Annotated in this window: 112 protein-coding genes and 3 tRNA genes; 43 read left to right on the forward strand and 72 right to left on the reverse strand. The window is 65.0% G+C overall.

What is annotated here, in order from left to right; all coding sequences use genetic code 11:
* The first annotated feature begins 390 nt into the window (after positions 1 to 390).
* Positions 391 to 1,623 (forward strand): DUF3363 domain-containing protein, encoded by a 1,233-nt coding sequence (locus tag PD284_RS01100; protein WP_459382275.1) that lies wholly within the window; start codon positions 391 to 393, stop codon positions 1,621 to 1,623.
* Positions 1,624 to 1,881: 258 nt separating this feature from the next.
* On the opposite strand, the gene PD284_RS01105 is transcribed toward PD284_RS01100, so the two are convergent.
* Both PD284_RS01105 and PD284_RS01110 read right to left on the reverse strand, forming a co-directional pair.
* A complete protein-coding gene (locus PD284_RS01105) occupies positions 1,882 to 3,051 on the reverse strand; it encodes a serine hydrolase domain-containing protein (RefSeq protein WP_274626395.1) in 1,170 nt (389 codons plus the stop codon).
* Positions 3,052 to 3,208: 157 nt separating this feature from the next.
* Entirely contained in the window at positions 3,209 to 3,781 is a 573-nt protein-coding gene (locus PD284_RS01110) for a GNAT family N-acetyltransferase (protein WP_274626396.1), read from the reverse strand.
* Positions 3,782 to 3,968: 187 nt separating this feature from the next.
* Between PD284_RS01110 and PD284_RS01115 the strand changes: the two genes are divergently transcribed.
* The 16 genes from PD284_RS01115 to PD284_RS01190 all read left to right on the forward strand — a co-directional run bounded on the left by PD284_RS01115 (position 3,969) and on the right by PD284_RS01190 (position 19,069).
* Positions 3,969 to 4,661, forward strand: a complete 693-nt coding sequence (locus tag PD284_RS01115; protein ID WP_274626397.1) for a TetR/AcrR family transcriptional regulator — start codon at positions 3,969 to 3,971, stop codon at positions 4,659 to 4,661.
* 58 nt (positions 4,662 to 4,719) lie between these two features.
* Positions 4,720 to 5,640 carry a LysR family transcriptional regulator gene (locus tag PD284_RS01120; protein WP_274626398.1) on the forward strand — a complete coding sequence of 307 codons (921 nt, stop codon included), beginning with the start codon at positions 4,720 to 4,722 and terminating at the stop codon, positions 5,638 to 5,640.
* Positions 5,641 to 5,825: 185 nt separating this feature from the next.
* Positions 5,826 to 7,814 (forward strand): conjugal transfer protein TraG, encoded by a 1,989-nt coding sequence (locus PD284_RS01125; RefSeq protein WP_274626399.1) that lies wholly within the window; start codon positions 5,826 to 5,828, stop codon positions 7,812 to 7,814.
* 10 nt (positions 7,815 to 7,824) lie between these two features.
* On the forward strand, positions 7,825 to 8,295 hold the full coding sequence (locus PD284_RS01130) for a CopG family transcriptional regulator (protein ID WP_274626400.1): 471 nt from the start codon (positions 7,825 to 7,827) through the stop codon (positions 8,293 to 8,295).
* A gap of 329 nt (positions 8,296 to 8,624) precedes the next feature.
* A complete protein-coding gene (locus tag PD284_RS01135) occupies positions 8,625 to 9,107 on the forward strand; it encodes a GNAT family N-acetyltransferase (RefSeq protein WP_274626401.1) in 483 nt (160 codons plus the stop codon).
* Positions 9,108 to 9,492: 385 nt separating this feature from the next.
* A complete protein-coding gene (gene trbB, locus PD284_RS01140) occupies positions 9,493 to 10,488 on the forward strand; it encodes a P-type conjugative transfer ATPase TrbB (RefSeq protein ID WP_274626402.1) in 996 nt (331 codons plus the stop codon).
* Positions 10,485 to 10,817 carry a TrbC/VirB2 family type IV secretion system protein gene (locus tag PD284_RS01145; protein WP_274626403.1) on the forward strand — a complete coding sequence of 111 codons (333 nt, stop codon included), beginning with the start codon at positions 10,485 to 10,487 and terminating at the stop codon, positions 10,815 to 10,817. The genes trbB and PD284_RS01145 overlap by 4 nt, the downstream gene beginning before the upstream one ends.
* Positions 10,817 to 11,098, forward strand: a complete 282-nt coding sequence (locus tag PD284_RS01150; protein ID WP_242414565.1) for a VirB3 family type IV secretion system protein — start codon at positions 10,817 to 10,819, stop codon at positions 11,096 to 11,098. The genes PD284_RS01145 and PD284_RS01150 overlap by 1 nt, the downstream gene beginning before the upstream one ends.
* 13 nt (positions 11,099 to 11,111) lie before the next feature.
* Entirely contained in the window at positions 11,112 to 13,604 is a 2,493-nt protein-coding gene (gene trbE, locus PD284_RS01155) for a conjugal transfer protein TrbE (protein ID WP_274626404.1), read from the forward strand.
* Positions 13,601 to 14,374 carry a P-type conjugative transfer protein TrbJ gene (gene trbJ, locus PD284_RS01160; protein WP_274626405.1) on the forward strand — a complete coding sequence of 258 codons (774 nt, stop codon included), beginning with the start codon at positions 13,601 to 13,603 and terminating at the stop codon, positions 14,372 to 14,374. The genes trbE and trbJ overlap by 4 nt, the downstream gene beginning before the upstream one ends.
* A 14-nt stretch (positions 14,375 to 14,388) precedes the next feature.
* Complete coding sequence (gene trbK-alt / locus PD284_RS01165; protein ID WP_274626406.1) at positions 14,389 to 14,655, forward strand: putative entry exclusion protein TrbK-alt; 267 nt, start codon at positions 14,389 to 14,391, stop codon at positions 14,653 to 14,655.
* A gap of 2 nt (positions 14,656 to 14,657) precedes the next feature.
* Positions 14,658 to 16,043 carry a P-type conjugative transfer protein TrbL gene (trbL, locus tag PD284_RS01170; protein WP_274626407.1) on the forward strand — a complete coding sequence of 462 codons (1,386 nt, stop codon included), beginning with the start codon at positions 14,658 to 14,660 and terminating at the stop codon, positions 16,041 to 16,043.
* Positions 16,040 to 16,729, forward strand: coding sequence for a conjugal transfer protein TrbF (gene trbF / locus PD284_RS01175; RefSeq protein ID WP_274626408.1), 690 nt, complete (start codon positions 16,040 to 16,042; stop codon positions 16,727 to 16,729). Before trbL ends, trbF begins: the two co-directional genes overlap by 4 nt.
* On the forward strand, positions 16,726 to 17,727 hold the full coding sequence (trbG, locus tag PD284_RS01180) for a P-type conjugative transfer protein TrbG (RefSeq protein WP_274626409.1): 1,002 nt from the start codon (positions 16,726 to 16,728) through the stop codon (positions 17,725 to 17,727). The genes trbF and trbG overlap by 4 nt, the downstream gene beginning before the upstream one ends.
* Positions 17,724 to 18,845 carry a TraB/TrbI/VirB10 family type IV secretion system protein gene (locus PD284_RS01185; RefSeq protein WP_274626410.1) on the forward strand — a complete coding sequence of 374 codons (1,122 nt, stop codon included), beginning with the start codon at positions 17,724 to 17,726 and terminating at the stop codon, positions 18,843 to 18,845. Before trbG ends, PD284_RS01185 begins: the two co-directional genes overlap by 4 nt.
* A gap of 2 nt (positions 18,846 to 18,847) precedes the next feature.
* Complete coding sequence (locus tag PD284_RS01190) at positions 18,848 to 19,069, forward strand: DUF2274 domain-containing protein (RefSeq protein ID WP_274626411.1); 222 nt, start codon at positions 18,848 to 18,850, stop codon at positions 19,067 to 19,069.
* A gap of 226 nt (positions 19,070 to 19,295) precedes the next feature.
* Here PD284_RS01190 and PD284_RS01195 read toward each other — a convergent pair whose 3' ends face one another.
* The 4 genes from PD284_RS01195 to PD284_RS01210 form a co-directional block, all read right to left on the reverse strand.
* Entirely contained in the window at positions 19,296 to 19,946 is a 651-nt protein-coding gene (locus PD284_RS01195) for an HNH endonuclease family protein (protein ID WP_274626412.1), read from the reverse strand.
* On the reverse strand, positions 19,922 to 21,031 hold the full coding sequence (locus PD284_RS01200) for a DUF262 domain-containing protein (protein ID WP_274626413.1): 1,110 nt from the start codon (positions 21,029 to 21,031) through the stop codon (positions 19,922 to 19,924). Before PD284_RS01200 ends, PD284_RS01195 begins: the two co-directional genes overlap by 25 nt.
* Positions 21,032 to 21,244: 213 nt before the next feature.
* Positions 21,245 to 21,796: an SLATT domain-containing protein gene (locus tag PD284_RS01205; protein WP_274626414.1), complete on the reverse strand. Its 552-nt coding sequence runs from the start codon at positions 21,794 to 21,796 to the stop codon at positions 21,245 to 21,247.
* Positions 21,751 to 22,641 (reverse strand): SMODS domain-containing nucleotidyltransferase, encoded by an 891-nt coding sequence (locus tag PD284_RS01210; protein ID WP_274626415.1) that lies wholly within the window; start codon positions 22,639 to 22,641, stop codon positions 21,751 to 21,753. The genes PD284_RS01205 and PD284_RS01210 overlap by 46 nt, the downstream gene beginning before the upstream one ends.
* A gap of 456 nt (positions 22,642 to 23,097) precedes the next feature.
* On the opposite strand from PD284_RS01210, the gene PD284_RS01215 reads away from it, so the two are divergent.
* From PD284_RS01215 to PD284_RS01235, 5 genes are all read left to right on the forward strand, one after another.
* Positions 23,098 to 24,978, forward strand: coding sequence for a P-loop NTPase fold protein (locus tag PD284_RS01215; RefSeq protein WP_338036631.1), 1,881 nt, complete (start codon positions 23,098 to 23,100; stop codon positions 24,976 to 24,978).
* A 210-nt stretch (positions 24,979 to 25,188) separates the two neighbouring features.
* The gene (locus PD284_RS01220) at positions 25,189 to 25,506 is read left to right on the forward strand and encodes a hypothetical protein (RefSeq protein WP_274626417.1); all 318 of its coding nucleotides are present in this window, start codon (positions 25,189 to 25,191) and stop codon (positions 25,504 to 25,506) included.
* Positions 25,503 to 25,856 (forward strand): toxin-antitoxin system TumE family protein, encoded by a 354-nt coding sequence (locus PD284_RS01225; protein ID WP_274626418.1) that lies wholly within the window; start codon positions 25,503 to 25,505, stop codon positions 25,854 to 25,856. The genes PD284_RS01220 and PD284_RS01225 overlap by 4 nt, the downstream gene beginning before the upstream one ends.
* Complete coding sequence (locus tag PD284_RS01230; protein ID WP_274626419.1) at positions 25,853 to 26,251, forward strand: HVO_A0114 family putative DNA-binding protein; 399 nt, start codon at positions 25,853 to 25,855, stop codon at positions 26,249 to 26,251. The genes PD284_RS01225 and PD284_RS01230 overlap by 4 nt, the downstream gene beginning before the upstream one ends.
* Complete coding sequence (locus PD284_RS01235) at positions 26,248 to 27,906, forward strand: recombinase family protein (RefSeq protein WP_274626420.1); 1,659 nt, start codon at positions 26,248 to 26,250, stop codon at positions 27,904 to 27,906. Before PD284_RS01230 ends, PD284_RS01235 begins: the two co-directional genes overlap by 4 nt.
* Here the strand turns inward: PD284_RS01235 and PD284_RS01240 are convergent.
* Together PD284_RS01240 and PD284_RS01245 are read right to left on the reverse strand one after the other, a co-directional pair.
* Positions 27,877 to 27,953: transfer RNA gene (locus PD284_RS01240), tRNA-Arg, on the reverse strand. The two genes, PD284_RS01235 and PD284_RS01240, sit on opposite strands and share 30 nt — an antisense overlap.
* Before the next feature lie 166 nt (positions 27,954 to 28,119).
* Positions 28,120 to 29,103, reverse strand: a complete 984-nt coding sequence (locus PD284_RS01245) for a D-alanyl-D-alanine carboxypeptidase family protein (RefSeq protein WP_274630507.1) — start codon at positions 29,101 to 29,103, stop codon at positions 28,120 to 28,122.
* 260 nt (positions 29,104 to 29,363) lie between these two features.
* Here PD284_RS01245 and PD284_RS01250 point away from each other — a divergent pair, with 260 nt between their 5' ends.
* The 3 genes from PD284_RS01250 (at position 29,364) to PD284_RS01260 (ending at position 32,000) form a co-directional block, all read left to right on the forward strand.
* Positions 29,364 to 30,461: a hypothetical protein gene (locus PD284_RS01250; protein WP_274626421.1), complete on the forward strand. Its 1,098-nt coding sequence runs from the start codon at positions 29,364 to 29,366 to the stop codon at positions 30,459 to 30,461.
* A gap of 95 nt (positions 30,462 to 30,556) precedes the next feature.
* On the forward strand, positions 30,557 to 31,165 hold the full coding sequence (locus PD284_RS01255) for a nucleoside triphosphate hydrolase (protein ID WP_274626422.1): 609 nt from the start codon (positions 30,557 to 30,559) through the stop codon (positions 31,163 to 31,165).
* A gap of 130 nt (positions 31,166 to 31,295) precedes the next feature.
* Positions 31,296 to 32,000, forward strand: coding sequence for a glutathione S-transferase N-terminal domain-containing protein (locus PD284_RS01260; protein ID WP_274626423.1), 705 nt, complete (start codon positions 31,296 to 31,298; stop codon positions 31,998 to 32,000).
* An 18-nt stretch (positions 32,001 to 32,018) separates the two neighbouring features.
* On the opposite strand, the gene PD284_RS01265 is transcribed toward PD284_RS01260, so the two are convergent.
* From PD284_RS01265 to PD284_RS01415, 31 genes are all read right to left on the reverse strand, one after another.
* Positions 32,019 to 32,453, reverse strand: coding sequence for a hypothetical protein (locus tag PD284_RS01265; protein ID WP_274626424.1), 435 nt, complete (start codon positions 32,451 to 32,453; stop codon positions 32,019 to 32,021).
* Between the two features lie 111 nt (positions 32,454 to 32,564).
* Positions 32,565 to 33,179, reverse strand: coding sequence for a transglutaminase-like cysteine peptidase (locus tag PD284_RS01270; RefSeq protein ID WP_274626425.1), 615 nt, complete (start codon positions 33,177 to 33,179; stop codon positions 32,565 to 32,567).
* Between the two features lie 202 nt (positions 33,180 to 33,381).
* Entirely contained in the window at positions 33,382 to 34,656 is a 1,275-nt protein-coding gene (locus PD284_RS01275; protein WP_274630508.1) for a polyhydroxyalkanoate depolymerase, read from the reverse strand.
* Positions 34,657 to 34,823: 167 nt separating this feature from the next.
* Complete coding sequence (locus tag PD284_RS01280; RefSeq protein WP_274626426.1) at positions 34,824 to 35,342, reverse strand: GNAT family N-acetyltransferase; 519 nt, start codon at positions 35,340 to 35,342, stop codon at positions 34,824 to 34,826.
* Between the two features lie 12 nt (positions 35,343 to 35,354).
* Positions 35,355 to 35,648, reverse strand: coding sequence for a DUF1330 domain-containing protein (locus PD284_RS01285; RefSeq protein ID WP_274626427.1), 294 nt, complete (start codon positions 35,646 to 35,648; stop codon positions 35,355 to 35,357).
* Between the two features lie 29 nt (positions 35,649 to 35,677).
* Positions 35,678 to 36,373, reverse strand: coding sequence for an orotidine-5'-phosphate decarboxylase (pyrF, locus tag PD284_RS01290; RefSeq protein ID WP_274626428.1), 696 nt, complete (start codon positions 36,371 to 36,373; stop codon positions 35,678 to 35,680).
* Positions 36,363 to 36,959 carry a histidine phosphatase family protein gene (locus PD284_RS01295; protein ID WP_274626429.1) on the reverse strand — a complete coding sequence of 199 codons (597 nt, stop codon included), beginning with the start codon at positions 36,957 to 36,959 and terminating at the stop codon, positions 36,363 to 36,365. The genes pyrF and PD284_RS01295 overlap by 11 nt, the downstream gene beginning before the upstream one ends.
* Complete coding sequence (locus tag PD284_RS01300; protein ID WP_274626430.1) at positions 36,956 to 37,546, reverse strand: NADPH-dependent FMN reductase; 591 nt, start codon at positions 37,544 to 37,546, stop codon at positions 36,956 to 36,958. Before PD284_RS01300 ends, PD284_RS01295 begins: the two co-directional genes overlap by 4 nt.
* 20 nt (positions 37,547 to 37,566) lie before the next feature.
* A complete protein-coding gene (pmtA, locus tag PD284_RS01305; RefSeq protein ID WP_274626431.1) occupies positions 37,567 to 38,175 on the reverse strand; it encodes a phospholipid N-methyltransferase PmtA in 609 nt (202 codons plus the stop codon).
* Positions 38,176 to 38,266: 91 nt separating this feature from the next.
* Positions 38,267 to 39,391, reverse strand: coding sequence for a molecular chaperone DnaJ (gene dnaJ / locus PD284_RS01310; RefSeq protein ID WP_274626432.1), 1,125 nt, complete (start codon positions 39,389 to 39,391; stop codon positions 38,267 to 38,269).
* Between the two features lie 220 nt (positions 39,392 to 39,611).
* Positions 39,612 to 41,525, reverse strand: a complete 1,914-nt coding sequence (gene dnaK / locus PD284_RS01315) for a molecular chaperone DnaK (RefSeq protein WP_274626433.1) — start codon at positions 41,523 to 41,525, stop codon at positions 39,612 to 39,614.
* Positions 41,526 to 41,847: 322 nt separating this feature from the next.
* Positions 41,848 to 43,527, reverse strand: a complete 1,680-nt coding sequence (locus PD284_RS01320; protein ID WP_274626434.1) for an electron transfer flavoprotein-ubiquinone oxidoreductase — start codon at positions 43,525 to 43,527, stop codon at positions 41,848 to 41,850.
* A 52-nt stretch (positions 43,528 to 43,579) separates the two neighbouring features.
* A complete protein-coding gene (locus tag PD284_RS01325; RefSeq protein ID WP_274626435.1) occupies positions 43,580 to 45,676 on the reverse strand; it encodes a xanthine dehydrogenase family protein molybdopterin-binding subunit in 2,097 nt (698 codons plus the stop codon).
* Positions 45,673 to 46,152 (reverse strand): (2Fe-2S)-binding protein, encoded by a 480-nt coding sequence (locus PD284_RS01330; RefSeq protein ID WP_274626436.1) that lies wholly within the window; start codon positions 46,150 to 46,152, stop codon positions 45,673 to 45,675. Before PD284_RS01330 ends, PD284_RS01325 begins: the two co-directional genes overlap by 4 nt.
* The gene (locus PD284_RS01335) at positions 46,149 to 47,201 is read right to left on the reverse strand and encodes a helix-turn-helix transcriptional regulator (protein ID WP_274626437.1); all 1,053 of its coding nucleotides are present in this window, start codon (positions 47,199 to 47,201) and stop codon (positions 46,149 to 46,151) included. Before PD284_RS01335 ends, PD284_RS01330 begins: the two co-directional genes overlap by 4 nt.
* Positions 47,202 to 47,246: 45 nt before the next feature.
* Positions 47,247 to 48,197 (reverse strand): electron transfer flavoprotein subunit alpha/FixB family protein, encoded by a 951-nt coding sequence (locus tag PD284_RS01340; RefSeq protein WP_274626438.1) that lies wholly within the window; start codon positions 48,195 to 48,197, stop codon positions 47,247 to 47,249.
* A complete protein-coding gene (locus tag PD284_RS01345; RefSeq protein ID WP_274626439.1) occupies positions 48,197 to 48,946 on the reverse strand; it encodes an electron transfer flavoprotein subunit beta/FixA family protein in 750 nt (249 codons plus the stop codon). Before PD284_RS01345 ends, PD284_RS01340 begins: the two co-directional genes overlap by 1 nt.
* Before the next feature lie 62 nt (positions 48,947 to 49,008).
* On the reverse strand, positions 49,009 to 50,253 hold the full coding sequence (locus tag PD284_RS01350; protein WP_274626440.1) for an acyl-CoA dehydrogenase family protein: 1,245 nt from the start codon (positions 50,251 to 50,253) through the stop codon (positions 49,009 to 49,011).
* 226 nt (positions 50,254 to 50,479) lie between these two features.
* On the reverse strand, positions 50,480 to 51,532 hold the full coding sequence (locus PD284_RS01355; protein WP_274626441.1) for an alpha/beta hydrolase family protein: 1,053 nt from the start codon (positions 51,530 to 51,532) through the stop codon (positions 50,480 to 50,482).
* Between the two features lie 39 nt (positions 51,533 to 51,571).
* Positions 51,572 to 52,114: a gamma carbonic anhydrase family protein gene (locus PD284_RS01360; RefSeq protein WP_274626442.1), complete on the reverse strand. Its 543-nt coding sequence runs from the start codon at positions 52,112 to 52,114 to the stop codon at positions 51,572 to 51,574.
* A 15-nt stretch (positions 52,115 to 52,129) separates the two neighbouring features.
* Complete coding sequence (locus tag PD284_RS01365; protein WP_274626443.1) at positions 52,130 to 52,468, reverse strand: cupin domain-containing protein; 339 nt, start codon at positions 52,466 to 52,468, stop codon at positions 52,130 to 52,132.
* Between the two features lie 10 nt (positions 52,469 to 52,478).
* Entirely contained in the window at positions 52,479 to 53,483 is a 1,005-nt protein-coding gene (locus tag PD284_RS01370) for a quinone oxidoreductase family protein (RefSeq protein ID WP_274626444.1), read from the reverse strand.
* A gap of 34 nt (positions 53,484 to 53,517) precedes the next feature.
* Positions 53,518 to 54,396 carry a beta-keto acid cleavage family enzyme gene (locus PD284_RS01375; protein ID WP_274626445.1) on the reverse strand — a complete coding sequence of 293 codons (879 nt, stop codon included), beginning with the start codon at positions 54,394 to 54,396 and terminating at the stop codon, positions 53,518 to 53,520.
* Positions 54,396 to 55,157, reverse strand: a complete 762-nt coding sequence (locus PD284_RS01380) for an SDR family NAD(P)-dependent oxidoreductase (protein ID WP_274626446.1) — start codon at positions 55,155 to 55,157, stop codon at positions 54,396 to 54,398. The genes PD284_RS01375 and PD284_RS01380 overlap by 1 nt, the downstream gene beginning before the upstream one ends.
* A gap of 4 nt (positions 55,158 to 55,161) precedes the next feature.
* Positions 55,162 to 56,085 (reverse strand): dioxygenase family protein, encoded by a 924-nt coding sequence (locus PD284_RS01385; protein WP_274626447.1) that lies wholly within the window; start codon positions 56,083 to 56,085, stop codon positions 55,162 to 55,164.
* Between the two features lie 23 nt (positions 56,086 to 56,108).
* Entirely contained in the window at positions 56,109 to 56,894 is a 786-nt protein-coding gene (locus PD284_RS01390) for a glutathione S-transferase family protein (protein WP_274626448.1), read from the reverse strand.
* Between the two features lie 54 nt (positions 56,895 to 56,948).
* A complete protein-coding gene (locus tag PD284_RS01395; RefSeq protein WP_274626449.1) occupies positions 56,949 to 57,992 on the reverse strand; it encodes a branched-chain amino acid ABC transporter permease in 1,044 nt (347 codons plus the stop codon).
* Positions 57,992 to 58,870, reverse strand: coding sequence for a branched-chain amino acid ABC transporter permease (locus PD284_RS01400; RefSeq protein ID WP_274626450.1), 879 nt, complete (start codon positions 58,868 to 58,870; stop codon positions 57,992 to 57,994). Before PD284_RS01400 ends, PD284_RS01395 begins: the two co-directional genes overlap by 1 nt.
* Positions 58,871 to 58,880: 10 nt before the next feature.
* A complete protein-coding gene (locus tag PD284_RS01405) occupies positions 58,881 to 59,612 on the reverse strand; it encodes an ABC transporter ATP-binding protein (protein WP_274626451.1) in 732 nt (243 codons plus the stop codon).
* Positions 59,609 to 60,352, reverse strand: coding sequence for an ABC transporter ATP-binding protein (locus PD284_RS01410; protein WP_274626452.1), 744 nt, complete (start codon positions 60,350 to 60,352; stop codon positions 59,609 to 59,611). The genes PD284_RS01405 and PD284_RS01410 overlap by 4 nt, the downstream gene beginning before the upstream one ends.
* Before the next feature lie 83 nt (positions 60,353 to 60,435).
* Complete coding sequence (locus PD284_RS01415; RefSeq protein WP_274626453.1) at positions 60,436 to 61,713, reverse strand: amino acid ABC transporter substrate-binding protein; 1,278 nt, start codon at positions 61,711 to 61,713, stop codon at positions 60,436 to 60,438.
* A 299-nt stretch (positions 61,714 to 62,012) separates the two neighbouring features.
* Between PD284_RS01415 and PD284_RS01420 the strand changes: the two genes are divergently transcribed.
* Positions 62,013 to 63,041 (forward strand): LacI family DNA-binding transcriptional regulator, encoded by a 1,029-nt coding sequence (locus PD284_RS01420; protein WP_274626454.1) that lies wholly within the window; start codon positions 62,013 to 62,015, stop codon positions 63,039 to 63,041.
* A 165-nt stretch (positions 63,042 to 63,206) separates the two neighbouring features.
* Here PD284_RS01420 and PD284_RS01425 read toward each other — a convergent pair whose 3' ends face one another.
* From PD284_RS01425 to PD284_RS01440, 3 genes are all read right to left on the reverse strand, one after another.
* Entirely contained in the window at positions 63,207 to 65,180 is a 1,974-nt protein-coding gene (locus tag PD284_RS01425) for a TRAP transporter large permease subunit (RefSeq protein ID WP_338036632.1), read from the reverse strand.
* An 85-nt stretch (positions 65,181 to 65,265) separates the two neighbouring features.
* Positions 65,266 to 66,333, reverse strand: a complete 1,068-nt coding sequence (locus PD284_RS01435; RefSeq protein ID WP_274626455.1) for a C4-dicarboxylate TRAP transporter substrate-binding protein — start codon at positions 66,331 to 66,333, stop codon at positions 65,266 to 65,268.
* Positions 66,334 to 66,391: 58 nt separating this feature from the next.
* Complete coding sequence (locus PD284_RS01440; RefSeq protein ID WP_274626456.1) at positions 66,392 to 66,853, reverse strand: RidA family protein; 462 nt, start codon at positions 66,851 to 66,853, stop codon at positions 66,392 to 66,394.
* Between the two features lie 399 nt (positions 66,854 to 67,252).
* On the opposite strand from PD284_RS01440, the gene PD284_RS01445 reads away from it, so the two are divergent.
* The 4 genes from PD284_RS01445 to PD284_RS01460 all read left to right on the forward strand — a co-directional run bounded on the left by PD284_RS01445 (position 67,253) and on the right by PD284_RS01460 (position 71,302).
* Positions 67,253 to 68,155: an SMP-30/gluconolactonase/LRE family protein gene (locus tag PD284_RS01445; protein WP_274626457.1), complete on the forward strand. Its 903-nt coding sequence runs from the start codon at positions 67,253 to 67,255 to the stop codon at positions 68,153 to 68,155.
* Positions 68,152 to 69,429 (forward strand): alpha-hydroxy acid oxidase, encoded by a 1,278-nt coding sequence (locus PD284_RS01450; protein ID WP_274626458.1) that lies wholly within the window; start codon positions 68,152 to 68,154, stop codon positions 69,427 to 69,429. The genes PD284_RS01445 and PD284_RS01450 overlap by 4 nt, the downstream gene beginning before the upstream one ends.
* Positions 69,426 to 70,115 carry an RraA family protein gene (locus tag PD284_RS01455; RefSeq protein ID WP_274626459.1) on the forward strand — a complete coding sequence of 230 codons (690 nt, stop codon included), beginning with the start codon at positions 69,426 to 69,428 and terminating at the stop codon, positions 70,113 to 70,115. Before PD284_RS01450 ends, PD284_RS01455 begins: the two co-directional genes overlap by 4 nt.
* Positions 70,116 to 70,204: 89 nt before the next feature.
* Positions 70,205 to 71,302: a zinc metalloprotease HtpX gene (locus tag PD284_RS01460; RefSeq protein ID WP_274626460.1), complete on the forward strand. Its 1,098-nt coding sequence runs from the start codon at positions 70,205 to 70,207 to the stop codon at positions 71,300 to 71,302.
* Here the strand turns inward: PD284_RS01460 and PD284_RS01465 are convergent, their stop codons facing one another.
* From PD284_RS01465 to PD284_RS01520, 12 genes are all read right to left on the reverse strand, one after another.
* Entirely contained in the window at positions 71,303 to 72,289 is a 987-nt protein-coding gene (locus PD284_RS01465; protein WP_274626461.1) for a Gfo/Idh/MocA family protein, read from the reverse strand. It abuts the gene before it with no gap.
* A gap of 86 nt (positions 72,290 to 72,375) precedes the next feature.
* Positions 72,376 to 72,945, reverse strand: a complete 570-nt coding sequence (locus tag PD284_RS01470; protein WP_274626462.1) for a YceI family protein — start codon at positions 72,943 to 72,945, stop codon at positions 72,376 to 72,378.
* A gap of 80 nt (positions 72,946 to 73,025) precedes the next feature.
* Positions 73,026 to 74,246: a pyridoxal phosphate-dependent aminotransferase gene (locus PD284_RS01475; protein ID WP_274626463.1), complete on the reverse strand. Its 1,221-nt coding sequence runs from the start codon at positions 74,244 to 74,246 to the stop codon at positions 73,026 to 73,028.
* Between the two features lie 224 nt (positions 74,247 to 74,470).
* A tRNA-Leu gene (locus PD284_RS01480) sits at positions 74,471 to 74,555 on the reverse strand.
* 118 nt (positions 74,556 to 74,673) lie between these two features.
* Positions 74,674 to 75,291 carry a 2,3-bisphosphoglycerate-dependent phosphoglycerate mutase gene (locus tag PD284_RS01485; protein ID WP_274626464.1) on the reverse strand — a complete coding sequence of 206 codons (618 nt, stop codon included), beginning with the start codon at positions 75,289 to 75,291 and terminating at the stop codon, positions 74,674 to 74,676.
* 99 nt (positions 75,292 to 75,390) lie between these two features.
* Positions 75,391 to 76,200, reverse strand: a complete 810-nt coding sequence (gene dapB, locus PD284_RS01490; RefSeq protein WP_274626465.1) for a 4-hydroxy-tetrahydrodipicolinate reductase — start codon at positions 76,198 to 76,200, stop codon at positions 75,391 to 75,393.
* Entirely contained in the window at positions 76,197 to 78,074 is a 1,878-nt protein-coding gene (locus PD284_RS01495) for an ABC transporter ATP-binding protein (protein WP_274626466.1), read from the reverse strand. Before PD284_RS01495 ends, dapB begins: the two co-directional genes overlap by 4 nt.
* Before the next feature lie 114 nt (positions 78,075 to 78,188).
* Entirely contained in the window at positions 78,189 to 79,211 is a 1,023-nt protein-coding gene (locus PD284_RS01500) for a glucokinase (RefSeq protein ID WP_274626467.1), read from the reverse strand.
* A gap of 142 nt (positions 79,212 to 79,353) precedes the next feature.
* Positions 79,354 to 80,424 carry a penicillin-insensitive murein endopeptidase gene (gene mepA / locus PD284_RS01505; RefSeq protein ID WP_274626468.1) on the reverse strand — a complete coding sequence of 357 codons (1,071 nt, stop codon included), beginning with the start codon at positions 80,422 to 80,424 and terminating at the stop codon, positions 79,354 to 79,356.
* 92 nt (positions 80,425 to 80,516) lie between these two features.
* Positions 80,517 to 81,422 (reverse strand): SDR family oxidoreductase, encoded by a 906-nt coding sequence (locus tag PD284_RS01510; RefSeq protein ID WP_274626469.1) that lies wholly within the window; start codon positions 81,420 to 81,422, stop codon positions 80,517 to 80,519.
* Positions 81,423 to 81,483: 61 nt separating this feature from the next.
* Positions 81,484 to 82,653 carry a tRNA epoxyqueuosine(34) reductase QueG gene (gene queG / locus PD284_RS01515; RefSeq protein ID WP_274626470.1) on the reverse strand — a complete coding sequence of 390 codons (1,170 nt, stop codon included), beginning with the start codon at positions 82,651 to 82,653 and terminating at the stop codon, positions 81,484 to 81,486.
* Positions 82,634 to 83,326, reverse strand: a complete 693-nt coding sequence (locus tag PD284_RS01520; RefSeq protein ID WP_274626471.1) for a glutathione S-transferase family protein — start codon at positions 83,324 to 83,326, stop codon at positions 82,634 to 82,636. The genes queG and PD284_RS01520 overlap by 20 nt, the downstream gene beginning before the upstream one ends.
* 156 nt (positions 83,327 to 83,482) lie before the next feature.
* Between PD284_RS01520 and PD284_RS01525 the strand changes: the two genes are divergently transcribed.
* Positions 83,483 to 84,286 carry an undecaprenyl-diphosphate phosphatase gene (locus PD284_RS01525; RefSeq protein WP_274626472.1) on the forward strand — a complete coding sequence of 268 codons (804 nt, stop codon included), beginning with the start codon at positions 83,483 to 83,485 and terminating at the stop codon, positions 84,284 to 84,286.
* Positions 84,287 to 84,307: 21 nt separating this feature from the next.
* On the opposite strand, the gene PD284_RS01530 is transcribed toward PD284_RS01525, so the two are convergent.
* The 4 genes from PD284_RS01530 to PD284_RS01545 are packed head-to-tail and all read right to left on the reverse strand — an operon-like array spanning position 84,308 to position 86,810.
* Positions 84,308 to 84,649 carry an XRE family transcriptional regulator gene (locus tag PD284_RS01530; protein ID WP_274626473.1) on the reverse strand — a complete coding sequence of 114 codons (342 nt, stop codon included), beginning with the start codon at positions 84,647 to 84,649 and terminating at the stop codon, positions 84,308 to 84,310.
* On the reverse strand, positions 84,646 to 85,005 hold the full coding sequence (locus PD284_RS01535; RefSeq protein ID WP_274626474.1) for a type II toxin-antitoxin system RelE/ParE family toxin: 360 nt from the start codon (positions 85,003 to 85,005) through the stop codon (positions 84,646 to 84,648). The genes PD284_RS01530 and PD284_RS01535 overlap by 4 nt, the downstream gene beginning before the upstream one ends.
* A gap of 57 nt (positions 85,006 to 85,062) precedes the next feature.
* Positions 85,063 to 85,884 (reverse strand): sulfite exporter TauE/SafE family protein, encoded by an 822-nt coding sequence (locus PD284_RS01540; protein WP_338036681.1) that lies wholly within the window; start codon positions 85,882 to 85,884, stop codon positions 85,063 to 85,065.
* Complete coding sequence (locus tag PD284_RS01545; RefSeq protein ID WP_274626475.1) at positions 85,836 to 86,810, reverse strand: complex I NDUFA9 subunit family protein; 975 nt, start codon at positions 86,808 to 86,810, stop codon at positions 85,836 to 85,838. Before PD284_RS01545 ends, PD284_RS01540 begins: the two co-directional genes overlap by 49 nt.
* A 245-nt stretch (positions 86,811 to 87,055) precedes the next feature.
* Between PD284_RS01545 and PD284_RS01550 the strand changes: the two genes are divergently transcribed.
* Genes PD284_RS01550 through PD284_RS01560 form a run of 3 tightly spaced genes read left to right on the forward strand, consistent with a single transcriptional unit; the run spans position 87,056 to position 89,309 of the window.
* A complete protein-coding gene (locus PD284_RS01550) occupies positions 87,056 to 88,276 on the forward strand; it encodes an ATP-grasp domain-containing protein (RefSeq protein ID WP_274626476.1) in 1,221 nt (406 codons plus the stop codon).
* Positions 88,242 to 89,018 (forward strand): esterase family protein, encoded by a 777-nt coding sequence (locus tag PD284_RS01555; RefSeq protein WP_274626477.1) that lies wholly within the window; start codon positions 88,242 to 88,244, stop codon positions 89,016 to 89,018. Before PD284_RS01550 ends, PD284_RS01555 begins: the two co-directional genes overlap by 35 nt.
* A gap of 42 nt (positions 89,019 to 89,060) precedes the next feature.
* Positions 89,061 to 89,309 carry a DUF6074 family protein gene (locus PD284_RS01560; RefSeq protein WP_274626478.1) on the forward strand — a complete coding sequence of 83 codons (249 nt, stop codon included), beginning with the start codon at positions 89,061 to 89,063 and terminating at the stop codon, positions 89,307 to 89,309.
* Between the two features lie 55 nt (positions 89,310 to 89,364).
* On the opposite strand, the gene PD284_RS01565 is transcribed toward PD284_RS01560, so the two are convergent.
* Both PD284_RS01565 and PD284_RS01570 read right to left on the reverse strand, forming a co-directional pair.
* Positions 89,365 to 90,957, reverse strand: coding sequence for a 5-guanidino-2-oxopentanoate decarboxylase (locus PD284_RS01565; RefSeq protein WP_274626479.1), 1,593 nt, complete (start codon positions 90,955 to 90,957; stop codon positions 89,365 to 89,367).
* Between the two features lie 16 nt (positions 90,958 to 90,973).
* Entirely contained in the window at positions 90,974 to 91,822 is an 849-nt protein-coding gene (locus PD284_RS01570; protein WP_274630511.1) for a dimethylarginine dimethylaminohydrolase family protein, read from the reverse strand.
* A 262-nt stretch (positions 91,823 to 92,084) separates the two neighbouring features.
* Between PD284_RS01570 and PD284_RS01575 the strand changes: the two genes are divergently transcribed.
* The 5 genes from PD284_RS01575 to PD284_RS01595 all read left to right on the forward strand — a co-directional run bounded on the left by PD284_RS01575 (position 92,085) and on the right by PD284_RS01595 (position 96,377).
* Entirely contained in the window at positions 92,085 to 92,897 is an 813-nt protein-coding gene (locus tag PD284_RS01575) for an ABC transporter ATP-binding protein (RefSeq protein WP_274626480.1), read from the forward strand.
* Between the two features lie 51 nt (positions 92,898 to 92,948).
* Positions 92,949 to 93,743, forward strand: a complete 795-nt coding sequence (locus tag PD284_RS01580; RefSeq protein WP_274626481.1) for a transporter substrate-binding domain-containing protein — start codon at positions 92,949 to 92,951, stop codon at positions 93,741 to 93,743.
* Positions 93,744 to 93,861: 118 nt separating this feature from the next.
* Entirely contained in the window at positions 93,862 to 94,569 is a 708-nt protein-coding gene (locus tag PD284_RS01585) for an ABC transporter permease (RefSeq protein ID WP_338036682.1), read from the forward strand.
* The gene (locus PD284_RS01590; protein WP_274626482.1) at positions 94,569 to 95,378 is read left to right on the forward strand and encodes an ABC transporter permease; all 810 of its coding nucleotides are present in this window, start codon (positions 94,569 to 94,571) and stop codon (positions 95,376 to 95,378) included. The genes PD284_RS01585 and PD284_RS01590 overlap by 1 nt, the downstream gene beginning before the upstream one ends.
* A gap of 6 nt (positions 95,379 to 95,384) precedes the next feature.
* Positions 95,385 to 96,377, forward strand: a complete 993-nt coding sequence (locus PD284_RS01595) for an Ldh family oxidoreductase (RefSeq protein WP_274626483.1) — start codon at positions 95,385 to 95,387, stop codon at positions 96,375 to 96,377.
* A gap of 61 nt (positions 96,378 to 96,438) precedes the next feature.
* Here the strand turns inward: PD284_RS01595 and PD284_RS01600 are convergent, their stop codons facing one another.
* Positions 96,439 to 96,636 carry a CsbD family protein gene (locus PD284_RS01600; RefSeq protein ID WP_274626484.1) on the reverse strand — a complete coding sequence of 66 codons (198 nt, stop codon included), beginning with the start codon at positions 96,634 to 96,636 and terminating at the stop codon, positions 96,439 to 96,441.
* A 189-nt stretch (positions 96,637 to 96,825) separates the two neighbouring features.
* Here PD284_RS01600 and PD284_RS01605 point away from each other — a divergent pair, with 189 nt between their 5' ends.
* Complete coding sequence (locus PD284_RS01605; protein WP_274626485.1) at positions 96,826 to 97,284, forward strand: DoxX family protein; 459 nt, start codon at positions 96,826 to 96,828, stop codon at positions 97,282 to 97,284.
* A gap of 45 nt (positions 97,285 to 97,329) precedes the next feature.
* Here PD284_RS01605 and lpdA read toward each other — a convergent pair whose 3' ends face one another.
* From lpdA to PD284_RS01635, 6 genes are all read right to left on the reverse strand, one after another.
* Positions 97,330 to 98,727 carry a dihydrolipoyl dehydrogenase gene (gene lpdA / locus PD284_RS01610; RefSeq protein WP_274626486.1) on the reverse strand — a complete coding sequence of 466 codons (1,398 nt, stop codon included), beginning with the start codon at positions 98,725 to 98,727 and terminating at the stop codon, positions 97,330 to 97,332.
* Between the two features lie 30 nt (positions 98,728 to 98,757).
* Positions 98,758 to 100,122: a dihydrolipoamide acetyltransferase family protein gene (locus PD284_RS01615; protein ID WP_274626487.1), complete on the reverse strand. Its 1,365-nt coding sequence runs from the start codon at positions 100,120 to 100,122 to the stop codon at positions 98,758 to 98,760.
* A 2-nt stretch (positions 100,123 to 100,124) separates the two neighbouring features.
* Positions 100,125 to 101,138 (reverse strand): alpha-ketoacid dehydrogenase subunit beta, encoded by a 1,014-nt coding sequence (locus tag PD284_RS01620; protein WP_274626488.1) that lies wholly within the window; start codon positions 101,136 to 101,138, stop codon positions 100,125 to 100,127.
* A 4-nt stretch (positions 101,139 to 101,142) separates the two neighbouring features.
* Positions 101,143 to 102,375, reverse strand: a complete 1,233-nt coding sequence (locus tag PD284_RS01625) for a 3-methyl-2-oxobutanoate dehydrogenase (2-methylpropanoyl-transferring) subunit alpha (RefSeq protein ID WP_274626489.1) — start codon at positions 102,373 to 102,375, stop codon at positions 101,143 to 101,145.
* A gap of 154 nt (positions 102,376 to 102,529) precedes the next feature.
* Positions 102,530 to 103,366, reverse strand: coding sequence for an aldo/keto reductase (locus tag PD284_RS01630; RefSeq protein ID WP_274626490.1), 837 nt, complete (start codon positions 103,364 to 103,366; stop codon positions 102,530 to 102,532).
* Positions 103,367 to 103,467: 101 nt separating this feature from the next.
* The gene (locus tag PD284_RS01635; RefSeq protein ID WP_274626491.1) at positions 103,468 to 103,734 is read right to left on the reverse strand and encodes a hypothetical protein; all 267 of its coding nucleotides are present in this window, start codon (positions 103,732 to 103,734) and stop codon (positions 103,468 to 103,470) included.
* Positions 103,735 to 103,856: 122 nt separating this feature from the next.
* Between PD284_RS01635 and PD284_RS01640 the strand changes: the two genes are divergently transcribed.
* Entirely contained in the window at positions 103,857 to 104,057 is a 201-nt protein-coding gene (locus PD284_RS01640) for a KTSC domain-containing protein (protein WP_274626492.1), read from the forward strand.
* A gap of 90 nt (positions 104,058 to 104,147) precedes the next feature.
* Here the strand turns inward: PD284_RS01640 and rpsA are convergent, their stop codons facing one another.
* The 5 genes from rpsA to aroA all read right to left on the reverse strand — a co-directional run bounded on the left by rpsA (position 104,148) and on the right by aroA (position 109,541).
* Complete coding sequence (gene rpsA / locus PD284_RS01645; protein ID WP_274626493.1) at positions 104,148 to 105,845, reverse strand: 30S ribosomal protein S1; 1,698 nt, start codon at positions 105,843 to 105,845, stop codon at positions 104,148 to 104,150.
* A gap of 189 nt (positions 105,846 to 106,034) precedes the next feature.
* Positions 106,035 to 106,679, reverse strand: a complete 645-nt coding sequence (gene cmk / locus PD284_RS01650) for a (d)CMP kinase (protein WP_274626494.1) — start codon at positions 106,677 to 106,679, stop codon at positions 106,035 to 106,037.
* A 111-nt stretch (positions 106,680 to 106,790) separates the two neighbouring features.
* Positions 106,791 to 107,435, reverse strand: coding sequence for an FMN-binding negative transcriptional regulator (locus PD284_RS01655; protein WP_274626495.1), 645 nt, complete (start codon positions 107,433 to 107,435; stop codon positions 106,791 to 106,793).
* 19 nt (positions 107,436 to 107,454) lie between these two features.
* On the reverse strand, positions 107,455 to 108,159 hold the full coding sequence (locus PD284_RS01660; protein WP_274626496.1) for a DUF899 domain-containing protein: 705 nt from the start codon (positions 108,157 to 108,159) through the stop codon (positions 107,455 to 107,457).
* A gap of 41 nt (positions 108,160 to 108,200) precedes the next feature.
* Positions 108,201 to 109,541, reverse strand: a complete 1,341-nt coding sequence (gene aroA, locus PD284_RS01665) for a 3-phosphoshikimate 1-carboxyvinyltransferase (RefSeq protein WP_274626497.1) — start codon at positions 109,539 to 109,541, stop codon at positions 108,201 to 108,203.
* A 203-nt stretch (positions 109,542 to 109,744) separates the two neighbouring features.
* On the opposite strand from aroA, the gene PD284_RS01670 reads away from it, so the two are divergent.
* Positions 109,745 to 110,125, forward strand: a complete 381-nt coding sequence (locus tag PD284_RS01670) for a TIGR02300 family protein (RefSeq protein WP_274626498.1) — start codon at positions 109,745 to 109,747, stop codon at positions 110,123 to 110,125.
* Positions 110,126 to 110,310: 185 nt separating this feature from the next.
* Positions 110,311 to 110,386: transfer RNA gene (locus PD284_RS01675), tRNA-Ala, on the forward strand.
* The last annotated feature ends 534 nt before the right edge of the window (positions 110,387 to 110,920 follow it).

A 110,920-nucleotide genomic window follows, 5' to 3' on the forward strand; every position in this document is an offset into this window, starting at 1 on the left:
GCCGATGGTGACGCCTTCCTTGATCGCGGCAAGGACGACCGCCACCAATTCAGATTCATCGTCTCGCCCGAGGATGGCGCGGAGCTATCGGACCTCACGCCCTACACCCGCGATTTCATGAAACAGGTGGAAGCGGACCTCGGCACGAAACTCGATTGGGTTGCCGTCAATCACTACAACACCGGCCATCCCCATGTGCATGTCATCGTCAACGGCCGCGACGATACCGGCGGGGATCTAGTCATCAACGGCGACTACCTTTCCGCTGGCCTGCGCGAGCGCGCCAGCGAGCTTGCCGGTCTGGAACTCGGCCCCGTCACCGAAATCGAGCAGACCCGCAAGCTGTCGGACGAAATCGACCAGGACCGTTTCACCCGGATCGACCATGCCATGACCGAGGAAGCCGATGCCCGTTTCCTCGACCTGCGCCATGAACCGGCAGAGCCGAAGCGGCAGTTCGAGCGGGCACTGCGCCTGCGCCGTCTCGGCAAGCTGGAGAAGATGGGGCTGGCGACCGAGCACGCGCCGGCCGTTTGGGAATTGAGCAAGGACATGGAGCCGGCCCTGCGCGAGCTTGGCGAGCGTGGCGACATTATCCGCACCATGCAGAAGGCGCTCGGCCCGCAGGGCGGCGAACGCGATCCCATGAGCTTCCAAATCCATGACGGAGCGCCCGAGACGCCCATCGTCGGCCGGGTCGTGGACAAGCACCTTTCCGACGAGTTGGGCGAAGACCTGACCATAGTATTGGACGGGATCGACGGGCGGACGCACCACATTGCCGGCATCGCGCCCGAGCGGTTGGAGGACACCCGCATCGGCAGCATCATCGAGATCGGCCCGGCCGAGGCGGCAGCCCGGCCGTCCGACCGCACCATCACCGCCATCGCCGAGGACGGCATCTATCGGCCGAGCCGTCATCGGGAGCAGGCGAAATTCGAGGGCTGCGTTCCGGGCGGCGACTATGAGGGCTATGTCGATGCCCATGTCCGGCGGCTGGAGGCATTGCGCTGGGCCGGCATCGTCGAGCGCATCGACACCGATCAATGGCGCATCCCCGATGATCTGGTCAGCCGCGCCGCCGCCCATGACGCCGGCCGCGACAGACAGGCCAGCGTGCGCGTCCTTTCCCCGTTCGATCTAGGCAAGCAGATCGGATCGGACGGCGCGACATGGCTGGACCGCCGATTGATACATGGCGAAACGGCCGACCTTGCGTCGGTCGGTTTCGGCCAGCAGGTGCGCGAGGCGATAGACCAGCGCCGCGAGCATCATATCGAACAGGGCGACGCCACCCGAGCACGGAACGGCCGCATCTTCTATCGGCGTAGCCTTCTCGCCACGCTGCGCGAGCGCGAGGTTGCCCGCGTCGGCGCGGAGATAGCCGAGAGCAAGGGGCTGCCGTTCCGCGCCGCCAAGGACGGCGAGAATGTGAGCGGGAAGTTCACCGGCACCGTGCAGCTATCGGGGGGCAAGTTCGCCGTGGTCGAAAAGAGCCATGAGTTCACACTTGTCCCGTGGCGGCCGGTCATCGACCGTCAGCTCGGCCGCGAGGTCATGGGCGTCGTGCAAGGCGGATCAGTGTCGTGGCAGTTGGGAAGACAAAGGGGACTAGGAATATGATGGCGAGACGGGAGGCGGCCGCGCGATTGGCGAGGCACCGCTTTTCGTCATGCGTTCGGGCGACACGTGCAGTGTCATCGCGCTACCATCCGACGCATATCCCAACGACGCCCGCGCGACCGTTCCAAAGCGCGATTCCGCCCGATGCAGAGCCGCATGACGGGACCATTTCCGTCGCCGACGCGAGCGGTTCGAGAGGGCGGCCCGGCCGGTTTCATTTGCAACATCATGATCTCCACCATTCCATCATCCTAGTGGTCATTGCGGTTTCGCTTGTGTCAGGATGCCGATGACTCCCTCACGGAGGTCCTCGAACACTTGAGGGTCCGCAGAGGCATTGTAGAGCAGGGCTACGCCCAGCTCCTCGTCGGGCAGAAGCATCAGATCGGCCCGAAACGACTCCAGATCGCCCCAATTATTAACGACCAAGGGTGAGGCGTCGGCATCAAGCACCACCCAGCCCATCGCGTAGGGGCTAGCAATGCCACGTGCCGGCGTGTGCATTGTTGTGATGCTTCTGGGGCTGGCCAGCGTATGGTTGCCGAAAACGCCATCCTGGATCTGCATAATCAGGTAATTTCCGAGATCCCGTACAGTCGAAACGATTCCGCCCGAGCCGCCCAGGTAACCCTGCTCGTGAACCTGTATCATCATGCCATCGTGGAACCGATAGCCCTGCGCGAGAGCTTGGGCTTCACCAGGTGCATCCTCAGCCCTCACTACGGAAAAGCTGTCTTTCATCTCTAGCGGCGCAAACACGTTGGATTCGAGATAATCCTCGAACGTGGACCCACCAACCACTTCTACGAGCCGCGCGGCGATCCCGTAATTGGGATCGAAATAATCGAACTGTTCGCCCGGCGCGCTCGTTGGAGTGACATCCTTTATGAGTACCAACAGCTCTTCCGTTGACCTCGGCTGCTGCTGAGGTGCCACAGCGGCAAACCCTTCATAGGAGAGGCCGCTGGTCTGGTTGAGCAGATGGCGAACGGTCACTTGCTCGGCATGTCCCGATGCCACCGTTTCGAAATCCGGAATATAGTCGACCACCGGCGTATCGAGTCCAACCGCACCGGCCTCTACGAGCTGCATCACCGCGAGAGCGGTGAACGACTTGCTGACCGAGGCGACGTAAAATTGCGTGTCAGGCGTAACGAGCTCTCCTTCACGTGCCTCGCCGTAACCGGCCAGATGGACGATCTGTCCGCCATGGATAATGACGAGCGCGGCGCCCGGAAGCCCAGTTTTGTCGAGTCGCTCTCTCATAAAGGTGTCTATTGCCGGGATATTGAAAGCGTGCTGGTGTTCGGTTCTCAAAGGACTCGACTGGGCAAGAGTGGCTGGCGCATATGCTATGGACGCCCCCATCATGCTCAGAATTACAAGGGCGAACGATGCTGGGTGTACCCCCGGTTTTGACGTAATCATCGCGTCTCCAGATGAAGTTATAAATTAAAAAAAAAGGCTTGTGGCAGGCGATCGCAAGGGAGCCAACAGCGCTGTGAAAACCGTCAGGCGTTAAAGTACGCCACTTAACGGCGGAAGCGGGGAACATGGAAACTAGGCCAGCTTCGCCCTCAATGCCTCAAAGCTTGGCGAGATAATTCACGCTCATTTCCGTCTTGCCAGAGGGAACAATCTCCGGTCGGGCCATGCCCACCTGCTCAAACCCGGCTTTGAGAAGAACTATTTCAGATGCAGGATTGTCTTGAACCGTTCGAGCACGGAGCCTTTTCAAGCCGAGCTTGCGAGCCATTTCCATGGTAAGCGAGAGCGCCCGGCCCGATATCTTCCGGCCGCGATGCTCGGGGGCGACCCAATAGCCAATCTCCGCGTCATCCGGCTTGACGTCAAAGACTACTAGACTTCCAAGGAACGAGTCCGAGGTCGCATCCGAAATTGTCAGGACTGCCAAGGTCCCGTCACGCAATCCATCTGCAATTACGCCCCGGATCATGTCCCGAACGATCTGCGGCGTATATTCGTCCAACGGCAGGTGAGCGAAGTGCTTGACCGAAGCATCGTTCGTCCCGGCAGCATATGCTTCCGCATCTGCATCCGACATGGCTCTGATCGTCACCACGCCATCGGAGATCGGCAAGACGGCGAGGAATTTTCGATCTGCCAAGCCGCCAAGGGTATCGTTTTGATTGCTCATTCTTGCTTCCACTCTTTTCTCGATTGCTTCCATCTTCGGCGCAATGCAGCGCCCGCCATCTGTGGCGCGGCGTTCCGATGGACCCGCCACACAGCGCAATAGATCAATGATCGTTGACTCGAACAATGTTCGATTGATAGAGTGATGCACTAGGACACGCTCGACTGTCAAGGTTGTAGGAGTTGGAATGGCTAAGAACGGACCATCGCAGGCGGAGCGCGGTTCCTCGACGATTTGGCTGAAACCAGCCAAGCGAGTACGCGACGTTCCCGCGCTGACGCGGGATCGCATCGTCCAAGCCGCTGTCGAGATACTAGACATGCGGGGCCAAGACGGCCTGACGATCCGCAAACTGGCGGAACATCTGAACGCTGGTGCCGCATCCCTCTACTGGCATGTCGAGACACGCGACGATGTGCTTGAACTGGCACTGGACAACGTTCTCGGTGAAATCCCCCTGCCAACAGAACCGTTGAAATGGGACAAGGAGTTGGTCCGCTTCCTGACAAAATGGCGGCAGACGCTTCTACGGCATCCTTGGTCAACCAGCCTATTCGGCTTCCGGCCGCTGCTCGGTCCCAATGCCTTGGTCCGATCCGAACATCTTCGTGTAACCCTCGCAGGGGCAGGATTGCCGAAGGCCGACGTTATCCATGCGGGATACACATTATCGAACTTCATGCTCGGATCGGTCGCGACGCAAGTAGCGTGGCAAGCCGGCGACGAAGCTGCAACCCGTGCGCGCGTCGCCACTTTCCTTCGAAATCACGCGACCGAATATCCAGCCCTTTCCTCGCAGATCGAGAGCGAACCCGATGATTGGGACGAGAGCTTTTCGCATGGGCTAGGCTGGATAATCCGTTCCTTCGCTACCTTATAGGGTGGCGAATATGCGACGGCGGCAACAGTCAACATCACTGACCGACCGCCAATGGGGGATGCCGACCGCGCTTGGATCGCGTATTCCCCTTGCCTCACTCATCCAAACGCTCACCGTCGCCGAATATCTGAACTTCCGCCACGCAGCCAATGCGCTCGGTGTAGCACAATCCAGTGTCAGCGCGCGCGTGAAGGCGCTGGAAGAAGACCTTGGCATCCTCCTGTTCGAGCGCCATGCGCGAGGTGTTCGCCTGACAGAAGCCGGACGCCACTTCATCGAGCGGATCGCGGCCGGCGTCGATCAACTCGACCATGCGGTGAAGACCGCAAGCATGGCGGCGGTGGGCGAGTGCGGCCGGCTTCGTATCGGCATTCATGCTCTGATCCCGCACAGCTTCCTCGCAAAGCTGATCGGCCAATACCGTGAGGACCGCCCCGGCGTTGAAGTCGAGATAACCGAAGGCACAGCCCGCGAAGCGGTGATGCAACTTCGCGCCGACCGGCTGGACGTGGTGTTCGTCGCCGGCACGCCCGAGCTGCCAGACTGCCATTCCCGCCGCATATGGACCGAACCTCTCTTGGCGGTGCTACCGGAGCAGCATTTGCTTGCCGGACGGCCTGCCGTCACATGGGCCGATCTGGCGGGCGAGACGTTCCTTGTCCGGCATGGCGGCACCGGCCCGCAGGTTCATAGCCATATCGTGCTGCGCCATGCCGGGCGCTGGCCTTCGCCGTCGATCCAGCGTTTCGACGTTGGGCGCGGCACTCTGCTGTCTATGGTCGGACAGGGCTTCGGCATCACTATCGTCGGCGCGGCCACGGCGCTGCTGCCCACAACCGGCATCGTCTTTCTGCCGTTCGCCGACGAGCCGAAGCCGATCACGTTCTCGGCGATCTGGTCGCCGTCCAACCGCAGCGCGGCGCTTCGCAACCTGCTCACGCTCGCCAGCGATATGGACCGTCCGTCCCGCGCCTACTGACTTCCAGCAGCGATTCGTTTCCGCCCGCAGGTATAGGCACCAGCATCGGCGACGGTCCCGAGGCAACCCGTCCTATTTACCGCCGATAGTATCCGGCAGCCCTCCGGCATCCCCTTTCCTGTTGCCTGTCCCGATTTTGCCTACTCTCTGGTCGGCTCCGTCTCTTTTGCCGACTGGAGCCTGCATTGCGCGGAGGACGAATCCTTTGGGGCCAAATCGCTGTCGTCTTCGCCATCGTTCTGGTGATGGTGTGGGCAGCGACGCAATGGACAGCGTTCCGCCTCGGCTTCCAGCCGCAGCTTGGAGCACCGTGGTTCGAGATGGCGGGCTGGCCGGTCTATTATCCGCCGGCCTTCTTCTGGTGGTGGTTTTCGTTCGACGCCTATGCGCCCGCGATCTTCGTCGAGGGCGGCATCATAGCGGTATCAGGCGGCTTCCTCGCCATCGCCGCCGCCATCCTCATGTCGATCATTCGGGCGCGGGAGGCACGCAACGTCGCCACATACGGATCGGCGCGATGGGCCGAGGACAAGGAAATCCGCAGCGCCGGCTTGCTCGGCCCCGATGGCGTCGTGCTCGGCCGATACGAACGGGACTATCTGCGCCATAACGGTCCCGAGCATGTCCTATGCTTCGCCCCGACGCGTAGCGGCAAGGGCGTCGGGCTGGTAGTGCCGACGCTGCTGACATGGCCGGCTTCCGCTATCGTCCACGACATCAAAGGCGAGAACTGGACGCTGACAGCGGGCTTTCGCGCGAAGCATGGCCGAGTCCTGCTGTTCGATCCGACCAATGCCGGATCATCCGCCTACAACCCGCTGCTGGAGGTCCGGCAAGGGGAATGGGAAGTCAGGGACGTTCAGAATATCGCGGATATTCTGGTCGATCCCGAAGGCAGCCTCGACAAGCGCAACCATTGGGAAAAGACCAGCCATAGCCTGCTAGTCGGCGCAATCCTGCATGTTCTCTATGCGGAGAAAGACAAGACGCTGGCGGGCGTCGCCAACTTCCTGTCCGACCCGCGCCGCCCGGTCGAGGCGACCTTGCGCGCCATGATGGACACGCCGCATCTCGGCGAGGCTGGCGTTCATCCCGTCATCGCGTCGTCGGCCCGCGAGCTGTTGAACAAGAGCGAGAACGAACGGTCAGGCGTGTTGAGCACCGCAATGTCTTTTCTCGGCCTCTACCGCGATCCCGTGGTGGCGCGGGTGACGGCGCGATGCGACTGGTGCATTGCCGATCTGGTCGGCAGCCGCCAGCCCGTCACGCTCTATCTGGTCGTGCCGCCGTCCGACATAAACCGCACCAAGCCGCTCATCCGCCTGATCCTCAACCAGATCGGCAGGCGGTTGACGGAAGAATTGACCACCTCCGGCAAGCGGCATCGGTTGCTGTTGATGCTGGACGAGTTTCCGGCGCTCGGCCGGCTCGATTTCTTTGAATCGGCGCTCGCCTTCATGGCGGGATATGGAATCAAAGGCTTCCTGATCGCGCAGAGCCTCAACCAGATCGAGCGGGCCTATGGGCCGAACAACGCCATCCTCGACAACTGCCATGTCCGCGTCAGCTTCGCCACGAACGACGAGCGCACCGCCAAAAGGGTGAGCGACGCGCTTGGCACCGCGACCGAGTTGCGCGATTCCACCAACTATGCCGGGCACAGACTGGCCCCTTGGCTCGGGCATCTCATGGTATCGCGGCAGGAGACGGCTCGGCCGCTGCTCACGCCGGGCGAGATCATGCAGCTTCCGCCCACGGACGAAATCGTGATGGTCGCGGGCACGCCGCCGATCCGGGCGACCAAGGCCCGCTATTTCGAGGATGCGCGGTTTCACGAACGCATCCTGACCCCGCCCGCTCTGGTCGCCGCTCCGCTGGCGCCCAGCCCATCCGCCGATGATTGGTCCGGCCGCGTGGTCGCGGCGGAAAGCCATTCCGCGACCGACGCGGCAGACGGGACCGAGGGCGATCCGGCCAATGCCGGCATCCGCCGCGAGCCGGAATTGCCAAGCCAAGAGGAAATCGTCGCCCCGCCGCCGTCGCCCGAACAGGAGTTCGAGTTTCTGGACGACGAGCCGGCCGTTGACGCGGCCAAGGCCCGCGCCATGCGCCAGCGCATGAGGATGGTCGCGCGACAGATCGCCATGAACCCCGATGATGGAATCGAGCTTTGAGGACACGCCCATGACCACGCGCATCCGCCTGAATATCTATTTCGACCCCGCGCTCATCCCGCAGATCGAGGCGATGGCGCTGCGCCGCTCGGTGGCGCTGCGTCGCAATGTCTCAAAATCCGCCATCGTGGAGGCGGCGGTCATGTCCTACCTGTCCGGCGATGCCGGCGACCAGCTTGAAGCCGCCATGTCTCGCCGCTTGGACAAGCTCGGCCGCCAGATCGACACGCTCGACCTAGATCTCGCCGTCCTCGGCGAGACGGTCGCGCAGTTCATCCATTTCTGGATGACCATCACGCCGCCGCTTACGGGAGCCGCGCAATCCGCAGCCCGTGCAAAAGGTGCGGAGCGGTTCGAGGGCTTCATGCAGAATCTCGGCCGGCGTCTGGCGGCGGGTGACTGGTTCCTCAAAGAGATATCACGTGATATGATTCGCTCTGCGGAGGACGCGACAGACTTTGGCAAACATGGCCGGGATTAGCGTCCGAAGCCACGGCGCGCACAGAATTTTTCGGCTTCGATATACATGGAACCTAGGCCGGAGTGTCTTTTGGCCTATTTTGCAGTGAGGACATGAAAGCCGGTACATAGCAGATGATTAGGCAGGGTGCGACCTCAAGCACGGCTGTGGCAGCATTCTACATTGCTCAGCTTTAGAAGTCTGGGCTGGTAGCTGGGGGTATTCGAATTCTGATTACCTTTTGTTCGAATCGGAGAGCGCGAATCGTTTATGTCCAAATTGGATAGAAACGGCGAAGTGCGCACCTGAGACGCGGTACTCTCAACTCTGCGCCCCCAAAATCGCCGACAATGGAATACTTGTATCTGATGGTTGCCACTCCTAGAGTGAAAGTTGTTCCTGCAGAAGTAGACGACATTCTACCCTGGCTAACACTTGCGGGTGAAGTCGAACATCTTTTCGGGCCAATGCCTGGTTTAGACGCTATTTTAGCGCAAAAGGTCGCTCAAAAACGAGCATATTGTGTCCATCATCTGCCGGATCGGCTTGCGGGAGCGATGTTGCTCGGGGGAGCAGAAGGCCAATACTGGATAAGGTGGCTCGCGGTAAGCTTAGACTGCCGAAATCTCGGCGTAGGTACAGCACTTGTCGAGACGGCTTTAAAGACATTCCCCTCCGGATCAATGGTCTACGTTGATACGTTTGCTGACGATACAAAAGATGGCAAAGCTGCACGTGGTCTTTATGTAGCTTGCGGCTTTACTCCAGTTTCTCTTGTATGCGACGGTGGTATAGAGCGATTGCGCCTTTGTAGAAAAGCCCTCCTTGCATAGACTTCCGTACGATTCGAAATGCGCATGACCTCGTGGTTTGGGTTGCGATTAAGTGTGCTGCAGTCTGCCCAACTTTGTTGGTGGCCCTCTATTAAGAATGACCGAAACGTATCCACCTTCAGCAAGTCTATGACTAACCTCGGTCATCTCACCTGCTGTCACACACACCCACCACCCTAGAGACAGTTTTTTTCGAGGCGTATCGGTACGAATACCTAAAACACTCAATTCACTACGGTCTAGGTTACCCATCCTATTTACCGCCGTTCGCCGCCGATCACCGCACGCGGCCAGATACTTGTTGAACGGAACAGATTTCAGCCTCTCTTAATCGACCCCGATCCGGGGATTGCCTGTCGCGTCCCCACCAAAATCCGGGGCCGACATGACCACCAACCACCATAAACCGGAGGCGATTGCACGCGGCGCACGCATGTTGCGCACTGCACTCGGACCCGCCATTGCCCGGCTGCTCGAAGACCCGGCCGTGGTCGAGGTGATGTTGAACCCGGACGGGCGGGTGTGGATCGATCGCTTGTCCGAAGGATTATCCGACACTGGCGAGCGACTGTCCGCCGCCGATGGCGAACGCATCGTGCGGCTGGTCGCGCATCATGTCGGCGCAGAGGTTCACGCCCGCAGCCCACGCGTCTCGGCCGAACTGCCCGAGAGCGGCGAGCGGTTCGAGGGCCTTTTGCCGCCCGTGGTCGCCGCGCCGGCCTTCGCCATCCGCAAACCCGCCGTCGCGGTGTTCACGCTCGACGACTATGTGGGGGCGGGCATCATGTCCGCCGATCAGGCCGAGACGCTAAGCGTCGCTGTCCAGTCTCGCGCCAATATCCTCGTGGCGGGCGGCACGTCCACCGGCAAGACCACGCTGACCAACGCGCTGCTCGCCGAGGTGGCGAAAACGCAGGACCGCGTTGTCATCATCGAGGACACGCGCGAGCTGCAATGTGCTGCGCCGAACCTTGTCGCCATGCGGACGAAGAACGACGTGGCGACGCTTTCCGATCTGGTCCGCTCATCCCTGCGCCTGCGCCCGGATCGGATTCCCATCGGCGAGGTGCGCGGCTCTGAAGCCCTCGACCTGCTCAAAGCATGGGGCACGGGCCATCCCGGCGGCATCGGCACCATCCACGCCGGCACCGGAATCGGCGCGCTCCGTCGCCTTGAACAGCTCATCCAAGAGGCTGTCGTCACGGTCCCGCGCGCCCTGATCGCCGAGACTATCGACCTTGTTGCGGTCCTTTCCGGGCGCGGTTCCGCGCGCCGGCTGGCCGAGCTTGCCCGTGTCGAGGGGCTGGGGCCGGACGGCGACTACCGCATCACGCATCCCATCCCTTCGGCAGCCCCCACCAACACAGGAGAATCTTCATGATCCGCACGCTCACGCGCGGCTATCGCTTCGCCGCGACCGCCTCATCCACCCTTGCCATTAGCCTCGTGCTCGCCCCGGCCGCCCATGCGTCCGGTTCGTCGATGCCATGGGAACAGCCCTTGCAGCAAATCCTCCAATCCATCGAGGGGCCGGTCGCCAAGATCATCGCCGTCATCATCATCATCGTCACCGGCCTGACTTTGGCCTTCGGCGATACGGGCGGCGGTTTCCGTAAGCTGATCCAGATCGTGTTCGGGCTGTCCATCGCGTTCGCCGCGTCGAGCTTCTTCCTGTCATTCTTCTCGTTCGGCGGCGGGACGCTCATCTGATGGCGGGCGGCCTCGAACAGCTCGACGCGGTGCCGGGATTCTCGATCCCCGTCCACCGGGCGTTGACCGAGCATATCCTGCTCGGTGGCGCACCGCGCTCCATCGCCATCATGAACGGGACGCTGGCCGGGGCCGTGGGCCTCGGCCTGCGCCTCTGGCTGGTAGGCATCGCCATTTGGGCCATCGGCCATTTCGCGGCCGTGTGGGCGGCAAAGCGCGATCCCCTCTTTGTCGAGGTCGGGCGGCGGCATCTCCGCATCCCCGGTCATCTGGCGGTTTGAGGGAGGCGCGTCGATGATGAACCTTGCCGAATACCGCCGCACCGCGACCCGGCTCGCCGACTATCTGCCATGGGCGGCACTGGTTGGCTCCGGCGTTGTCTTGAACAAGGACGGCTCATTCCAGCGCACCGCGAAGTTTCGCGGTCCCGATCTGGATTCCGCTGTCGCCGCCGAGCTGGTCGCCGTCGCCGGCCGCATCAACAACGCCGTGCGCCGTCTCGGCTCCGGCTGGAGTATTTTCGTCGAGGCACAGCGCAGCGAAGCCGCGACCTATCCCGACAGCATGTTTCCCGATCCCGCGTCGGCGCTGGTCGATGCCGAGCGCAAGGCCGGTTTCGAGGAAGCAGACGCGCATTTCGTGTCCGGCTACTTCCTCACCTTCCTCTGGCTGCCCCCGGCCGAGGAAGCCGCGCGGGCGGAAAGCTGGCTTTACGAGGGCCGCGAGAAAACGGGCGTGGACCCGTGGGAGCTACTGCGCGGCTTCATCGACCGCACCGACCGCGTTCTCGCGCTGCTCGACGGCTTCATGCCCGATTGCCATTGGATGGATGACGGCGCGACGCTGACCTATCTCCATTCCACCATCTCGACCAACCGGCATCGCGTGCGCGTGCCCGAGGTGCCGATGCACCTTGACGCGCTGCTCGCCGACCAGCCGTTGACCGGCGGACTGGAGCCGCGCCTTGGCGACGCGCATCTGCGCGTGCTGACCATCGTGGGATTCCCGACCGCGACGACGCCCGGCCTGCTCGACGACATGAACCGGCTTCCGTTCCCCTACAGGTGGAGCACGCGCGCGATCCTGCTCGACAAGATCGATGCGACCCGGCTGCTGACCCGCATCCGTCGCCAGTGGTTCGCCAAGCGCAAGAGCGTCGCCGCGATCTTGAAAGAGGTCATGACGAACGAGGCGTCCGCGCTTGTGGACACCGACGCCGCCAACAAGGCGCTCGACGCGGACATGGCGTTGCAGGAGCTTGGTGCGGACGTGGCGGGCATCGCCTACGTCACGGCAACCGTCACCGTTTGGGATGCCGACCCGCGCGTGGCGCAAGAGAAGCTGCGCCTGGTCGAGAAGATCGTTCAGGGCCGCGACTTCACCGCCATGGCCGAGACCGTCAACGCAGTTGACGCATGGCTCGGCTCGCTGCCGGGCCATGCCTACGCGAACGTGCGGCAACCGCCCATCAGCACTTTGAATCTCGCCCACATGATCCCGCTTTCGGCGGTGTGGGCGGGGCCGGAACGGGACGAGCATTTCGGTGCACCCCCTTTGCTCTTTGGAAAGACCGAAGGCTCAACCCCGTTCCGGCTAAGTCTGCATGTCGGCGACGTAGGCCATACCCTTGTCGTCGGCCCCACGGGCGCGGGCAAATCAGTGTTGCTCGCTCTCATGGCCTTGCAGTTCCGGCGCTACGCGGGATCGCAGGTTTTCGCCTTCGACTTTGGCGGTTCGATCCGCGCTGCGTCGCTCGCCATGGGCGGCGACTGGCACGACCTCGGCGGCGGGCTGACAGATGGGGACGAGGTGTCCGTTTCGCTCCAGCCGCTTGCCCGTATCCACGACACCTATGAACGCGCATGGGTGGCGGACTGGATTGCCGCCATCCTCATGCGCGAGGGGCTGGCGATCACGCCCGAGGTGAAGGAACATCTTTGGACGGCGCTGACCTCGCTCGCCTCCGCGCCGGTCGAGGAACGCACGATCACCGGCCTCGCGGTCCTGCTGCAATCTAACGATCTGAAACAGGCGCTTCGGCCGTTCTGCGTCGGAGGTGCCTATGGCCGGCTGCTCGACGCCGAGAGCGAATATCTCGGATCGGCGGACGTGCAGGCGTTCGAGATCGAGGGGCTGGTCGGGACCGGCGCGGCCCCGGCCGTGCTCGCTTATCTGTTCCATCGTATCGGCGACCGGCTCGACGGGCGGCCGACGCTGCTCATCATCGACGAGGGCTGGCTTGCGCTGGACGACGAGGGGTTCGCCGGCCAGCTCCGCGAATGGCTGAAAACGCTGCGCAAGAAAAACGCCAGCGTCATCTTCGCCACGCAAAGCCTGTCCGACATCGACGGCAGCAACATCGCGCCCGCCATCATCGAGAGCTGCCCGACGCGACTCTTGTTGCCGAACGAGCGCGCCATCGAACCGCAGATCACGGCCATCTATCGCCGCTTCGGCCTCAATGACAGGCAGATCGAAATCCTCGCACGGGCCACGTCCAAGCGGGATTATTACTGCCAAAGCCGCATGGGCAATCGCCTGTTCGAGCTTGGCCTGTCCGAAGTCGGCCTCGCGCTCTGCGCCGCATCCTCCAAATCCGACCAGACCGCAATCGCGCGCATCCATGCCGAGCACGGCCGCGACGGCTTCCTCGCCGGCTGGCTGCGCCATCGCGGCGTCGATTGGGCGGCCGAGTTGATCCCGAACCTCACCAATCTTGCCGACCGGCCGGAATCCGCCGCGTCGGCCCGGCTCGATAGCCACCCCACACAGGAGATTCTTCCATGACCTATCCCAAGATCGTTGGGGCCTCGGCCCTTGCACTGGCGCTTGGCGTGCCCGTCGCGCTTTCGCCCATGCTGGCAAGCCCGGCCCATGCGCAGCTTTTCGGCCGGATCGTCTATGACCCGTCCAACTACGCGCAAAACGTCCTGACGGCCGCCCGCACTCTGGAGCAGATCAACAACCAGATTCAGAGCCTCCAGAACGAAGCACAGATGCTCATCAATCAGGCCCGCAATCTAGCGAGCCTGCCGTATTCGTCGCTCCAGCAGCTTCAGCAAAGCGTCCAGCGCACGCAGCAGCTTCTCGGGCAGGCACAGAACATCGCGTTCGAGGTCGGCCAGATCGACCAAGCGTTCCAGAAGCAGTATGGCAATGTGTCGCTTTCGGCGACCGAGGCCCAACTGGTCGCCGATGCGCGCAACCGGTGGGAAAATACGGTCGGTGGCTTGCAGGACGCCATGCGCGTGCAGGCTGGCGCAGTCGGCAATATCGACAGCAACCGGGCCGAGATGGCCGCGCTGGTCGGCCAGAGCCAAGGCGCGACCGGCGCTCTGCAAGCCACGCAGGCTGGCAATCAGCTTCTCGCGCTCCAGTCGCAGCAGCTTTCCGACCTGATCGCGGTCATCTCTGCGAACGGCCGCGCCGATGCGCTGACCGAGGCCGAGCGCGCGACCGCCGCCGAACAGGGCCGCATCCAGCGTGAGCGGTTTCTGACACCCGGCACCGGCTACCAGCCCGGCAACGCTCAGATGTTCAACAACGGCAACAACTGACCGGGAGGCCCGCCATGGACGGCAAGATGCTGGCCCGGCTCGGGGCCGTGGTGTTCATCGCCATCGCCGTCACGGCGACCGCAATCGACATGGCGCGGAAGGACGAGCCTTCCGCGCCACCCTCTGCGCCGGCCTTCCAGCCCCCGGCCGATCCGTTGCGCGAAACCCTGCGCCGTTGCCAGCAGCTTGGCGAGGCGGCGGCGAGCGATACGGATTGCCTCGCCGCATGGGCAGAATCCCGCGACCGCTTCCTCGGCCGTGACCGCAGCGAGGCGCGCTGACCATGGGCAACACGGGCGTCATCGACAATTTCCTTGGGGTATTCACCTCTTACATCGACAGCGGTTTCGGCCTGCTCGGCGGCGAGGTGGCCTTCATCGCCACGACGCTGATCGTCATCGACGTGACACTCGCCGCGCTCTTTTGGGCATGGGGCGCGGATGACGACATTATCGCCCGGCTGGTCAAAAAGACGCTGTTCATCGGCGTCTTCGCCTACATCATCGGCAATTGGAACAATCTAGCCCGCATCGTCTTCGAGAGCTTCGCCGGCCTCGGCCTCATGGCGTCGGGCACCGGCTTTTCCGTCACCGATCTGATGCGGCCGGGCCGCGTGGCGCAGACCGGCCTCGACGCCGGCCGCCCGCTGCTCGATTCCATTTCCGACCTGATGGGCTGGATCGCCTTTTTCGAGAACTTCATCCAGATCGCGTGCCTGTTGTTCGCATGGGCGCTGGTGGTGCTGGCCTTCTTCATCCTCGCCATCCAGCTTTTCGTGACCCTGATCGAGTTCAAGCTGACCACGCTTGCCGGCTTCGTCCTCATCCCCTTCGGCCTTTTCGGCAAGACCGCCTTCATGGCCGAAAAGGTGCTCGGCAACGTAGTGTCGTCCGGCATCAAGGTCTTGGTGCTCGCCGTCATCATCGGCATCGGCAGCACCCTGTTTTCGCAATTCACGGCCGGTTTCGGCGGGGCAACCCCGACCATCGACGACGCCATGGCGATTGTGCTCGCCGCGCTGTCGCTGCTCGGCCTCGGCATCTTCGGCCCCGGCATCGCCAACGGCATCGTCTCGGGTGGACCGCAGCTCGGCGCGGGCGCAGCCGTGGGAACCGGCCTCGCTGCTGGCGGCATGGTGCTTGCGGGCGGCGCGGCGGCCGGTGGCGGGGCCATGCTTGCCGCGAAGGGTGGCGCTGCTGCCCTGTCCGGTGGAGCCGCGGCCGTTCGCGGAGGCGCAACGGCCGCGGGCGCGGCGACCGCTGCCTATAGCCTCGGCTCGCTCGGCCAGACCGGGGCGGCGGGAGTTGCCTCCGGCCTTGGCGGTGTCGCCCGAGCGGCAGGCTCGGCCGCCGTCTCGCCGCTCAAACGCGCAGCCTCCAGCGCAACATCCCAAGCAAGCGAAAGCGTCAAGTCCAGCTTCTCCGCTGGCGCAAAGGCCGGCTTCGGCGCGACTGGCGGCAGCTCGACCATGGGCACGGTCGGCGGCGCGAGCGCCGCCCCGGCCGCCGCGCCGCCGACTTCCCCCGATGGTCCCCCGGCTTGGGCGCAGCGGATGCAGCGCCGGCAAGCCCTCAACCACGGCACCACCATGACAGCCCATGCCGTCCGCTCCGGCGACAGCCACGGCTCCGGTTCCTCTGTCAACCTTTCCGAAAGTGACCGCTCATGAGCATCTTCAAACGACCAGCAACCCACTACGGCAAATCGCCAGAACCCGAGACGCCCTACAGACGAGCCGCGCAGGCATGGGACGAGCGCATCGGCTCGGCCCGCGTGCAGGCGAAAAACTGGCGGCTCATGGCCTTCGGCTCCCTGATCCTTTCGGCCGGCTTCGCCTCGGCGCTGGTCTGGCAATCGGCACGCGGGACCGTGGTGCCGTGGGTGGTGCAGGTCGATAATCTAGGACAGGCGCAGACCGTCGCGCCCGCCAACGCCGACTATCGGCCCAACGATCCGCAGATCGCGTTCCATCTCGGCCGCTTCATCGAGCAGGTCCGCGCGATCCCGGCCGACGCGATCATTGTCCGCCAGAACTGGCTTCGCGCCTATGAATGGACCACGGATCGCGGCGCGGCGGCGCTCAACGACTACGCCCGCGCCAATGATCCTTTCGCGAAGGTCGGCCGTCAGCAGGTCGCCGTCGAAGTCTCGAGCGTCATCCGCGCATCGCCGAACAGCTTCCGGGTGGCGTGGACCGAACGCCATTTCGAGAACGGCCAGCTTTCCAGCACCGAACGATGGACGGCGATCCTCACCATCGTCATCCAGCCGCCGCGCGACGCCGAGCGCCTGCGCGCCAACCCGTTGGGAATCTATGTCAATGCAATTTCATGGTCGCGGGAGATGAGCCAATGAGGACGATCACCCGCATCCCGACAATCGCGGCCATGCTGCTTTCGGCAACCATGCTCGCAGGCTGCGCCACCAACCGGACGCCGCAATTCAGCTATGACTCCAGCGTTCCGCCGCTGCCGACCGTGCAGGCGGCGGCAACCGACAACACGCCCCGGCCGTTGCATGTGCCCCCGGCATGGACCGTCGCACGCGGCGGCACGGCTGCCGGCACGCCGACCGGCCGCGTCGAGAACGCCAATGCAGCCGCTCGCGTCGAGCCGCGCCGGGAAGGCTACTACAACGCGATCCAGATTTATCCGTGGTCAGAAGGCGCGCTCTATCAGGTCTATGCCGCAGTCGGGCAGATCACGACGATCGCGCTGGAGCCGGGCGAAAGCCTGACAGGCGCGGGGCCGATTGCGGCGGGCGACACCGCCCGCTGGATCATCGGCGACACCGAGAGCGGGAGCGGTGCAAATCGCCGTGTCCATATCCTCGTGAAGCCGACACGGCCGGACATTTCCACCAACCTTGTCGTCACCACCGACCGACGCACCTACATGATCGAGCTGCGCGCGCGGGAATCGCTCTACATGCCCGCCGTGGCATGGGCCTATCCCGCGCTGCCAGCAGGCCAGCGCCAGACCGTCCCGGCCGCGCCAATCATCCCGGCCGAGGCTGCGCGGAACTATCGCTATGGCTTGCAGGTGCAGGGCGACAGCCCGCCATGGCGGCCGGTTTCCGTCTTCGACGATGGCCGCCGTGTCTATGTGGTCTTCCCGGCCGGGATCGTGCAGGGCGAGATGCCGCCGATCTTTGTGCTCGGCGCCAATGGCGAACCGCAGATCGTCAACAGCCGCGTCCACCAGAACGTCTTGATCGTGGACCGCCTGTTCGGGGCGGCCGAGCTGCGCCTTGGCAGCGGCAATCGCCAGCAGGTCGTCAGGATCGTCCGCACCAATCCGACGCATGCGGCAGCAGAATCGGCCAGCGCAACCATAGGAGGATCGTCCTCATGAGCGATACCGACACAGCAGCTCCCATGCGGCTTCGCGCCGAACCGCCGCGCGTCACCCGCCTGTCGCGCAAGATGCTGGCGGGCGTCGGCGCTGTCGCACTTCTAGGCATCGGGGGCGCATTGATCTACACGCTCCAGACCCGCGATGCAGGGCCGGGCGGCGACGAACTCTATTCGACCGAGAACCGACCAACGGCGGACGGACTCGCCGGCCTGCCGCGCGACTACACCGGCCCGTTGCTCGGCCCCGCACTGCCCGGCGACCTCGGCCGTCCGATCCTTGACGCACACAACCGGGGGCAACCAGTTGTGCCGCCCGTCATGGCGACGCCCACAGTCGATCCCGAGGAAGAACGCCGCCGCGCCGAGGAAGAAGCCGCGCGCTTGAGCAACGTGTTCTTCCAGTCTGGCCCACGCACGGGATCGCCAGCGGGTACGGCCATGCCCGGCCTTGCCGGCCTTGGCGGACAGCCCGCGACGCAGGACCGGCATACGGCGTTCCTCAACGGGCCGGTAGACCGGCAGACTGTCGCGCCGGATCGCGTCGCGCCGCCAGCATCGCCCTACATCCTTCAGGCCGGGGCCGTGATCCCAGCCGCGCTCATTACCGGCATACGTTCCGACCTTCCGGGCCAGATCACTGCGCAAGTCACCGAGAACGTCTATGACAGCCCGACCGGCAGCCTGCTCCTAATCCCGCAGGGCACGCGCATCATCGGCCAATACGATGACGGCGTGACCTTCGGCCAGCGCCGCGTCCTGCTTGTGTGGAACCGCCTGATCCTGCCGGGCGGACACTCCATCGTCCTTGAGCGCCTGCCGGGCGCGGACGCCAACGGCTATGCCGGGCTAGAGGACGGGATTGATTATCATTGGTGGGATTTGATGAAGGCCGCAGGGCTGTCCACGCTCCTCGCAGTCGGCACGGAGCTGGCGACCAGCGACGAGGACCGGCTGATCCGGGCCATCCGCGACGGGGCGCAGGATACCGTCAATCAGGCAGGCCAGCAGATCGTCCAGCGCCAGTTGCAGGTCACGCCGACGCTCACCATCCGGCCGGGCTTCCCGGTGAGGATCATCGTCACCCGCGACCTTGTGTTCGAGCCGGCAGGAGATTGACTATGATCAAGCTGAAACTCGGCCCGCTGCCCGACGACAAGCCCGTCAAGGTGACGGTGGAGTTGCCTGCGCCGCTTCACCGCGATCTGGTCGCCTATGCCGAGGTGCTGGCCCGCGAGAGCGGCCAGCCTGTAACCGATCCCGTCAGGCTGATCGTGCCCATGCTGGAGCGGTTCATCGCCACGGATCGAGGGTTTGCCAAAGCACGACGCGGCGCAAGTTAATTCTGGCTGGTTTCGACGCAATTTCGGTCGCTCTTGGTCGTTTGGGAGTTGCCGAAAGCTGCCGTTCGTGCTGCGCCTAAGGGCCATTGTAGGAGATCGAAGACAAGGCCAATGTGTTCTGCTGCTAATCTGTGAATGGCCACAGACCAAGGCGCCCAAGCACGCCAGCGTTTTATCGGGGGCTGCCGTCCTGGATGTGGGCGTCACCGCGGACGTCAGGCCGGAGTCATTTAGAATTCCGCCAATTCTCAAAAACATCTTCTAAACGCCAGTCTTTTGCCAAGCGCCGCAATGCAACTTTCTGGCGCTCTTCAATGTCTGCCGGCGTCCATGTCGAATAGGCCCGCACCTCGTTAGTCAGGGTGAATGCGCAGGAATTTCCAGGCGCGAAGTACTGGTTCTTTTTGATATCAAACTCGAAATTTCGGGCTGCCGCGTTTTTTCGAAAGTTAAGCAGCACAAGATTTCCAAGGGTGTGAAGCCTAGAACTGTGCGCCTCGGGATCGGTAAACCATCTTGCCCACTGAGAATTGTCCGGGAGGGTCTGGGGGCATACGTGTTCGACCGAAATTGTCGGATAGTCGTAGATGGCCGACCCGTCCGTTGAGGCTTGTTCCAGCCGGAGCAAGATCGGCTTCACAACCCGCGTTGCGAGATACACATCACCGTCCAATCCGTTGAACAGGGCGAAGGCTTCCGCCTGGGTGAGGGTGAATCCTGTCGAGCGATCCTTCACACTGATCCTTGGCTTTGGCTCCGCAAGTGGTTCCAGTGCGTCCAGTACATCGGCATATCGCGACATACGCGCATTCACGTCCGCACGCACCATGAAGAGATAGTATGCCAGTCTCTCTAGCTGGAACACGATCTCGGGCACGTCATCCCGCTTCCCCTCGTTGTTCTGCCTGAGACAGAGTAAAAGTGGCGGAAGCCAGTCTTTGTTGTCCAGTCGATCCAGGGATCGCACGAGGTCGGCCGTCTGCGATCCAAACCTTTTTCTGAGCTCGGCGTCATTCTGCGACAGCGTGAAGGCGTCGGCATAGGGTTCGAGGACCTTGTCGCGAACCCGACGGGGTCTTGGCGAAAGATCGGGACCTGCTCAGGGAACCCGTTCTCAAGTGCGGAACGGGGTTTGTCGCGCTCGAAAATCATCCGAATATGTGTGAATAGATCGCTGAATTTTCCTCGTTCAAGGGCAACCTCGATGTCTTCCCATCGCTGGGAAAGGTGACGCTCTTTCAGCTCTCCCGCGCGCTCCAAGAGGTCGGCCTTGAGGATATCTGTCGCGGACAGGTCCATCCCTCGCGCGTTGAGCACCGTGAAGATGCGCCGAGCGGCGGTCTGGGTCGGGACCTCCACAACGACGAGGTAACAGCTCTGCAGGAGAAAACGCAAAAGCTCACTCCGCTTGTCTTCGCCCATTTCCACTAGCTTCGCGCGAATGATCGCAGCGTTTTCAATGATCCTGGCCTTCGCTCCGGACTGGCCGTGAGTCGACGGGAGGCTGTCGGTCGCCCTCCGCGTCTGAATGTGCTTCTCGAAGAAGGCTTGATCCTTCTGCCTCAGTTGCAGTCGCAACGCCTCGAGGATGCCTTCGTCCTCGTTGGCGACCTGCTTGATATAGGTCTCGCGGCTGGCTTGTTTCACGGGGTCTTCCGTCAAGTCGCGGATTACGCTGAAGAGGATCGTCAGCGTCGTCAGGCGCTGTTGCCCATCAACGATCCGCGAGTCCGGGCTCCCGTGCATTTTGACGAGAACGATGCTGCCCAGGAAATAAAACCCCTCTGACCGCGACTCCGGCCCCATGGCATCCAAAAGGTCCGCTAGGAGTTCTTCGACCTGGATAGTCTCCCACGCATAGGGGCGCTGATAGGCTGGGATCGTGAAGGCATAGTCCTTGGAGAACACCTCCGCGATCTTCTTGTGGGCGGCCTCAATGCGAAGCTGGGCAACATCCTGCATGATCAGTCCTTCAGGTTCGAGCTATTGGCTTGTGCGTCACGCTTCTCGAGCCGAGGTCAGGCAAGTTGCCGTCTCGCTCAGCCTCCATCGAAAAGTCTGTCTATCACATTCAGACCCCAATCAGCCGTTCAAGGTTAATTCGCAACTTCCGATACTGGTCCCTCGTTGTTCAGGACCGTGCGAACTGCTTTACCGTGGCGGTCGTAGCGGCTCTCATTTAGGCGTCGGCGGATGATCGACCGAAAAATCATAATGCCCTTCGGCGATTTTCCTTTGGGCTTCTTCGAAGGCCCACTCCGGCGGCGTGATGCTGCTGCTTCGCGCGACATCCATCCGATCCATCAACTCGGCCAAAGCATCTTCTGCCGCCTGCAGATCGCTCAATGTGGTGATATTTGCGGTGCGGCGAAAGCGATCCTGTAGCGCCTTATAATTCGCCGCCAGCCGCGAAATTTCATCCGCGCTGGTTTCGAACTTCAAGGCATCAGCTAGGGCCGGGAACAAGCTAGCGATGAATGCCAGAACGGCCACGATCCAATCGAATCCCCAATCCTGCAGAATCGAAAGACCGGCGATGCCCCCGATGACGATCGGCGCCGCCACGAAGAATTGCTTTTGCCGGCGGACCCGCCGAAGCCAAATGTAAAGCGTGGTGGAAGTGTATAGGCAGGATTCCTCCTGCCGTCGGCATTCCGCGATGATTGCCTTTCGGTGGTCTTCTATGAGACGTGTATCGGAATTCGATCCCCGAATATCTTCTGCCATTCTTCGCCCGCCGAGATCGTGTAATCGTTGTATTCATCCGCGCACGCCCGCAGAGCGCGATCGCGCGCGGTTTGCGCCCTCGATAGCCACGCATCCCCTAGATTTGTGGATTCAAAGGTGCCAGGGATGGTCAAGTTCGCCCAAGCCTTGTTGCATAGCCAGGCGAAGAAATCCCGCATGAACCAATCGTACCAATAGTAGTCGCGTTGCCGAAACTCGTAGGTCGTCATGAATTCGGCCACGAGCAACTCGACTTGGTAGGATTTCAGCGGCACGTTGCAATGCCGCTTCCACGTTTTGAGCATCTGCGCCATCGGCCGCACGTTACCGCTTGCGTTGCCATCTGCGGTATCGATGAAGGCGATCTCGGCTTGGGGATCGACGAGCTTCCATCGGCCGCCATCGTTCGTGTCCGGCATATAGAATCGGCCATAATCGTCGTATCGGAACGCCGGCACCACCTCTACGGTAATGGTATTAAAGCCGACGATAACCACTTGCCCATCGCCGCGTATGCTCGTTTGCGGGTAGGTGGTGAGAAGATGCCCGCGAACTTCTTGAAGCAACGCCGATTGCTTGTTGCCCTGATAGGTTTCGATCCGGTGGTAAACTTCGACGGGCAATTCAAAAAAGATATCGATATCGGTTGGCGGGGCGACGGCCGTTCCTTTGCCCCACGATCCTACGATGAACCCGCGCGGGCTTTCGGTGGATTCGTCGTAATACGCCCGGTGAAGCGATTTCCGCACGCCATGTTGCTTGCCCAAGCCATCATCGATCTGATCCTTGGATAAGTTCAAGTCTTCATGAAAGCGTTGGAACCGCTGCCGAACCCCAACCCACATACGAATCGCCCCTTGCTTGGGAAAGTATAGGCGGCGCAAGTTTTAGTTGCACCCGCCGGCTGGCAGCATTCCGCTATAACTTGCGGAAAACGGAGGAAACGAGTGGCCATTGCGGCGCGGATTCAGTGTCCACTGTTGATGGTTACTCGCTTCGCCCATTTGAGAGCGGATAGATGGATGGCTGCTTTCTCGAATATGACGCCACAAGCTGTCTATCCGTTATCCACCCCGAAGGAGATGGGCAGCACCCGACGCAATTGCGGTCATACGAGACGCAGCGTCGCGTTCCCGAGGTCGGTCGTTTAACGGGTTGAATTGCCGCGCCCGCCATCCGCATAGGACGTTTCATATCCTTGCTGTTCTATAAGATAACGCCCGAGCAATGCCATGGACCGAATGCCGTTAAAATCGAACAATGGGATGTGAAATCCATAATTTTGTCCTAGACCTTATCTCATGCGAAAATTACTGAGCCGTATCATAGGGAAGAAGAGCACTTTGGCAGAAGCTGACAAGCCGTTTGCACATGCCGGCCCAGATACTGCTCTCGCGAATTACCTCCGGTATTATTCAACCCTAGGGACTCCAGGGTACGCCGTTTTAGTGACAGGCCCCTGGGGGGTTGGTAAGACACACCAAGTGAAAGAGATTATACCGGAAGCCGAGCGCTATTTCGTGAGTCTTTACGGGCTCGATAGCGTGAATAGCATTCACGACGCAGTTCTAGCGGCGTGCCTTCCGAGCCTGAATGCAGGGGAATATGTATCTACCCTTGGTGAGGTAGGTAAAGCGATGGGCGACAAGTATGCGCTCGCGGGCTTCGCCAATAGCGTCTGGAACGCTTTTCTCCGGCAACGCTTGAAGCCAGATCGCACCATCATTTTCGATGACTTGGAGCGAAGCCCCCTCTGGGCCACTCAAACAAGCGAATTGCTTGGAGCTATCAATCATTACGTGGAACATCGCGGCTTCCGTGTCGTCGTGATCTGCCATGATGAACGCATTGCGGATGAGCTAGCCGAACTTAAAGAAAAGACATTCGGACATACGGTTCAGGCTGCACCGCAGACTGCGGCGGCATTCGACGCGTTCCTTGCTGATCTTCCAAGCCAAACCACCAGAACTTTCGTTACGGAGAGACGATCACTAATCGAAGAAATTTGGGCGCAGTCCGGTCAGTCGTCGCTGCGTATTCTCAAGCATGTCATCAACGACATTGCCCGGCTCAGTGCCACATTCGACCCAAGGCACCTTGCTAATCAGGATGCCATAGACCACGTTCTCCGGTTCTTCTGCGCCTTGGATATTGAGGTGCGCGCAGGGAGTTTGAACCGAGATTTATTGACCGGGCGTATGGAGCGATATGTCTCCGAGAGAATGAATCGTGATGCACCAGAAGAAGAGACGCCATTTAGTGCTATTGTTTCTCGATACGCGTCTTCCGACCTGACCGGAAAAATTCTGAGCGACGAGATCGTTGAGGCGACGCTTATCGAAGGTCGGTTTGATGCCGAGTTTATAACTGCGTGGCTGGACCAAACTCCGTACTTCATTAAAGCCTCAGATGCGGCGCCTTGGCTGATCGTAATGAAGCTTGATGAACTGGACGACGATATCCTCAACGAGGGCATTGTTCGGATGCAGAGGCAGTTTGATGAGCGCTCGGTGACGAACATGGGGGAGTTTCTGCACATAGCCGCCCTTCGCCTCATGATGGCTGAACAGAATGTTTCCGGTCGAAGCATGGAGGAAGAAACCAGCCTTAGCCTGAAATACATCGACGACCTGTTGTCCGATGGCCGACTTCCTGCCAAATCACTAGAGTACGACCCCTTGGAGCGACTGTTCAACGCCTATGGAGGATACGGCTATTGGGTCACTGATGCCGCAAGGCCGCATTTCGATACAATCTGCAAATATGTTGATCGTGCGCGGCACCTTGCATTAGAGGCTACCTATCCAGATCAAGCAACAGAGGTTTTGCGCCAGCTAAAGGAAGATCCGTCATCGATTTTCCAGACAATTTCACCGACCAACTATGGAACGAATACCCTCGCACACATTCCGATCCTGGCTCAAATACCACCGAAATCCTTTGTAGATGCTTGGATTGGCGGGCCACGAAACGGATGGCGGCAAACAACGATGGCGCTCGATAACCGCTATGAACATGGGCAGCTCGATCGACACCTGCGTGATGAGCGGCCTTGGCTGATCGAGCTTGAACGGGAAATGGATGCCCGCATAGATGCTGCGGCTGGGCTCGACGCCTTTCGTCTAAAACGCATCAAACCGAAGATATTCGACGAAGCGCGGCCAGCAAGCGAACCTCAGTGACCGTCTGAACACGAGTCCGCATTCTAAGATTCCTCTCCAAAAGCCGCCAGTCCGCAAGCCACCCCAAACTGGCCCTATGTCTGAACTTCAGGGTGCCGCCAGCGCATCACCGCAAATGCGGCACGCTACAGGCCGTCGACTGCCCTCCATGGTTCGCCTAATTCCGGGGCTTATAGCGCCCCGGAATCCACTAGAACCAAGGAGGATTCCATGTGCGCAGAGCGCCGCCGCGCCCGCAAAGGGCGACCGCGACAGTCGATCCCTGAACCACTTCCCGACGATCTGTTCGATTACGCCGACGACCCCACGCCGGACGGCAGGGCACGAGCTGCCGATGCGCCACTTCTCGGCCCGGACGGCCAGAGGATGCGCGTCACCGACGATTGGCCCGAGGACATTCCCGTCACCGAGGCCGAGATCGACGTGTTCGAGCGTTGGTTCGGCGATGTGTTCGACGAACTCCTGAACCCGAGGAAGCCGAATGACGGCTTGCAGTCCCTATCACAAACTGATAGGAAAAGGTCGTGAGCGCGGATCGTGATCCGGGTCTCGACACACTTCTGGACCTTGATGGACAGATGCTTTTTGTCGATCCCGAGGGCGGTCATTGGGTGAAGTTCGTCGTCACCCGCGTTCCGGCATCGCCGGAAAAGCCGCACGGCGTCGACTACTCGCTCACGCTTCACGGGCCTTCGGGCGAGCGACTGGTCGGCTTTGATAACGCCCATCCGGTCGGCCGAGGCAGACGCGGCGAGCCGATGGACCATCGGCACCGCCTCCAGACCGTGAAGCCCTACGCCTACGAGGATGCGGCCACGCTGCTGGCCGACTTCTGGCAGGCAGTGGACGCGGTATTGAAGGAGCGAGGTGTAAGATGACCACCCTGAAAGTCGGGATTGCCGACTACGAAGAAATGAAGGCCCGTACCATGCGGATCGCTAAAGGTGAGGAAAAGCCTGCGCCCAGCGATCCGAAGGTGTGGTTCACCTCGACCGAATCCTTTGCCAAGGTGCTGTCGGCCGGGAACCGCGAGTTGCTGCGCATCATTGCCGAGAAAGCCCCGGCGTCGCTGGAGGAACTGGCAGAAATCACCGGACGGGCCGGCTCCAATCTCTCACGCACCCTGAAAACCATGGAGAGCTACGGCCTTGTGCGGTTTGAGCCGGGCCACGGCCGCAGGCTTGCGCCCAAGGTGGTGCATGACCGTGTAGAGCTGGCGTTACCCCTGATAGACCGCCCAAAGGCGAAGAAGGCCATGGGAGACCGAGCATGAACATGCACAGCCCAACTACTACCGCCCGCGCTGCGCTCTACCTGCGGGTCTCGACCGCCCGGCAGGCCGAGCATGATATTTCCATTCCTGACCAGAAGCGGCAGGGAGAAGCCTATTGCGAGCAACGCGGCTATCAGCTCGTTGAAACCTATGTCGAGCCGGGCGCCACCGCCACCAACGACAAGCGTCCCGAATTCCAGCGCATGATCGAGGCGGGCACGTCCAAGCCCGCACCCTTCGATGTAGTCGTGGTGCATAGCTTCTCGCGTTTCTTCCGCGATCACTTCGAGATGGAGTTCTACGTTCGCAAGCTGGCGAAGAACGGCGTCAAGCTCGTGTCCATCACGCAGGAGATGGGGGATGACCCCATGCACCAGATGATGCGGCAGATCATGGCGCTGTTCGACGAATACCAGTCCAAGGAGAACGCCAAGCACGTCCTGCGCGCCATGAACGAGAATGCCCGGCAAGGTTTCTGGAACGGCGCTCGGCCACCCATCGGCTATCGCATCGTCGCGGCCGAGCAGCGCGGATCGAAGATCAAGAAGAAGCTGGAGATTGACCCGTTGCACGCCGACACCGTGCGGCTGATCTATCGGCTCTATCTTGAAGGTGACGGCACATCCGGCGCAATGGGCGTCAAGGCTATTGCCACTTATCTCAACGAGCGCGGCTTCTTCACCCGTGATGGTGGCAAATGGGGTCTCGCGCAAATCCACGCCATCCTGACCCGGACCACCTATATCGGCGAGCATAGGTTCAACACACGCTCGCACAAGAGCCGGGAGAAGAAGCCGGAGAGCGAGGTCGCCATCATGGCGGTGCCGCCCCTGATCGAGCGCGAGATATTCGACGCTGTGCAAGCGCGTTTGAAGTCGCGCGATCCTTTGGTAACGCCGGCCCGCGTATCCAGCGGCCCCACCCTGCTGACAGGCATTTGCTTCTGCGCCAAGTGCGGAGGCGCCATGACGCTACGCACTGGAAAGGGAAGCGCTGGGCAGACATACCGATATTACACCTGCTCGACCAAAGCACGGCAGGGTAAGACCGGCTGCAAGGGGCGAGCGATTCCGATGGGCAAACTGGATCATCTCGTCGCCGATCACATTGGGGATCGCCTTCTCCAGCCCAAACGGCTGGAAACCGTCCTCGCCAGCGTCATTGACAGCCGGCAGGAGCGCACCGAGCGCCGCCGCGAGCATCTTGCCGAGCTGAACCGGCGAATCACGGATGCTGACCAACGGCTCGGCCGTCTCTACGACGCCATCGAAGCAGGTATGGTGGACAAGGACGACGCGATCGCGAAGGAACGCATGACAAGCCTCAAGGCATTGCGGGATCAAGCCGCAGCCGACGCCGAGCGCACGCAGCTCGCGCTCGACAGTTCAGGCAATCAGGGCGTCACTCCCGACATGCTCAAGGGCTTCGCTCGCAAGGCCCGCGAACGTATACGCCTCGACGATGGCGGCTATCGGCGCGACCATCTGCGCGCTTTAGCGCAGCGCGTCGAGGTCGCCGACGATGAGGTTCGCATCAAGGGATCAAAGTCGGAACTGCTGCGAACGCTGGTCGCCGCTTCAAGCGTAGAAACGGCAGCGTTCGACGTTCATAGTTCTGTACTGAAATGGCGCACCCGACAGGATTCGAACCTGTGACCTCTGCCTTCGGAGGGCAGCACTCTATCCAGCTGAGCTACGGGTGCACGCCGACGGGATGAACCGCCGGAGCGGTTCGCGCGGGGCGAACCGATGCGGTTCATAGCCGAAGCTGCGGCACGCTTCAACCGATAAGGAGACTGTGCAGCTCTCCTGATGCAGAGATCATAGTTTCAAAAGGCCTGCACCCTACTTCTGTTGATCCCGGCTAGCCTAGGATCTGTCGGCGGCGTCTTCCGCGCCCTCGGTGGGCAAGGCGGCGTCTGGCGCGATGGGACCGGCGGCCTGCGGCGCAGCCGGCGCGCCGACGCCAGGGAGGTCTTCGTCGACAGGCTGCTCGACGGGCTGCTCGACAGCCGGCGGGATCGCCGGGGCAGCGACGGTCGTCGGCGGCGCCCCGCGCCCTGCCGACGGCAGATAGCGCTCGATCAGTTCCTCGACATGGGCGTCGCGTTCGCGCCCGCTCTTGCCGCCCATGACGACGACAACCAGACGCCTGCCGCCACGGCCGACCGAGGTCACGATGTTGTAGCCGGAGGCGCGGATATAACCCGTCTTGATGCCGTCGACGCCCTCGACACGGCCGAGCAGCCTGTTGTGGCCTTTGACGCTGCGCCCGCGATAGGCGAAGCTTCTGGCGGAAAACTCGTCGAAATGGTGCGGAAAGCGCTTCTTCAGCGCGATGCCGAGCAGCGCCATGTCGCGCGCCGTCGTGCGCTGGCCGTCGTCGGGCAGGCCCGATGCGTTGCGGAACACCGTGTTGGACATGCCGAGCTGGCGCGCCCTGGCGGTCATCATCGCGGCAAAACGATCCTCGCTGCCGCCGCCCAGAAATTCGCCGACGGCGGCCGCCACGTCATTGGCGGATTTCACGGTGAGCGCGTCGATGGCCGTGTCCACATCGATGGTCGAGCCGCGCTTCAGGCCGAGCTTGCTCGGCGGCTGCGAGGCGGCATGCGCCGAAACCGGAATAGCCGTGGAGCGCGACACGCGGCCGGAATCGAGCGCCTCGAACAGCATGTAGAGGGTCATCATCTTGGTGAGCGAGGCCGGGTAGCGGGCGGCATTGGCGTGCGCCTGATACATGGTGCGCCCGCTGTTCCCGTCGACCACGATCGCCGCGTATTTCTCGGATGTCAGCGGCGGGGGCGGCGGCACATGCAGCGCCTCGGTCGCCGTCGTGCAGGCGGCGAGCATGGTGACCAGCCCGAAGACCGCCAGCGAGCGGACGAAGGCCGTGAGGGAAAGGAAGGTGCGCCGCTGCAAACCAGGCCCGCCTATGAACAGAGTGCGGCGTGTCCCCCGCCACAAATGCGAATGCGGCCGCTTTTAGCGCACTTCGCCTTGCCAGTCCATTTACGACGACGTTTACGAAAGCGGCGGTGGGGCCCTGGGCGGCTTGCGCGGAGACCCGCGGGGAGCTACCCCAAAATCGAGATGCCGGGGAGGTTTTTTTCATGGATACGATCAGCTTTGCCGCTGCGGGGATTTCCGTTTCGGTCGATCTCAGGATCGGCCATATCGCTGACCTGACGATCCGGACGGACGGACGCGAACTGAAACCGCTGCATCGCGCCCCCTGGATCGACGAGCCGGAGGCCGCCCTGCCGGATTCGCTGCCGCAAGGCACGCGGTGGCTGTCCGGCGACTTCCTCTGCGCGCCCTTCTCGGCCAGCGACGTGGAGCCGGCCCCGCTGCACGGCTGGCCGGCGAACAGCCGCTGGCATCCGGTCGAGAGCGCGGCCATCCCCGGCGGCTGGCGGGCGCGGCTGAGACTCGAGAAGACGGTGATGGGCGCGACCGTCGAGAAGATCCTGACGCTGCGCGACGGGCATCCCTTCCTCTATCAGGAACACGCCTTCATCGGCGGTGCAGGCGAACTGCCGGCCGCCCACCATCCAATGACCGTGATGAAGACCGGCGGACGCATCGCCTATTCGCCGAAGCGGCTGGCCTTGACCCCGGGCGCGTCGCTGGAGCCCGATCCGGCGCGCGGGCGCTACGTGCTCGCCTATCCCGCAAAAACCACCGATCTCACCGCGTTCCCCCGGACGGATGGCGGCGTCTATGACCTGACCCGCTATCCCGCCGACGGCGCTGCCGAGGATTTTATCGTCCTGGTCGAGGCCGATCATGCCGGGCCGGGCTGGACGGCTGTCGCGCGCGCGGCGGAATCCGACCTCTTCCTGGTGCTGAAGAATCCGGCCGAGCTGCCGGTCACCATGCTGTGGATCAGCAATGGCGGACGGGACTACGCGCCGTGGAACGGCCGCCACAGGGGCGTGCTTGGCATCGAGGACGGACGCACCGCCGTCGGGCATGCGGCCTCGCTGGGCGACAATACGCTCAAGGCGCTCGGCGTGCCGACCAGTTTCAGCCTGAGATCCGGCGGCGCCGTCACCTTTCGGCACGTGCTGGGCGGATTGCCGCTGCAGTCGGGCAGCGATGCGCCGCGAGACGTCGCGACAGAACCGGACTTGCTGCGGGCCTCGTTCCCGGACGGCCGGACGGCGTCCGTGCCGTTCGACGGCGCTTTCCTGGATGGCGTGGGCTAGGCGACATCCGCTCGCACCGGCTGGCTCCTGCCCGAGCCAACCCGGTTGCACAGGCGGAGCCACTTGCTAAACTGACCGTTCACAGGGTCGCACAGATGTCGGAAATCTCTCATCTTGCAGCGGCGATCTTCCGGCGTGGGGCAAACACCCGGCGCATCATCGTCGCGATCGCCGGAGCGCCGGGGTCCGGCAAGTCGACGCTGGCCGAAGAGGTTGCGGCGCTGCTTCCCGAGGGGAGCGCCGCCGTCGTGCCGATGGACGGCTTCCACTACGACGACGGCGTGCTGGACCAGCTCGGCTGGCGCCAGCGCAAGGGCGCGCCGGAGACCTTCGACCTCGACGGCTATGCGAGCCTGCTGAGACGGCTGAAGGCGGCTGATTCAGACGTGGCTGTGCCGATCTTCGACCGCACGATGGAACTGTCGCGCGCAGCGGCCGCGATCGTGCCGAAGGAGACGAAGTTCATACTCACCGAGGGCAACTACCTGCTGCTCGACGAGACGCCCTGGGACCGGCTCGCGCCGCTGTTCGACTTCACCATCTTCGTCGACGTCCCCCGCGACGAACTGGAGCGGCGGCTCATCCAGCGCTGGCTCGACCATGGGCGCACGCCGGAAGACGGCCGCGCCTGGGTGGACAGCAACGACCTGCCGAATGTCGACCGCGTGATCAACAAGCGGCGCGGGGCCGATCTGGTGGTCTGAGGACAATGGTGTGACTGGCGAACCGTCGGCGCCATGCTTGACCGCTCGCGGGCGCATTGAAGTCGGCCGGGAACTGTCCTAACTGCCCCTGAGCCCTGTCTTTGCGCATTCGCCCGAGGATTTTTCCCAGATGACCAAGCTTTCCGACTTCGCCATCGCCAAACACTGGCCGGCACAGCACCCAGACCGCATCCAGCTCTATTCCTGGCCGACGCCGAACGGCGTGAAGGTCTCGATCGCGCTGGAGGAGATGGGGCTCGCCTACGAGGCGCACGGCGTCAACATCGGCAGGAACGAGACCTGGACGGACGACTTCCTCGAACTCAACCCGAACGGCAAGATTCCCGCGATCATCGACCCGAACGGTCCGGGCGGGCAGGCGTTGCCGCTGTTCGAATCCGGCGCCATCCTCGTCTATCTCGCCGAAAAATCCGGCAAGCTCATCTCGAAGGACCCGGCCCGGCGCTACGAGACGCTGCAGTGGATGTTCTTCCAGACCGGCCATATCGGACCGATGTTCGGGCAGGTCGGCTTCTTCCACAAATTCGCCGGCCGCGAATATGAGGACAAGCGCCCGCTGCACCGCTACCGCGACGAATCCATCCGCCTCCTCGGCGTGCTCGAGAAACGCCTGCAAGACCGTCCGTGGCTGATGGGCGACGAATACTCCATCGCAGACGTGCAGATATTCCCCTGGGTGCGCAACATGCGCGGCTTCTACGATGCCGGCGAACTGCTCGGCCTCCACAATTTCCCGAAGACGTACGAATGGGTCGATCGCGCAGCCGCGCGGCCGGCATCGATACGGGGGCTGGAGATTCCGCCCAGAAGCTGAGGCGCGAGCCGACGGGCCTCAACTCTTCGGCGCCGTCTTGCCCCGCGGCTTCTTGGCGGAGGACACCACGGAGGCGGCCATTGCGGCGGCGCTCTTGGCCGTCCTGGTCACCTTGCGGATAACCTTCTTGGCCATCGAAGGCTCGTTGCTCTTTGCAGCCGCCTTCGGCGCTGCAGCCTTCTTGCCGCTTGATGCAGGCTTCGCCGCCTTGGCGGGCGCGGCAGCAGCTTTCGCCGCAGGCTTCTTGGCCGCGGCCGCCTTGGAGGATGCTGGCTTGGCAGCGGGTGATTTGGCAGCGGCAGGCTTCTGAGCAGACGCCGCCTTGGCTGCGCTCTTGGCCGCCGGCTTGGCTGCCGGCTTGGCGGCATCCTTGGAGCGTTCGGCCAGCGCCGCGCCAGCCCCGGATTTCGCAGTCGAGGATTTCGCAGTCGAGGATTTCGATACCTTCGCCATGTTGGGTTCCCTCGGTTGTCGACACGCAACGTGAACGCAAACGGGAACCGAAACATTCGGTTCCAAACCCAGCCAACCGGCCAGCGGCCGCGTTGGCCTTCCTCGCGACGGTCAGTGGCTGACCGAACCGACCAGCGTCTGGCTGCCGTCCTGGATCGAAACCCAGCGACCGGTATTCTCCGAAGCCTGCCGCTTCAGGTAGCGGTAGTCTGTGCGGTCCCACTGCAGGACCTTGGTGTTCAGATTGTCGAGAATGAAATCGCCCTTGTCGGTGCGCACGGTCAGGACGGCGTGGCCCTCGCCATCGCTCTTGCGCACGACCGTGAGCAAGAGATTGGAGAGCGAGATGCCACGCTCACTCAGCTCGCGACGCTTCTCGAGCGCGTAGTCCTCGCAATCGCCTACCCCGTCGGGATAGGCCCAGACTTCATCCTTGCCGTAGATGTCGAAATCATTCATCGCCTCGACGGCCTGGTTGACCGCCTCGTTGATGCTGACGATCTGCTCCCAGATGACTTCGGTCAGCTGCAGCGGTCTCTGGTCGCGCGGCTTGACGGCGCATTCCTCAGGAGCCTCGCGGCAGAACTCGTAGTGACCGATGGGCTGGGACGTGAGGCCGCCGACGACCATGGAGCCCGCCCCGGCCGAGGTCGCCGTCGTTGCGGCCGCAATAAGCGCCACACCGATCACAATCTGCGCACACCGCCGTTTCAGTGACGATATCATCGTCAGCCGCCCTGCCCTTAACGTTTTGTCGTTGTTAACGAAGCGTTAAATATTTGTCGGCTGCTGTCAATTTCGGTGAACCCGCAATCTGCGCAAATGGTTTACGCGCGCGATCAACGCCCGCATCAGGTGTCATTCTTGCAACAGAAAACGCGGCCCCGAGCGCCTTTCGAGCGTTCGGTCAGGCAGGTTCAAGGGAGAATCAGGTCTTGGCGGCGCGCACTGCCTTCGGCTTGGCCGCAACCCGATTCTCGCGGCCGTAGCTCCGAATGAAATCCACCATGCGCGGCACGATCTCGGCGCGGAAGCGCGAGCCGTTGAACACGCCGTAGTGGCCGACCTTGGGCTGCACGTAGTGCGCCTTCATGTCGGCCGGAAGGTTTGTGCACAGGTCCTGCGCGGCCTTGGTCTGGCCGAGGCCGGAGATGTCGTCGTTCTCGCCCTCGACGGTGAACAGCGCGACATTGCGGATGGCCGAGGGATCGACGCGCTCGCCCCGGTGCATCATCTCGCCCTTGGGCAGCAAATGGCGCACGAAGACGGTATCGACCGTCTGCAGGTAGAACTCGGCGGTCAGGTCCATCACCGCCAGATACTCGTCGTAGAACTCGCGGTGCTTCACCACCCCGTCGCCGTCATTCTTGACGAGGTGCATGAAGAAGTCCTTGTGGGCGATGATATGCCGGTCGAGGTTCATGCCCATGAAGCCCGAGAGCTGCAGGAAGCCGGGATAGACGTCGCGCATGAAGCCCGGGTTGGGCCACGGCACCTGCATGATGACGTTCTCGCGGAACCAGTCGGTGCCTTTCTCCTCCGCCAGAAGGTTGACGGCGGTCGGATTGCGGCGAGTGTCGATCGGACCGCCCATCAGCGTCATCGTCGAGGGCGCCATGCGGTCGCCCCTCGCCTCCATCACCGACACCGCCGCCAGGACAGGCACGGACGGCTGGCAGACGGCCACCACGTGGGTGTCCGGTCCCAGTTCGTGCAGCATGTCGATGACGTAGTCGATGTAGTCGTCGAGGTCGAAGCGTCCGGCCGTGACCGGGACCATGCGGGCGTCGGCCCAGTCGGTGATGTAGACGTCGCAATAGGGCAGCATGGCTTCCACCGTGCCGCGCAGCAGCGTCGCATAGTGGCCCGACATGGGCGCCACGATCAAAAGCTTGGGATCGGCCGCGCGTCCGGCAGGAAGGTCACGCTTGAACCGGATCAGGTTGCAGAAGGGGCGCTTCCAGACCACCTCTTCGCTGACGGCGACGGTCTTCCAGTCGACCACGGTCTCGGTGAGGCCGAATGTCGGCTTGCCGTAGCGCCGCGTGGTGCGTTCGAACAGCTCGGCCGAGGCGGCCACCGAGCGACCCCATGCCGTATGGGAGATCGGGTTGAGCGGATTGGAATAAATGAGGCGGATGGCGTCGGCATAGGCCCGGAAGGGCTGCACCGCGGCATGGTTCAATTCGTAGAGCTGGTACATCGTAAGCCCCGTCATCCCTGCTGCCGCCGCGCCCCCGTGACGGTCTGAATCATTGGTCAGACCAAATACGTAGCATTGAATAGGCGCAGCGCAACGTCGCGCCGCGTCAACGAGCCTCATCCTTTGGCACAAAGTGTTGAAAAACCGTTCGGATCGGACACGCCGGCTCAACTGTTGCAGACAAGCAGCACGCGCGACTGCGGCGAGGAACCCGGCGGCACCTCGCGATGGAAACAGCGGACGAGCTCGTCCGCGGCTTCGTGCAGCGGAAGCTCCCGGAAGCCGAGCCGCTCGTAGTAGGGCTGGTTGAACGGCACGTCACGGTAGGTAGTGAGGCTGACCGCAGGAAGCCCGCGCCTGCGGGCTGCATCGCGGACGCAGCCGACGAGCCTCGCCCCGATGCCGCGCCGGCCATGCGCCGGGTCGACCGACAGTTCCTTGAGATGAAGATGGCCGCCGAGCTGGTAGGCAACGGCAAAACCCACGGGCGCATCGTCCCGATCGGCCGCGACCCAGACATCGCAGCCGTCCGTCAGCGTACGGATGGAGGATGCGTCGGAGGCCGGCGCATTGCCGACCTCCGGGTGGCCGTGCGCACTGAACAAGGCTGCGGCGCGCGTCTCCACACCGGCAAGCCGGTCATCGTCCGACTCGCGCCGCGGCCGGATGTGGTAGCGGGAATCCATCGGATGCCGACGTCAGCCGTCGATGCCCTCGACGAGAACGATCTCGCCATCCGCATGTTTCTGCCGGATCGAGGCGGCGTGCTGGTACTCGGGCGAGTGATAGCAGTCCTGCGCGACCTTCAGCGAGGCGAACTCGATGATCACATTGCGGGCGCGGCCTACGCCTTCCACCGCATCGCTGGCGCCGCCGCGCGCCAGGAACCTTGCGCCATGTTTCTCGAAGGCGGGCCTGGCCGCCGCCACATAGTCCTTGTATCCTTCCGGGTCGCGTATATCGACGCGGGCAATCCAGTATCCCTTGGCCATTCCATCCTCCCAGTTTCAGGACGGCAGGCTCAGGCAGCCGCCATCTCGGCTAGGATTGCGCGGGCAGCCTCCCGCCTGTCAACGGCGCCGACGATCGGCCTTGCCACGACGAGGTGGCTGGACCCGGCGCGGATGGCCTGCGCCGGCGTCAAGACGCGCTTCTGGTCGCCGTGCTCGGCGCCTGCCGGACGGATGCCCGGAGTGACGATCGCCATATCGGGTCCGACGATGCTGCGCACCGCGGCGGCTTCCGCGGCTGAGCATACGATGCCGCCCATTCCCGCCTGCCGCGCCTGCTCGGCGCGACGCAGCACCAGCGTTCCGGGATCATGCGCATAGCCCGCATCGATGACGTCCTGTGCGTCCATCGACGTCAGCACGGTGACCGCGAGCAGGCAGAGATCGCTGCCGCGCGCCGCTTCCACAGCCGCCTTCATCGCCTTGGGATAGGCATGCAGCGTGAGCATGGTCATGCCCATCTTAGCGATGTTCTCGACGCCCTTGGCGACCGTGTTGTCGATGTCGAGCAGCTTCATGTCGAGGAAGACCTTGGCTCCTCCGCTCGCAAGTTCCTTCGCGAAGTCCAGGCCGCCGGCGAAGGCGAGCTGGTAGCCGATCTTGTAGAAGCTGGCCGTCCCCTCGAGGTCTTTGACGACCGCCTCGGCCTCCCGCACGGTCGGCACATCCAGGCCCACAATCAAGCGATCGCGCATCTCAGACGACATCGGCAATCCCCGTGAACTGTTCCATCGGCGTCCAATCGCAAAGCAGGCGGCGATCTGCAAGGGCGAACGCATGGATGTTGCCGCCGCCGCCCGGCTGGTCCTCGCGGCGCGAGATCGGCCGCCCGGCGAAATGGCATTTCAGCAACGTGCCGACCGCGCCATGGCCGACGAACAGGATCGGGAGCGACGGGTCGTGGGCGGCGAGCTCGCGCTCGACCGCGCCGACGATGCGGCGCTGCGCGTCGATCGCCCGCTCCCAGCCGTTCCAGCTCGCTTCCGGTTCGGCGAAGAAGCTGTCTGCCGCCTTCTCGAACTCAGGCGGCGCAAGGAAGCCGGTGGAGGATCTGTCGTTCTCTCCCATATCCTGCCCGGTCCCGGGAGCGAGACCGGATGCGTCTGTGAGGATCGCGGCCGTCTCGACGGCCTTGCGCTCCTCGCTGCTGACGATACGGGCAAGGCCGCGTACCCATGCCGCACCGCAGACAGCCTCCACGCGCCGACGGCCGACCGCCGACAGACCCCATTCCGGCACCGGCACCGCCGGGTCGATTTCGACCTGCGGGTGGGTGAGGTAGAGGCCGATCAATGCTCGACCCGGGTGGAGAGCAGCCGGGCATGCTCGATGAGCGTGCGGCAGAGACGCGCCATGCCCTTGCGCAGACGCTCTTCCTTGAAATCGCCGCTCTCCTCGAAGGCCTCGCCGCCGCGGGGCACCGAAACCTGCGGCGAGATCACCTCCATGCCGATGTGGGACAGGACGTGGCGCAGATGCATGATCGCGCGGACGCCGGCGAAATGGCCCTCTGAAGAAGAGCACAGCCCGACCACCTTGCCGGGGTACGGCTTCAGCGGCTTGCCGCCATCCTCCGAGATGCGGCTCACCCAGTCGATGGTGTTCTTGAGGAGCGGCGGCAGCGACCCATTGTACTCGGGCGTGCAGATGAGCACTGCGTCATGCGATGCGATCAGCCTGGCCAGCTTGAAGGCGTTCTCGGGAATGCCCTGCTCCTCCTCGAGGTCCTCGTTCATCAGCGGCAGCGGATAGTCGGCCAGCGAGATGCGCGTGACATCGGCCCCCTGCATCGCGAGCTCGCGCTGGGCGCAGTCGGCGGTCTTGCCGCTATAAGCGCCGGTTCGGATCGAACCGGCGAGAACGAGGATTTTCGGGATCATGCTGGGCTCCGGACAGTGGATCAGTTCGGCTTGCGCCGACGGTAGATCCACAGCTGGGTCGGCGGGATGTTGCGCAGGACGAAGCGGAAGTGCTCGACCGAGTAGCTGCCGCGTCCCGGCGGCACCGGAGATTTCGGACCGTAGGTCAGCTGCACGATCGGCCGGCCGAGGGGCAGGCGATCGAGCAGGTCCTCGACGTACCGGACGCGCGTCGCAACCGGAAAGTTGAGGAGCGGCACACCGGAGATCACGGAATCGAACATTGTCCCGGGCATGTCGCGCAGCGTTTCGTTCAGGTTGAAGGCGTCGCCGTGGATGACATCCACATCCGGAAAGGTTCGCCTGAGATGGGTGACGAACTCGGGCGCGTATTCAACCGTATGGAGATCCTGCGGCCTTACACCGCGCTCCAGGATGGCCTTGGTGATCACGCCGGTGCCCGGACCCAGTTCGAGCACTGGCAGACCGGAACTGGGGTCGATCACCGTCGCCATCTTCCTCGCCGTGACCGAGCTTGTGGGAATGATGGATCCGACCGCTTTCGGTCGGTGCAACCAGCCCTTGAAGAAACGCATCTCGTCGTCGAATCGCTCGGCGAACGCCTTGCGTAGACCGGTGACGCCTGGCATGAAGCCCTTCTCCTCAGCTGTGGACAATAACTTAAATCTAGTGCCCCAGACGCGCAGGCAAGCCTGCGCCGCCCAGGTTAAGAAAAATACGTCAGTCGCTGAACGACTCGAAGAAGTCCTTCATGCGGGAAAAGAAGCCGCTCGACTGCGGGGAGTTTTCCTTGGACGATAGTTGCTCGAACTCTTCCAATAGCTCGCGCTGACGCTTGCTGAGATTCTGCGGCGTTTCGATGGCGACCTGAATATAAAGGTCGCCGACCGCGGGCTGGCGAAGCACCGGCATGCCCTTGCCCTTCAGCCGGAACTGACGGCCGTTCTGGGTGCCCTCGGGGATCTTCACGCGGGTCTGCGTGCCGTCCAGCGTAGTGACCTCGAACGCGCCGCCGAGAGCCGCGGACGTCATCGAGATCGGCACCTTGCAATAAAGGTCTGCGCCGTCGCGCTGGAACAGCTCATGCGGCTTGACGGACAGGAAGATATAGAGATCGCCGGGCGGTCCACCGCGCAGACCCGCCTCGCCCTCGTTGGCGAGCCTGATGCGGGTGCCGTCCTCGATGCCAGCGGGAATATTGACCGACAGCGACTTCTCCTCGACCACGCGGCCCTGGCCCGAACACTTGGGACAAGGGTCCTTGATCATCTGGCCGCGGCCGTGACACTGCGGACAGGTGCGCTCGATGGAGAAGAAACCCTGGCTGGCGCGCACCTTGCCGTGGCCGTGACACATCGTGCAGGTCACCGGCTGCGTGCCGGGCTTGGCGCCGCTGCCGGTGCATTCGGTGCAGGAGATCGAGGCCGGCACGTGGATCTGGGCCGTCTTGCCGGTGAAGGCCTCCTCGAGCGAGATCTCCATATTGTAGCGAAGGTCGGCGCCGTGCTCGCGACCGCCGCTGCGACGACGCCCGCCGCCCATCATCTCGCCGAAGATGTCCTCGAAGATGTCGGAGAAGCCGCCTGCCGCGAAACCGTTGGCGCCGCGGCCCATGCCGCCGTTCTCGAAGGCCGCGTGGCCGAAACGGTCGTATGCCGCGCGCTTCTGCGGGTCCTTCAGGCACTCATAGGCTTCGTTGATTTCCTTGAACTTGTGCTCGCAGGACTCGTCGCCCGGATTTTTGTCCGGATGGAACTGCATGGCCAGCTTGCGGAAAGCGCTCTTGAGTTCCTTTTCGTCCGCGCCCTTCTGGACGCCCAGCGTCTCGTAGAAATCAGCCTTCATGCTGCCCCGCGATCCGAATGATCAATGTCTTCGTGCATTGTGCTCTTGGCGCGTTGTCCGACCGCACAGATTGGATCGTCGCCGATGGATTTAGTAAGCCGAGAGCCTCTATGCCAGAGCTCTCCAGCAATAGGCACAGATTTTCTCATAGAAAAATGCTGCCTCACCTTGCAAAAAGGCCCGGCTCAACACCGGGCCTCCTTGCAATGATCGAACGATCTCAGGCCGACTTCTTCTTGTCGTCCTCGTCGATCTCCTCGAAGTCGGCGTCGACGACGTCGCCGTCCTTCTGGGCATCCGCCTTGGCGTCGGCTTCCGCGGCCTCCTTCTGGGAGGCTTCGTACATGGCCTGGCCAAGCTTCATCGACACTTCGGCGAGCGACTGCGACTTCGCCTGGATGTCGTCGGCGTCGTCGCCCTCGGCCGCGGTCTTCAGCGCTGCGATCGCATCGGCGATCGCGGTGCGATCGGCTTCCGAGACCTTGTCGCCATATTCGCTGAGCGACTTCTCGGACGAGTGGACCAGAGCCTCGGCCTGGTTGCGGGCTTCGACCAGCGCGCGACGCTTCTTGTCGGCCTCGGCGTTCGCCTCGGCGTCCTTGACCATCTTCTCGATGTCGGCATCGGAGAGGCCGCCAGACGCCTGGATGCGGATCTGATGCTCCTTGCCGGTGCCCTTGTCCTTGGCCGTGACGTTGACGATGCCGTTGGCGTCGATGTCGAAGGTGACCTCGATCTGCGGCACGCCGCGCGGCGCCGGGGGGATGCCGACCAGGTCGAACTGGCCGAGCGACTTGTTGTCGGCAGCCATTTCGCGCTCGCCCTGGAAGACGCGGATCGTCACCGCCGACTGCGAATCCTCAGCCGTCGAGAAGACCTGGCTCTTCTTGGTCGGGATCGTCGTGTTGCGCTCGATGAGACGCGTGAACACGCCGCCCAGCGTCTCGATGCCCAGCGACAGCGGGGTCACGTCGAGCAACAGGACGTCCTTGACGTCGCCCTGCAGAACGCCGGCCTGGATCGCCGCACCCAGCGCAACCACCTCATCGGGGTTGACGCCCTTGTGCGGCTCCTTGCCGAAGAACTGCTTCACGACTTCCTGGACCTTCGGCATGCGCGTCATGCCGCCGACCAGAACCACCTCGTCGATCTCGCCGGCCTTGAGCCCGGCGTCCTTGAGCGCCGCCTTGCACGGCTCGACAGTCCGCTGGATCAGATCGTCGACCAGCTGCTCGAGCTTGGCGCGCGTCAGCTTCAGCGTCAGGTGCTTCGGGCCGGTCTGGTCCGCCGTGATGAAGGGCAGGTTCACTTCGGTCTGCGCCGAGGACGACAGCTCGATCTTCGCCTTTTCCGCAGCTTCCTTGAGGCGCTGCAGCGCGAGCTTGTCGTTCTTCAGGTCGATGCCCTGCTCCTTCTTGAACTCCGCGGCCAAGTACTCGACCAGGCGCATGTCGAAGTCCTCGCCGCCGAGGAAGGTATCGCCGTTGGTGGACTTCACCTCGAAGACGCCGTCGCCGATCTCGAGCACCGAAATATCGAAGGTGCCGCCGCCGAGGTCATAGACCGCGATCGTCTTGCCTTCCCTCTTGTCGAGGCCGTAGGCGAGCGCGGCAGCGGTCGGCTCGTTGATGATGCGCAGCACCTCGAGGCCGGCGATCTTGCCGGCGTCCTTGGTGGCCTGGCGCTGGGCGTCGTTGAAATAGGCCGGAACCGTGATGACGGCCTTCTCGACCTTCTCGCCGAGATAGGCTTCCGCGGTTTCCTTCATTTTCTGCAGGATCATCGCCGAGATCTGGCTGGGCGACTGCTTCTTGCCGCCGGCTTCGACCCAGGCGTCGCCGTTGTCGCCATTCACGATGTGATAGGGGACGAGCTTCTTGTCCTTCTCGGTCACCGGATCGTCGTAACGGCGGCCGATGAGGCGCTTCACGGCGAAGATGGTGTTTTCGGGATTGGTCACGGCCTGGCGCTTGGCGGGCTGTCCGACCAGACGCTCACCGTCATTGGTGAAAGCGACGATCGACGGCGTCGTGCGCGCGCCTTCCGCGTTTTCGATGACCTTGGCGTCCTTGCCATCCATGACGGCGACGCAGGAGTTTGTCGTTCCGAGGTCGATGCCGATTACTTTAGCCATTTTTCTAGTCTCTCCTTCAAGCAGGCCGTCAGGACCCAATGAGGCGTTCCGGGGACGACCCCTGTTCACTCGAAATCCGTGGCGAGCGCAGGCTTCCACGGTTGCGGCGTATATAAGAACAGGCCTTTCGCCACGCAAGCCGGGTCTGGCCAAGTTCCGATCGGCATTACCAGGAAGAAAAGTGCGGCCCCGGAACGCGGAGGACGGGCCAAAGGGCGCTCGGGGCAAGGCTCCGCGACGCACCGCGGGCGTCATGGGGCGGAAATGCCGCGCGATGGCGGCGGCATTCAGGGTTTCAGGGGCTTCGTAGTTCGCCCTGCCCTCACATGCCCGGATAGACCGGCCCCTCGCCGCCCTGTGGCGGCACCCAGTTGATGTTCTGGTTGGGGTCCTTGATGTCGCAGGTCTTGCAGTGCACGCAGTTCTGCGCGTTGATGACGAAGCGGACGTCCTTGGCCTCGGGGTCGGCGGCGGCGTTGCCGTCCTTGTCGACCCATTCGTAGACCCCGGCCGGGCAATAGCGCGTCGACGGGCCGGCGAAGACGTCGTGCTCGGAGCGCACCTGCAGCGCCATGTCGCCGACCTGGAGGTGGACCGGCTGGTCCTCCTCGTGATTGGTCGAGGACAGGAACACCGACGACAGCCGGTCGAAGGTCAAGACGCCGTCGGGCTTCGGATAGGCGATCTTCCTGTGGTTGGCCGCCGGCTCCAGCGAGGCGGCGTCGGTCTTGCCGTGCTTCAGCGTGCCGAACAGCGAGAAGCCGAACAGCGAGTTGGTCCACATGTCGAGGCCGCCGAGCGCCACGCCCGCGGCGGTGCCGAAGCGCGACCACAGCGGCTTGACGTTGCGCACCTTCTTGAGATCCTTGCCGATGTCGGACGCCCGCCAGGCCGCCTCGTAGCCGGCCAGTTCGTCATGGGCGCGGCCGGAAGCGATCGCCTCGGCCACGTGCTCGGCCGCCAGCATGCCCGACAGCACCGCATTTTGCGACCCCTTGATGCGCGGCACGTTGACGAAGCCGGCCGAGCAGCCGATCAGGGCGCCGCCCGGGAAGGCCAGCTTCGGCACCGACTGCCAGCCGCCCTCGGTGATGGCGCGCGCGCCGTAGGAGATGCGCTTGCCGCCCTCGAAGACGCCGCGGATCGCCGGATGCGTCTTGAAGCGCTGGAACTCCTCGAACGGCGACAGCCAGGGATTCTTGTAGTTCAGGTGGACGACGAAGCCGACCGCCACCTGGTTGTCCTCGAGGTGGTAGAGGAACGAGCCGCCGCCGGTCTTCATGTCGAGCGGCCAGCCGAAGGAATGCTGCACCAGGCCCGGCTTGTGGTTCTCCGGCTTGACCTGCCAGAGCTCCTTGAGGCCGATGCCGAACTTGCCGGGCTCGCGACCCTCGTCGAGGCCGTAGCGGGCGATCAGCTTCTTGGCCAGCGAGCCGCGCGCGCCCTCGCCGATCAGCACGTACTTGCCCAAGAGCGCCATGCCGGGGGCGAAGGCCGGGCCATGCGTGCCGTCGCGCTCCACGCCCATGTCGCCGGTGACCACGCCGGTCACCGCACCCTGATCGTCATAGATCAGGTCGGCGGCGGCAAAGCCCGGATAGATCTCGACGCCGAGCGCCTCGGCCTTCGCCGCCATCCACTTGCAGACGTTGCCGAGCGAGACGATGTAGTTGCCGTGATTGTTCATCAACGGCGGCATCAGCAGGTTGGGCAGCCTGACCGAGCCGGCCGGCCCCAGCACCAGGAAATGGTCGTCGGTCACCGGCGTCTTGAACGGATGGTCGTCGTCGTTGCGCCAGCCCGGCAGCAGCCGGTTGATACCGATCGGGTCGACCACTGCGCCGGACAGGATGTGCGCGCCGACCTCGCCGCCCTTCTCCAGCACCACGACCGACAGGTCCGGATTGACCTGCTTCAGGCGGATGGCGGCGGCGAGACCAGCAGGACCGGCGCCGACGATGACGACGTCGAACTCCATGCTTTCCCGTTCGACTTCGCTCATCTTCCCTCGCTGCGATTCGGCAAAACTATTGAGAATTTCGGGCGGCCGACGGTCACGCGCTCATGAGCGCGTCGACCAGCCTTTCCCGCGTCAAGGGAAGGTCGCGCATGCGCAGGCCGAGCGCACGGGACGCCGCGTTTCCGATTGCCGCGGCGACCGGCCCCTGCGAGGCCTCGCCGGCGCCGAGAGGCGGATTGGCGGGATCGGAGACGAATCGCGTCTCGATCTCGGGAATCTCCGAGAACCTGAGGATCGGATAGCCGCTCCAGTCGAAATCGGGCACGCGATCGTCCTCGACCTTGACCTCTTCCTTCAGCGTCCAGCTCGCTGCCTGGATCGCGCCGCCCTCGATCTGGCTGCGCGCGCCCTCCGGATTGACCAGCAGGCCGACATCGGCGCACAGCCACAGGCGCTCGAGCCTTACCTCCTCGTCCACCGCGACCTCGGCCACGGCCGCGAGCCAGGCGCCCTTGTTCTTGTAGCGGGCCGCGGCAATGCCCAGCGCGCGGCCTTCGCCCGCCGGATGGTTCCCCGGCCATCCGCTCATCTCGGCCGCACCCAGGAGCACGGCCCTGCACCGGTCGTCGCTCAGATGGCGCAGCCGGAAATCGAGCGGGTCGACGCCGGCGAGATCGGCCAGTTCGTCCATCGCCGACTCGATGGCGAAGACATTCAGGTGGGCCCCCAGCGAACGCAGCGACGAGGTCCTGATGCGGCTTTGCGTGTTCAGGCGGACGGCGACCTGGTGGGCAGGAAAATCGTAGATCGCGACCGCGTTGCGCGCCGCGCCGCCACCGGCGGCATCGGGCAGGTCGTCGACCTTTCCCGGCAGACGCGTCGCGTCGAGCGCTTCGGCCGAGCTGAGATTGACATGGCCGCCGAAGCCCGGCCGCTGGGCGTGCGGCTCGCTGGTGACGGAGATTTTCCACGAGGCCACGCGTCCGGCGCCGTCGAGCTCGGCGTCGACCTCCGCCGACATGGCCGCACCGAGCGGCCCGCGGGCGAGCTCGTCCTGGCGCGACCATTGCACCCGCACCGCCCGGCCAGAAAGCTCCATTGCGACAATCGCCGCGTCGAGCGCTGCGTCGTCGGCGCCGTTGTGGCCGTAGCAGCCGGAGCCATGCGCATGGATGACGCGCACGAGCGAGGGATCAAGCCCGAGGCACCGCGCGATCTGGCCGCGCAGCGGAAAGATGCCCTGCGAATGGCTCCAGACCGTGAGCCGGCCGGCGTCGAAATGCGCCAGCGCGCAGGACGGCCCAATCGACGCATGCGCGATGTGTGCGCGGGAATATCGGGCGGAGATGCTGGCGGAGCCGGCAGCCGGCGCCGCGGCGCCAAGGACAGTGCGCTTCTCGCCGGAGGTGGTGGCGGGCTGCCATAGGCCGGGCACCTTCTCCCAGCGGACGAACTTCTCGGCTTCGGAATGGGCGACGTGCACGGCAAACTCGTCCTCTGCGGCAAGGGCGAGGAAATCCTGCTTGCGAAGAACCTGGATGCCGGGAAAGCGGCGCTGCAGCCACGCCTCGTCGACTTCGACCAGGCGGGCAAGCCGGAAGGGCTGGCGCACGACGCGCACGTGCAGCATGTTCGGCAGCGCGAGATCGTGGATGAAACCGCCGCCGCTGCGCTTCTGCGCCATGTCGATGCGCGGACGGCTTTCGCCGACGGCGGCGTAGTCGCCGACCCGCTTCACCGGAACGTCGCCGGTGACATGCTGCCGCCAGTCGACGTCGGGCGCGAGCGACCAGAAATCGAGGCCGGTCGCCTCCCCGTCGAGGTGGACGCCTCCGTCGACGCACGACAGGCTGCCCGCATCGACGCCGAGCCGGGCCGCCGCGGCCTGGAGCAACGCAGCCTGAGCCTGCGCGGCCGCCAGCCGGATCGACGCGCCCGAGACCTCCACCGACTGGCTGCCGGCGGTGATGCCTTCGTCCGGCGAGCGGTCTGTGTCGGCCGGCATGAGCACGATGCGCTCGGGGCCCAGCGCGAGTTCGTCGGCGGCAATCTGGGCGAGAGCGGTCAGGATCCCCTGGCCGAGCTCGACCTTGCCGGAGGAGACCGCGACCACGCCTGCGCGGTCGAGCGATATCCACCGACCCAGCTCCGGGTTGTCCTGGATGCTCTTGGGCAGGGCATTGCCGATCATCGGTCGGTTCCGCCCAGCTTCGTCGCCGCGCGCTCGACGGCGCGCAGGATGCCGCCGTGCGCCCCGCAGCGGCAGAGATGGGGGTCGAGGGCGGCGACGATCGCATCGCGGCCCGGGCGGCGCTCCGACTTGAGGAACGCGTAGGCGCTCATGAGGATGCCGGGGATGCAATAGCCGCATTGGCCGGCCTGCTCGTGTTCGAACGCGTCGAGCAGGGCAACCCCGACAGGATCGTCTGCCAGCGCCTCGGGCGTCGTCACGTGGCAGCCCCCAAGCGCGGAAACGGGCAGCGTGCACGAATAGCGCGGCTGCCCGTCAATGCTCACCATGCATGCGCCGCACTGCTCCAGGCCGCAGCCGAAATGCGCTGCCTTGAGATCGAGCCGGTTCCTGAGCGCGAAGAGAAGCGGCTCGTCGCCCGCAGGCTCCAGCGTCACCTCCGCCCCGTTGAGATGAAAGGAGATGGCGGCGCTCACGAGTTGCCTCCCACCGCCGTCTCCAGCGCGGAGCGCTTTGCGGGCCCATGCCACTGAGGGGCACGGTGGCGCAAAATACTGGCATCGGCGCCGGCCTTGGCCGCGAGGCTTTCGTTGGCCCGTTTCAACCGATAGGCAGTGGGCGTCATCCCGACCGAATTCTTGAAGGCACGCAGGAAATACTTCTCGTCGTTGTAGCCGACGGAATAGGCGATCTGGCCGATCGAATCGTCGGTGAGCACCAGCCGCTCGCGGGCATCCTCGATGCGCATCTCGCGGATCAGCGTGTTGAAGCTCGTGCCGGTGTACTGTCGGATCAGGGCGCAGAGCCGGCTCTTGGAGAGGCGGGCGGCATCCGCCGCCTCGCTGAGGCTCGGACCAAGCGTGTAGTTCTCGCCGATGAACTCGGCGATGCGGCGCATGTGGCTGCTGTCGCGCCCCATCACGGGCAGCCTGGTCGAAAGCTCGGCGAATTCGGCCTCGTAGTCCTGGCACAGGGCGGCCAGCATCAGCGTCAGCTCCGCGCGCACGATCTCCATCTCGCAGATCCGTTCGGAACCATGCTGGGCGATCATGGAGGCGATGGCCCGTTCCGTCCGCTCGATCTGCGGCCCCTGAAGCAGGAACGAGACATGGTTCTGCCAGGCGAAGGGCGTCAGCTCGGGCGCCAGCCGGACCAGTTCCGCAACCGGATACGACCGGGTGATGCTGGGCCGCAGGAGATCAAGATCGAAGTAGATGAGGACGCAGCGGGTCCCTCGATCGTACCTGACCTGGTGGGGCACCATCGGAGCGATGAAGTAGATCGAACCGGGCCTCGGCTTGTGCGAGGTCAGGCCGATCCGCATCGCCGGTGCATCCGACATGAAATAGACGATCTGGAAGTAGTCGTGCTTGTGGGCCGGGTAGAGGCGCTGGGTGTCCTCCACCATCCTTATGTGGAAGCGCGGACTTCCCGATCGGTCGAGGGCGTAGGAGCGGAACGGAGCGGCAAGGCTCGGGTCCTCTGTATCGCATTCGCGACGAAGGCGTGCCGACTTGTCGATCATTGCTCCTCCCATCTCGGTTCCCCTTTCCACGGGCGATGAAAAAGCTTACGCGCTCGCTTCGCCCGCAACCATCGTGTGCAATTCCGGGACCGCCTCGAACAGATCCGCGACCAGGCCATAGTCGGCGACCTGGAAGATCGGCGCGTCGGGGTCCTTGTTGATCGCGACGATCACCTTGGAATCCTTCATGCCGGCGAGATGCTGGATCGCTCCGGAGATGCCACAGGCGATGTAGAGCTCCGGCGCGATGATCTTGCCCGTCTGGCCGACCTGGAGGTCGTTCGAGACATAGCCGGCGTCCACCGCGGCGCGGCTGGCGCCGATCGCTGCGCCCAGCGTATCGGCCAACGGCGCCAGAACCGTCTCGAAATTCTCGGCCGAGGCCAGCGCGCGTCCACCCGACACGACGATCCGAGCACCGGCAAGCTCGGGCCGTTCGGACGCCGACATCTCGTTGCGGACAAAGGAGGAGCGCTCGGGATCGGCGGGGATCGCCACCGCCTCGATCGGCCGCGCGTCCGACACGGTCGCGGCGGCGGGGAAGGACGAGGCGCGAACGGTCAGGACCTTCCTGGCGTCGGCGGAGCGAACGGTCTGGATGACGTTGCCGGCATAGATGGGGCGCTGGAACAGGTCCGGGCCTTCGACGGCGATGACGTCGGATACCTGCATGACGTCAAGGAGCGCGGCCACGCGGGGCATGACGTTCTTGCCGCTTGTCGTCGAAGGGGCGAGCAGCGCATCGTATCCGCCGGAAAGGCCGACGACGAGTGCGGCGACGGGCTCTGCGAGCCGGTTGGCAAGGCTGGGATCGTCGGCGAACAGCACCTTGGCGACGCCGTCCAGACGCGCGGCCGCCTCCGCGGCAGGCCGGCAGCCGGACCCGGCAACCAGCACATGGACCTCGCCGCTGATGCGGACTGCGGCCGAGACGGCCTTGGCCGTGGCCTCGTCGAGCTCTGTATCCTGGTGTTCGGCCAGAACGAGAATGGTCATCACAGGACTCCTGCTTCGGTGCGCAGCTTGTCGACCAGTTCGGCGACCGAGCCGACCTTGACGCCTGCCTTGCGGGTCGCCGGCTCGTGCACGCGCACGACGGTCAGCCGCGGCTCGACGGCGACGCCGTAGTCGGCAGGCGTCTTCTCCTCGATAGGCTTCTTCTTCGCCTTCATGATGTTGGGCAGCGACGCGTAGCGCGGCTCGTTCAGCCGCAGGTCGGCGGTGACAAGCGCGGGTAGCGGCAAGGCGACGGTCTGCAGGCCGCCATCGACCTCGCGGGTCACCTCGATCGCCGCATCGCCGACAGCGATCTTCGAGGCGAACGTGCCCTGCCCCCAGCCAAGCAGGGCAGCCAGCATCTGCCCGGTCTGGTTGCTGTCGTCGTCGATCGCCTGCTTGCCGACGATGACCAGATCGGGCTTCTCGGCCTCCGCCATCCCCTTTAGGATCTTGGCGACGGCAAGAGGCTCCACTGCGGAATCCGCGCGTACCAGCAGTCCGCGGTCGGCGCCCATGGCAAGCGCCGTGCGCAGCGTTTCCGCCGACTTGTCGGAGCCGATCGACGCGACCACGATCTCGGTCGCGCGGCCGGCCTCCTTTAGGCGAAGCGCCTCTTCGACGGCGATCTCGTCGAACGGGTTCATGGTCATCTTGACGTTTGCCAGATCGACGCCCGAGCCATCGGCCAGGGCACGCACCTTGACGTTGGGATCGGCAACCCTTTTCACGGCAACCAGTATCTTCATCTCGTCCTCCCTGCGGCCGGGGCGGGCTGCGCCCACAGGCGCCGCCACCCCAGCCGGCAACCTCAGTTCTCGGGGCCGGCGTACTTGCCGGCGGTGGCAGGGAACATGTTCTTGATGATCTTCATGCGGCTGACGTCCACCGTGGCGTCCATGTGCAGGAATATCGCAGCGTCGCGGAACAGCTTCTCGATGCCGAACTCGAGCATCGCGCCATTCCCGCCGTGAAGTTCGAGCGCATGGGTTGCGACCTTCATGATCTCCTCGGAAGCATAGACCTTCGCCATGTTGCAGAGGATGTCGGCATCGGGATGTGCTTCGTCGACCGCCTTGGCCGCGCGCTCGACCAGCGAGCGGACCGCCTCGATGCGGGTGGCCATGTCGGCAAGCCGCAGCGCCACGGCCTGATGCTTGATGAGGATTCGCCCGCCCTGGACGTAGTTCTGGACATAGTCCGCCGTGCGCTCGAAGCAAGCCACGCCGACGCCGAGGTTCTTCGCGGCCTGGATGATCTTGCCGGCGCGGAAGTACTGGCCGGCGGATGCGAGCGCGGTGCTCTTGACGAGCAGGTGGTCAGCCGGGACACGGCAGTCCTCGAAGACCAGCTCGCCGTTGTTCATGAAGCGGCAGCCCATGGTCTCGTTGCACTTTGTGATGGTGAGACCGGGCGTGCCGCGCGGCACCAGGAAGCTCGACGTGCCCTGCAGCATGCCGACCGACGGATCGGTGTTGGCGTAGACGACGTAGAGGCTGGCGTCAAAACCGTTCGAGATGAACTGCTTGCGGCCGTTGATCACCCAATGGTCGCCGTCCAGCACCGCCTTGGTGTGCATGGAGGCTTCCGGAACGTTGTAGGGCAGCCAGCGGTCGGATGCGCCGCGCGGCTCGGTCAGGCAGTGCGCCAGGAGAAACTTCGGATCCTCCAGGAGACGCGGGAACCACTTCTCCTGAAGGTGCTTGGGAGCAAACTGGCGCAGGACGATCGAGACCTTCCAGTTCTGGACGAGCTTGTCGGCAAGACCCGAATCACCGCGAGCGATCTCCTCGGAGATGAGGGCGAAGGTACGGACCTCGGTTTCCTTCTCGAGGTCGATGCCGCCAAACTCCTCAGGCACGCCGAGCGTGCGGACGCCGATCGCATCGGCGCCTTCGAGGACCGAATCCGGCAGGCGCTCGCCGGGGCTCATGTCCCATTCACGCTGCCAGTTCGAGCGGATGAAGGGGGTCACCACATCGTCCACAAACGACCGGCAGCTGTCGCGCATCAGGCGCTGCTCCTGCGACAAGGACCCATCGTCGGCGTGAATCATCTTCTGCTCCCATCAGTGTTGGCAAATGGCAGGTTTCATAGGCTTTCATAGGCCTGCCAAGGTGCCCTAACTGGTACCAGCCACGTTTATTTCCGATCAGGCCGCGGAGTCCCCTTGTGGTGGATTATCGTCCAAAATCGAGTGGACATTTCGCGCGCATGATCGGCAAACGGCAGGCGGGCCGCGGCGCTCCGCCCCGCCCCGCCGCTCTTCACACAACGGCTTCTCAGCCCCTGAAGCGATCCGCCAGCCAGTCGGCGACAAGCGGCCGATAGAGCCAGGGGATGTTGTTGCAGACGTGGTTGCCGGTCGGCATCACATGCAGTTCAGCGCCCGCAGTGCAGGCATCCGCGCATTTCTGCGCCTCCGACGGCGGAAAGATCTTGTCGCGCCCGCCATGCAGGACGAGTGCGGGAGCCGCCGGCGCGGGGGCGCCCGCAAGCGTGAAGCGGCGAGCGCTCTCTACCACATCGGCGCCGCCCAGCGCGAAGGTCATGTTGTCCTGGTAGACCTTCGGCAGGGCCGGCCAGAGCGCGCCGAGGTCGTAGAAGCCGTTGATCGAAATCACGCCCGCCAGGCCTTTGAGCGCGGACGCGGCCCGCAACGCGAGAAAGCCGCCGAAGGCCATGCCGACCAGCCCCACCTGACCCGACAGGCCCGGCTTGCCGCTGACCGCGGCGATCGCGGCGGCAATCGCCGGGGCAATGTCGGCGCGCAGATGGCCGTGCGCACGCCCTTCTCCCTGACCCGGGCCGTCCAGCGACAGCGTCGCCATGCCCCGGATGAGGAAGTGCCGCTCGAGTGCGGGGAACTCCTCCTTGGTGGAATCGGAGCCGGGGATGATCAAGGCCAGCGGATGCGGCCCGGCGCCCTGCGGCAGGCGCAGGCATCCGCGCAGGACCCCGCCCTCGAAGGGCACCTCGATCAGCTCGCCGGGAACTTCCAGCAAGGGCGCAGCCTTCCGGTAAAGCTCGACCTTGCGGGCGGCCGCCTTCTCCTTGGCCGCGAGGTCTTCGAAGGCCATGAACTGCCCGAAATGATAGAAGAGGCTGGCGCGGGCGAAGGCCTCTCCCGCGGTGATTCTCCGGCCGGCGGCGAGCGCCTCCGCGCCCATGGCGGCGTGGCGGTCACCCTCGGCGCTCCACGCGGGCAGCCAGTTTTCCCAGACGCCCGCGCTTTCGATCACGGCCTTGGCCGTGGCCGAGGGAATGCCGGCTACCTCCATGCGCGGGAGCCAGTGCTCGACCACGCTCAGCAACCTGTTTTCAGTCTCGCCCATTCTCAATGCCCTTCTTGGCGCCAGAGCGCCGTTGTGCGTTCACAAGTCGATCGGCTCGAGTTCGAGCGGATAGGATGCCGCCTTCGAACGGTATCTCGCCGCCCCGCCCGAGAGCCGTGCCGCAGCCTCCTGATGGAGCGCCTTCACGATCTTGGCCGGGATGCCGATCACCAGCGAGCCGTCCGGGACGACCATGCCTTCCCTGACGAGGGAGTTGGCGCCGACGAGGCATCGCTCGCCGATCCGCGCCCCGTTGAGAACGGTCGCGCCCATGCCGATCAGGCTGCCATTGCCGATGATGCAGCCATGGACGATGGCGTTGTGGCCGATGGTGACGTTCTCGCCGATCTCGACGGGGTAGCCGGGATCGGTGTGGACGACGCAGCCGTCCTGCACGTTCGAACCTGCACCGAGCGTGATCGGCTCGTTGTCGCCGCGCAGCACGGCATTGAACCAGATGCTGACGCCGTCGCCGATGCGCACATCGCCGACGACCACCGCGCCGGGGGCCACGTAGACGTCGCCATCTGCTGGCAGGGTGGGCGCACGTTCGCCCAGCCGGTACATCGTTGGCCTGGTCATGTCGCCTCCCGTCCGTCAGCCGTTCGTCGGCATCGCCAGGAGAACCGACGCCGGCGCGTTGGTCCGATTGGACAAGGCGCGCGCCTCGCCTGGCGCCAGCCGGCAGCTGTCGAGCACGCCGAGCGTTACCGCCCCGTCTGCCGTCTCGACGGTCACCTCGCCGGCGACCACGATGTAGATCTTCTCCACGGCGGCATCCTTCAGCGACGTGTGCCCGCCCGGCAGGAGATGCGACAGGCCGATCCATATGGTGTCGGTCGTCGTCGCCTCCTTGCCCTGCAGCCGCAGGCAGTGCATGCCATAGTGCTCCGGCGCCTCGTAGGCGCCGGCTTCGCTGTAGCGGGTGACTTGCATCGCGTTCCCCTTACGGCTTCAAGAGCACGCGCTCGGGGGTGCCGCGAAGCACCGAAGCATAGGCCTTCTGCGCATCGGCAAGCCCGTAGCAGCAATCCGGATTGATCGGGAACGGCTTGAGCAGCCCCTCCTCGAACTTCGGCTTCAGCCTGTCGAAGATCCGCGCGCCGTCGACAGAGGACAGCGCCAGCGTGTCGACGCCGATGTATTTGTGGCGGCCACGGAAGAAGTTGAAGATGTCGAAGGGCACCGCCCGGTCGAACGTCGAGATGAAGATCTGCCGCGCCTGCTTGGCCATGGCCTTGTTGGCGATCTCGAAATAGGGACTGCCGACCGTGTTGAAGACGATGTCGGCGCCATGGCCGTCGGTCATCTCGCGGACGATGGCGGCCACGTCCTGCGCGCCGCTGTTCAGCATCTCGACGGGTGCGTTGGTGTGGCCGATCAGCGGCTGGTCGTTATACTCGACGGCGATGACCTTCGCGCCGGCAAGGGTGGCGAGCTGAATCGCCGCCTGACCGACCTTGCCGTTGCCGCCGCAGACCAGGACGACATCGGTCGGCTGCGCGCCGCCGGCCTCGCGCAGGCCCTCAAAGGCGGTGATGAAGGGAACTCCGATGGAGCCTGCCTGCTCCATCGAGAAGTTTTTAGGCTTGGCGCGCACCGCCTTCTGGTCGAGCACCATCCATTTGCCGTGGCTGCCGTCCTGGCTGATGCCGAGTTCGCCGCCACCGCCCCAGACCTCCATGCCGATCATGTGCGATGGCCCCTCGCGGACGATGCCGCCGAAGTCGCGCCCCGGTGTGCGCGGCCAGATGGCGTGCGGCATGTGGCCGAGCGAAGCCTTCACGTCGCTCGGATTGACGCCGGCGGCCACAATCTCGACCAGTACCTGTCCCGGGCCGGGCCGCGGCACGCTCACCTCGACCACGTCGATCAGGAGGTTGTCGAGGTCGGGAGACTTCTGCGAGACCCTGAGCGCCTGGCCGGACCCGACGCCTGCTTGAATGTTCATCTGTTCCAATCTCCTTTACGTCGAGCCGCGCCGGTCAGGCTGCGAGCCCCAGCATTTCCCTGGCTTCCGACGGACTGGCTATCTGCCCGCCGAGCTTCTCGATGAGGTCGCGTGCGCGCTCCACGAGTTCGCCATTGCCCTTGGCGAGCACGCCCTTCGAAAGGTACGAGTTGTCCTCCAGCCCGACGCGGACATGGCCGCCGAGCAGGTAGGACTGCACGGCCATCGGGAAGGACATCCGGCCGACGCCGAAGCCGGTCCAGACGCAGTCCCGCGGCAGCAGGCGGGCGGCGAGCGCCATCACCTCCGGGGTGGCCGGGAAGCCGTATTTCACGCCGGTAACGATGTTGTAGAGGGTCGGCGCCCTCAGCGAACCCGCCTTCAGCATGTCGAGGGCCAGCTGGATATGGCCGGTGTCGAACACTTCCAGCTCGGGCTTGGAGCCAGCCTCATAGATCATGTCCGCCATGATCTTCACGTTGGCGGGCGTGTTGATCACCACCTCGTTGCCGAAGGTCATGGTGTTGAGGTCGAGCGTGGCGATCTCGGGCTTCAGCTCGAGGATGTGCTCGACGCGCCTTTCCGGACGCATCAGCGTCGTGCGCGGTCCGGCGACCGCCGGGTTCTCGTCGCTCGGATGGTAGCGGCCGCCGGGTCCCGTCGTGACGTTGAGAATCAGGGCGTTGTTCTTCGCCCGGATCCTCTCGACCACCTCGCGATAGTGTTTCAGCTCCATCGACGGCTTTGCCGTCTCAGGATCGCGGACATGGATATGCGCAATCGCAGCCCCCGCGTCCGCCGCCTCGAGGCATGCGTTGGCGATCTCCTCGGGCGTCACCGGCAGATCCGGATGGTGTTCGCGGGTGGTCAGATTGCCGGTGACGGCGCAGGTGATGATGACTTTCGGCTGCATCACAGATGCCTCCCCCCGTCGACGACAATCCGGCTGCCGGTCGAGAATTTCAGATGGGTCGCGCAGGCGACGATCGCCTCGGCGACGTCGGTCGGACTGGTGATCCGCTTGAGCGGCGTGGTCGCGGCGACCTTGTCGTTGAACTCCTTGCCGCGGCCGGGCACGAACTGGGTGTCGACTGCTCCGGGCGAGACCACCATCACGCGTATCTCCGGCGCCAGCGCACGGCCGAGCGAATTGGCCATCACATCGACGCCGGCCTTGGCGCCGCAATAGGCGACGTTGGAGCCGATGCCGGTGAAGGCGGCGATCGACGAGACGTTGACGACCAGGCCGTCGCCGGTCGCCTTCAGCGTCGGCGCAAAGGCGCGGATGGTGGCGAAGACGCCGCGCCAGTTGTTGATGAAGATGCGGTCGATCAGGTCATCGGTCAGCGCGTCTAGGTCGGCATGCGCCACCGGCTGGGTGATGCCGGCGGTGTTGACCAGGATGTCGACGCGCCCGAGCTCCTGGAGGACCGCGTCCCTGAACGCCTCGATCGTGACGGTGTCCTCGATCGCGACCGGCAGGGCGAGATGTCCGTCGCCCGCCAGCGCCGCCGCGATCTCCTCGGCCTTGTCCTTGCCGGAGCGATAGCCGACGACCACGACGGCGCCGGCATCGGCGAACAGACGGCAGGCCTCGCGGCCGATGCCTCCGGAGCCGCCGACCACGACCGCGACCTTGCCTTCGAGCGGCCGATGCGAATTCTCAATTGTCATCGAATCAGCTCTTCTTTCCCGAGATCGGCGGAACCGGGAAGACCGGCGTCCCCTCCACCAGCCTGAAGTCGTACTCGCAGGTGTAGAAGGGCAGCGTCGCGCCGGGATAGTCGGGATGGGGCTGGGTGTGCATCCGGAAGTCCCCGACGATCTGCTGCTTGGCGCCGAACACCACGTCGGTGGCGAGCGCCTCCGGGCTGTCGGAGAAGATCTGCGTGATCAGCGTCTTGTGCCCGGGTGCGGATACGATGAAGTGGATGTGCGCGGGGCGCATCGGCGTCCGCTTCTGGGCGCGCAGTAGCACGCCCACCGGACCGCCGGTCGGCACCGGGTAGCCTGCCGGCTTCACCGACTGGAAATGGAACCTGCCGTCGGCGCCGGAGGTGAACTTGCCGCGGAGGTTGCAGTCCTCCTGCGTCTCGTCCTGGTTCTCGTAGAGACCGACCGGCGAAGCCTGCCAGACGTCCAGCGCCGCGCCGGCGATCGGCGCGCCATCGGCGCCCACCACCTTTCCGGAGAAGAAAAGGGACGGTCCGGGCGTTTCCGAGCGCGCGATGCATTCGCCATTCGCGCAAGCCGGCGCATCGCCGCGATAGAACGGGCCGAGCAGCGCGGACATGGTCTCTCCCTGCATGCCGTCATTGTTGATCAGGTCGATCAGCGTTGACGCGCCGACCACGTCCGCTGCAAGCACAACCTCGTTGTGGAACTCGTTGGTGAACTGCCCGATCTCGACGATCCAGCGCAACGCGTATTCGAACTCCGCCTCTGTCGGGCGCGTCTCCAGCAGGAACTGGTGGAGATGCGTGACCATTGAGGTCATGATCTCCTTGAGGCGGGGATCGTCGGTGTCCGCCATCGCCGCGAGAACGGTTGGCGTGACATCCGCTTCTTTGGTGATGAGCTTTGCGATGCTCGTGGGATCCATCGTCAGTCTCCAATGCTCCGAAGTCAGGCTTCGGCAGGTTCCATGCGCTTACCTGCAAGCTGCAGGTGCGGGTATTTCTCGGTCAGCAGCGAGCCGTGGTAGTAGGTCCGGGCAAAGGCGTCGGTCACCCGGATGCGGTCGAGCCAGCGGCCGATGGCGGGCGCCTTGTTCCACATGCCGCCCAGGTTGATGTCGTCCATCCTGACGATGACCGGCATGATGCAGACATCGGCAAGGGTCAGGTCCCGGCCCGTCAGCCAAGGCCCGCCGTTGGCCTCCAGCCACGCCGCCATGCGGTCGACGCCGCGTTGCAGACGGCCCAGCGCCTCGTCCATCTCGGCCTTGGGAAAGCCTGTGCGGCCCATCTTCATGAGGAACTCGCGGCGCAGCGGCTTGCTGTCGCAAAGCGCCTGGAACTCCGCCTCGGTCATCGACTGGTAGTGCGGCAGGAAGGCGAGGTTGTAGGACGGTACCCGGATGGCCGGCGTCGGCACCTCGTCGATGAACCGCATCATCGCCCGCATCTCGGCGGCCTTCAGCGGATCCTTCGGCCTGAGCGGAGCCACGTCGCCCAGGATGTCCTCGAGATACTCGACGATGACCGCGGAATCGGTCACCGGCGCGCCGCGGTGCAGCAGCGTCGGCACCACGCCGTTGGGGTTGATCGCGAGGTATTCCGGCCTGAGCTGGTCGCCCTTGAACAGGTCGAGCTTGTGTTCCTCGAAGGCCCTGCCCTTGGCGTGAAGGACATAGCGGACACGTTGGCTGCAGGTGGACTGGGGCGCGTTGTAGAGCACGAATTCCGGCATGGCTTCTTCCTCTCGCGTTGGGCACGAGCCAGTTCTGGGTTCAGGGGCGGACGGCTAGTCCCAGTTGAGGACGCGCGGGAGCTTTCCGTTCCGCGCGAGGGTGCCGATGAGGCCCAGCGGGAAGAACATCAGCCCCAGCGCCATCACCAGGCCGGTGCCCAGGATGTTGATCTCGGACGCGCCCATGGTGGCGACGAAGATCTCGTTCAGCGCCACGATCAGGAGCGCGCCGACGACCGGCCCGGCGATGGTGCCCTTGCCGCCGAGGATGCACATCAGCACGAGGTTGGCCGAGACCAGGATGAGCAGGAAGATGTTGGGCCGCAGGTAGGTCAGGTACTCGCCCCAGACCGCACCCGTCATGCCGACGAAGAATGCCGACAGCGCGAAGGCCAGGACCTTGTAGAAGCGGGTGTCGATACCGGCGCTTTCCGCCTTGATCTCGTCCTTGGAGATGGCGCGCAGGCCGAGCCCGAACTTCGAATGCTTGATCTTGTAGCTCGCCCACACGGTGAAGGAGGCGATCGCCACCATCGCATAGTAGTAGGGCACCTTGGACCACTGCACCGACAGGTCGTTGGGCGGCAGGGTCAGGCCGTTGGCCCCGCCAATGAAGTGCCAGTTGTCGAACAGGATGCGGGCGATCATCAAAAGCGCGATCGACGAGATGATGAAGCTCGGGCCACGCACCTTGAGGGTGACCATGCCAACGGCATAGCCGACCGCGGCGGCGACCAGGCCAGCCAGCGGCGCGGTGATGATCGTGGAAATGCCGTAGCGCGCCAGGATCATGCCGGAGAAATAGCCGCCGATGCCGAAGAACACGGCGTGGCCGAGCGAGATGTAGCCGGCGAAGCCGCCGAGGATGTTCCAGCCCGAAGCCATGGCGACATAGGAAGCCGTGAACAGCACCAGGTGCAGGACGTAGTTGTAGTTGCCGACGAACTGCAGCAGCGGCAGCGCGACGAGCACGGCGAGGATCAGGAGCGGAAACCACGTCGCGCGGGCCTGGTCGGCCTTGCGCGACAGCTTTTCGTTCTGGACGCGACGCGCCTCGATCACAGCGCTGGCGCTGGAGTCCTGGAGGGAAACGGCCATCACGCCAGCTCCGGTTTTTCGCCGAACAGCCCCTGAGGCCGCACCAGCAGAATGATGAACAGGGCGAGGAAGAAGGTCAGCGTCGACCAGGTCGCGCCGATCCAGGCGCCGACGAAGGCGGCGACCACGGAGAGGACCAGCGCACCCACCACCGTGCCGAGGATCGAGCCCATGCCGCCCAGCACGACGACCGACATCAGCATGGCGATCCACTCCCAGTGCTTGGCCGGGAAGAAGCTGAACACGAAGCTGACAAGTGAGCCTGCCGCACCGGCGAGGCCGAGGCCGATGGCAAAGGCGAGGATGCTGATGAACTGCACGTTGACGCCGAGCAGTTCCGCCGCCTCGCGGTTCTGGGTCGTGGCGCGAATGGCGTAGCCGATGCGCGAGTATTTGAGGAACAGCGACAGCCCGGCGATGATCGCGAGCGAGACGATGCCGGCGTAGAGCTGCCCCTTCGGCACGAAGATGTCGCCGATGAAGAAGGCCTCGGTGGCATAATCGGGAGAGGTGACCCTCTGGGTGTTGGTGAACAGGCCGCCGAGCAGGCCTTCCACCATCATCGCCAGCGCGAAGGTCAGCAGCACCGTCATCTCGGAATACTTGGCGCTCTTGGCCTCGCGCTCGAACACCAGCCGGTAGAGCAGCACGCCGATCGCGGCCATGATGACGGCAGCCACTGGCAGCATCACGATCGGATCGACGCCGAACGACTTGAAGGCCAGGTAGGTGATGTATGCGCCGCCGATGATCAGCGACGGGTGCGCGAGGTTGACGATGCGCATCACGCCGAAGACGAGCGACAGGCCCGAGCCCATCAGGGCGATGACGCCGCCAAGCGCCAGGCCCAGGATCAGTATCTGCAATATCTCTGCCATGGGATCCCCGTCAGGCGGCCTTCTTGCCGCCGAGGTAAAGTTCCTGGATGCGCGGATCGGCCAGCACCTCGCTCGCCGGGCCTTCGAACAATGTCCTGCCGAGGTCGAGCACGACGCCCCAGTCGGCATTCTTGAGGCCCATCAGCGCGTTCTGCTCGACCAGGAGCACGGTGACGCCTTCCGCCGACATCATCTTCATGATGTCGAACATCTCCTGGACGATCTTCGGCGCGAGGCCGAGCGAAGGCTCGTCGAGCATGACGATGTCGGGTTTGATGATGAGCGTGCGGGCCATGGACAGCGTCTGCTGCTGGCCCCCCGACATGGTGCCGGCATGCTGATCGGCGCGTTCGCGCAGGATCGGAAACCGCTCGAGGATGCCGTCGATGCGGCGCTCCAGCTCCTTCTTGTCGTCGAGGATGAAGCCGCCCATGCGCAGGTTCTCGCGGACGGTCATCTTCGGGAACAGCGCGCGCTCCTGCGGCACGAAACAGATGCCCTTGCGCAGGATCTGGTCGGGGCGCAGGCCGTTCAGCCGCTCGCCCTTGAAGATCACGTCGCCCTTGCGGATCGACAGCATCCCGCAGATCGCCTTGAGCAGCGTCGACTTGCCCGCCCCGTTCGGCCCGATGATGCAATGCACCTTGCCGGGCTCGACGGTCAGATGTGCGCCGTCGAGGATGGCGGGGCCGTCGCCGTAGCCGGCCGTGATGCTGGTGACGTCGAGAAGGTTCATCATCATGCCGCCTCCTCAATGACGCCGCCAAGATAGGCGTCGAGGACATGCGGGTCCTTGCGGACGACTTCGGGCGTGCCGACGCAGATGACCTTGCCGTGCGCCATCACGACGACCTTGTGCGAAAGGCGCATGATCAGGTCCATGTTATGTTCGACGATCAGCACGGTCAGGCCCTTGTCGTTGAGCGCCCGGATGTGGCCGACGATCTCCTCCATCAGCGACGGGTTGACGCCGCCGGCCGGCTCGTCGAGGAGGATGATCTTGGGGTCCGACATCAGAAGCGCGGCGAGGTCCATCAGCTTCTTCTGGCCGTAGGAGAGGTTGTGGCCGTCCTCGTGCGCAATGCGGGTGATGCCGAGGAAATCGAGGATGGACATCGCCTTGTCCTTCTCCTCGCGCGTCATGGCCGGGCGGAAAAGACCGCGCAGGCCGTCGATCTTGGACTGCACGATAACGTTCTCGATCACCGTCATGTCGCCGAGATTGCGCGAGATCTGGAACGTCCTGCTGAGGCCCTTGGCCGTGATCTTATGGGGGCGCAGCTGGTCGATACGCTCGCCGTCCAGCCAGACCTCTCCCGAGGTCGGCACGGCTGTCCGGCTGATGCAGTTGAACGCGGTGGTCTTGCCGGCGCCGTTCGGCCCGATCAGGGCGGTGATCGACCCCTTCTCGACAGTGAAGGTCGCGCCGTCGACGGCCTTGATGCCGCCGAAGTGCTTGCAAAGATTCTTGACTTCGAGCATGCGCTCGATCTCCCATTCCGAGTTCGGCCGACAGGCCCGCGGTAGGGAGGACGCCAGAGACCGGCGTCCTCCCGACTTCAGTCTCAGAACCCGTTCTTGGGGTAGCTGAACGGCGACACGCCAGCGAACTCGTCGGTCGGATAGACGAACTTCAGTTCGCCGCCCTGCCACTGCGTCATGACATGGGACTTCTCCTCCGGAAGCCCGACATCGTCCCACGAGAAGCGACCGAGCACAGTACGGACGGGATCTTCCTTGGTGCGGGCGGTGAGCCACTTGCCCATCTTCGCATTGTCGGTGCTGCCGGCGCCGATGATCGCCTGCTCGATGCCCTGGCAGACCGCGAACGGAATGGCGCTGTCCTCGTCCGGCTCTACGCCGAACTCCGCCTCGAACGCCTTGACGAAGTCGGCATTGTTGAACGGCTTCCCGGCCAGCGAGCCTTCGAACGGAACATCCTTGTGCCAGGTCGTGTGGATCAGCACGCCGTCGGCCGCTTCCTTGCCAACGCCCTCGACGAACTCGTTCTGCGCGCCCTGGCTGAGATAGACCAGCTTTGGCGTTGCCCCGACGGTCTTGAGCGCCCGGGTGATCTGCACCGCCTCCTCCGCCGAGGCGGTCAGGCCGATGATCATCTCCGCGCCGGAGCGCTTGATCGAATTGGCCATGTTGAGCCAGTCGTTGAAGCCCTCTTCCGGCCACTTCTCCTGCATGACGATCTTGATGCCGACATCCGCGAGATAGCCTGGCGCCAGATCGGCGATCTGCTTGTCGGTCGCCGGGTCGATCACCTTCTCACCGGCAAGCCCGGCCGCGATGGCGTTGGCGAAGAAGTCGTCGGCAGAGACGATCGCCACGGTCTTGGGCGCCTGGCCTTCCGCGATGAGCTGCTTGATGACCCCGACCACGTCCTTGCCGGTGTACTCGGCCGCGTTCACCTGGAAATAGAACAGGTTCTTGTAGCCCTGCTCATAGATGCGCAGCGCGCCGCCCGACGGGATGGCGTGCACCATGTTGTACTTCGACAGGATGCTGGCGACAGGGAACGTCAGACGGCTCGAGAACGTGCCGTAGACGGCGTCGACCTTGTCGACATTGATGAAGCGTTCGTACTGGTTGATCGCAGTCGCCGTATCGGAGCGGTTGTCGCTGACGATGAGGTCGACCTGCCGGCCCAGGATGCCGCCAGCCTCGTTGATCAGCTTGATGCAGAGCTCGTAGCCGCGCTTGTGCTTCTCACCGCTGACCGAAAGACCACCGGTGATCGGCAGCGACGCGCCGATCCTCAGATTCTCGGCATGGGCCGTATTCGCCAGCAATGCCGCAGCGGCCGCTGTTGCCAGAAATTTTGCAAGCTTCATGAATGCTCCTCCCTGAGCAGTCTTGCGTTTATAGCTTTCGAGATTGCACCAGACCGGAGCATGCGCGCTGTCGACGCGCCATCCGACACCTCCCAGAAACTCCTCTCGCCTGGCCCGGGGCCCACCGGTCCGCCCTCCTCGGAGCGCCCCGATCATTCGGCACACGACATTGGTCTCGCAAATCGTGCAATCGATTGCGTAACTTTCCTAACACGCGCGCCAACAGGGGGTCAAGCAGTTTTCGCAATCGATTGCGCAACAATGACGTGATCTGATAGAGGAAGCGTATCGAGGGGCCGATGCAGAAGAAGCGAATCACACTCAAGGACATCGCGACCGCGACGGGCGTACACGTGTCGACGGTTTCGCGCGCGCTCGACCCTGTCGAGCGCAAGACCATTACCGACGAGGTCGCCCAGCGAATCCAGGAAGCGGCCCAACGTCTCGGCTACCGCCCCAATCGCATCGCGGCGGGCTTGCGCACCAATCGGACGATGACGGTCGGCGTGATGATCCCCGACATCACCAACGTGATCTTCCCGCCCATCCTGCGGGGCATCGAAAGCGTGCTGGAGCCGCTGGGCTACGCCTCGATCATCGTCAATACCGACAGCGAACGGGACCGGGAAAGCCGACTGGTCGACGTGCTGCGCGACAGGGGCGTCGACGGCATCATCCATAGCGCGGTGCTGCTCAGCGATCCGTCCATCGCCAGGGCTGCCAGTGAGGGGCTCCCGGTCGTGACGCTCAACCGCCGGGTCGAGAACTCGGGCATCCCGTATGTCGTCAGCGACGAAGAGGCCGGCATCTGCAACATGCTGCGTCACCTGCGCGACCTCGGCCATCGCGACATCGCGCACCTGGCCGGTCCGCAGGATCTGTCGACCGGACAGCTTCGCCTCAATGCGTTCCGCAAGGCGGCGAAGGGGCTGTCCATCCCATACGACGCTGGCCTCGTCGTCACGGCGACGCGCTTCGACGAGAAGGAAGGGGCACGCTGCGTCAAGGACCTCCTGTCCGCGGCGCGTAAATTCACGGCCATCCTTTGCGCCAACGACCGCCTGGCGCTGGGAGCCATCGAGGCCTTGCGGGAACGCGGCATCGACTGCCCTCGCGAAATTTCCGTTACCGGCTTCAACGACATGCCGTTCCTCGAGCTGATCCGGCCCAAGCTGACTACCGTGCGCATCCAGCAGCACAGCGCGGGCCGCACGGCCGCAGAGATCCTGCTGCGCCTGATGAATCCCGTCGAAAACGATGCCATTCCCATGGAAACCATCCTGCCGGTCGAGATCATCGTCAGGGAGAGCACGGCACGCGTGAGCTGAGGCCGGGTTTGGGTCCCGGGAAGCGGTTGCTCAGGGCGAGCAGCCGGCGCCCGGCCCCCGCGCCACGGCACAAGCAACAACGACAAAAGGGCCGCCCGATCGAACGGGCGGCCCTTTGCATTCCCAGGCCATCTGCGGGAGGGGTGAGACCCACTCGCTGGGAGCTCAAACCAGGGCGAGGCTGATCCAGGGAAAAGCCATCAGGACGATGGTCACCAACAGCATCATGGCGGCGAAAGGCAGCGTGCCGGCGAAGACGTCGTTCAAGGTGGCCATGCCTGGCGGCAATGTGCCCTTGACCACATAGACCGAGAGCCCGAACGGCGGGGTCAGGAGCCCGATCTCGACGGCAACGGTGGTCACCACGCCGAACCAGATGAGATCGCCGCCAAGCAGCGTCACCACCGGCAGCATCAACGGCAGCAGGATCAGCATGATAGAGACCGAATCCAGGAACATGCCGAGCAGGATTACGATCAGCAGATAGATCGCGAGGAACCCGAAGAGGCCGAGCTGCGCCGCGACGATCCATTCCGCCATGCTCTGCGGGATGCTGGTGAGCGTCAGAAGGCGGCTGTACAGGTTGGCCGCCACGATGAGGATCAGGACCGATGCCGATATCTGCGCGGCCTCGACCAGGATGCGGCGGAACTTGTCCCAGTCGAGGGTCCGCTTGAGAAGGGCGATCGCCAGGCCGCCCGCCGCGCCAACCGCGCCGGACTCGGTCGGCGTGAAGAATCCGGTGTAGATGCCGCCCAGGACGACAGCGACCAGAATCAGGATCGGCAGCATCTTGGACGTGAAGTCGGCCATGCTGACCTCTTCGTCGAGACCGGACGGCTTGGATTCATGGGCGATCCCCGACGAGAAGACGAAACCCGGCGCGTAGCGGGCCATCCCCACGATCATCACCGCGAAGGCGACCGACAGCAGGAGGCCGGGAAGGACGGCCGCCATGAACAGCTTGCCCACCGAGACCTCGGCGATGAGGCCGTAGACGATGAGCAGCAGGCTGGGCGGGATGAGCATGCCGAGCACGGAGCTGCCGGCGACGACGCCCACCGAGAAGCGGGTGGAATAGCCGTGCTGCATCATCTGGGGCGTGGCGACGCGCGTGAACACGGCGGCCGAGGCGATGGAACTGCCGGTGATGGCGGCGAAGACGGCGTTGGCGAAGACCGTCGCCACGCCAAGGCCGCCCTTCAGGCGCCTCGCCAGGCGGGCAGCGATCGCGAACGCGTCGCGGCCGACATTGGCGACGTCGACAAACAGGCCCATCAGGATGAAGAGGGGGATGACGCCGAAGCTGTAGGAGTTGATGGAGCCCGACGCGGCAAGGACGAGCGAACGGGCGGCGATGTCAGGGTTGCCGCGCACCGCCCAGATGCCGAGGAAGGACAGGATGATCAATCCGGTCGCGATGTGGACCCCGACGAGAACGAGCAGAAGCATGCCGGCAATGGCTGCAAAGCCGATCTCGACCGGTGTGAGGTCGGCCTCGATCACCAGGAAGCCGCCTCCGACCAGAACGGCCAGGAAGGCGGCGACGCCCAGCAGGCTGCCTGGCTGAAGCTCCAGTCCGCGTGCACGCCAAAGGCGGACGAGCGCGGCGACGGTCATCAACGAGAACTGAAGCGCCGCGGCACAGGCGCCGACGAGGATCACAGCCAGGAACGGCCATACCGGCGCGGTGAACACGCCGGCCGTGCCGAAATACTCAGCCGTGTTCCACGCGCCGGCGAGCTTGGGCCACATGCCCCTCGCTATCTCGTAGAAGACCCATGCGCCGGCGAGGTTGAAGAGACCGTCAAGGACCATGCCGGCGTGCGGGTAGCGGACGGTCACCGGGTCGAAGATGAAGTCTGCGCGCAGGAACCGTCCCGAGCGGATGGTGCTCGCCACCGCCAGGAACACGTAGCTGGGCACCGAATAGGCAACGATCTCGGGGACGCCCTGGAGCGGCATGTTGAAGACCGAGCGCATCAATATGTCGGCGCAGACCACGCCCATGATGACGAATATCCAGACGGAGCTTCCGGCTGCCAGCACGCTCGAGCTGAATTCAAGGAATCGGTCTACGTGGCGCAATATCGGCAGGCTGCCGGCCACCGGCCCGTCTGCACTCTTGGAGTGGGTCACGATCTCTAGGCTCCGGGGAGAATGGGACAGGCGCGACGGGCCGGGGCGTCACCGCCCCGGCCCCAAAAACGCGCAGACGTGTGGCTCAGAGTTCCTGATCCCAGTTGCGCAGCGGCTTCGCGCCGCGCTCGCGCATCTCGTTCATGAAACGCGTGAGTATCTCGCGTGCCGGCAGACCAGCCTTCTCGGACGCTTCCACCCAGGTCTTCGACAGCGCCGCGAGGCTGTTCACCCACTGCTGGCGGTCGGCGGCCGGGAGTTCAGTGATGGTGCCGCCTTCCTTGGCCATGCGCGCCAGCGACTCGTCATACCTGGCGACCACCTGCTCCGAGTGGACCGTACTGTACTCGCGGCCGAGTTCGCTAAGAACGGTGCGGACGTCCTCGGGAAGAGCATTCCAGCTGTCGCGATTCACGGCCAGACCACCGACTGTGGTCACGCCGATGTCGACGAGCGTGATGTGCGGGGCCACCTCGTGCAGCTTGAGCGAGGCGGCTCCGGTCGGCATGATGATCGCGCCGTCTGCGACGCCCGTCTGGATCTGCTGGTAGAAGCTCGGCAGGCCGCCGGCGACCGGCACCGCGCCCGTACCCTCCAGCCACGGCGCCATCGACGAGTTGCCGACGATCTTCTTGCCGTTGAGATCCGCCAGGCTGTTGACGGGGAAGCTGGTGAAGATGTGGTAGGTGTCGTTGACGCTCGCCCCGAGAAAGACGAGGCTGTGCCTCTCCCATTCTGCCTTCATCTCGGGGATGGTGTCGTTGAGCTCATTCAGGACATCGACCGCGATACGCGGGTCGCTGGTCACGAATGGCGTCGCGAAAGTGATGTTCTGCAGGGGCATCTTGGCCGGCTCCCACAGGGCGCCGACCCAACCCACGTCGGCCAACCCGTCCTCGATCGCCTCCAGCGTATCGTTGAAGTCGTAGAGCGCGCCGCCGAATGCCTCGGTCCATTCGATGCGGTAGTCGGAACCGCGCTCCTCGAGGCGCTTGTTCGCGTTGTCCACGACATGGGTCTTCAGGGCGCCAACCCAGGCGACCGACGTCGGATGGCTCGACGCCACCGTCAGCCGCACCGTTTCGACGGCCTGCGCGGACGCGACGTACATGCCGACCGCCAGACCCAAAGAGTATTTCCAGAAATTCCTCATAGCCCCTCCCGACTGTCAAAGTCTCAAATGATTGGTTCAGTAGCCTGGCCTAGCCGCCTCACTTCTTCGGAAAGACGGCCAGAACCTCGATCTCGATGCGCGCACCCGGCGTAGACAGCGAGTTGACGCAGATCGTCGTGCTCGCGGGCGACCAGTCGCCGAGGAACTCCTTGAGCGTCGCGCTCAGAATCTCGATTTCCCGCATATCGGTGAGGAACTTCGTGATCTTCACGACGTCGGTCCACGTCAGCCCCTCGTGCTCGAGGATGCCCTGGATGGTGCGCATCGCACGGCGCGCCTGCTCGCGGATATCGTTGGGATGGTCGTGCTCGCTCCAGTCGTGCGGATGCTTGTGATAGAGCGGCGACGGGGTTGCGCCAGACACGAACAGCAGATCGCCCGGCGACTCGACGCGGATGGCCGGCGCATAAGGCATGTCCTTGACGCGCTCCGGCTGCGTGTGGATCTCGCCGATGTTGGGGTTGGTCGGCGAGGTCCTGTATGGAACTGTCCTGCTCACTTGGTATTCATCCTCTGCTTTGGGAAGTGTTGCGCTGTGTCGTGCGTAGGGACACCGGGCGCGCGTCGAGAGTCAGCTGGTCCCGGGCAGCGCTTCGCCCGTAATAACTGATTGAACGGTAGTGGGAATTTGCCAAAACGCGAGTGCAAAAACAGGGCGAATCCGCGCCTTGTAGTGGACAATCGTCCAGTTCCTCAAAAGGACGCGTGAACCGGCCGCGCGGGCCGGCATTCGCGCCGGGATTCGATTCGTCCGGCAACGCAGAACCCTGCACATGACGGCTTCGCCGCGTCCGTACTTGACGGCGGCGGCTCTCCGCTGAAACATCGCACAATCGGACTGCCTGACCGCCGCGGCGGTCAGCGGTGCACTGTTCGGCCAGGTTGTCGGGAGGGGCACATGGCGGAAGACGCAGGCCCGGAAATCGTCGCCAACGGCCTCGGATGGCCAGAAGGGCCGACCGTGCTGCCGGACGGGCGGGTGGTGCTGGTCGAGAGCTACCGCAGCCAGCTCACCGCGATCGACCGGAAAGGCAGGGCGACACGGTTCGCCTATGTGGCCGGCGCGCCAAATTCCTGCGTGCTCGGTTCCGACGGCGCACTCTATGTGTGCCAGAACGGCGGCACCACGGGGCCATGGCGCGCCGCCGAGATGACGACGCCGTCGATCCAGCGCGTCGTCGAAGGCGGCAAGGCCGAGATCATCCTGACCGAGGTGGATGGCATCCGGCTGAACGGCCCGAACGATCTCGTCTTCGCGGGCGACGGGCGCCTCGTCTTCACCGATCCGGGAACCTACAACCCCAAGCAGCCGGATCCGAGCTACATCTTCGCGGTGCGCCCGGACGGCAGCGCCAGCGTCGCCGTGCATTTCGAGAGGCCGACATTTCCCAACGGTCTCGCAGTCGAGGCGGATGGGTCGATCGTGTGGGCGGAGTCCTACACGGGGCATGTCGGCCGCCAGCGCCCCGACGGCAGGCGGGAGGACCTCGGCCGGCTGCCCGGCGAAAACCCGGTCCCCGACGGCATGAAGATCGGCGCCGACGGCCGCCTCTACGTGACCGACATCTTCGCCAGCGGCATCCACGTGCTGCGCCCCGACGGCACGCCGGACGCCTTCATCGCGTGCCCCAAGTCCACCACCAACTGCGCCTTCGACGGCGAGACGCTGTGGATCACCGCCGCCGGGGTGCTCGCCACGGGCAGCGACCCGTCCTTCGGCGGCACGCTGAGCAGGATCAGCCTGCCGGGCGGCGGGACGCCGACCCACTACGGCCGCATCGCCGGCGGGTACCGGCCATGAGCGGAGCCGGCGGCCAGGCGGGCAAGGCCGCGCCCGCCGCGCTCCAGCGCATCTACAGCGTCGCGGCGATGCGCACTGCTGCGCGGCGCATCCTGCCGCTTCCCGTCTTCGATTTCGCCGACGGCGGCGCGGAGGACGAGCGGACGCTGCGCCGCAACGAGGCGGCCTTCGACGACGTCGCGCTGCTGCCGCGCCCGCTGAACGGCGCGGCAATCCGCGACCTGTCGGTGACGCTGTTCGGCGCCAGATTGTCGATGCCGCTCGGCATCGGGCCGACCGGGCTGTCCGGCCTGTTCTGGCCCGGCGGCGAATGCGCGTCAGCGCGAGCAGCGAGTGCGGCAGGCGTCCCCTACATCGCCAGCCACGCTTCGGTCTGCGCGCTGGAGGACATCGCGGCCACCGGGGCCGCGCCGCGCTGGATGCAGGTGTTCGTCTACACCGACCGCGGCTTCACCCGGGAGATGATCGACCGTGCGGCGACAGCCGGCTATGGCGCGCTCGTGCTGACCGTCGACAACCAGCTCCTCGGCAACCGGGAGCGCGACATCCGCAACGGTTTTACCATTCCGCCGCGCTTCGGCGTTGCCGGCACTCTGGCCGCCGCCACCAAGGCTGCCTGGCTGATGCGGATGCGCCCCTCCCTGCCGACCATCACCTTCGGCAACTACCTGAAGCCCGGCGAGGACGCCCGGCTCGCGGCGATCGCCAGCCGGATGGCGGGACTGCTCGATCCCAGCCTGTCATGGAAGGAGGTCGACTGGATCCGCTCGTTCTGGAAGGGACCGCTGCTGCTGAAAGGCATCCTGCATCCGGTCGAAGCGGCGGAGGCCGTGGCGCATGGCGTCGACGGCATCATCGTGTCGAACCATGGCGGCAGGCAGCTCGACGGGGCCGCGGCTTCGCTCGACGCGCTGCCGGCGGTGGCAGCGGCCGTGGACCGGCGGATCCCCGTGCTGGTGGACGGCGGGATACGCCGAGGCGCCGACGTGGTGAAGGCGCTGGCGCTCGGCGCCTACTTCTGCCTGATCGGCAGGCCGCAACTCTGGGGACTGGCCGTTGCCGGCGAGGCGGGAGTGCGCCACGTACTGGAGCTCTACCGCACGGAGATCGACCGGGTCATGGGCCTGATGGGGGCGCGCACCGTCAGCGAACTCGGGCCGGACTGTCTCATGCGCCGGAACGGCGCCTCGCCCCTCGGCGCACGGCCACCGGCCGTCAAAGCCAAAGCAGCGAGGGCCCCTGCCCGCAACCAACAGGACGAGCGCAAGCGATGATTACCGACCCTCCCCTGCTGACGATCCGGAGTACGTTCCCGCGGCCCTCTCGCGTGGTCGTGGAGGCCCTTCGCGGCGTCCCGACCGGGCATCTGGTCGACGCCATGGACGGGCGCGGCTGCCTCGACCATCGCATCCGCCCGCTGCTGCCGGAGAAGTCCAGTCTCATCGGGGTGGCGCTCACCTGCCATGCCGGGCCGGCGGACAATCTCGCCGTATTCGCCGCGCTCGACGCCGCCCAGCCAGGCGACGTGATCGTCGCAGCAACGGACGCCTTCACGAAGACGGCAGTGACGGGAGACCTGCTGCTCGGCATGGCCCGCAATCTCGGCGTCGCCGGCTTCGTGACGGACGGGCTGGTGCGCGACCTCGCGGGGATCGAAGCGGTCGGGCTGCCGGTCTACTGCGCCGGGCTGACCGCCAACTCGCCGACGCGGAGCGGACCGGGCACGGTGGGCTTCCCGATCGTCCTGGGGGACGTCGCGATCGCATCCGGGGACATACTGGTCGGCGACCGCGACGGCGTCGTCATCGTGCCGCAGGCGATCGCCGGGGCGGTGCTGGCGCGGCTGCCGGCGATAAGGACGGCCGAACGCGAGCTGGAGGAGAAGGTGCGCGGCGGGCTCGGCGTTCCGGACTTCGTGCGCTCGATCCTGGCATCGGACAGGACGCGCCGCGTCGACTGAATGGCTATCGGCCTCCCGGCAGGACGCAAGTTCTTGCAAAGAGACTCGGAAAAGCGCCCCTGCATCGCCATATTCGAGGCATGAACCGCATGCCTACGATCGACATCTTCGCCAGACGCCGCAACCGCCTCCTCAACACCGTGCACACATGGCTGCTCGCCGCCGGCAGCCTGCTGCTCCTCGGCCTGACGGCATGGGCGTTCGGCGAGCCGGGCGGCATCGCCTACGCGGTCATCTTCGGCGGCATCTCGCTGTGGCTGGTGCTGCGCGTCAGCCCGCAGATGGTGCTCAAGATGTACAAGGCGCGGCCGGTTTCCGCCGCCGAGTTCCCGGCCGGCGTCGCGATCGTAGAGGAACTCGCCAGGCGCGCCGAACTGCCGACGACGCCCGAGCTCTACGTCATCCCCTCCAAAATGATGAATGCGTTCGCGGTCGGGCGTCGCGACAATGCCGTCATCGCGGTCACCGACGCGCTGGTGCGCAACATGACGCAGCGCGAGCTTGCCGGCGTGCTCGCCCACGAGATCAGCCACGTCGCGCACGAGGACGTGCGCGTCATGGCCTTTGCCGACATGGTGTCGCGCTTCACCTCGCTGATGTCGACGGTCGGCCTTCTGTCGCTGTTCCTCAACCTGCTCGGCTTCGCGGGCGGCTATGCGACGCAGGTGCCCTGGCTCGGCGTGCTGGTGCTGCTGTCGGCGCCGACGGTCGGCGGCCTGATCCAGATGGCGCTGTCGAGGACCCGGGAGTTCGACGCGGACCTCGGCGCGGCGATCCTGACCGGAGACCCGGACGGGCTGGCCTCGGCGCTGGCAAAGCTGGAACGCGCGCAGGGCAAGCTGTGGGAGGGACTGCTGCTGCCCGGCGGGCGCATGCCCGATCCGTCGGTGCTGCGCTCGCATCCGCTGACGGCGGAGCGCATCGCGCGGCTGTACGCCCTGAAAGGAACCGTCGTCGACGAAGCCCCGCCGGCAGCCCGGCAAACGCCGCAGCCACGCCCCTCGATGGTGCCGCAGATCCGACTGCGCCGAGGCACGAGTTGGGCGGGACTGCCGATAATGCACCCGCTGGCGCCGTTCGAGGACGAAATCCCGGCCGGTGAAGGCGCCACGGCCTGCCCGGGCGGACTGGCCGCTCCGGACGGCGATCCGCGCATCAGGGTGATGCGCGGCGGCGTGTGGTGGTGATCAGACGTACTCCCAGCCGTCGTGCTCGCCGGCGCGGAAGATGGCGTCGATGGCCTTCTGGTTCAGGATGGACTGCTCGAGGGTGAAGACCGGCACGTCATCGCCCTGCGCGGCGCGTGCGAACGCCTCGGCCTCGAGCTTGTACTGCCTGGTCGCGGGGAAACGGTAGACGGTCGCCTCCGTATGCGTCTGGTTGTGCAGCTCGATGCGGTGGTGGTCATAGTCGCCCGCGTTGAATGGCGCATGCACCTCGATGAAGCCCTTGTCGCCGTGGAAGACCATGAGCTGCCTCAGCGCCATCTGGGTCGAGCAGTAGAAGGACAGGTCGAAGGTGCCGAAATCGGCCTTCACGGTCGAGTAGATGTCGGTGCCGAACTTCTCGTCGCGCTCGACCTGCGCCTGCACGCGGACCGGCTCCTTGCCGGTCACGAAACGCGTCGACACGGTCGGGTACACACCGATGTCGGGCAGCGCACCGCCGCCGAGCGACAGCTGGTTGCGCATGTTGTTCGGGTCGACGTTGTAATAGGAGAACGCGCCCTGCACGTGCCGCAGCCGGCCGATGGCGCCGCCCTGCACGAGCTCCCGCACCTTGATCCACTGCGGGTGGTAGACGACCATGAAGGCTTCGCAGATGAGCACCTTGGTGCGGTCGCGCACCTCGATGAGCGGCGCGATGTCCTTGGCGTCGAGCGCCAGCGGCTTCTCGACCAGCACGTGCTTGCCTGCCTCGGCGGCCTTCGCGGTCCATTCGACGTGCTGCGAGGTGGGAAGCGGGATGTAGACGCCGTCGACGACGTCCGAGGCCAGCATCTCCTCATAGGAGCCGAAGGCATGCGGAACGCCGAAGCGGTCGGCCAGCGCGCGCGCCTTCGAAAGGTCGCGGCTGGCAATCGCCGTCACCACGCCGTTCTCGGCGTCCTGCATGGCCGGCAGAACATGATCCCGCGCGATCTTGGCGGTCGATACGATACCCCAGCGAAACATCTGCACTCCTCCCGAACAATTTCGGGCGGCAGTCTTGCGCGAAACGCACCGGGATTTCCAGCGCCAATGACGCCAGATTGGCTCCTTCAGCCGCGCCGGCCGGTGAGCGCCATGTCGAAATTGACGACGTTGGAGTAGATCGGCGTGCCGACGTCCATGCCGTAGCGCGAGCGGAGCACCTTGCCGGTGACGTGGAAGGAGATGCGGCCGCCCTTGAGCCCCATCAGTTCCGCATTGAAGGTCTCGTTGAACGTCTTGCCGCGCGCCGTCAGGCGCCCGACGATCGTCGCGGTGTTGTCGCCCGTGCGCTTCACTGAAGCGGAGCGGAAGGCGATCTGGCGCTCGTTGGCGACGTCGAACACCGCGTCGGACTTCAGGAAATTGTCGATGCGCTGCTGGCCGGAGCTGACGCTCGCCGGGAAGATGGTGATGTCGACGCGCGAACGGGAAATGTCCTTGCCGTCGATCCTGATGGTGCCCTTGAAACTGCCGAAGCCGGCCTTGATCCCACCGCCGCTTGCATTTCCGATGGTGAACCGGATCGAAGAACCGTCGATGGTGTAGCTACCGGCGGCCTGATCCAGGTCGACGGCAGCGGCTGTAGGCGTCGCTGCAAGAAGCACGACGGCGAGCACACGCAACAGCCGGGCATACATCGCATCGCTCCTTCCGGATCGCGGCCGCCCTCAGGCAACAACGATGGTCGAACCGGCAATATTCCGGCCGCCGGAAGGTTTCATTCGCTCCGGTAACGCGACACGAGTTCCGCGACGCGCCCGATCGCATCGACGGCGGCCTGGCGGTCCTGGGAGAAATTGAAGCGGATGCTGGCGGAGGAGTGCGGACCGAACTCGGTCCCCGGCGTGACCGTCACGCTTGCCTGATGGCGCAGCAGCCTGACGAAATCGGCAAACGACACGTCCAGCGGCGGCAGTTGCGGGAACAGGTAGCTGCCGGCCTGGGGCGTCCTGACGCCAAGCCCCTCCACGGCGCGCAGGCGTTCGAGCAGAGCATCCCGAATGGCCTGGTGCAGCACGATGCGCTCCGCCATCCAGCCCTCGGGCTCCGCGAACCAGGTCTGCAGAACGGCCTGGCTGTAGCCGGCGGCGCGCAGCGAGACGATCGCCTGCAGCTTCTCCATCCGCTCTATGACGCGTGGGGAACCAAAGGCGACGCCGAGGCGATAGCCGCTGAGCGACTCCGTCTTCGAGGGCCCCATGATGGTGACGACCTTGTCGGGATCGATGTCCTGCGCCCGCAGATGGGTGTAGTCGCTGCCCGCATAGAGCAGCCGCGAATAAAGCTGATCGACGATGACGAACACGCCGTAGCGCTCGGCGAGGCGTGCGATCTGACGGATCTCGTCGCCGGAATAGACCACGCCCGCCGGATTGTTCGGGTTCGAGAACAGGAACACCTTCACGCCTGACCGGAAGGCGTCCTCCAGTTGGCCCAGATCGAGGCCCGCGCGGTCGTCGCAGCCCAGATAGTCGAGGCGGACCGGAACGATCTCGCCACCCATGAAGTCGACCAGCTTGCGATTCGCAAAATAGTCCGGCTGGACGATGGCGACCCTGTCGCCGGCGGCCACCGTCGAGGCGACGGCAAGGAACAGTGCGCCCTGCGTTCCGGGCGTGACGATCAGCCCCTGGTCTGCCGACACGTCGGCGCCGGTGAAGGCCGCAAGCCGCGGCGCGAGGAGCGTCCTGATACCGCCGCTGCCCCGATATTCGGTGTAGGCCTGCGCGCCGCCTATCTCGACGCCTTCGGCGAAGGCCTTGAACGACCCCGGGGTCGGCTCAAACGCATCCACGTCGCCATGCGAGAAGTCCACCGGCGTTCCGGGGAGCTCCCCGCCGCGAAACAGGTTGCGGATATCGCCGGCATGCTGGCGAACCTCCTGGCCCGGAGCACTGTCCGTGGCCAGCCGCATGAATTTGGCGTCGATCGCGTTCATCAAGCCTTCTCCTCGACCAGGAATCGAGACAGTTTTCCGGAGAACTTCCCTATTACGCAAGCGCTCGCCAGTCGACTCACGTGGAAGCTATCACCAGCGCCCGGGACGGCAATGAGGCTCCGCCCGACCATGAACGGCAAAGTCCGCCGCACCGCCCGGAGGGCAGTTAGGAACGGGACAAACATCGCCGGATTTTCAATGAAATCAATCACCATCCGAAGGGATGGTGCCCAGGAGAGGACTCGAACCTCCACGCCTTGCGGCACACGGACCTGAACCGTGCGCGTCTACCAATTCCGCCACCTGGGCAGGTGCGCCGCCGATGTAAGCGGGCGGCGCGGCCCTGTCAACACGCCTTGGCGGGAGAATTTTCGATCTCCCCACCATCTCTGCGGGAGTGCGGCGTCGCGCCGCGCCCCTGGCCCGCTCAGGCCAGCACTTCCTTCGACGCGACCGTCGAATCCGCGTTGAGCTTGTAGATGATCGGTACGCCGGTCCCGAGCTCCAGCTTGACGATCTCCTCGCCGGACATGCCTTCCAGCGCCATGATCAGCGCGCGCAGCGAATTGCCGTGCGCGGCGACCAGCACCGTATTGCCACGCAGCACGTGGGGCTGCATCTCATGCATGTAATAGGGCCAGACGCGGGCGCCGGTGTCTTTCAGGCTCTCGCCGCCGGGCGGCGGCACATCGTAGGAACGACGCCAGACATGGACCTGCTCCTCGCCCCACTTGGCCCTGGCGTCGTCCTTGTTGAGGCCGTTGAGATCGCCATAGTCGCGTTCATTGAGCGCCTGGTCGCGAATTGTCGTCAGATCGCTCTGGCCGGTGGCGTCGAGGATGGCCTGGCAGGTCTTCTGGGCGCGCATCAGCACCGAAGTGAAGGCGATGTCGAACTTCAGGCCGCGCGCGTTGAGCTTCTGGCCGGCCGCAGCCGCTTCCGCCCTGCCCTGCTCGCTGAGGTCGACGTCGCGCCAGCCGGTGAAGAGGTTCTTGAGGTTCCATTCGCTCTGCCCATGACGGACGAGCACGAGTGTACCGGACATGAAATGCTCCTATGATCGGGACGGGTGCTGTGACGATGCCTGCCGCTTGGGCGGCAGGCGGGAGGGGACCGGCATCATCGCGAACCGACGGGCATGACCCTAGAGGCCCAGCACGTCGCGCATGGTGTAGAGGCCGGGCTTCTTGCCGTGCGCCCACAGCGCAGCCTTCACCGCCCCGCGCGCGAACAGCCCGCGGTCCTCGGCGTGGTGCGAGAGCACGATTCGCTCGCCAGCGCCGGCCAGAATGACCGAGTGGTCGCCGACGACCGAGCCGCCGCGCAGCGTGGCGAAGCCGATCGCGCCATCCGGACGCACGCCTGTATGGCCATCGCGGACCCTGACGCTGTGATCCTCGAGCGCAATGCCGCGGCCCTCCGCGGCTGCATTGCCGAGCAACAGGGCGGTGCCGGACGGGGCGTCGACCTTGTGCTTGTGGTGCATCTCGAGGATCTCGATGTCGAATTCCTCGGGGCCGAGCGCCCGCGCCGCCTGCTCGACGAGAACGGCGAGCAGATTGACGCCGAGGCTCATGTTGCCGGACTTGACGATGGTGGCGTGGCGGGCGGCCGCAGCAATGGCGGCGTCCTGCTCCGGCGTGCAGCCGGTGGTGCCAATGACGTGCACGATGCGCGCCTGGGCGGCATAGCCGGCAAACTCGACGGTCGGCGCCGGCGCGGTGAAGTCGATGACGCCGTCGGCCCTGGCGAAGGCGGACAGCGGATCGTCGCCAATCGTGACGCCGATGGATCCGATCCCGGCCAACTCGCCGACATCCTTGGCGAGATGAGGCGACCCCTGGCGCTCGACGGCGCCGATCACCCTGGCGCCGGGCGTGGCGTGGATCGCCCTCACCAGCGTCTGACCCATGCGGCCGGCGGCGCCGACCACGACGAGACCCATGTCGCTCATGCCTTGCTCCCGGTGCTCGAGGCCTTGGTCTTGCGATGCGGCACGACGTTCCCCGGCCGGGTGTCGTCGACCAGACCGAGCCCTCGCTCGTTCTGCGCCCTGTGAAAGCGCGCGTAGACGCCCGCCGGATCGGCGAGCAGCGCGCGGTGGGTGCCCTGCTCCACCAGCCTTCCGTGGTCGAGCACGACGATCTGGTCGGCGTTGACCACCGTCGAGAGACGATGCGCGATGACGATGGTGGTGCGGCCGCGCATGACTTCGGAGAGCGCCACCTGCAGTCGCGCCTCCGATTCGTTGTCGAGCGCCGAGGTCGCCTCGTCGAGCAGCAGGATCGGCGCATTGCGCACGATGGCCCGCGCGATGGACAGGCGCTGCCGCTGCCCGCCGGACAGCGTCACCCCGTTCTCGCCCACGAGCGTGTCGTAGCCCTGCGGCTGCGCCCGGATGAAGTCGTCGGCCTGGGCCTGTACGGCCGCATGCTCGATCTCGGCATCGGTCGCGTCGGCACGGCCATAGCGGATGTTGTCGCGGATCGTCCCTTCGAACAGGTAGGGCTGCTGCGAGACGTAGGCGATCGATTCCCGCAGCGAACGCTTGGTGACCCTGGTGATGTCCTGCCCGTCGATCTCGATGCGGCCGCCGTCGACGTCGTAGAATCGCTGCAGCAGGGCCACCAGCGTCGACTTGCCGGCGCCGGAAGAGCCGACAATGGCAGTCGTCGATCCCGGGCGAACGGTGAAGCTCACATTGTGCAGGACAGGCAGGTCGTTCGAATAGCCGAAGGACACGTCCTCGAAGCGCACCTCCGCCTGGTCCACCTTGAGCACCGGCGCATCGGGCAGGTCGCGCTGTTGCGGGCGGATGTCGAGGATCTCGTAGATCATGCGCGCGTTCACGAGCGCCCGCTCGAGATTGACCTGCAGCCGCGCCAGCCGGCGCGCCGGGTCGTACGCGAGCAGCAGCGCGGTAATGAAGGAAAAGACGGCGCCGGGCGGTTGCTGGCCGATCGTCGTGCGATAGGCTGCGTAGGCGATGACGCCAGCGATCGCGAAGCCGGCCAGCACGTCCGAGATCGGGCTGACCCGCTCGGATACCCGCGAAATCTTGTTGGCGCGGACCTCAGCGTCGCTGACCAGGCCGTCGATCTTGGCGGCGAGCTGGTCCTCCATGGTGAAGGCCTTGACGATGGCGATGCCCTGCGTCGCCTCCTGCATGGCGCCGATGAGGCGCGAATTGACTTCGATGGACTCCCGCGTCACCCGGCGCAGGCGACGCATGATCTTGTAGACGGCGAAGCCGAGGGGCGGCCCGATCAGCAGCGCGAAGGCCGAAAGCATCGGGTCCTGCATCACCATCACGACGACCAGCGCCATCAGCGAGACGAAGTCGCGGGCGACCGAGGTGAGCGTGATGCTCAACAGGTCGCGAACGCCGGTGACGTTCTCGTTGATGCGGGCGGCGAGCCGTCCCGAGCGCTTCTCGGCAAAGTAGCCGATGCCGAGCTTCATCAGATGGGCGAAGATGCGGCGCTGATAGCGCGCGACGAGGTTGTTGCCGATCTTGGCGAGCGTCACCGCCTGCGCATAGGTGGCGAGGCCGCGCAGCGCAAAGGCCGCGAAGATCGCCCCGCAGATCAGGAAGACGAGGTCATGGCGCTGCCGGAAGAAGAGCTCGTCGACGACGTCCTTGATGATCCAGGCGCTGAACGCAGTGGTGGCTGCGATCGCGAGCAGGCAGGCCGCCGCGAAGAGATAGTGCCATGCATAGTCGCGGCCGCTCTCGGCGAAGATTCGCCGCAGCGTGGCGACCACTTCGCTCGGATCGGCCCGGCGTTCCTTGCCGGACTTTGTATTGGGTGACCGTTGGTCTGCCATGCCTGCGTCAGAATTTGTCGCGCCGTCTTATCGATATGCGCAGCCCTTGCCTACCTTTTTGGCGGCCCATGCGGCGACAAGCCATAATTTCGGCGAAAATGTTGCGCCCGGCGCTCAGGCGCGCCAGCGGCGATCGCGCGTCTCGACACCGAAACGCTCAGGAGCCTGTGCGTAGGCGGCAAGACCGGACAGCGCGGCGAGTGGATGCACGATGACATAGACCGGAATGTCGCGCATGAGGGCCGAGTGCGGCGCCTTGTCCTCGAAGGCGGCGCGGAACTCGCCGGTCTTCAGGGCCGGCACGATCTTCTGGGCGATGCCGCCGGTCAGGAAGACGCCGCCCTGGCTCATGAAGACCAGCGCGAGGTCGCCTGCGGTCCGCCCGAGGCACGTCACAAACAGTTTCAGCGCCTCCTCCGCGACAGGGTCCGATTTGTCCAGCGCGGCTCCGGTGATCTCGGACGGCTTGGAAAAGCGCTCGGGCGCGCCGCTTGCAGTCGCCACGGCCCGGTACACGCTGACCAGCCCGCGGCCGGAAAGGATCTGCTCGCCCGAGATACGGCCTTCCAGCGGCTCGATGTGCGGAAATATCTGGAACTCGCGCGGGTTCCGGGGACCGATGTCCATGTGCCCGCCCTCGCCGCGGACGGGGAGCCAGCGTCCGTGGAAATGGATCAGCCCGGCGACGCCGAGCCCGGTGCCCGGCCCGAGCACGACGCGCGGCGCTCCTTCCTCCGGCGCGCCGCCGCCGATCTTCTCCATGTGCTCTTCGCCGAGCGCCACGACGGCCAGCGCCTGCGCCTCGAAATCGTTGAGGACGACGATGTCGGAGAGGCCGAGAGAAGAGAACATGACCTTCGGCCTGACGACCCATGGGCAGTTTGTCAGCGCGATCTCGTCGCCCTCGACGGGACCGGCCACGGCAAGCACTGCGGATCTCGGGCGGATCGGGCTCTTGTCATGCACGCTGGCCCTGATGGCGGCGTCGATGGTCTCGAAGTCGGCGGTCTGAACGATCGGAAAGAAGATCGGCTCCGACCTGGCGTCGAGGACCACCGCAAACCGCGCATTGGTGCCCCCAATGTCGCCGATCAGGATCGGAAAGGCCAGCTGGTCTCCTTCCCCGCTTGTCCACATGGGCAGTCCCCTCGCGCTCGTTCCGGCGGCTCGGCCGCTCTCGTCGCCGCTCGCCGGACAAATGCCCGGAGCGAACCGAATGCGGAACCGGCCTTGAGCGACTTCTAGTCGAGGCGCGTCGCCGCGAAAAGGGCAGGCAAGGCTAATTTCCCGGCCTGACGCGGGGCACTGGAATTCCGATCTTCGGCGTCGGCGCGAAGGCGCTGGCCGCGATCGGCTCCGATGGCGCGATCATAGGCGTCGCGGGCTCTTCGGCCGGCGACGGCTGGGGCGCTACGGCCGCGACCGCAGTTCCGTTGCCGCCGATGGTCACGGCCATCTCCGTCTCCGGTGACGGCATGGCGAGCACCGCGCGGCATTCCTTGGGCAGGCTCTTCATGGTCATGACGTCGCGCGCCTTGGGTGCATCCGGGTTCTTGTTCGGTCGCCAGGGCTCCTCGGTGAACCACCACGCGAGCGACTTGTCGCAGCCTTCTCCGGGCGGAGGCGCGGCCTGCTCCTTGCAGCCGCTGGAGCCTGCCTGGCAGCCTATCCGCACATGGAAATGGGCGTCATGCCCCCAGAACGGCCGCACCTTGCGCAGCCAACGGCGATCGCCCGTGGCGGTTTCGCAGAGCTTCTTCTTGATGCCGGGATGGACGAGGATGCGCTCGACCTCGGGATAGCTCGCGGCCCGCCTCAACAGCCGCAGATGGGCGTCGGTCCAGTAGCGTTCGTTGACCGTCAGACCGCCCTTCCTGATCATGGAGGCGGCGGCCGTGTTCTCGCGCTCGGTGGCCGAAAGGCGGCGATCCGGCATCGGGGTGAGCCAGATGTCGGCGTCGAGGCCGATCTGGTGCGAGGCGTGGCCGGTGAGCATCGGACCGCCGCGCGGCTGCGAAATGTCGCCCAGAAGCAGGCCGGGCCAGCCGTCCTGGGTGGCGTCGCGCGAGAGCTTCTCGATCAGGTTGATCATCGTCGGGTGGCCCCAGCGGCGGTTGCGCGACAGCCGCATCGCCTGCCAGGTAGGCCCGTCGGTGGCGATGGCGACGCCGCCCGTGAAGCAGCCCTTGCTGTAGAATCCGAAGGATTTGGGGCTGGCGGACACGGCCGGAAGCCTCTCCGCGCCGAACAGGTTCTTGGCAAGCTCTTCGGCGGAGGAAGCGCCGGTCATCGACAGCGACACGCCCAGCGTGGCGGCCATGCCTGCGGCCAAACGCAGAAATGTCTTCATCTGTCCCTCCATCGTCTCCACGCCAAGCCCAGCCTCGACCTTGGTCCCCCACGGTTAGCGAAGCGTAAACGAAAGCTCCGATCGCAGGGCGCTCAGGCGCGGATCGGACTGCGCACCGGACGCGCATCCGAAGCGTTCCACCCGTCGCCGCGCCACATGGCCGCGAGTGCCGCCCGGTAGTCGGGGAACTGAAAGGCGTATCCCGCCTTTTTGATGGCGGCGTTCGACACCCGCTTGTTCTCGCCATAGAACGAGCGCGCCATCGGCGACAGGTCCGCGGTCTCGAAAGGCTGTTCGGGCGGCGGCGGAACGCCCATCAGTTCGGCGGCGTAGGCGACGACGTCCTGCGGCGGCGCGGGCAGGTCGTCGGTGACGTTGAAGGCGCCGCCGAGCTTTGCTTCGGCCAGATGCCAAAGCGCTCCGGCAATGTCGTCGACATGGATGCGGTTGAACACTTGTCCAGGCTTGATGAGACGCTTCGCGGTGCCTGCGGCTAGATTGACGAAGGCGTTGCGGCCGGGGCCGTAGATGCCCGACAGCCGCAGCAGGGCGACCGGGACGCCCGCGGCGCGGCCGGCGGCGGTCCAGGCGTTCTCCGCCTCCAGCCGCTCGACCGAACGGCGCGAGACCGGCCGGCAGGGCGAAGTCTCGTCGACCCATTTCCCCTGGTGGTCGCCATAGACGCCTACCGTCGAGAGGTAGCCGATCCATTCGAGACCCGGCATGGCTGCGCGCAGGTCGGGGATCAGCCTCAGCACCGGATCGCCTGCGTCGCCCGGCGCGATGACGACGACGAGATGCGTTGCTTCGCGAAGGGCGGAGGCAAGGTCTGCCCCGAGGGTCGCGCCATCGAACAGCAGCGGCGACACGCCGGAAGCCTCCAGTATGTCGAACTTGTGCGAGGACCGCGTGGTTCCGGCGATGCTCTCGGCGCGGCCGCGGTTCGATTCGGTGAATGCGCGAGCCGAATAACCCGCGCCGAAGATAAAAATGTTCATTGGACACTCCGGCACTGGCGGCAGCGCATGACGTCGAGAGGGTTTTCGGGCGACATTCGTCTCATCCGCCCCGCGACAGCGGCGCAAGTTGCAGTCCGGTTCGCCACTCCACCGCCACCGCGGGATCGGTTTCAGCGGATTTCGAAGCAAGCGCCTCGAAGGCTGGCCTGTCGAGCAGCCGGCTCAGCGCCCAGACCGCCGCGCCCCGTACCAGCGGCGAAGCATCCGCCAGCAGCACGCGGCAGCGCTCCGCCAACTGCGGCTCCCCGGAATTGCCGGCCGCGATCAGCACGTTGCGGACGAAACGGTCACGGCCGATGCGCTTGACCGGCGAGCCGGAGAAGCGGACGCGGAAGGCGGCGTCGTCCAGTTCCAACAGGTCCGCGATGGCGGGGGCGCGCAGATCGTCCCGCGCCGCCAGCTTCGCCTCGGACGCCGCCTGCGCGAACTTGTTCCACGGGCAGACGGCGAGGCAGTCGTCGCAGCCGTAGACGCGGTTGCCCATCTTCTCGCGGAATTCGAGCGGGATCGGCCCCTTGTTCTCGATGGTGAGGTAGGAGATGCAGCGTCGCGCATCCAGCCGGTAGGGTGCCGGAAAAGCGTCGGTCGGGCAGACATCGAGGCAGGCGCGGCAGGAGCCGCAATGGTCGACGTCCGGCTGGTCGGCCTCGATCTCGGCCGTGGTGAAGATGGTCCCGAGAAACAGCCACGAGCCGAACTCCCGGCTGACGAGATTGGTATGCTTGCCCTGCCAGCCGATGCCGGCGGCTTCCGCCAACGGCTTTTCCATGACGGGCGCCGTGTCCACGAAGACCTTGACGTCGCCGCCTGCCGCCGCAACGATTTTTCCGGCAATGCCCTTCAGCCTGCCCTTGATGACGTCGTGATAGTCGCGGTTCTGGGCATAGACGGAAATCGCGGCGCGGTCCTTCAGCTCCAGCGCAGATCGCGGATCGCGGTCGGGGCCATAATTCATCGCCAGCACGATGATCGAGCGCACCTCGGGCCAGAGCACCCGGGGATCGGCCCGGCGGGTGAGCGTCTCTTCCATCCAGCCCATCGAGCCATGCATTCCGTCGGCGACGAACCGGGCGAGGCGCGGCACGGCGTTCGGAATCGCGTCTGGCCTCGTCACCGCAACGGCCGCAAAGCCCGCCTCGCGGGCTTCCCGGTCGATGAGGACGCGGAGCTTGTCTGGCTTGCCTGCGCCGCTAGAAGTCGAGGTCCGCATAATGGGAGGCCGGTGTGAGGCCGCGAATGCGATCGGCCAACAATGGGCGGAAGGCCGGCCGCGATTTCACCCGCGTATACCAATCGCGCGCCGCAACATTGTCGCGCCAGTCGATCTCGCCCAGGTAGTCTAGCACGGAAAGCGAAGCAGCAGCAGCGAGATCGGCATAGGTGATGCGCGAGCCGGCCAGCCAGTTGCGCGTGCCCGCCAGCCAGTTGGTGTATTTGAGATGCTGCTTGATGTTGGCGCGCGCCGCCCGGATTGCCGCCGCATCGGGCGAGCCGCCGCCCTGCCCCGCCGGCATGTGAGGCTTCAAGACGCGCTCGCGCACGATATGCCGCGTCACCTCGCTCTCGGTCTTGCCGAGATACCAGTCGCACAACCGGCGGATTTCGGCACGATCCAGGGGATCCTCGGCGAACAGCCGCTTGTCGCGCTTCAGCACGCCGCGCGTCTCGTCCAGGTATTCGGCGATCACCGAGGCGCCGATGATCGGCACATCGCCCTCGGCGAGCAGCACAGGGAGCGTGCCGGCCGGGTTCAGCGCCAGAAACTCCTTGCGCCTTGCCCAAGGCTTCTCCTCGATCAGCGCCAACTCCTCGCCATACTCGCCGAAGATAAGGCGGACGAACCGGCATGCCGCGAACATCGGATGGTGAAAAAGCGTAAGCATGGTCCCGCAACGACTATTTCAGCTCTGGCAAACGCCAGGCCGCGCCTGTAGTTCTTGGACGCCCCGATTCCCCGCCGGGCGACAAGCGCCCAGTCCTATAGGGTGAGTTCGCTTCCCTGACAAGAAAGCGCCGCCCCTCCAACCCGCGAACGTTTCATGGACCAGACCATTGTCGAAGCCCTCCTGCTCGGCCTGCTCGAAGGGCTGACCGAGTTCATACCGGTCTCCTCGACCGGGCACATCCTCCTCGCCGGTCACTTCCTGGGCTTCCAGTCCACCGGCAAGGCCTTCGAGGTGCTTATCCAGCTGGGCGCCATACTGGCCATCCTCAGCGTCTATTTCGGACGCCTGTGGCGCATCCTGACGGACCTGCCCCGCGACCAGCGCACCCAGCGCTTCGTGCTCGGCATCCTGATCGCTTTCCTCCCCGCCGCAGTGCTCGGCGCGCTTGGCCACAGCTTCATCAAGACGGTGCTGTTCGAGACGCCCAAGCTCATCTGCATCATGCTGATCATCGGCGGCATCGTGCTGCTGCTCGTCGACCGCATGCCGCTCAAGGCGCGCTACCACGACATCATGGATTTTCCGCTGTCGACCTATCTCAAGATCGGCCTGTTCCAGTGCCTGGCGATGATCCCCGGAACGTCGCGCTCCGGCGCGACCATCGTGGGCTCCATGCTGATGGGCGTGGACAAGCGCGCGGCAGCCGAATTCTCGTTCTTCCTCGCCATGCCGACAATGGCAGGCGCCTTTGCCTACGACCTCTTCAAGAACCGGGACATCCTGTCGGCCACGGACCTGCCGATCATCGCGACCGGCTTCGTCGCCGCCTTCGTGATGGCGGTCATCGTCGTGCGCTACCTGCTCGACTACGTGTCGCGCCACGGCTACGCGCTGTTCGGCTGGTGGCGGCTGGTGGTGGGGACGGTCGGGCTGATCGCGCTGTTCGCGTTTGGGTGAACGGCGTCAGCCCATCCCAGACTATTGCGATTGCCTATCGTCAGTGTCCGCTAGATCGCTGAAATTGGTGATCGTCACTGACGCGTCGGGAAAGCGAGCCGTTATCTCCAGCGTGCCGCCGAGAGCCTCGACGTAGCGCCGCAAGTTACTCACATACATGTCGGCGCGCCGCTCCAGACGGGCTACGGCGGGCTGTCCGACATGGAGATCGCGGGCAAGTTCCTGCTGCGATTTCTCGCGTGCCTGGCGCAGTTCATGCAAAGCCATGTCACCGAGCATCTGCTTGGTGGCCGCGTCGTTCCGCGCGCGGCGCTCAGACGACATGTCCTTGCGCAATTCCTTGAAGGATCGATGTCCGGTCATATCAGTCCTTCCTTCCTGATTTCGATCAGATAGGTGTCGTACAGGCGGTCGGCGGCGGGCAGCACCTTCTCGTAGAAACGATCGTCGCCAGCCTTGTTGCCGCCTATCAGCAGGATGGCAGTGCGGCGAGGGTCGAAGGCATAGAACACCCGGTAGGGATCACCGCCGCTCTGGACGCGAAGTTCCCGCATGTGAGCATGTCGCGAGCCAGTCACGCCCGAAGAGTATGGAAAGGGCAATTGCGGGCCCCTGAACTCCAAAAGGCCGACAACCCGGTCGATATCGTCCTGCACGATCTCGTCCAGGTCCTGATACCAGACGCCAAACTCGTCCGTGAATTCGACAGCCCACCCCATCCGGGCTACAGGTTATGCCTCTGGTGTAATAATTCAAGGGCGCGCGCACCGCTGACCCTAGACCAATCCCATGATCCCCCTGCGCAGCAGATCGAGCGCCAAAAGCGTGATGCCGACGCGGAACCACTTGCGGAAGCTCGACTCGTCGAGGCGGTCGAGCATGCGACTGCCGTAGACCGTGCCGAGATAGCCGCTGACGATCATGGCCCCGATCAGCCAGAGCCAGTCGCGGAAGACGAAGCCGGCCAGCCCGAACACGACGATCTTCAGCGAATGCTGCGCGACCATTGCGGCAGCGTGGGTGGCGACCAGCGCCTTGCGGTCGCCGGCCAGGAATTGCGCCAGGATCGGCGAGACGATCGGTCCCGTCGCGCCGACCATCATGCTCAGCACGGCGACGGCCGCACTTGCTGCGGCAAGCCCGGCGCGGCCGGCGCGCTGGATCCCGGGAATGGTGAACCAGGTGATCAGGATGATGAAGGCGCCAAGCACGATCTTGAGCAGCGCATCGGGCAATTGAACCACGACGAAGGCGCCGGCAATGGCCCCGACAACGCTGCCGAGGATGAACGGGAGGGCGATGTCCATGCGCACATGGGCCCGCTGGTGCCAGGCGCGGCCGCTGTTGGAGCCGAGCTGTACGGCGCCGTGGACCGGAATGAGCGCGGCGACAGGCATGAACAGGCCCATCAGCGCCAGCATGGCGACGCCGCCGCCGACGCCGAACGACGCCGTCAGCGCAGAGGTGAAGAAGCTGGCGACGGCGAGCAGCCCCGCAATCGCCGGGGTGATGCCGTCGGGCAGCAGCGGTGCGATCGTCTCCAGGCGGATCAGGCCTCGTTGCGGCGGGTGAACTGTCCGGCCGGGCGGTAGCTCCAGAGGTAGCCGGGAAGGATCACGTTGGTGGACTGCGCCTGGATGCCGATGCCTTCCAACGTCCGGCCCTCATCGACTGCTGCGTCGGACACCACGTTGTTGCTCCTCAGCAGCGTGACCTGGTCGCGGGTCAGCGGCGGGTTCGGCAACATGCCCAGCAGCATGCCCTGGATCTCGGCGGCGAACCACGGCACGGAGACCAGCATCCGCTTGCGGCCAATCACCTCGAGCATTTCCTCCATCAACTCGCGGAACGTCGACACATCCGGGCCGCCGAGCTCATAGATGCGGCCGCCGTCGACCGTACCGTCGACCGAACGCGCGATCATCTCGGCCACGTCGCCGACGAACACGGGCTGGAAGAGGGTTTCGCCGCCGCCGATCAGCGGCAGGAACGGCGAGTAGCGCGCCATATTGGCAAAGCGGTTGAAGAAGCCGTCCTCAGGCCCGAAGATGATGGAGGGACGCGTGATGACGGCATCGGGGACCGTCTCGAGAACAGCCCGCTCGCCGGCGGCTTTTGTTCGGGCATAGATCGAACGGGAACGCGGGTCCGCACCGAGCGCCGACATGTGGGTCAGCCTGGCGCCTGCGGCGCGCGCCGCCTCGGCGACCGCACGGGCGCCGAAATCTTGCACCGCATTGAAGGTCTGGCGGCCGCTCTGGTGCAGGATGCCGACGAGGTTGATCACATGGTCGGCGCCTTCGACCGCGCGGTCGACTGACCAGCGCACGCGCAGGTTGGCCTGGACCGGCTGGATCTGCCCGACATTGCCGAGCGGCTGCACGTGGCCGGCGAGGTCCGGACGCCGAACGGCAACGCGCACGCGGTAGCCGCGCCGGGCAAGCGCCTGGACGACGTTCCGGCCGACGAAGCCGGAGCCGCCGAACACGGTCACGAGTTTCGGGGTTTCAAGGATCTCGGTCATGGCTACTCGCGGAATCTCCGGGCGTATGGCTTCGCGTCTCCATAGTCGCTTTTTGCGAAGAGGCAAAGCGGCAGACGACATGCCCGGATTCAGGCGTCGGCATACGGCTCACGATGCCACCAGGGAACGTGATCGCTCCCCTCGGCACATCCTCCATCACCCGCGCACTTCCCCTCTTCGCGGAAATTCGCCACACTCCCTGTTGCGAGCACAGGCTTTCATGATGCTGTCGGAGGACCGGCCCCATGAACTTCGTTTTCTTCTCGCCTCATTTCCCGGAGAACGGCGCGGATTTCTGCCGCGGGCTGAAGAAGGCCGGCGCCACGCTGCTCGGCATCGGCGATGCGCATTATGACGCGCTGCCGGCAGTCCTGAAGCAGTCGCTCGACGAGTACTACCGGATCTCCGACATGGAGGAGTACGAGCAGACCTTTCGCGCCATCGGCCATTTCATCCATAAATGGGGCCGCATCGACCGCTTCGAATCGCTCAACGAGCACTGGCTGGAGCTGGAAGCCGGCATCCGTACGGACTTCAACATCTTCGGCACCAAGCTCGACTATGTGCAGAACCTGAAGCGCAAGTCGCGCATGCGCGCCTTCTTCAGGAAGAGCGGGGTGGACATCATCCCGCAGCGCAAGTGCTCCGACCGGGCCGGCGCGCTGACCTTCATCCGCCGCGTCGGGTATCCGGTCGTGGTGAAGCCGGATTCGGGCTCCGGCGCGTCGATGACCTACAAGATCAGCAACCAGAGGGAACTCAACGACTTCCTGGCATCGAAGCCGGCGGACGTCGCCTTCGTCATGGAGCAGTTCATCGACGGGCTGGTCGTCACCTATGACGGGCTGGCAAACCGCGATGGGGAGGTCGTGCTGGCTTCGACCACCCACTACGATCAGAGCGTGATGGACGTCGTGAACACCGACAGCCACATGTCCTATGTCTGCATGCCGACCATCGACCCGAGGATCGAGGACGCCGGCCGCAAGATCCTGAAGGCCTTCGACGTTCGCGAGCGCTTTTTCCATATCGAGCTGTTCCAGACGCGGCGGGACAAGCGCATCATCGCGCTGGAGGTGAACATGAGGCCGCCCGGCGCCTGGATCACCGACGCAATCAACTACAGCTACGACGTCGACGTCTACCAGCTCTGGGCCGACATGGTGGTCAAGGACGCGGCGGCCGAGCGTGCAAAGGGCAAATATTTCACCGCATATGCCAGCCGCAAGGACCACATCCGCTACCGCCACGACCACCAGGCGGTGCTGGCGGCGCATGGCGACGTCATCATCAGGCACCAGCCGATCGAGAAGATCTTCTCCAAGGCGATGGGCAACTTCGCCTATCAGATGCGCTCGAAGAACCTGGCGGACCTGCGCGAAGCCGTCCGCTACATCCACGCGGAAGCTCCAGCCGAAAGCGCCATCGTCCATGCTGACAAGCTACCACAAGACGCACAGCCGTAACCTCGGCCGCGACATGGAGTACAAGCGCTACGGTCATGCCGGGCGGCCGGTGGTCATGTTCCCCACCTCGCAGGGCCGCTTCTTCCAGTACGAGGATACAGGCACGATCGCGGCCATGGCCGAATTCCTCGACAGCGGCCGCATACAGATCTTCACGCTGGATGGGATCGACGACGAATCCTTCTTCAACAAGCAGGCCGACGCTGCCCACCGGATCGGACGTCACGAAGCCTACTTCCGCTACATCCGCGAGGAGGCGATGCCCGAAATCCTCGGGACAGCGGAAGAATCGAACGGCGGCTGGCGGCTGAAGCCGCTGATGGCGGGCTGTTCGATGGGCGGCTTCCACTCGTCCAACTTCGTGTTCAGGTTCCCCGGCGAGGTGTCCGGCGTGATCGCGCTGTCCGGGGTCTACTCGACCCGCGACTTCTTCGGCGACACGCTGGACGGCGACATCTACTTCAACTCGCCGCTCCACTTCCTACGCGGGCTGGACGACGCCGAGATTCTCTCCAGGCTGCGCGGGCTGCGGCTGGTGTTCTGCTGCGGCCAGGGCAAATGGGAAGAGCGGATGCTGGAGGAAACGCACCAGCTCGAGGCAATCCTGCGCAGCCGCAACATCCCGGCCTGGGTCGACTACTGGGGCGCCGACGTCGACCATGATTGGCCGTGGTGGCACAAGCAGCTCGTCTACTTCATGAATCGCTGGCTGGACGACGACCTGCAGCATCGGCTGGCGTGAGATAGTAAGCTTGCGGCAACCATCAGCCGCCACTGTGCCGCCATGGCTCAGTTGATTCCTTTTCCCCTTCGCTCCCGCGTCTCGCTCGCAGATACGATCGCGACCGATCTAGAAACCCTGCATGGTCCCGCCGCGAACGACTACTGGCGCACCACCATTGCCAAGGTCGTCGCCGATTTGCGGCGCATCGGCCTGTCCCAGGACGCCATCCGCGAGGAGGTGCTCGACCTGCAGGACAACGTCCAGGCGGCGCTGCAGAACCGCATGGTCGCCAGCGGCGGTGCGGCTTGAAGTTTCTAGTTTTCACATCCGCGGAAAACCGGCATCCACTTTTCGGCGCGATGCTTTAAGGCACCTCTATCTCGATGACGAACGGCTGGTTCGCCTCCCGCGCCGAACGCAGCGCGGCCGGCAGATCGGCCAGACTTTTCACCCGCTCGGCGGGCAGGCCGTAGGCCGCCGCCACCGCACAGAAGTCCGGCGGCGCGGGCGAGACGCCCACCGGCTCAACCGATGCGCTCCGCATCGAAAGCTCTATCTCGCGATAACCCCTGTTGTTCCACACGACGAAGATCACCGGCGTTCGGGCATCCCGGGCGGCACCGAGTTCGGGCAGCGTGAACTGGAAGCCGCCGTCGCCGGTGAGGCAGACGACCGGCGCATCCGGCGCGGCAAGTGCGGCGCCGATCGCCGCGGGCGCACCGTAGCCGAGCGCACCGTACCCGGTGGCGGCATTGAACCAGCCTCCCGGGCGGTCGTGATCGTAGAACATGTTCGCCGCGTAAACGGGCTGCGTGGAATCGCCGACGATGATGGCGCCCGGCAGTGCGTCGCGGATCATCTCCACAGCCTCCAACTGGACGTCCATGCCGGGCTCGAGCTCGGCGCGCGCGCCGCGCCTCGCCTCGTCCGCGCGGGCAGCGCCATCGGCGCGCTTCACCGAGTTCCGGCGCACGCTCTCGCGCATGGACTGGACGACGCGCCGCAACGCCCGCGCTGCATCCGCCTCGATGGCAACGGTCGCCGGCCTGCGCCTGAGCTGGCCGTCGTCGATGTCGATGCGCACCAGCTTTGGCGGCAGGACGAAGCCGCCGTTGGCGTAGATGTCGTAGTCGGTGGGACCAAACTCCGTGCCGACCGCGATCACGAGATCCGAATCCGCCATCAGCTTGCGGACCGCGGGCAGGCTGGGGCTCGCCGGAACGCCTAGCGGATGGCGGTGCAGGAGGCCACGCGCATTGATGGTGGTGACCACCGGGGCGTGGAGGAGTTCGGCCAATTCACCAAGCTCCGCCTCCGCCCTCCTGGCGCCGCCTCCGGCCAGGATCAGCGGGCGTTCGGCAGCCGCGGCCAGTCTCGCGGCGTCGAGGATCGGCTGCTCCATCATGCGCAGGTCGTCCGTCCAGGCGCGCGGCTCCTGCGGCGCTGCTGAAGGCAGCCGCATCACGTCGAGCGGCACTTCGATGTGGACCGGTCCGGGCCGGCCAACCGCAAGGCGCGCAAAGGCCTCGTCGATGGCCGGCGCAAGCTGCTCCGGGCGCTCGATCCGGGTCGACGTCAGCGCGACCTTCTGCATCATGCCGCGCTGGTCCGGCAGCTCGTGCAGGAAGCCAAGTCCCTTGCCGAGGCTCGCCAGTGCGTTGACGCCGGAGATGACCAGCATCGGCACCGAATCGGCGCGCGCCTGCGCCATGGCGGTGATCGTATTGGTCAGCCCCGGGCCGGTGATGACGAAGGCGACGCCGGGCTTGCCGGAGACGCGCGCATAGCCGTCCGCCATGAAGCCCGCGCCCTGCTCGTGCCGCGGCGTGATGTGGCGGATGCTCGAACCGGCGAGGCCGCGGTAGAGCTCGACCGTATGGACGCCCGGAATGCCGAAGACGATCTCGACGCCGTTGGCCTCGAGCAGGCGGACGAGCGATTCGCCGACGGTGGTCATCTGGGGCTCCTGCTTTTCATCCCCTCAGAACCGGTCGGGTCAGGCAGGTCGGCCCGCCCTCGCAGGCAATGCAGAGCGCGTCGGCCTCGAAGGTCCGCACCGAGCAACCGGCAGCCTCCATCGCCGCCTTGGTCCTCGGGAAGCCGGCGACCGCGATCACCTGCCGCGGCGCAGTGGGCAGCACGTTGAGGCTGAGGCCGTGGGAGGCGGCAAACTCGCCGGCATCGCCTTCGACGAGCTTGATGCCGTGCGCCTTGAGCATCTCGTGGAAGGCGACCGGCAGCAGCGGGGCGTAGACCAGCGCCAGGTCGTCGGCCAGCGGGCTGATGACGGACATCAGGTGGAGGCACGCTTCCTCGCCCTGCCAGAGCGGCAGGTCGAAGCCATAGACGGAGACGCCCTTCGGGCCGAGCAGATTGGCGAGCTGCTGGATGCCGTCCTGGTTGGTGCGCACGCCGCGGCCCAGGGCGAGCGTGCGGGCATCGATCCAGACGCAGTCGCCGCCCTCCACCTGCCCCGGCGCCGCGATGCGGCCGAGGACGGGGATGCCGAGCCTCGCATAGGCCGCTTCGTGCAGGTCCGGCTCGGGCTCGCGCAACGCCTTGCCCATGCGCAGGATGACCGCGCCGAAATCGGTCATCAGGGACGAATCGTGGGTGAAGACGGCGTCGGCCAGCCCGTCCGATCCCTGGTCCAGCCACACAATCTCCGCGCCGGAGGCGGCGACCATGCGCGCCAGCTCCTCGTGCTGGCGGGCGGCGCGCGCGTCGTCGAAGCCCGGCCCGTAGTGCCATCGCTTCGCGTCCGCGCCCTTCATCGCCCCTGCGGCCGAACACATCAGCACGCGCCGGAGCGGGGCGGCCATCGACTGCGCGCCGTATTTCCTGCCGAGTTCGGTGTCCAATGCAGCGTCCTCCCGGTGGATGGCGTCCAGCCTAGCCTTGCGGCGGCCAGCCGGGCAAGGCCACCGCCGCCACAGCGCGCGAGCCGGCCGCCGGGAGGGGCGGGTTGACGCCGGCGCGGCAGGCGGTCCATGTTGGACGCAGGGGCACATTTCCGCGTGACGGGCGAATGGGACCACAGCTGCAATACAGGCGTGCCGGGCAGCGCTTCGCGGAGCGCGGGAAGTGAGGACGCCTGCCGCCATACCGGTGTCGGCAAGTGCCACCGGTGGCGCGGCGGAAGCCATCCACGTCGAGGACCTGCACAAGACGTTCGGCCAGCTCCATGTGCTGAAAGGCGTCTCGCTGTCGGCGAAAGACGGCGAGGTGGTCGCCATCATCGGCGGCAGCGGCTCGGGCAAGTCGACCCTTCTCCGATGCATCAACTGCCTGGAGAACCCGACCAGCGGCATCATCCGCGTCAACGGCGAAGAGATCCGCCTGAAGCCTGACAGCCACGGCAACAGCGTGCCGGCCGATCGCAGGCAGATCGAACGCATCCGCTCCCGGCTCGGCATGGTGTTCCAGAGCTTCAACCTGTGGAGCCACATGACGCTGATCGAGAACGTCATCGAGGTGCCTATCCACGTGCTGGGCGTGCAGCGAAGCGAGGCGATCGCCGTCGCCGAGGCATTGCTCAGTCGCGTCGGGCTCGCCGAGAAGCGCAACGTCTATCCGGCGTTCCTCTCCGGAGGCCAGCAGCAGCGCGGCGCCATCGCACGCGCACTCGCCGTGCAGCCGCGCGTGATGCTGTTCGACGAGCCGACCTCGGCGCTCGACCCGGAGCTCGTCGGCGAGGTCCTGCGGGTCATCGCCGACCTGGCCGCCGAAGGCCGCACGATGATCCTGGTCACGCACGAGATGAAGTTCGCCCGCAAGGTCGCGAACCATGTCGTCTACCTGCACAACGGGCTGGTCGAGGAGGAAGGCCCGCCGGAGCAGATTTTTGGCGATCCGAAGTCGGAACGCCTGAAGCAGTTTCTCCGCAACATCCACTGAGATGGGCGGAGGGAAGGGGAAAATACAAAGCAAAAACAACGGGAGATCAGCATGAGAAAGACACTGGCAATCGCTGCCACTGCGCTCGGCCTCGCACTCGCAACAATGGCTGCCGCTCAGGCGCAGCAGGTCAAGGTAGGCTTCTCGCCGGAAGCATATCCGCCGTTCTACGAGCAGGATTCCTCGGGCAACTGGGGCGGCTGGGAAGTCGAGATGGTCAACGCCATCTGCGCGGAGGCAAAGCTCGAATGCACGCTGACGCCGATCCCGTGGGACGGCCTCATCCCGGCGCTCACCAGCAAGAAGATCGACGCCATCATGAACTCGATGTCGATCACCGAGGAGCGCAAGAAGACGATCGACTTCTCCGACAAGTATTACAACACGCCGACCGCCATCATCGGGCCCAAGGACAAGACCTTCGGCGCGTCGCCTGCCGATATCAAGGGCAAGGTCCTCGGCGTGCAGGTCTCCACCACCCACGCCGCCTACGCCAAGAAGCACTTCGGCGATGCAGCCGAGATCAAGGAGTACCAGACCCAGGACGAGGCCAACCAGGACCTGATCGCCGGCCGCATCGACGCGACGCAGGCCGACTCCATCGCGCTCGACGCCTTCCTGAAGTCCGACCAGGGCAAGGCGTGCTGCGACCTCAAGGGCTATGTCGCGCCGGACGACGAAGTGCTGGGACCGGGCGTCGGCGCAGGCGTGCGCAAGGACGACGCCGAGCTCAAGGACAAGATCAACGCCGCGATCAAGGCGCTCCGCGACAACGGCAAGTATGGCGAGATCACCAAGAAGTACTTCGACTTCGACGTCTACGGCACGGGCGCGCAGGTGAACTGACCGGCTCTGCCCTGATGCAGCCGCGCCGCGCAGGCGCGGCTGCCGCACGACACGTCGTATCCTGTCGCGGGAGAGCGCACTGAACGAACTCCTCATCGCCTCCTTCGGCGCCAGCACGCTGGAGCTTCTTTCGCTCTCGGCGCCGGGCTGGGGCGTGAACCTGTTGCAGGGGCTGGCGAATTCGATCCAGATTGCCGCCGGCGCATTCGGGCTCGGCCTGATGATCGGCATCTGCGGCGCCTGGGGCAAGCTCTATGGCGGGCCGGTGGTGCGCGACCTGCTCGAGGTCTACACCACCGTGGTGCGCGCCGTCCCCGAACTGGTGCTGATCCTGATCCTCTATTTCGCCGGCACCGACCTCATCAACCGGCTGCTGGGGGCGTTCGGCTACCCGCCGACGGACATCAATGGCCTCGTCGCCGGCATCTGCGTGCTCGGCGTCGTGCAGGGCGCCTATTCGACCGAGGTGTTGCGCGGCGCGATCCAGGCCATTCCGCAAGGGCAGATCGAGGCGGCGCGCGCCTTCGGCATGTCGCCCGGACTTATGCTGCGGCGCATCACCCTGCCGGCGATGCTGCCCTTCGCCATCCCCGGCCTCGCCAATCTCTGGCTGATCGCCACCAAGGACACCGCGCTGCTGGCCATCGTCGGCTTCACCGAACTCACCCAGACGACGCGGCAGGCGGCCGGCACCACCAAGGCCTACTTCACGTTCTTCATGGCTGCCGGCGTGCTCTATCTCGCGCTGACGCTGGTCTCCAACGTCGTCATCGCCCGCATCGAGCGCCGCTCGCGCCGCGGCATGCCCCCTGTGGGAGCACACTGATGGCGGTGGTGGCGATCAACCGCACGACCTGGCAGCGCACGCTCGGCTGGCTGCAGCCGCACCGCGTCGTGCTAATCGGGATCGCGGCAGCGCTGGTGCTGTCGGCGGCCTTCTTCATGCGGTGGGACTGGCTTCCAGACTTTCTCGGCCTCGCGCTGCAGGGGCTGTGGCGCACGATCTGGCTGCTCATCGTCACCTGCACGCTCGGTTTGATGCTCGCCATCCCGATCGGCCTCGTGCAGGTCACCGGCCCCTGGTATCTCAGCCTGCCCGCCAAGGCGTTCTGCACGATCATCCGCGGCACGCCGCTGCTGCTCCAGCTGTGGCTGCTTTATTTCGGCCTGGGATCGCTGTTCCCGCAGTTTCCCTGGATCCGCGATTCCTTCCTGTGGCCGATCCTGCGCCAGGCTTGGCCCTACGGTGTTCTGGCGCTGACGCTCTCCTATGCCGGCTACGAGGGCGAGGTGATGCGCGGCGCCTTCGCCGGCGTGGCGAGGGGCCAGCTGGAGGCGGCGCGCGCCTTCGGCATGAGCCGCTGGAAGATCTTTCGGCGCGTCTGGCTGCCGCAGGCGCTGCACCGCGCTTTGCCGACACTGGCCGGAGAGACGGTGCTGCAACTCAAGGCGACGCCGCTGGTGGCGACGATCACCATGGTGGACATCTATTCGGTGGCCTCGCGGGTCCGGCAGGAGACGTTCATCACCTACGAGCCGCTGCTGCTGCTCGCGCTGGTCTATCTGACGATCACCGGTATCCTGGTCTTCGCGTTCCGCAAGCTCGAGGCGCGGATCCCGCAGCGCCTGGGGTAGGCCGAAATGGACGACACGATCGAACTGACACTCGCCGAGGCGATCGCGCTCTGCGCAGACGCCGCGATCCGGGCCGGGGCGCGCGAGGACACCGCGCTTGCCCTTGCGCGATCGGCAGTCGCGGCAGAGGCCGAAAGCCAGCCCAATGTCGGGCTCGCCCACTTCGTCGACTATCTCGAGGCCATCGCCGCGGGCCGCATCGACGGACAGGCGCTGCCTGCGATCACACGGCCTGCGCCCACGATGATCGCATCCGATGCCAACGGCGGCGCGGCGCACACCGGCTTCGACGCGTGCTTCGAAGAGATCGTCCGCACGGCGGGGGATCTCGGCATGGCGCTGTTCAGCCAGAGGAATTCCTACACCTGCGGGGCGCTGGGCTATTTCACGGGCCGCCTGGCGGATGGCGGGCTGCTTGCGATCGCCGCGACGAACGGACCGGCGCTGATGGCCGGCTCGGGCGGGACGAAACGCGTGTTCTGCACCAACCCGCTCGCCTTCTCCGCACCTGCGACGGGTGGACCGCCGTTGACCATCGACCAGGCCTCCAGCGCGACGGCCTTCGTGAACATACGCAAGGCCGCGCGAGATGGACGCGCCATTCCCGAAGGCTGGGCGCTCGATGCCGCCGGCAATCCGACCACCGACGCGGCGGCAGCCGTGAAGGGGGCGCTGCTCGCCTTCGGCGGCGCACGCGGCGCCAACATCGCCCTGATGGTCGAGGTGCTCTCGGCGGGCCTGACCGGCGCCAACTGGTCGGCTGATGCGCCGCCTTTCACCACAGGCGCGCAGAGCCCCGGAACCGGCATGCTGGTGATCGCGATCCGGCCGGACCTGATCGACCCGGATTTTTCCGGGCGCCTTCAAAAGTATCTCGGGCGGCTCGAACGGGAGTACGGCGTTCACGTCCCGGGGCGTACCAAAGCCGCAGCCCGTGCGCAGGCCGCCAAGGATGGGATCTCAATTCCGCGCGCCCTGTTTGGGCGTCTGTCCCGCTGAACCAAATCGGCAAAGAAAAACCCCGCCGAAGCGGGGCCTTCCTGATGCCTGAGACGGCGATCTAGTGGCGCGACAGCCAGTCGTCGATGTCCCGCTCGGCGTCGTCTGCGACCTTGCCGTAGCGCGCCTGGATACGGCCTGCGAGTTCCTTGCGCTGGCCGGCGATCACATCGAGATCGTCATTGGTGAGCTTACCCCACTGGGTCTGGACCTTGCCCTTGAACTGCTCCCAATTTCCTTCGACCTGGTTCCAATTCATGTGGTTTCTCCTTTCAGTTGAACTCTCCCCCAGCCAACGCGGCAAATCCGCAATCGGTTCCCCTGTTTGACGAGAGTCGAAGGCCGGCGCTCGCGGCGTGGGTCGCCGGCGGCCATAAACATTTCTTGATTTGACCCTTCGGCCTCCGGCGAGTCTGTGCGGTGCAGCATAAATGGAGCCCCCCAACGCATGACCTCTTCGAAGACCGCCTCCGCGCCGCAGCGACGCCTCATCATCCCGCCGCTGCGCTGCGTCTATGCAAACTTCCACGACATCGCCGAAACGGTGCTGCGCGTCGTCGCCGGCCTGGCTCTCGTCACCCATGGCTGGGGCAAGATCCAGAACCCGTTCGGGGCGGCCGGCATGGTCGAGGGCTTGGGGTTCTATCCTGGCGTATTCTGGTCGCCGCTGCTGGCCGCCACTGAATTCTTCGGCGGCATCCTGATCGCCATTGGCTTGCTGACCCGGCCAGCCTCCTTCGCAGCGATGATCGTGCTGCTGGTCACGGTCTACTTCCACTGGATCGTGCGGGCCGAGGGATTCGCGGGCGCAGAGAAGTCGATCCTCTGGGCCGCCATCTTCCTGTTCTTCGCGGTGCGCGGCGGCAACCGGCAGTCGGTGGACGCAAAGCTCGGCCGGGAATTCTAGACCAGCCTCTTTACACCGCGACGGGCGGCGCGATTGCGGCGCCCGTCAGATGTGAAGCGCGTGCCCCAGCGCCTTCAGGGCGGCTTCCTGGAAGGACTCGCCCTGCGTCGGGTGCGCATGGATGGTGCCGGCGATGTCTTCGAGACGCGCGCCCATCTCCACCGCCAGACCGAAGGCGGTCGAAAGCTCGGAAATGCCGCGGCCGACCCCCTGGATGCCCAGCACCAGATGGTTGTCGGCGCGCGCGACGACCCGCACGAAACCGTCCTCGGCGAGCATCGTCATGGCGCGGCCGTTGGCTGAGAAGGGGAACAGGCCGACCTTGATCTCGACGCCGCCCTTCTTTGCCTCGTCGGGCGAAAGACCCACCGTCACGACCTCCGGATCGGTGAAGCACACCGCCGGGATGCCGCGCTTGTCCCAGCTGCGCTTGTGGCCCGCCACGATCTCGGCGACCATTTCGCCCTGCGCCATGGCGCGGTGGGCCAGCATGGGCTCGCCGGTGACGTCCCCGATCGCGTAGACGCCGCGCATCGAGGTGCGGCACTGATCGTCGATCTTGAGGAAGCGGCCGCTCATGTCGAGCGCCAGCTCCTCGCGGCCCCAGCCCTCGGTGACCGGCTTGCGGCCGACGGTGACCAGGATCTTGTCCGCCTTGAGGCGACGCGCCTCGCCGTCCGCGTCATCGACGATCAACTGTTCGGACTTGCCGTCGAATTCGCGCACCCTGGCGCCGAGCAGGACCTCGATGCCCAGCGCGCCGAGGCGCTTGGCAACCGGCTTGGTCAGCTCCGCGTCATAGAGCGGCAGAATGCGGTCCAGCGCCTCGACCACCGTCACCTTCGATCCCATCTTGGCGAAGGCCATGCCGAGCTCCAGGCCGATGTAACCCGCCCCAACCACGGCGAGGCTTGCCGGAACCGAAGGGAGCGAAAGCGCCTCGGTGGACGAGATCACCCTGCCGCCAAACGGCACCGAGGGCAGCGCGACCGGTTCGGAGCCTGTGGCGATGACGATGTTCTCCGCCCGCACCACCTGCTCGCCGGTCTCGGTCTCAACGACGACCGTCTTGCCGTCGCGGAAGCGCGCCTGGCCGCTCAGCATTTTTACGCGCTGTTTCTTGAGCAGGCCCGAGACGCCCGTCGTCAGGCGGCCGACGATCCGGTCCTTCCACGCGACGGTCTTGGCGAGATCGATCGCCGGGTTGGCGACCGTGATGCCGAGATGTCCCTGCGCATCCGCCATGTGGGTGGCGGTCTCGAACTCCTCCGCCGCATGGATGAGCGCCTTGGACGGGATGCAGCCGATGGTGAGGCAGGTGCCGCCGGGCTTCTTCGACTCGACGATGACGGTGTCGACCCCGAGTTGGCCGGCGCGGATCGCGCACACGTAGCCGCCCGGTCCGGCCCCGATGACGAGGAGCTTGCAGGAGATGTCTTTCATGCGGCGTACTCCGGCTTGCCCTTTATCACGTCAATCCACGAAGATCAGCGCCGGCGTCTCCAGCAGGGCCTTGATGCGCTGGACGAAGACGGCCGCGTCCCAGCCGTCGATGACGCGATGGTCGAAGCTGGACGACAGGTTCATCATCTTGCGAGGGATGAACTGCCGGCCGTCCCAGACGGGCCGCACCATCATCTTGTTGACGCCGACGATGGCGACTTCCGGATAGTTGATCACCGGCGTCGTCGCGACGCCGCCCATGGCGCCGAGCGAGGTGATGGTGATGGTCGAGCCCGAAAGCTCGTCGCGCGTGGCGCTGCCCGACTTCGCCGCTTCGGCGAGGCGGTTGACCTCGGCGGCGCAATCCCACAGGTCGCGGGCCTCGGCGTGTTTTACAACCGGAACAACCAGCCCGGTCGGCGTTTGAGCGGCGATGCCGATGTGCACGCCGCCGTGGCGGTGGATGACGCCCGCGTCGTCGTCGTAGAGGGCGTTGAGCTGTGGCTGCTCCGCTATGGCCTTGACCATCGCCCGCATCAGGAACGGCAGCATCGTCAGCTTCGGGCGATCGGCAGACTTGGTCTGGTTGAGCTTGGCGCGCAGTTCTTCAAGTTCTGTGACGTCGATCTCCTCGACATAGGTGATGTGCGGGATGCGCGACTTGGCCAGCGCCATCTTCTCCGCGATCTTGCGGCGCAGCCCGACGACCTTGATGTCCTCGACCGTCTCGTTGCGGGCGAGACCGGGGCCGCGCTGCATCTCCGGCCCGCGGGAGAGGAAGGCGTCGAGATCCTCGTGCGTGATGCGGCCCGCGCCGCCGCTGGCCGGCACCTGGCGCAGGTCGATGCCCGCCTCCCTGGCCCGGAGCCGCACCGCCGGCGAGGCAAGCGGCTTCTCGCCTTGCGGGCGGGAAGCGTAGACGGTCTGGGAAGCGGACGCCGGTTGACCCCCACCCCTGACCCCTCCCCTCAAGGGGGAGGGGGATTCCGGCGTCGCCCTGCCCACCACGCGGCCGCTCGTTTCAACAGCGTCGGCGGCAGACTGCTCCCTGGACGGAGCTGGCGCGTGTTCCCCTCCCCCTTGTGGGGAGGGGCTAGGGGTGGGGGTGGGGGCGCTCGTCTCAGTCTCCGCGCCTGCCGCAACGTTGCCCTCGCCCTGAACCTTGAGCCGGATGATCGGCGAGCCGACGGGAACCGTGTCGCCGACCTCGGCGCCCAGCCAGATCACCTCGCCGTCGACCGGCGAGGGAATCTCGACGGTCGCCTTGTCGGTCATGACGGCGGCAAGCACCGCATCCTCGCGGATGAGGTCGCCGACCTTGACGTGCCATTCGACGAGCTCGGCCTCGGCGACGCCCTCGCCCACGTCGGGCAGCTTGATGACATGCTCGCCCATCCTCAGGCCTCCATCGTCGCGGTCATTGCCTGGCCCAGGCGCGCGGGCCCCGGGAAGTAGTCCCATTCCTGCGCATGCGGATAAGGCGTGTCCCATCCGGTGACGCGGGCGACGGGCGCCTCGAGGCTGTAGAAGCAATGGTGCTGGACGAGCGCCGCAAGCTCGGCGCCGAAGCCGGAGGTGTGGGTGGCCTCGTGCACCACGACGCAGCGGCCGGTCTTGTTGACGGAGGTCACGATGGCATCGAGGTCGAGTGGCAGCAGCGAGCGCAGGTCGATGATCTCGGCGTCGATGCCTGTTTCGTCCGCCGCGGCCTCCGCGACATAAACCATGGTGCCGTAGGCGAGGATGGTCATCTCCGACCCGGTACGGCGGACGGCCGCCTTGCCGAGCGGAATGCTGTAGTGGCCTGCCGGCACCTCGCCCAGCTCGTGCTTCGACCACGGTGTCACCGGGCGCTCGTGGTGGCCGTCGAACGGGCCGTTGTAGAGCCGCTTCGGCTCCAGGAAGATCACCGGGTCCGGGTCCTCGATCGAGGCGATCAGCAGCCCCTTGGCGTCATGCGGATTGGAGGGGACGACCACCTTCAGTCCCGACACGTGGGTAAACAGCGCCTCGGGGCTCTGGCTGTGCGTCTGCCCGCCGAAGATGCCGCCGCCCGTCGGCATGCGGATCACGATCGGACAGGTGAACTGACCGTTCGAGCGATAGCGCAGCCGCGCCGCCTCGGAGACGATCTGGTCATAGGCGGGATAGACGTAGTCCGCGAACTGCACCTCGACACAGGGGCGCAGTCCATAGGCGGCCATGCCGATCGCGGTGCCGACGATGCCCAACTCGCTGATTGGCGCGTCGAAGCAGCGGGTGGTGCCGTATTTCTGCTGCAGGCCCTGCGTGCAGCGGAAGACGCCGCCGAAATAGCCGACGTCCTCGCCGAAGACGACGACGTTGTCATCGCGCCCCATGGAGACGTCCATCGCCTCCCGGATCGCCTCGATCATTGTCTTGCGCGGCATCTGCCTAAACCCCCGCCTGCTGGCGTTGACGCCGTAGATGCGGAGGCATCTCCTCGTATACGCCTTCGAACATGTCGCGGACGGAGGGCTTGCCGCCGGAGTGGAGGGTGCCGTGCTTCTCGGCCTCTTTCTGGGCGGCGATGACCACGTCGAGGATCTCCGCTTCGGACTGCTTGTGCCGCTCTTCCGACCACACCCCGCGCCGGATCAGGTGCGCCTTCAGCCTGAGAACGGGGTCGCCGAGCGGCCAGGCTTCGGACTCCGTCTTCGGGCGGTAGGCCGAGGGATCGTCGGAGGTCGAGTGCGCGCCGACGCGATAGGTGACGTATTCGACCAGCGTCGGCCCGAGATTTTTTCGCGCGCGCTCTGCGGCCCAGGAAGCGACCGCGTGGACCGCGAGATAGTCGTTGCCGTCCACTCGAAGCGACGGCAGGCCGAAGCCCAGCCCGCGCGCCGCGAACGTGCCCGAACCGCCGCGCGCGATCCCCTGGAAGGTCGAGATCGCCCACTGGTTGTTGACGATATTGAGGATGACCGGCGCGCGATATGTGGAGGCGAAGACCAACGCGGCGTGGAAATCGCTCTCAGCGGTCGAGCCGTCACCGATCCAGCCGGCCGCGATGCGCGTGTCGCCCTTGATGGCCGAGGCCATGGCCCAGCCCACCGCTTGCACGAACTGGGTGCCGAGATTGCCCGAGATCGAGAAGAAGCCGTGCTCCTTCGACGAGTACATGATGGGCAGCTGCCGGCCCTTCAGCGGATCGGCCTCGTTGGAGTAGATCTGGTTCATCATGTCGACCATCGGGTAGCCGCCCGCGATCAGCAGGCCGGCCTGGCGATAGGTCGGAAAATTCATGTCGCCATCCTTCAGCGCCTTGCGGAAGGCGCAGCTCACCGCCTCCTCGCCCATGTGTTGCATGTAGAAGGAGGTCTTGCCCTGCCGCTGCGCCGTCACCATGCGGGCATCGAAGGTGCGCAGCGTCATCATGTGACGCAAACCTTCCAGCAGTTCCTCGTCCGTCAGCGAGCCGGCCCAAGGCCCCACCGCCTCGCCTTTCCGGTCGAGAACACGGATGATCGAAAAAGCGTGGTCGCGGATCTCGCGGGGATCGACATCGATCGGCGGGCGCGAGACCGATCCGGCCTTGGGGATGGGAACGTTTGAGAAATCGGGCGTGCCGCCGGGCCGCACCTCTGGCTCCGGAACATGGAACCGAAGCGGCGTGTCGTCGCTCATGACGCCTCCCTTGCCTCGCAGCAACGCGAACTGTGACACCTAATCCCAGACTATGTACCGTCGCGGCTGATGCTGCGCAAACAAAGTCGAGGCAGCTTCGTTGCGAATATCGTGAACCCCGTATCAGTTCATTGCACCGGAACGCGCCGTTGCCTCAGATCATTTCAAGCGGCCTTTTGCGGGCCGGCGGAGGAAATGCTTTGTCGAGCTCCGACAAGTCTTCGGATGTAAGCACGATATCAAGCGCGGCGCGATTCTGCCGGACGTGCTCCGGCCGGCTCGCCTTCGGTATGGCGATGAGGCCGTCGGCGCGCATCGTCCAGGCCAGCGCGATCTGCGCGGGGGTCGCGCGATGCCGGTCGGCGATCGCGCCAAGCCTCGGCTCCTTGCCGAGCTTGCCCTGCTCGACCGGCGAATAAGCCATGACCGGAATGCCGCGGCCCCGGCACCATGGAAGCAGGTCGTGTTCGATGCCGCGGCGAGACAGGTTGTAGAGGACCTGATTCGACTGGACTGCCGATCCGGCCGCAAGCCCGTCGAGTTCCTGCATATCGTCGGTGTCGAAGTTGCTGACGCCCCAGTGGCGGACCTTGCCGGCCGCCTTCAGCGCCTCGAAGGCGTCGACGGTTTCGGCGAGCGGGACGCCGCCGCGCCAATGGAGAAGATAGAGGTCGATGCGGTCGGTGCCGAGCCGTTTCAGGCTCTGTTCGCAGGCGGTCTCGACGCCCCGACGCGAGGCGTTGGACGGAAGCACCTTGGAGACGATGAACACCTCGTCGCGGCGGCCGGCGACGGCCTCCGCCACCACCTCCTCCGCACCGCCGGAGGCATACATTTCCGCCGTATCGATCAGCGTCATGCCAAGGTCGAGACCCAGCCTGAGCGCATCAGCCTCGTCGCGCCGCCGGCGGCTGTCCTCGCCCATGTTCCAGGTGCCCTGACCGAGGACAGGCACGAGTTCACCGGCGGGCAGGCTGGTGGTTCTGATCATGACTGGCTTGCTCCCGTGGACGCTGAAGCCGCGCACGCAGTACGAAAGATGTCAACCGCCGCTGTAAGTCATGCCGGCGCCGGCGTCTGTCCACAACCGCTTCAGCGTTCGCGGGCGACGAACTTGTTGAAGCGACTGGTCTTGCCGCCGTCTGCCCTGTCCTGGTGGAGGAAGGCCAGCTTGTTCTCGTCAAAGATGCGGAAGAATTCGTCCCATTCGATCGGATCGAGCTCTGCATCCGGCTCGCCGAAGTCGATGCGGAGAATGCCACCTTCGCTTTTGGTGCGAACAGCAGCGGGGCGGCCGTCGCGCTGCTCGACCCATTTGCGGATCTTGCCGTGATCGGTTGTCGTCGTCGCTTCGGACATGATGAGCTCCTTTCGTCTCGGCGCCCCCTTCGACCTGCCAGACGGTGCAACCCATTTGCCCTGCCGATTGTTCCCTTCGAAGGGCGCAGCAGGATGCCGCGCCACTGGTTGGAGGACATCCAATGCCTTCGACATCGATCCGGGAGACACGCTACGATCGCGATACTCGCAAGCTGTCCGTGTGGTTCGTGACGACCGGCCGGCAATACGACTACAGCGGCGTCCCGCCGGAAACCTATGCGGCGTTCCGGGCCGCTTTCTCCAAGGGCCGGTTCTTCAATCGGCACATCCGCGACCGCTATCCCTGCATCCGGATAAAATAGGCGGACCATCGACGTCGCCCCGCCGCCAACGAAAAACCCCGCCGAATTGCTCCGGCGGGGTCCAGCATGCCGTCAAAAAACGGCAGGCAATTAGTCCTTGCGGTTCTTCAGAGCCGCACCAAGGATGTCGCCGAGCGACGCGCCGGAGTCGGTCGAGCCGTACTGGGCGACCGCTTCCTTTTCCTCGGCGATTTCCAGCGCCTTGATGGAGACCTGCAGCTTGCGGGTCTTCTTGTCGTAGGCGATGACGCGCGCATCGACCTTCTGGCCGACGGTGAAGCGCTCGGGGCGCTGCTCGTCACGGTCGCGCGACAGGTCGGAGCGCTTGATGAAGGTGTCGAGGCCGCTTTCGACCAGACGCACTTCGAGGCCACCGTCCTTGATGGCGGTGACTTCACACGTCACGACCGCGTTCTTGCGCAGTTCGCCAGACGGGGCGGTGTCGCCGGCGCCGGCGCGCTCAAGCTGCTTGACGCCCAGCGAGATGCGCTCCTTGTCGATATCGACATCGAGAACCTGCGCCTTGACCATCTGGCCCTTCTGGTACTCCTCGATGACCTGCTCGCCCGGACGCGTCCAGTCGAGGTCGGAGAGGTGCACCATGCCGTCGACATCGCCCTCGAGGCCGATGAACAGGCCGAACTCGGTCTTGTTCTTGACCTCGCCCTCGACGATCGAACCAGCCGGATGGTTGCGGGCGAAAGCCTCCCACGGGTTCTCGAGCGTCTGCTTGAGACCGAGCGAGATGCGGCGCTTGGCCGGATCGACCTCAAGCACGACCACGTCGACTTCCTGGGAGGTCGACAGGATCTTGCCGGGGTGCACGTTCTTCTTCGTCCACGACATTTCCGAAACGTGGATGAGGCCCTCGATGCCCGGCTCCAGCTCGACGAACGCGCCGTAGTCGGTGATGTTGGTGACCGTGCCGCGGATCTTCTTGCCAAGCGGGAACTTGGTGCCGATGTCGCCCCACGGATCCGACTCGAGCTGCTTCATGCCGAGCGAGATGCGGTGGGTTTCTTGGTTGATGCGGATGATCTGCACCTTGACCGTCTGACCGATGTTGAGGATCTCGGTCGGGTGGTTGACGCGGCGCCAGGCCATGTCGGTGACGTGCAGCAGACCGTCGATGCCGCCGAGGTCGACGAACGCACCGTAGTCGGTGATGTTCTTGACCACGCCCTCGACCACCTGACCCTCTTCGAGGTTCTGGACGATCTCGGAGCGCTGCTCGGCGCGGCTCTCTTCGAGAACGGTGCGGCGCGACACGACGATGTTGCCGCGACGGCGATCCATCTTGAGGATCTCGAAGGGCTGCGGGTTGTGCATGAGCGGGGTGACGTCGCGGATCGGACGAATGTCGACCTGCGAACGCGGCAGGAAGGCCACGGCGCCGTCGAGATCGACGGTGAAGCCGCCCTTGACCTGGTTGAAGATGATGCCTTCGACGCGCTCTCCCTTGGAGAACTTCTCCTCGAGGCGGCCCCAGCTCTCTTCACGGCGGGCCTTGTCGCGCGACAGCATGGCCTCGCCAAGCGCGTTCTCGATACGCTCGACATAGACCTCGACGGTGTCGCCGACCTTCATCTGGCCGTCCTTGGCCTTGGCGCCGAATTCCTTCAGCGGCACGCGACCTTCGACCTTGAGGCCGACGTCGATGATGGCCATGTCCTTTTCGATCGCCGTGACGATGCCGCGGACGACCTGGCCTTCGCCCGAGTGGCCGTCGGAGAAGGACTCTTCGAGAAGCGCAGCGAAATCGTCGCGCGTGGGATTGGATTGTGACATTGGATCTCCTGGGTGCCCCGTTCGTGTGACGGAGCGGCGCCGTGGGTTAGCGTTGCGTTTGCCTGCCGGCGTTCCGGGCGGTGTGTTGCCCAAGCCGCTTCGCGGCTGTCCGGCGCAGGGGAATGCTGGCAGGCTGGTTCGTGCGAGATATGGGACGGCGTTCCCGTTTCGGGAAGAGCCTGTCCGTTATCAGGCGTCGTTTCGTTCGGCCTGGACACCATCTACGATGGCCCGGGCCGCCTGAAACGCGGCTTCTATAGACATTTCCGTCGTATCGAGCAAGTGCGCGTCGACAGCCGGCCTGAGCGGCGAGTCGGTGCGGCCCATGTCGCGCTCGTCGCGCCGCCTGATGTCGGCCAGGATATCGTCGAGATCGGCCGTGCCGCCGCGGTTCTCGATGTCGCGCAGACGGCGGGCGGCGCGCACCTCGGCGCTGGCGGTGACGTAGAGCTTAACGTCGGCATCGGGACAGACGACGGTGCCGATATCGCGCCCGTCGAGCACAGCTCCGGCGGGCTGGCGCGCGAAGTCCTGCTGCTTCTCGACCAGAATCCTGCGCACCTCGGAGATCACCGCGACCCGCGAGGCCGCCTCGCCGACGGCATGCGCGGAAAGGGCGTGCTTGTCGAGATTGGAAAGGTCGACGCGACGCGCCGCCTCGATCGCGTGCGCCTCGTCGTCCAGCGGCCAGCCATTGACCAGAAGCACATGCGCCACCGCCCGGTAGGTCAGGCCGGTGTCGAGATGCGGCAGGTGATAGTAATCCGCAAGCCGGCGGGCGAGCGTGCCCTTGCCGGAAGCGGCCGGGCCATCGATGGCTATCAGGAGAGGCATTTTAGGCTCGCGAGTTGGGACGGGACGCCCGACCGGGCTGGCGCGGTCATGCCCGCAAATCCGCCGTGAATCAACAGGACGCGGAGGAGGAGGCGCCAATTCGCGGGCAGGTCACCGGTCGGCGCCGTAGCGCCTCACCAGCTCCGCCATCGCGGGGTTGGCGTGGACCTCCGCGCTCGCATCCAGCCCTTGCGCAACCAGCGCGATGTCGGCAGCCGGCCTGTTCTGGCTGACCTTCCACTTGCCGTCGACATGCGTGATCTCGATCTCGACGCCCACGATACCCTTGATCTGGGCCGCGACGTAGGCGTCCGGCGCATCACCGACCTTCCAGGGCATCGGGCGGCTTGCTTCGCGCTCGCCCGTCAGCGCCTCGATCTGGGCGCGCAGCCATGCGGCGTCTTCGACGACCCTCGCCGTCCCGCGCACCTGCACGATCGCGTAGTTCCAGGTCGGCACGACCTTGCCGGTCTCCTGTTTGGTCGCGTACCAGGAGGGGGTGATGTAGGCGTTCACGCCCTGGAACACGACGAGCACCGGCGCGCCCGCAGCGATCTCCTTCCACTGGCCGTTCGCCCGCGCCATATGGACCTGCAGCACGCCCTTGGCCCAACCTTCCGAGACGAGATGAAAGGGCAGCGCGTTGGCCGTCGGGCCTTCCGCTCCCGCCGTGACCAGCAGGCCGAGCGGATGCGCCCGGATCAGCGCGTGCTGGACGGCGAGGTCGTCCTCGCGGAAATGCGGCGGCTGGTACATCGTGTCCTTCCCTGCCGGATCATTCGTAGCGGTCGTGGCGCCGGACCCACTCCATCGGCCATTTCAGCCCGTCTTCGTCGCGGCCCTTCGGCACGAGGTCGAGAAGCTGGTAGGCGCCGTTCAGGCTGTCAAGGCCACGCGCGTAGCACGAATAGGTGTGGTAGACGGCTCCGCCCGCATCGCGGAAGAATACGCTGAGCCCCGGCGCCTGTTCACCCGAGAAGCCTTGCGGCCGGTAATTGTAGACGGCGTCGCCGGAGGCGAGCACCTCCGGCGAGAACGTCACCCCGAAATCCTCGTTGAAGCCGCTGTCCCCGGCCGAATACCAGTCGATCGACCAGCCCATGCGCTTCCTGTAGGCGAGAAGCTTGCCGATCGGCGCTTTCGAGACGGCGACCAGGTGGACGTCGCGGTGCGGCAGGTGCGGCAGCGCGCCCTCCAGATTGTCGATCCAGAAGGAGCAGCTCGGGCAGCCCTCCTCCCAGTCCGGACCGAACATGAAATGGTAGACGATGAGCTGGGACTTTTCGCCGAAGAGGTCGCCCATCGAGACCGGCCCGTCTGCGCCCTCGAACATGTAGGGCTTGTCGATGCGCACCCAGGGCAGCGCCCTGCGCCGCTCGCTCACGCGGTCGCGGAGCCGTGTGAGATCCTTCTCCACGCCGAGGAGCGTCTCGCGCGCCTCGATCCATTCCGACCTCGATACGACTCGGTGCTCGGCCATCGACGGCTCCCTTGGCTTATTAGGGAGCCGACATGCTACGCCTATTCGATCGTCGCGCCGAGCCCCTTCATCAGGCCCATGAATTCCGGAAAACTGGTCGCGATCATGTTGGCGTCGTCGATCGTCACCGGCTTTTCGGACATGAGGCCCATGACCAGGAAGCTCATGGCGATGCGGTGGTCGAGATGGGTCTCGACCGTACCGCCGCCGAGGCCCCTGCCGTCCGGCCGGCCACGCACTGAAAGCCAGTCCTCGCCCTCGGTGCAGTCGACGCCGTTGGCCTCCAGCCCGCGCGCCACCGCGGCGAGGCGGTCGCTCTCCTTCACGCGCAGTTCGTCCAGTCCCTGCATCAGCGTCTCGCCTTCCGCAAAGGCGGCGGCGACGGCCAGCACCGGGTATTCGTCGATCATCGAGGGCGCGCGCTCCGCCGGCACCGTCACGCCCTTGAGTTCGGAGCCGCGGACGCGGATGTCCGCCACGTCCTCGCCGCCCGCATTGCGCGGGTTGAGGAGTTCGATCGATCCGCCCATCTCCTGCAGCGTCAGCACGAGGCCGGTGCGGGTCGGGTTCATCAGCACGTTCTCGATGACGATGTCCGAGCCCGGCACGAGCAGCGCCGCGACGAGCGGGAAGCCTGCCGAGGACGGATCGCCGGGCACCGCGATGGTCTGGCCCAACAGCTTGCCGCGGCCCTCGATGCGGATGTGGCGCACGCCGTCGGCATCGGTCTCGACCTCGAGATTCGCGCCAAACCCCTTCAGCATCTTCTCGGTATGGTCGCGCGTCATCACCGGCTCGATGACCGTGGTGACGCCTGCCGCATTGAGGCCAGCAAGGAGCACCGCCGACTTGACCTGCGCGGAGGCCATCGGGACACGGTAGGAGATCGGGGCGGCGTGCTTGGGTCCGCGCAAGGTGAGCGGCATGCGGTCGCCCGGCGCCGCCTTCACCACCTGGACGCCCATCTCGCGCAGCGGATCCAGCACGCGGCCCATCGGGCGTTTCGACAGCGAGGCGTCGCCGATGAAGGTCGTCTCCATGTCATATGTGCCGACGAGGCCCATGGTGAGCCGCGAGCCGGTGCCCGCATTGCCGAAGTCGAGCGGCGCGACGGGCTCGAGCAGGCAGCCGTTGCCGACGCCCTGGATGATCCACTCATCGCCATGCTTCTCGATCACGGCGCCCATCGCCTTCATGGCGTCACCGGTGCGCAGCACGTCCTCGCCCTCGAGCAGGCCGGTGATGCGCGTCTCGCCCGATGCCAGGCCGCCAAACATGAAGGCGCGGTGCGAGATGGACTTGTCGCCGGGCACTCGCACCGAACCGGACAATGCTTTCGACTTGCGCGCCGTCGCCGGCTTGGGAGAAGCGTGGTGATCCATCTCGTGTCCTCGCTCGAAAATACCGGCCAGGCCGCATTTCCTTCGTTTTCGGCGGTCTCCTATCACGGCTGCCGGGCAAGGTCATCCCTTGCCGGATGCGACTGAAAGCCAGTTCAAACATTGAAAAAGTTGGATTTCGATAGGCTTTGACAGGCTCGAAATCAGCGTTTATGGGGACCAAACTTTTGAGACGAGGTTGACCCGTGGCCAAGCCAGAACTTGGAACAAAACGCATTGACCCGGAGACGGGCCGGAAGTTCTACGATCTGAACAAGGATCCGATCGTTTCGCCTTACACAGGCAAGAGCTATCCCCGCAGTTACTTTGAGACCAACTCGCCCAGCGCCCTGGACGAGGAGGAAGAGGTCGAGAGCAAGGAACTGGATTCCGAAGACGCCGTCGAGACCGTACCACTCGAGGACGCCGACGACGAAGCCAAGAGCGGCGACCTGCCCGACCTCGGCGATGACGACGTTGATCTGGGCGACGACGACGACGACGACGTCTTCATCGAGGACGAGGAAGAGGAAGACGACGACGTTTCCGGCATCATCGGCGTCGGCGACGACGACGAGGAGACCTGATCGCCTCGGTGCGGCGGGCGCGTTTGCGAGGACAATCGCACTGCGTAAATGCCGCACCCAAGAAAAAGCCTCACAGTGGGCTTGATCTTCAAAATGCGCGGCGCTAGAAGCCGCCGTGACTGAGGCGCGAGCGACCCTCGCGCCCATCCTCTTCGCCGGAAACGGCGCCGGCCACGGCCGGGTGTGGGGCCATAGCTCAGTTGGGAGAGCGCTTGAATGGCATTCAAGAGGTCGTCGGTTCGATTCCGATTGGCTCCACCAAATTTCTCCAGATAAAATCAGACGCCTGGACGCGTCGCTGCTTCGGCGGCCAAGTCCATCGCAAGGCCGGGGCGCCGCCGCAAGCAATTTGGCGGCAATGGCCTGGATGACTGACTGAGGCCATCAGCCGCGCCAAGGGCCACGCCGAGGGCCCACGAACCTGAACGGGTTCTGATTTTCCACATCTGACCGGCGCGAGCGACGAGCAACGACCCAAAGTCGAGAACAAGGGACCGCTGATTCTTCTGTCCTCAGGCCTCTCCGAATGGCTTGCTCGCGCCGATGAGACGCTCGCTCTCTCGACCCACCAAGCCGGCCGCCGGTTCCTTGTCGGTCGCAAGGCTGACGGCGCGCTACACGCCCACGAGCGGTTCATAGGACAATGCCAGGGTCTCTGGAGGGATGGACCGTCACTCTGGCCAAGTGGACGTTAAGGCAAGTAATTCAGATATTGGTGTAATGCATGTTAATGACGATAGTGAATGAGCACGTTGGATTTGGCAATTCCGCTGGACTCGGCTCCATCATTTCAGA

This window comes from Mesorhizobium shangrilense, assembly GCF_028826155.1.
Taxonomy (GTDB): domain Bacteria; phylum Pseudomonadota; class Alphaproteobacteria; order Rhizobiales; family Rhizobiaceae; genus Arvimicrobium; species Arvimicrobium flavum.

What these genes read in the sequence shown, in the direction of transcription:
- PD284_RS01325 (WP_274626435.1), bottom strand. Translation starts at nt 45,676, where the DNA reads ATGATCGGCAATGCCCTGCCCAAGAGCATCCAGGACAACCCGGAGCTG.
- PD284_RS01320 (WP_274626434.1), bottom strand. Translation starts at nt 43,527, where the DNA reads ATGAGCGAAGTCGAACGGGAAAGCATGGAGTTCGACGTCGTCATCGTC.
- PD284_RS01435 (WP_274626455.1), bottom strand. Translation starts at nt 66,333, where the DNA reads ATGAGGAATTTCTGGAAATACTCTTTGGGTCTGGCGGTCGGCATGTAC.
- PD284_RS01275 (WP_274630508.1), bottom strand. Translation starts at nt 34,656, where the DNA reads ATGTACCAGCTCTACGAATTGAACCATGCCGCGGTGCAGCCCTTCCGG.
- PD284_RS01365 (WP_274626443.1), bottom strand. Translation starts at nt 52,468, where the DNA reads ATGCAAGTCACCCGCTACAGCGAAGCCGGCGCCTACGAGGCGCCGGAG.
- PD284_RS01510 (WP_274626469.1), bottom strand. Translation starts at nt 81,422, where the DNA reads ATGAACATTTTTATCTTCGGCGCGGGTTATTCGGCTCGCGCATTCACC.
- PD284_RS01605 (WP_274626485.1), top strand. Translation starts at nt 96,826, where the DNA reads ATGACCTCTTCGAAGACCGCCTCCGCGCCGCAGCGACGCCTCATCATC.
- PD284_RS01590 (WP_274626482.1), top strand. Translation starts at nt 94,569, where the DNA reads ATGGCGGTGGTGGCGATCAACCGCACGACCTGGCAGCGCACGCTCGGC.
- trbF (WP_274626408.1), top strand. Translation starts at nt 16,040, where the DNA reads ATGAGCATCTTCAAACGACCAGCAACCCACTACGGCAAATCGCCAGAA.
- PD284_RS01230 (WP_274626419.1), top strand. Translation starts at nt 25,853, where the DNA reads ATGACCACCCTGAAAGTCGGGATTGCCGACTACGAAGAAATGAAGGCC.
- rpsA (WP_274626493.1), bottom strand. Translation starts at nt 105,845, where the DNA reads ATGTCACAATCCAATCCCACGCGCGACGATTTCGCTGCGCTTCTCGAA.
- PD284_RS01470 (WP_274626462.1), bottom strand. Translation starts at nt 72,945, where the DNA reads ATGTATGCCCGGCTGTTGCGTGTGCTCGCCGTCGTGCTTCTTGCAGCG.
- dapB (WP_274626465.1), bottom strand. Translation starts at nt 76,200, where the DNA reads ATGAGCGACATGGGTCTCGTCGTGGTCGGCGCCGCCGGCCGCATGGGT.
- PD284_RS01405 (WP_274626451.1), bottom strand. Translation starts at nt 59,612, where the DNA reads ATGATGATGAACCTTCTCGACGTCACCAGCATCACGGCCGGCTACGGC.
- PD284_RS01475 (WP_274626463.1), bottom strand. Translation starts at nt 74,246, where the DNA reads ATGAACGCGATCGACGCCAAATTCATGCGGCTGGCCACGGACAGTGCT.
- PD284_RS01495 (WP_274626466.1), bottom strand. Translation starts at nt 78,074, where the DNA reads ATGGCAGACCAACGGTCACCCAATACAAAGTCCGGCAAGGAACGCCGG.
- PD284_RS01265 (WP_274626424.1), bottom strand. Translation starts at nt 32,453, where the DNA reads ATGGCGAAGGTATCGAAATCCTCGACTGCGAAATCCTCGACTGCGAAA.
- PD284_RS01105 (WP_274626395.1), bottom strand. Translation starts at nt 3,051, where the DNA reads ATGATTACGTCAAAACCGGGGGTACACCCAGCATCGTTCGCCCTTGTA.
- mepA (WP_274626468.1), bottom strand. Translation starts at nt 80,424, where the DNA reads ATGAAGACATTTCTGCGTTTGGCCGCAGGCATGGCCGCCACGCTGGGC.
- PD284_RS01415 (WP_274626453.1), bottom strand. Translation starts at nt 61,713, where the DNA reads ATGAAGCTTGCAAAATTTCTGGCAACAGCGGCCGCTGCGGCATTGCTG.
- PD284_RS01355 (WP_274626441.1), bottom strand. Translation starts at nt 51,532, where the DNA reads ATGGGCGAGACTGAAAACAGGTTGCTGAGCGTGGTCGAGCACTGGCTC.
- dnaK (WP_274626433.1), bottom strand. Translation starts at nt 41,525, where the DNA reads ATGGCTAAAGTAATCGGCATCGACCTCGGAACGACAAACTCCTGCGTC.
- PD284_RS01260 (WP_274626423.1), top strand. Translation starts at nt 31,296, where the DNA reads ATGACCAAGCTTTCCGACTTCGCCATCGCCAAACACTGGCCGGCACAG.
- PD284_RS01345 (WP_274626439.1), bottom strand. Translation starts at nt 48,946, where the DNA reads ATGAAGATACTGGTTGCCGTGAAAAGGGTTGCCGATCCCAACGTCAAG.
- trbL (WP_274626407.1), top strand. Translation starts at nt 14,658, where the DNA reads ATGGGCAACACGGGCGTCATCGACAATTTCCTTGGGGTATTCACCTCT.
- PD284_RS01215 (WP_338036631.1), top strand. Translation starts at nt 23,098, where the DNA reads ATGCGAAAATTACTGAGCCGTATCATAGGGAAGAAGAGCACTTTGGCA.
- PD284_RS01120 (WP_274626398.1), top strand. Translation starts at nt 4,720, where the DNA reads ATGCCGACCGCGCTTGGATCGCGTATTCCCCTTGCCTCACTCATCCAA.
- PD284_RS01455 (WP_274626459.1), top strand. Translation starts at nt 69,426, where the DNA reads ATGATTACCGACCCTCCCCTGCTGACGATCCGGAGTACGTTCCCGCGG.
- PD284_RS01580 (WP_274626481.1), top strand. Translation starts at nt 92,949, where the DNA reads ATGAGAAAGACACTGGCAATCGCTGCCACTGCGCTCGGCCTCGCACTC.
- PD284_RS01350 (WP_274626440.1), bottom strand. Translation starts at nt 50,253, where the DNA reads ATGATTCACGCCGACGATGGGTCCTTGTCGCAGGAGCAGCGCCTGATG.
- PD284_RS01535 (WP_274626474.1), bottom strand. Translation starts at nt 85,005, where the DNA reads ATGGGGTGGGCTGTCGAATTCACGGACGAGTTTGGCGTCTGGTATCAG.
- PD284_RS01235 (WP_274626420.1), top strand. Translation starts at nt 26,248, where the DNA reads ATGAACATGCACAGCCCAACTACTACCGCCCGCGCTGCGCTCTACCTG.
- PD284_RS01600 (WP_274626484.1), bottom strand. Translation starts at nt 96,636, where the DNA reads ATGAATTGGAACCAGGTCGAAGGAAATTGGGAGCAGTTCAAGGGCAAG.
- PD284_RS01115 (WP_274626397.1), top strand. Translation starts at nt 3,969, where the DNA reads ATGGCTAAGAACGGACCATCGCAGGCGGAGCGCGGTTCCTCGACGATT.
- PD284_RS01280 (WP_274626426.1), bottom strand. Translation starts at nt 35,342, where the DNA reads ATGGATTCCCGCTACCACATCCGGCCGCGGCGCGAGTCGGACGATGAC.
- lpdA (WP_274626486.1), bottom strand. Translation starts at nt 98,727, where the DNA reads ATGAAAGACATCTCCTGCAAGCTCCTCGTCATCGGGGCCGGACCGGGC.
- PD284_RS01545 (WP_274626475.1), bottom strand. Translation starts at nt 86,810, where the DNA reads ATGACCGAGATCCTTGAAACCCCGAAACTCGTGACCGTGTTCGGCGGC.
- trbB (WP_274626402.1), top strand. Translation starts at nt 9,493, where the DNA reads ATGACCACCAACCACCATAAACCGGAGGCGATTGCACGCGGCGCACGC.
- PD284_RS01530 (WP_274626473.1), bottom strand. Translation starts at nt 84,649, where the DNA reads ATGACCGGACATCGATCCTTCAAGGAATTGCGCAAGGACATGTCGTCT.
- PD284_RS01375 (WP_274626445.1), bottom strand. Translation starts at nt 54,396, where the DNA reads ATGCAGCCGAAAGTCATCATCACCTGCGCCGTCACCGGCAATCTGACC.
- aroA (WP_274626497.1), bottom strand. Translation starts at nt 109,541, where the DNA reads ATGGATCACCACGCTTCTCCCAAGCCGGCGACGGCGCGCAAGTCGAAA.
- PD284_RS01385 (WP_274626447.1), bottom strand. Translation starts at nt 56,085, where the DNA reads ATGGATCCCACGAGCATCGCAAAGCTCATCACCAAAGAAGCGGATGTC.
- PD284_RS01560 (WP_274626478.1), top strand. Translation starts at nt 89,061, where the DNA reads ATGGCTCAGTTGATTCCTTTTCCCCTTCGCTCCCGCGTCTCGCTCGCA.
- PD284_RS01130 (WP_274626400.1), top strand. Translation starts at nt 7,825, where the DNA reads ATGACCACGCGCATCCGCCTGAATATCTATTTCGACCCCGCGCTCATC.
- PD284_RS01135 (WP_274626401.1), top strand. Translation starts at nt 8,625, where the DNA reads ATGGAATACTTGTATCTGATGGTTGCCACTCCTAGAGTGAAAGTTGTT.
- PD284_RS01390 (WP_274626448.1), bottom strand. Translation starts at nt 56,894, where the DNA reads ATGCCGGAATTCGTGCTCTACAACGCGCCCCAGTCCACCTGCAGCCAA.
- PD284_RS01410 (WP_274626452.1), bottom strand. Translation starts at nt 60,352, where the DNA reads ATGCTCGAAGTCAAGAATCTTTGCAAGCACTTCGGCGGCATCAAGGCC.
- queG (WP_274626470.1), bottom strand. Translation starts at nt 82,653, where the DNA reads ATGCGGACCTCGACTTCTAGCGGCGCAGGCAAGCCAGACAAGCTCCGC.
- PD284_RS01635 (WP_274626491.1), bottom strand. Translation starts at nt 103,734, where the DNA reads ATGTCCGAAGCGACGACGACAACCGATCACGGCAAGATCCGCAAATGG.
- PD284_RS01570 (WP_274630511.1), bottom strand. Translation starts at nt 91,822, where the DNA reads ATGGCCGCCCCGCTCCGGCGCGTGCTGATGTGTTCGGCCGCAGGGGCG.
- trbK-alt (WP_274626406.1), top strand. Translation starts at nt 14,389, where the DNA reads ATGGACGGCAAGATGCTGGCCCGGCTCGGGGCCGTGGTGTTCATCGCC.
- PD284_RS01500 (WP_274626467.1), bottom strand. Translation starts at nt 79,211, where the DNA reads ATGTGGACAAGCGGGGAAGGAGACCAGCTGGCCTTTCCGATCCTGATC.
- PD284_RS01555 (WP_274626477.1), top strand. Translation starts at nt 88,242, where the DNA reads ATGCTGACAAGCTACCACAAGACGCACAGCCGTAACCTCGGCCGCGAC.
- PD284_RS01400 (WP_274626450.1), bottom strand. Translation starts at nt 58,870, where the DNA reads ATGGCAGAGATATTGCAGATACTGATCCTGGGCCTGGCGCTTGGCGGC.
- PD284_RS01210 (WP_274626415.1), bottom strand. Translation starts at nt 22,641, where the DNA reads ATGTGGGTTGGGGTTCGGCAGCGGTTCCAACGCTTTCATGAAGACTTG.
- PD284_RS01200 (WP_274626413.1), bottom strand. Translation starts at nt 21,031, where the DNA reads ATGCAGGATGTTGCCCAGCTTCGCATTGAGGCCGCCCACAAGAAGATC.
- PD284_RS01250 (WP_274626421.1), top strand. Translation starts at nt 29,364, where the DNA reads ATGGATACGATCAGCTTTGCCGCTGCGGGGATTTCCGTTTCGGTCGAT.
- PD284_RS01565 (WP_274626479.1), bottom strand. Translation starts at nt 90,957, where the DNA reads ATGACCACCGTCGGCGAATCGCTCGTCCGCCTGCTCGAGGCCAACGGC.
- dnaJ (WP_274626432.1), bottom strand. Translation starts at nt 39,391, where the DNA reads ATGAAGGCTGATTTCTACGAGACGCTGGGCGTCCAGAAGGGCGCGGAC.
- PD284_RS01100 (WP_459382275.1), top strand. Translation starts at nt 391, where the DNA reads ATGACCGAGGAAGCCGATGCCCGTTTCCTCGACCTGCGCCATGAACCG.
- PD284_RS01445 (WP_274626457.1), top strand. Translation starts at nt 67,253, where the DNA reads ATGGCGGAAGACGCAGGCCCGGAAATCGTCGCCAACGGCCTCGGATGG.
- PD284_RS01270 (WP_274626425.1), bottom strand. Translation starts at nt 33,179, where the DNA reads ATGATATCGTCACTGAAACGGCGGTGTGCGCAGATTGTGATCGGTGTG.
- PD284_RS01205 (WP_274626414.1), bottom strand. Translation starts at nt 21,796, where the DNA reads ATGGCAGAAGATATTCGGGGATCGAATTCCGATACACGTCTCATAGAA.
- PD284_RS01420 (WP_274626454.1), top strand. Translation starts at nt 62,013, where the DNA reads ATGCAGAAGAAGCGAATCACACTCAAGGACATCGCGACCGCGACGGGC.
- PD284_RS01640 (WP_274626492.1), top strand. Translation starts at nt 103,857, where the DNA reads ATGCCTTCGACATCGATCCGGGAGACACGCTACGATCGCGATACTCGC.
- PD284_RS01380 (WP_274626446.1), bottom strand. Translation starts at nt 55,157, where the DNA reads ATGACAATTGAGAATTCGCATCGGCCGCTCGAAGGCAAGGTCGCGGTC.
- PD284_RS01630 (WP_274626490.1), bottom strand. Translation starts at nt 103,366, where the DNA reads ATGATCAGAACCACCAGCCTGCCCGCCGGTGAACTCGTGCCTGTCCTC.
- PD284_RS01190 (WP_274626411.1), top strand. Translation starts at nt 18,848, where the DNA reads ATGATCAAGCTGAAACTCGGCCCGCTGCCCGACGACAAGCCCGTCAAG.
- PD284_RS01660 (WP_274626496.1), bottom strand. Translation starts at nt 108,159, where the DNA reads ATGGCCGAGCACCGAGTCGTATCGAGGTCGGAATGGATCGAGGCGCGC.
- PD284_RS01460 (WP_274626460.1), top strand. Translation starts at nt 70,205, where the DNA reads ATGCCTACGATCGACATCTTCGCCAGACGCCGCAACCGCCTCCTCAAC.
- cmk (WP_274626494.1), bottom strand. Translation starts at nt 106,679, where the DNA reads ATGCCTCTCCTGATAGCCATCGATGGCCCGGCCGCTTCCGGCAAGGGC.
- trbJ (WP_274626405.1), top strand. Translation starts at nt 13,601, where the DNA reads ATGACCTATCCCAAGATCGTTGGGGCCTCGGCCCTTGCACTGGCGCTT.
- PD284_RS01255 (WP_274626422.1), top strand. Translation starts at nt 30,557, where the DNA reads ATGTCGGAAATCTCTCATCTTGCAGCGGCGATCTTCCGGCGTGGGGCA.
- PD284_RS01525 (WP_274626472.1), top strand. Translation starts at nt 83,483, where the DNA reads ATGGACCAGACCATTGTCGAAGCCCTCCTGCTCGGCCTGCTCGAAGGG.
- PD284_RS01465 (WP_274626461.1), bottom strand. Translation starts at nt 72,289, where the DNA reads ATGTTTCGCTGGGGTATCGTATCGACCGCCAAGATCGCGCGGGATCAT.
- PD284_RS01335 (WP_274626437.1), bottom strand. Translation starts at nt 47,201, where the DNA reads ATGATCGACAAGTCGGCACGCCTTCGTCGCGAATGCGATACAGAGGAC.
- PD284_RS01550 (WP_274626476.1), top strand. Translation starts at nt 87,056, where the DNA reads ATGAACTTCGTTTTCTTCTCGCCTCATTTCCCGGAGAACGGCGCGGAT.
- PD284_RS01110 (WP_274626396.1), bottom strand. Translation starts at nt 3,781, where the DNA reads ATGAGCAATCAAAACGATACCCTTGGCGGCTTGGCAGATCGAAAATTC.
- PD284_RS01395 (WP_274626449.1), bottom strand. Translation starts at nt 57,992, where the DNA reads ATGGCCGTTTCCCTCCAGGACTCCAGCGCCAGCGCTGTGATCGAGGCG.
- PD284_RS01620 (WP_274626488.1), bottom strand. Translation starts at nt 101,138, where the DNA reads ATGCCGCGCAAGACAATGATCGAGGCGATCCGGGAGGCGATGGACGTC.
- PD284_RS01150 (WP_242414565.1), top strand. Translation starts at nt 10,817, where the DNA reads ATGGCGGGCGGCCTCGAACAGCTCGACGCGGTGCCGGGATTCTCGATC.
- PD284_RS01220 (WP_274626417.1), top strand. Translation starts at nt 25,189, where the DNA reads ATGTGCGCAGAGCGCCGCCGCGCCCGCAAAGGGCGACCGCGACAGTCG.
- PD284_RS01615 (WP_274626487.1), bottom strand. Translation starts at nt 100,122, where the DNA reads ATGGGCGAGCATGTCATCAAGCTGCCCGACGTGGGCGAGGGCGTCGCC.
- PD284_RS01655 (WP_274626495.1), bottom strand. Translation starts at nt 107,435, where the DNA reads ATGTACCAGCCGCCGCATTTCCGCGAGGACGACCTCGCCGTCCAGCAC.
- PD284_RS01285 (WP_274626427.1), bottom strand. Translation starts at nt 35,648, where the DNA reads ATGGCCAAGGGATACTGGATTGCCCGCGTCGATATACGCGACCCGGAA.
- PD284_RS01595 (WP_274626483.1), top strand. Translation starts at nt 95,385, where the DNA reads ATGGACGACACGATCGAACTGACACTCGCCGAGGCGATCGCGCTCTGC.
- PD284_RS01370 (WP_274626444.1), bottom strand. Translation starts at nt 53,483, where the DNA reads ATGAACATTCAAGCAGGCGTCGGGTCCGGCCAGGCGCTCAGGGTCTCG.
- PD284_RS01340 (WP_274626438.1), bottom strand. Translation starts at nt 48,197, where the DNA reads ATGACCATTCTCGTTCTGGCCGAACACCAGGATACAGAGCTCGACGAG.
- PD284_RS01450 (WP_274626458.1), top strand. Translation starts at nt 68,152, where the DNA reads ATGAGCGGAGCCGGCGGCCAGGCGGGCAAGGCCGCGCCCGCCGCGCTC.
- PD284_RS01300 (WP_274626430.1), bottom strand. Translation starts at nt 37,546, where the DNA reads ATGATCCCGAAAATCCTCGTTCTCGCCGGTTCGATCCGAACCGGCGCT.
- PD284_RS01485 (WP_274626464.1), bottom strand. Translation starts at nt 75,291, where the DNA reads ATGTCCGGTACACTCGTGCTCGTCCGTCATGGGCAGAGCGAATGGAAC.
- PD284_RS01520 (WP_274626471.1), bottom strand. Translation starts at nt 83,326, where the DNA reads ATGCTTACGCTTTTTCACCATCCGATGTTCGCGGCATGCCGGTTCGTC.
- PD284_RS01185 (WP_274626410.1), top strand. Translation starts at nt 17,724, where the DNA reads ATGAGCGATACCGACACAGCAGCTCCCATGCGGCTTCGCGCCGAACCG.
- PD284_RS01360 (WP_274626442.1), bottom strand. Translation starts at nt 52,114, where the DNA reads ATGACCAGGCCAACGATGTACCGGCTGGGCGAACGTGCGCCCACCCTG.
- pmtA (WP_274626431.1), bottom strand. Translation starts at nt 38,175, where the DNA reads ATGCCAGGCGTCACCGGTCTACGCAAGGCGTTCGCCGAGCGATTCGAC.
- PD284_RS01625 (WP_274626489.1), bottom strand. Translation starts at nt 102,375, where the DNA reads ATGAGCGACGACACGCCGCTTCGGTTCCATGTTCCGGAGCCAGAGGTG.
- pyrF (WP_274626428.1), bottom strand. Translation starts at nt 36,373, where the DNA reads ATGTCGTCTGAGATGCGCGATCGCTTGATTGTGGGCCTGGATGTGCCG.
- PD284_RS01145 (WP_274626403.1), top strand. Translation starts at nt 10,485, where the DNA reads ATGATCCGCACGCTCACGCGCGGCTATCGCTTCGCCGCGACCGCCTCA.
- PD284_RS01245 (WP_274630507.1), bottom strand. Translation starts at nt 29,103, where the DNA reads ATGCTCGCCGCCTGCACGACGGCGACCGAGGCGCTGCATGTGCCGCCG.
- trbG (WP_274626409.1), top strand. Translation starts at nt 16,726, where the DNA reads ATGAGGACGATCACCCGCATCCCGACAATCGCGGCCATGCTGCTTTCG.
- trbE (WP_274626404.1), top strand. Translation starts at nt 11,112, where the DNA reads ATGATGAACCTTGCCGAATACCGCCGCACCGCGACCCGGCTCGCCGAC.